Origin of the sequence: Streptomyces sp. NPDC091287 (genome assembly GCF_044768525.1) — a bacterium.
In the GTDB taxonomy this organism is placed as follows: Bacteria; Actinomycetota; Actinomycetes; order Streptomycetales; family Streptomycetaceae; genus Streptomyces.
Genome location: NZ_JBIVUV010000028.1, coordinates 1 through 90013, shown reverse-complemented (window position 1 = coordinate 90013; position 90013 = coordinate 1). Strand labels below are relative to the sequence as shown.

The following is a 90013-nucleotide window of genomic DNA, read 5'->3' as shown; positions in this document are numbered from 1 at the left end:
CCTCCACACCTACAACCACCACCGCTGCCACACCGCACTCGGAGGCCAGCCCCCGATCAACCGCGTCAACAACCCTGCGGGTCAATACACCTAGGCCGTGACCGGCCGGCGCCACCGGGGCGAGGGGCCGCTCGGGCGGCGCCGGGTGTCACCGCTCCGGCCGCCCCTCGCGTCACCGCTCCAGCGCCGCCCGCATCGTCTTCTGCGCGATCGGCGCGGCCAGCCCGTTGCCGCTGATCTCGGAGCGAGCCGCCCCCGAGTCCTCCACGATCACCGCGACGGCGACCTCCTTGCCGCTGTCACGGTCCTTCGCGTACGAGGTGAACCAGGCGTACGGGGTGCTGCTGTTCTCCACACCGTGCTGCGCGGTGCCCGTCTTGCCGCCCACCTCGGCCCCGGGAATCCGGGCGTTGGTGCCGGTGCCCTCCTCGACGACCGTCACCATCGCGCTCCGCAGCTGTTCGGCGGTCGACTCCTTCACCACCCGCTCGGTGTCGCCGTCGGCGGTCTCCTCCAGCACCGTGCCGTCCCCGTCGGTCACCTGGGAGACCATGTGCGGCGCTGCCAGCTCCCCGCCGTTGGCGAGGGCCGAGGTGACCATCGCCATCTGGAGCGGGGTCGCGGTGACCTCGAACTGGCCGATCCCCGTCAGCGCCGTCTGGGCCTTGTCCATACCGGTCGGGTAGACGCTCTTCGCCGCCCGCACGGGGACGTCCAGCTTCTCGGTGTCGAACCCGAACGCGTCCGCCATCTCCTTGACCCGGTCCTGGCCGAGGTCGACCGCGGCCTTCGCGAAGACGTTGTTGCAGGAGTACTGGAGAGCGGTGCGCAGGGTCGCGTTCTCGCAGGGAGCGGACGGGTTCTCGTTGGGGAGCACGGTGCTGGTGCCGGGCAGGGTGTACGGGGCGGGGCTGTCGGTGCGCTCGTCGACCGAGCCGTACAGCCCGTTCTCCAGCGCGGCCGCCGCGACCACCAGCTTGAACGTGGAGCCCGGCGGCAGCGGCTGCCGCATCGCCCGGTTGACCAGCGGCTTGTCCGGATCGTCCAGCAGGGCCTGCCAGGCGTCCTGGTCCGTCGTCCCGCTGATCGTCGAGGGGTCGTAGGAGGGGGTGGAGACCATGCCGAGGATCCGGCCGGACTTCGGGTCGATGGCCACCGCCGCGCCCTTGGTGTCGCCGAGCGCCTCGTAGGCCGCCTTCTGGACGTCCGGGTCGATCGTCGTCAGCACGTTGCCCGGGGTGGCCTGCCCGCCGGTGAGCAGGTCCTTCGGGTTCTTCAGCCGGTCGTCCGTGCCGTCCAGGACGTCGCTGTAGATGCCTTCGAGCTGGTTCGCCCCGTACGCCTGCGAGCTGTAGCCGGTGACCGGCGCGTACAGCTCGCCCTGGGTGTACGTGCGCTTGTACCGGAGGTCGCCACCACTGGTCCCCTTCGATCCGGTGACCGGCGAACCGGCCACGATGATGTCCCCGAGCGGCTGCGCGTACTGCGCGATGGTGTTCCGCCGGTTGTGCTCGTCGTCTGCGAGCGCCTTGGCCTGGTAGCCCTGCACCCATGTCGCCCGCACCAGCAGGGCGAGCACCATGAGCAGACAGAAGACCGAAGCGCGCCTGATTGTCTTGTTCATCCCGCTGGAGGGACGAGCGGGCGCGCTCCGGTCGTTCCCGATCGTGCCGCTTCTCACCGATTTCTCACCCGGCGCGCAGAGCCGCGCGGCTCAGCCCGGGGTGATGAAACCGGACTCGTACGCCGCGATGACCGCCTGGGTGCGGTCCCGGGCGCCGGTCTTCGCGAGTACCGCCGCCACATGCGTCTTCGCCGTCGCCGGGCCCACCGAGAGCTGCCCCGCGATCTCCGCGTTGGTCAGCCCCGCCGCCATCAGCCGCAGCACGTCCGCCTCCCGGCCGGTCAGCCTCGCCACCCACGCCGGAGCCCCGGCCGCCCGCCGCCCGGCGTGCTCGGTGGCCAGCGTGCGCACCGCCGCCGGATAGAGGAGCGAGTCCCCGCACGCCACCAGACGCACCGCCTGCACCAGCTCCTCGGCGGCCGACCGCTTCAGCAGGAACCCGGCCGCCCCGGCGTGCAGGGCCTCGTACACGTAGGCGTCGTTCTCGAAAGTCGTCACGACGACGATCCTCGGCGGGTCCTCCAGCGTGGCGAGGATCTGCTCCGTGGCCCGGATGCCGTCGATCTCCGGCATCCGCACGTCCATCAGCACCACGTCGGGCCGCAGCGCCCGCACCACGGAGACGGCCTCCGCACCGGTGGCGGCCTCCCCGACGACCTCGATGCCCTCCTCGGCGTCCAGGATCACGCGCAGCGCCGTACGCACCATCCGCTCGTCGTCCGCCAGCACCACCCGCACCGGAGCCCCGCTCATCGCCGACCCCTCTTCCGCCCGGCCCTGCCCGGCGCCGTCAGCGGCAGCAGGGCGGTCAGCCGCCAGACGCCGTCGTCCGCCCCCGCCTCGGTCCGGCCGCCCAGCAGGACGGCCCGCTCCGCGATGCCGCGCAGTCCGCGACCGCCCCCGGGACGCAGCCCGGCGGGCCGCTCGCCCAGTGGATTCTCCATCACGATCTCCAACTCCCTCTCCCGTACCTCGATCAGCAGCCGTACCGGGGACGCGCCCCCGCCGTGCCGCGACGCGTTGCTCAGCCCCTCCTGGACGATCCGGTACGCCTCCCGCGAGAGCACCGGGTCCAGACTGTCCGGATCGCCCTGCCGCTCGTACGTCACCCGCACCCCGCAGTGCGCCAGCAGCCCGTCGAGCGCGTCGAGCCCCGGCCCGTACACCGTGTCCTCGTCGTCCGGCTCCCCGTCCTGCCGCAGCAGCCCCAGCACCGAGTCCAGCTCCCCGACCGTCCGCCGCGTCGTCTCCTCGATGGCGGTCAGCGCCTCGCGGACGAACTCCGGATCGCGGTCCAGGACCCGGCGCGCCGCCCCGGCCTGAAGGGTCACCGCACTCAACGCGTGCCCCACCGAGTCGTGCAGCTCCCGGGCGAGCCGGTTGCGCACCGCCAGATCCGCCGCCCGGCGTTCGGCGGTGGCCAGCCGGTCCTCGGGCGTCGGTCCCAGCAGTACCGGGGCCCGCCGGGCCAGCAACTCCCCGGCCGCGGCCGCGACCAGCGCCAGCGCCACCAGCATCGCGAGCCCGGCGAGCGGGGCGAAAGCCAGGGCCCACGGCTCCCGAAGCTCCCGGGGGCCGTCGAGCAGCCAGGTGGAGCGCAGCCCGGCGGAGAACGGCAGCGCGGCGACCGCCACCGCGAACGGCGGCAGTGCCAGGGTGGCCCCGCTGACGATCCCGCCGAGCGCCAGATGCAGGGTGTACCAGCCGGCGGTACGCACCCGGGCCTGCCGGGTCCGGGCGGGGCCGTCGGCCAACAGGGCGGGCGGCACCCCGCACAGGGCGCGGACGGCGGCCACGGACAGTGGCCGGACGAGCGGAAAGAAGCCGGTGGCCGCCGCGATCGGCAGGGCGATGGCGAACGCGGCGAACTGGGCGGGCGCGGACGAGAGGAGAGCCTCCCCGCCACCCGCCATGCCGGCCAGGACCGTGCCGACGAGGAAGTACGGCATCAGCAGCGCGCCGCCGATGATCAGATGCAGCCAGCGCAGCCGCGTCCGTCGTCCGAACAACACGGCGAGCGGCTTCATGACACCCGGTCGGCGGCGGCCGGGGTAGGGGCGGCGGGGGTGGGGGCGCCGGTGGTCGCGGGCAGCGCGGAAGCCGCCGCGCGCTCCGCGAAGAAGAAGGCGCCCAGCGTCACGACGAGCGCCCCTGCCAGCATCTGGACAGCGTAGGTCAACACCGTCGCCGTCGTGGGCCGGTCCGCCGCTTCGCCCGCGCCGATCAGCCCCGCGAGGCTCAACCAGCCGCCCCAGCAGGCCATCTCCGCCGAACCGGCCCAGGCCAGGACGAGCGGCAGACGCAGGGAGAGACGGCCGGTGCGGCGGAAGGCGAGCAGGAGCACCCCGACGACGGTGACCACCACGAAGAGCAGGTTGACGGCTTCCAGGACGTAGAAGTCGCTGGTGCGGTCCGCCGCCCGGCCGGCGTGGAGCCCGGCGGTCGAACCGCTGACCCACAGCAGGTGCGTGACGCCGGGAAAGAGAGCCGCCGAAGCGGCGGCGACGGCGGTCGCCCGCAGGGCGGGCGTGGTCGGGCCCGCCGGCAGGTCCCGCAGCCGCCCCTGCCACAGCCGGCCCCAGCGCTCCCTGGCGTACAGCGCGAAGAGGGCGCCGAGGGCGATGCCCTGGACGATGAAGCCGCCGTAGACGACGCCGAAGACCCAGGGGTCGAGAAACGGTTCGGAGTTCCCCTCGCCGACCGGCCGGCCGCCGCCACCGCCGAGGAGCCGGACGGCCAGCTGGACCGGGAAGGCCGTCATGATCGGCAGCAGCAGGCCGCTCGCCACCCACATCGGCAGCACCAGCAGCCAGGCGGGCACCCGCCGGCCCCAGGGCCGGGTGAGCAGCAGGGCGAGGACGATGACGGCGCCGTCCATCAGCACCGTGGCCCCGTTGGCGACGCGCAGCAGGGTGCCGCCGTCCAGCAGCGCGCTGCCCTCCGGGATGCCGAGGCGACTGCCCGCCATCCAGGCCACCTTGAGCCCGATGTAGGGCAGACAGGCCACCATGGCGACCACCCGGAGCACGGACCGCGCCCGGCCGACGCGGTACGAGGGCGCCTCGGCGCGGTACGAGGCCGCCTCGGCGCGCTGGCCGGGCGTCTCATGGTGCCCGGGCGTCCCGGAACGGTGCGGCGGGGCGGGCGCGGGTGCCTCGGGGGGCCGGCTCACTGTCATGGCACCCAGCCTTCCGCGCCGGCCGGCCCCGCACGTCCTGCCCGGCGATGATCCGTCTCCGCCACGCGGGGGAGGGGGTCCGTCTCAGCCGTGCAGCTGACCAGGACCTCGTCGATCTCCTCGCCCCGGGCCCGGGGCGAGGAGATCGCCCCGGGCCCGGGGCGAACGCCCGGTCCCCCCGCAGGGCGGCCGTCGCCAGTCCTCAGAGCCTCCGGGTCGCGAGGGTGAGCCGGTCCCGGGCATCGAACAGGGCGTCCTTCACCAGCTGTTCGTGACCGGGGGTGAGCCGGGCGACCGGCACCGAGCAGCTGATCGCGTCGCGCGCGGGCGTCCGGTAGGGGATCGCCACGCCGAAGCAGCGCAGGCCGATGGTGTTCTCCTCGCGGTCCACCGCGTAGCCCTGCTCGCGGACCAGCCGCAGCTCCTCGATGAGCTTCTCGCGGTCCGTGATGGTGTGCTCGGTCAGCGCGGGCAGCGACTCGGGCAGCATCTTGCGGACCTGCTCGTCGCTGTGGGTCGCCAGCAGCGCCTTGCCGAGCGAGGTGGAGTGCGCGGGCAGCCGGCGGCCGACCCGGGTGAAGGGGCGCAGGTAGTGCTGGGACTGCCGGGTGGCGAGGTAGACCACGTTCGTCCCGTCGAGGCGGGCCAGGTGGATGGTCTCCGTGGTGTCGTCGGACAGCCTGTCCAGGGTGGGCCTGGCGGCGGCCACGACCTCGTCGCCGTCGATGTACGACGTGCCGACCAGCAGGGCGCGGACGCCGATCCCGTACCGGGTGCCCGTCGCGTCCGTCTCCACCCAGCCCAGCTCCACCAGGGTGCGCAGCAGCATGTAGAGGCTCGACTTGGGATAGCCGACGGCCTCCTGGACGGCGGCCAGCGAGTGCATGCCGGGCCGCCCCGCGAAGTATTCGAGGAGCTCCACGGTCCGTACCGCGGACTTGACCTGTGCCCCACCGGACTCGGCGACCGACATCGCCCACGCCCCCTTCTCCAGCTCATCGACTTCTCGTCCGCGTCGGCGTCCGAAAAGCCGCCACACGATTGCCAACACGGAACGCCCCGAAATAGAGTCCCAGGGCATTCACGTTCAGGAACTCCGTTCAGAATACCGAACACTTGCCGATGTGCGGCCGAAGCCGGCCGGAAGTCGGCCGGAGGACGGTCGCACCACGGGAGGTAATCACGGTGAGCGCAGCACCAGTCTGGAGTGTCGACCCCCGAACCGGGAACCCGCGCGAGCAGGTCGCGGTGGAGGCCACCGCCGAGGAGGTCGACCGGGCGGTCCGGGCGGCCCACGCCGTCCGCGACGCCCTCGCCGCCCGGGCGGCGCGCGCCGCGTTCCTGCGGGCGGCGGCGGAACTGCTGGAGGAGTCCGGCGAGCACATCGTCGAGGCGGCCGACGCGGAGACCGCCCTCGGCCCGGCCCGGCTCACCGGTGAACTGGCCCGAACCGCAGCACAGTTGAGGGCGTTCGCGGAGGTCGTGGACGAAGGCGCCTACCTCGACGTCCACATCGACCACCAGGACGGCTCCCGGACCCCGCCCTGGCCCGACCTGCGCCGCTACAAGATCCCGCTCGGGGTCGTCGCCGTCTACGCGGCCAGCAACTTCCCGCTCGCCTTCTCCGTCCCCGGTGGCGACACGGCCAGCGCGCTCGCCGCCGGCTGCCCGGTCGTGGTCAAGGCGCACCCCGACCACCCGGCCACCTCCGAACTCTGCGCCTCGGTCCTCCGCCGCGCCGCCGCCCGCACCGGACTGCCCGAGGACGTCGTGACCCTGGTGCACGGCTTCGACGCGGGCGTCGAGCTGATCCGCCACCCGCTGGTGAGCGCGGCCGGCTTCACCGGCTCGGTACGCGGCGGACGCGCCCTGTTCGACGCGGCGGCCGCCCGCCCCGCCCCCATCCCCTTCCACGGCGAACTCGGCTCCCTCAACCCGGTCGTCGTCACCGGGGCGGCGGCCGCCGAGCGCGCCGGGGAGATCGGCGCCGGGCTCGGCGGCTCGATGACCCTGGGCGCGGGCCAGTTCTGCACCAAGCCCGGCTTCGTCCTGGTCCCCGAGGGCGCGACCGGCGACCAGCTCCTCAAGACGCTCACCGAGACGGTCAGCTCCACCGGCTCCGGCGTCCTGCTGGACCACCGCATGCGGGACGCCTTCGTCGCCGGCGTACGGGAGCGGGCCGCCCTGCCGGACGTCGGGGCGCCCGTCACCCCCGGCGCGGGCGGCGAGCACACCGTCTCCGCCGGATTCCTCACCGTCCCGGCCGCCCGGCTGACCGCCGAGGGCCCGCACGACGCGCTGCTGGAGGAGTGCTTCGGGCCGGTCACCGTGATCGCCCGGTACGCCTCCGTCGACGAGATCGCCGCCGTCCTCGCCCGGCTGCCCGGGAACCTCACCGCCACCCTCCAGACCGCCACCGAGGACGACGACCCCGACGCGGCGCGCCTGCTGGCCGCGCTCACCCCGCTCGCCGGGCGCATCCTCGTCAACGGCTGGCCGACCGGCGTCGCCGTCGCCCCCGCCCAGCACCACGGCGGCCCCTACCCGGCCACCACCTCCACCTCCACCTCCGTCGGCGCGACGGCGATCGAACGCTGGCTGCGCCCCGTCACGTACCAGTCCACCCCCGAGGCGCTCCTCCCGCCGGAGCTGCGCGAGGACAACCCGCTGGGCCTGCCCCGCCGGGTGGACGGACGCCGCGCATGAGCCCGCACCTGGACGCCCTTCCCTTCGCCCTGGAGGCGGAGGGCCCCGACGGACGCTGGGCCCACGCCGACGGCGTGCTGACGGGCCGGGCCGGACCCGGCCAGGACCTGTTCGTCCCCCCCGTCCGGCGACTCCCTGGACCCGGGCTCCGACACCCCACGGCTGCTCGGACCGGTGGGGGAGGGTGACTTCCGGCTGGTGGCCCGGGTGCGCCCGGGGCTGCTGTCGGCCGGTGACGCGGGTGCGCTGTACCTCCACGTCGGGGACCGCGAGTGGGCCAAGCTCTGCCTGGAGCACTCCGCGGACCTCCCGACCGTCTGCACCGTCGTCACCCGGGGCCACTCCGACGACGCCAACGCCTTCGTCGTGGATGAGGGCGTCTGCTGGCTCCGCCTCAGCCGCACCGGCAGCGCCTACGCCTTCCACGCCTCCGCCGACGGTGAGAGGTGGACCTTCGTCCGTGTCTTCACCCTGGGTACCGAGAAGGAACGGGCGGCCGCCCGCGCCGGCTTCCTGGTGCAGTCGCCCACCGGTGAGGGCTGTGGCGCGGTCTTCGACCGGATCGCGTTCCTGGCCGGGGGAGTGGAGGACCTGCGCGACGGGCGGTGACGGAGGAGGCGTGGGTGGGAGGGCTCACGGTCCCGGGGCCGTGAGCCCGATGACCAGAAGGACATGGGCGAGAACATCGATGTTCCGCAGTTTCTGGAACGGCTGCGGGCCGGGCTGCCGGTGCTGCGCCCCGGGGCGGGCGATGCGGTCGCCAGGGCGTAGGGGTGCCGTACGATCTGCCTCGGAGACGTGCGGGGTGAGGGAATCACCTGGTCGGATCCGGTGTTCGCATCGGTGACCTCATCCGCGGAGGAATCCTCCGCACCCCCCGCGACCCCTGGAGAGTAGAAGAGTCATGCGCGTCGAGATCTGGAGCGACATCGCTTGCCCGTGGTGCTACATCGGCAAGGCCCGCTTCGAGAAGGGCCTCGCGGAGTTCGCCCACCGGGACGAGGTCGAGGTGGTGCACCGCTCCTTCGAGCTCGACCCCTCGCGGGCCAAGGGCGACACCGCGCTCGTGATCGACATGCTGGCCGAGAAGTACGGCCGCAGCCGCGAGGAAGCGGCCTCGATGGAGGCCAACGTCGCGGCCAACGCGCAGGCCGAGGGGCTCGGCTACCGCACCGAGGGCCGTGACCACGGCTCCACCTTCGACCTCCACCGGCTGCTGCACCTGGCCAAGGCCCGCGGCCGCCAGGACGAGCTGCTGACCCTCGCCTACCGGGCGAACTTCGCCGAGGAGCGGTCCGTCTTCGACGACGAGGTGCTGCTGGCTCTCGCCGTGGAGGCCGGACTCGACGCCGACGAGGCCCGCGCGGTGCTCGCCGACCCGGAGGCGTACGCGGACGACGTCCGTACCGACGAGCGCGAGGCGGCCGAACTGGGCGCCAACGCCGTGCCGTTCTTCGTCCTCGACCGTCGGTACGGGATCTCCGGCGGCCAGCCCTCGGAGGTCTTCGTCCAGGCGCTGGAGCAGGCTTGGAAGGACCGCCCCGTCACCGCTCTCACCGCCGTCGGCGGGGAGGCGGCGGCCTGTGACACGGACGGGGCCTGCGAGGTTCCGCGCGGCTGAGCCACCCGGAAGCCGTCCATAAGTATTCCTTTGGTGCCTCCTTGGATCTGCGTGATTGACTTTGGTTCAGGGGGGCTTCAGGGTGGACGCATGACGATCCTCGCGCCCATCCAAGCGGCAGCCGTCGAATTCGCACCCGAGGTCACCTACCTCAACACCTCCAGCTGGGGCCTGCTGCCCCGCCGGACGATCGCCGCCGTCAAGGCCCTGGCCGACGAGAACGCCGCGGGGCGCCGGGTGGGGGCGGGCAGCTTCGACGCGGTGGAGGCCGCCCGGGCCGGCTTCGCCCGGCTCGCCGGGGTCCATCCGGACCGGGTCGCCACCGGGAGTTCCGTCACCGTCCACGTCGGCCTGATCGCCGCTTCCCTGCCGCGGGGCGCCGAAGTCCTCTGCCCCGAGGGTGAGTTCTCCTCGGTGGTCAGCCCGTTCGCGCTCCGCGGCGATCTGCGCATGCGGTACGCGCCGCTCGACGGGCTCGCCGGGGCCGTGCGCCCCTCGACCGCCCTCGTCGCCTTCTCCGCCGTGCAGTCGGCCGACGGCCGGGTGGCCGATCTCGCCGCCGTCCGCGCGGCCGCCGCGGCGCACGGCGCCCGGACCCTGCTGGACGGAACCCAGGCGGCGGGCTGGTTCCCGCTGGAGGCGGGGGCGTACGACTACACCGTGACCGGCGGCTTCAAGTTCCTGCTCTGTCCGCGCGGTACGTCGTTCCTGACCGTCACCGAGGAGGCGCAGGACACCCTGCCGCCCCTCTTCGCCGGCTGGGTCTCCGCCGGCGCTCCCTGGGCGAGCAACTACGGCCCGCTGGAGCGCCTCGCCCCCACCGCCCGCGGCTTCGACGAGCCGCCCGCCTTCCTCTCGTACCACGGTGCGGAGCACTCCCTGGAGCTGCTCGGTGAAGTAGGGGCCGACGCCCTGTACGCGCACGCCACCGGGCTCGCGGCCCGGCTGCGGGCGGGGCTGGCGAAGCTCGGGCACGAGACCGTTCCCGGGGAGTCGGCGATCGTCTCCGTGCCGGGTCTTGAGAGCCGTCAGCCCGACCTGGTGGAGGCGGGTGTCGCCGTCTCCGCCCCGGCCGGGAATCTGCGGATCTCCTGCCACCTCTACAACACCGAGGCCGACGTGGACCGGGTGCTGGAGGTCCTGGCCTGATCCGCAGGGGTGCGGCTCGGCAGGCTCAGCACCGGTCCGGGCAGTCCGCGGTCTCCCGGCAGAGGTTCTCCTCGACCTTCGCCAGCAGCCGGATCAGCTCCGTGCGCTCGGCCGGTTCGAGGCCCGCGAGTGTCTGCTCCTCCAGGCTGCCCCAGGCGTCCCGGACCGCCGTGTGCAGCGCGCAGCTCTCGTCCGTCGCCTCGACCAGCACGGCCCGCCGGTCGGCCGGGTCGGGACGGCGGCGCACATGCCCGGTCTGCTCCAGCCGCTGGAGCATCTTCGTGACCGTGGACGGGTCCAGGTCCAGGGTTCTGATCAGCTCCGTCTGGCGGACCGCGCCCCGGTCCCACAGGTGCATCATCAGCAACTCCTGCCCCGGGTAGAGGTCCACCCCCTTGAGCGCCTTGCCCGCGGCGGTCCGGTGCAGCCGGGCCACCCGGGAGACGGCGTGGCTGACGGGCCCGCTGAGCGCCGCCATGGGCGGCGCGTTCGTACAGGCGTCTTCCGCGGGGGTGGCGCGACCGGTGGTCATGGCGGGCTCCTGGGGGTCCTCGGGTTCGCGGGCGGCGGCTCTCGATGATGCCCGACGGTTTCCCGCAACTTTACCTTGGTCGACCAATCAATGGGTTACAGTTGCCGCTGTCGCCGATGCTTGGCCGACCACATACTTTCTTGGGAGCCCTCATGACCACCGCTTTCGACCCGATCGACCTGTCCGGCACCCAGCTGGCCAACCGCATCGCACTGGCCCCGATGACCCGCAGCCGGGCCGGTGAGGGCGGCACCGCCACCGAGCTCACCGCCACGTACTACGCCCAGCGGGCCTCGGCCGGCCTCGTGATCACCGAGGGCATCCAGCCGTCCGTCGTGGGCCAGGGCTACCCCACCACGCCCGGTCTGCACAGCGCCGAACAGGTCGCCTCCTGGCGCAAGGTCACCGACGCCGTGCACGCCGAGGGCGGCCGGATCTTCGCCCAGATCATGCACGCGGGCCGCATCGGCCACCCGGTCCTGCTGCCGGACGGCCTCGTCCCCGTCAGCGCCTCCCCGGTCAGGGCCGAGGGCCAGGTCTACACCCACGTCGGCCCGAAGGACTTCGTCGAGCCGCGCGAGCTGACGGACGCCGAGATCCACGCGACCGTCGCCGACTTCGTTACCGCCTCCCGCAACGCCGTGGACGCCGGCTTCGACGGGGTCGAGCTGCACGGTGCCAACGGCTATCTCATCCACCAGTTCCTGGCCCCGAACACCAACCGGCGCACCGACGCCTGGGGCGGCTCCGACGAGGCCCGCGTCCGCTTCGCCGCCGAGGTCGTCAAGGCCGTCGCCGCCGAGATCGGCCCGGAGCGCACCGCACTGCGCATCTCGCCCGGCAACCCGTACAACGACATCGACGAGCCCGCCCCGGAAGCCGTCTACACCGCGCTGGTCCAGGAGATCGAGCCGCTGGGCCTCGCCTACCTGCACATCCTGGAGGCCGCCCCGATCCGGGAGCTGACCCTCACCCTGCGCAAGGCCTTCTCCGGGACCGTCGTCATCAACGTGCACTCCGAGGGCGCCACCGGGCCCGACGACCACACGGTGATCGACGACGGCATCGCCGACCTGATCTCCTACGGGTCGCTCTTCCTCGCCAACCCGGACCTGCCCGCCCGGCTCAAGGCGGGCGGCCCGTTCAACACCCCCGACCCGTCGACCTTCTTCGGCGGCGACGCCAAGGGCTACACCGACTACCCGGCGCTCGACGCGGTCTGACCGTCCTCGCGCGGCCGCCCGTCCCACCGCCACGAGGTACGGCGCGGGTGGCCCGGCAGCTCGGCGCGACCGGTGGCCCACAGCAGTACGGCCCACCGGTCGCCGCCCGCCGGAGCGTCCGGGAAGAGCCGGGCCAGCACCCGGTCGCAGAGCGCCGGGGACGGCGACCAGTCCAGCCCCAGGCCCTCGGCGAGATCATGCGTGTGCACCAGGGTCTCCACCACGCCCATCGCGGCGAAGCCCTCCGGGTCGGAGATCCCGTACCCGTGGTACGAGCGCACCTCGGGCGGCGTCGTCCGCGCCATCGAGGCCAGCAGCGCCCCGCTCGCCTCCAGCGTGGCCAGCAGCCCGGCGGGACCGGCGTCACGGTCGGCGAAGACCGCGTTGTAGGGCCCGCCCTGCCGTTCGGGCGCCCACCGGTAGGGCACGTCGCGGTCCAGCGGAGGCGTACGGGGGCCCAACTGCACGGCGTACGCGAACAGATCGTCGCTCAGGTGCTCCACCGTCTCCCAGCAGGTCCAGTCAAGGCTTCCCGCGGGCGCCTCCCAGCGGTCCGCCGGGGCTCCTGCGAGCACGTCCACCGCGAGCCGCACCGCCGAGGTCACGTCGTCGGCGGTCACCGGCAGCCGGGTCCCGGACAACGCCGCCCGCTCGGCGGCGGAGCACTCCACACAGAACTCGTTGCCCTCGGGATCGGCGAGCGTGGCCCAGCCACGCCCGTTCGGCCTGCGATGGTCCCCCACCAGGGTCGCGCCGAGCGCGAGCAGCCGCTCCACCTCCTCGTCCCGGGAGCGGTCCTGCGGCTGGATGTCCAGATGGACACGGTTCTTGGTCTGCTTCTTCTCGTCCACCTGGACGAAGAGGATCGCCGCGCCGGGGGCCTCGACCAGCGCCTCCGGGTCGCCGGGGACGTCCTCGTCGGAGAGCGGCGAGCCGAGCACCTGGGCCCAGAAACCGCCGAGCGCGTAGGCGTCGGCGCAGTCGATCGTGATGTGGCGTACATGGGAGGTCATGGCGCACACCCTCGCCGCTGACCCGGCCCCGGTCCACCGAGTTACCCGGAGAGGGCCGGGACGGCGTACCCGTCCCGGCCCCATCTCGCCCGTGCGGCCCGTTACTTCACCGGGGTGAAGTCCCGCGCCCCGATGAACTCGGGGCGGCGGATCGGAGCCGCGAAGGGCTCCTGCGCCGCGTTCTCCACGCTGTTGAAGACGATGAAGACGTTGCTGCGCGCGTACGGGGTGATGTTGTCGCCCGAGCCGTGCATGGCGTTGCAGTCGAACCAGGTCGCCGAACCGGCCTTGCCCGTGAAGAGCCTGATGCCGTGGCGGTCGGCCATCTTCGTCAGCGCCTCGTCGGACGGGGTGCCCGCGTCCTGCATCTGGAGGGACTTCTTGTAGTTGTCCTTCGGCGTCTCGCCCGCACAGCCGAGGAACGTCTTGTGCGAACCGGGCATGATCATCAGCCCGCCGTTGGTGTCGAAGTTCTCGGTCAGCGCGATCGACACGGACACCGTCCGCATGTTCGGCAGACCGTCCTCCGCGTGCCAGGTCTCGAAGTCCGAGTGCCAGTAGAAGCCCGTGGCCCCGAAGCCCGGCTTCACGTTGATCCGGGACTGGTGGACGTACACGTCCGAGCCGAGGATCTGGCGGGCCCGGCCCACCACCCGCTCGTCGCGGACCAGACCGGCGAAGACCTCGCTGATCCGGTGGACCTCGAAGACGGACCGTACGTTCTGCGACTGCTTCTCGACGATCGAGCGCTCGTCGGCGCGGACCGCCGGATCGGAGATCAGCCGGTTCAGCTCCGCCTGGTAGACGGCGACCTCGTCCGGGGTGATGAGCTGGTCGACGGTGAGGAAGCCGTCGTGCTCGTATCCCTGGAGGTCCTTGGCGGCGACCGGACCCGGTGCGCCCGGCGCGGACCAGATGACCGGGTCCTGGCGGGGAGTGGTCATCTCGGCGGCGCCGCGCGAGGGGTACAGATCGGCGCGTACTTCGGTGGTCATGGTGGTTCAGGCCTCCTCGGTCAGCAGTGGGTAGACACCGTTCTCGTCATGGTCCTCCCGTCCGGTGACGGGGGGATTGAAGACACACACGCAGCGGAAGTCGGTCTTGGGCCGCATGGTGTGCCGCTCGTGCCCGTCCAGCAGATACATGGTGCCGGGCGTGATCCAGTGCGTCTCGCCGGTCTCGTCGTTGGTGAGCTCGGCCTCGCCCTCGGTGCACAGCACCGCCTCGATGTGGTTCGCGTACCACATCGAGGTCTCCGTGCCCGCGTACAGCACGGTCTCGTGGAGCGAGAAGCCCACCTTCTCCTTGGCGAGCACGATGCGCTTGCTCTCCCAGGTGCCGGACGCGGACTTCACATGCCGGTCGGTGTTCTCGATATCACTGAACGATCGGACGATCACGGTGAACGGTTGCCTTTCTCTCTGTACAGCGTCCCGGGCCTCGCGGCCCGGGACCTCTCTTCTCCGCCTGCCCCGGCAGCGCCGGGTCAGGCCGTTTCGCGGACGCAGCGGGCCAGCGTGCGCAGGCCCTCGTCCAGTTCTTCGGGGGTGATGGTCAGCGGCGGCAGCAGCTTGACGACCTCGCTCTGCGGGCCCGAGGTCTCCAGCAGGAGCCCCAGCTGGAAGGCGCGGGCGCAGACCGCGGAGGCGCGCGCCGGGTCCTCGAACTCCATGCCCCACACCAGGCCCCGGCCGCGGAACTGCGCGGTCGGCTCCTCGGCGCAGATGGCCAGCAGCGTCTGCTCGACCTGCTCGCCGCGGGCCAGGGTCTGCTTCTCCATCTGGCCGTCCGCCCAGTAGGCGTCCAGCGCGGCGGCGGCCGTGACGAAGGCCGGGTTGTTGCCGCGGAAGGTGCCGTTGTGCTCGCCCGGCTCCCAGATGTCCAGCTCGGGCTTGAACAGGCAGAGGGACATCGGCATGCCGTAGCCGCTGATGGACTTCGACAGCGTGACGATGTCCGGGACGATGCCGGCCTCCTCGAAGGAGAAGAAGCCGCCGGTACGGCCGCAGCCCATCTGGATGTCGTCGACGATCAGCAGCATGTCCTGGCGGTGGCACAGCTCCTGCAGCGCACGCAGCCACTCGGCGCGGGCGACGTTGATGCCGCCCTCGCCCTGGACCGTCTCCACGATCACGGCGGCGGGCTTGTTGAGCCCGGAGCCCTGGTCCTCCAGCAGCCGCTCGAACCAGAGGAAGTCGGGGACCGTGCCGTCGAAGTAGTTGTCGAACGGCATCGGGGTGCCGTGCACCAGCGGGATGCCGGCCCCGGCCCGCTTGAACGCGTTGCCGGTCACGGCGAGCGAACCCAGCGACATTCCGTGGAAGGCGTTGGTGAACGAGACGACGGACTCGCGGCCCTTGACCTTACGGGCCAGCTTCAGCGCCGCCTCGACGGCGTTGGTGCCGGTCGGGCCGGGGAACATCACCTTGTACGGCAGGTCGCGCGGGCGCAGGATCACGTTCTGGAACGTCTCCAGAAACGCCCGCTTGGCGGTGGTCGCCATGTCCAGGCCGTGGGTGATGCCGTCGCGCTCGATGTAGTCGATCAGCGCTCGTTTCAGCACCGGGTTGTTGTGGCCGTAGTTGAGCGAGCCGGCCCCGGCGAAGAAGTCCAGGTAGGAGTGGCCGTCCTCGTCGGTCAGCCGGGCGCCCTGCGCGCGGTCGAACACGGCGGGCCAGCCGCGGCAGTAGCTCCGGACCTCGGACTCCAGGGTCTCGAAGACGCTCAGTGCGGGCGGGGTGATGGTCACAGCGGATCTCCTGCGTGAGGGGGTGTGACGGGCAGTGGTCGAGTGCTCCCCGCCGCACGGAGGCGGCCGGGACCGCGCCGAGTGGTCGGACGGCGCGGAAAGTCGGTGGGTCCGGGCGTACTGGTCGGGTACGCCGGGGTGCGGTGGCCGGGGCGGCTCAGGTGGCGAACGGGCCTATCCGGTAGAGCACCTCGGGCAGGTGCGTCTCCTCGGGGAACAGCGCGCCGTCGAAGAGCACTTCCTTCTCCAGCGCGACGTCGTGGCGCTGGGCGTAGGACGTGAACAGCCGGTCGGAGGCGGTGTTGTCCGGCGTGATCGTCGTCTCCACGGACGCCAGGCCCTGGCCGGCGGCGACCCGGGTGGTCAGCGCGTCCAGCAGAGTAGCGGCCAGCCCCTTGCCGCGGTGGGCCTGGTCGACGGCCACCTGCCAGACGACGAGGGTCTGGGGGCGGTCGGGCCTGATGTAGCCCGTCACGAAGGCGATGGGCTCGCCGTTCTCGCCACGGGCGACGGCGGAGGTCGCGGCGAAGTCACGGCACCACAGCAGGTAGCTGTACGAGGAGTTCAGGTCCAGGACCTTGGAGTCGCGGGCTATGCGCCAGATCGCGGCTCCGTCCTCCACTCGTGGCGCATCGATACTGAGGAATTCGCTTCGGGCACGGGCAAAATCTGCTGGTGCGGCGGTCATGCGAATTGAATTTACCCAGCAAATTTCGAAATTGCATCGACGTAGAGGGTTGGGTGAAGGGCCCTCATGTGCTATCAGGCGTGCGCGAGGTTCCCTGCGATTCGGGTACAACTTCCTGCACTTTGTCCCGAATTAATCGGGCATAACGCCGCTCTTGTGGAGTCGGTCACAGGGTTGTAACTCTCGCGAGATGTGTCCGAATTATGAAGTTCGAGGCCGGAAAAAACTGGCCCGTTTAGGTGACGGGAAAGCGGGCAGAAGAATGTGGGAAGCTGCTTTTAATAAAGCAGCTTCCCACATTATGAATATCAGAGGCTCGGCCAGGTTTCCGAAACAGCCCGCCGGGCACCCTCGATATCGACCGGCAGGCCCGCGTCGGCCAGCACCGCCCCCAGAGCCGCGAGCGAGGACAGCACCGCGCCCCGCGTCGCATCCGCCCCGTAATGGTTGACCCGGATCATCTCCTTGGACAGCGCCCCGCCACCCGCGACGAGCGGCAGCGCGGGGTCCGCCGCCAGCGCCCCCGCGACCAGCGCGGCCGCGTCCGTCCCCGCCGGGGCGCGCAGCGTCGTCGCCACCGGGGCCGCGTCCCGCGCCTCGTGGACGTACGGCTCCAGCCCGCCGCCCAGCGCCACCGCACCGGCCCGGGCCGCCGCGGCGGCCGAGGCGTGCCGGGCCATCACCGTGTCCAGGCCCTCGTCCTCGATCCGCGCCACACAGGCCTCCAGGCCCAGCATCTCCAGCTGCGCCGGGGCGTGCGGCAGCGCCGTTCGGCCGCCGTCGATCCAGCGCTCCTTCCAGTCCAGGAGGGAGAGGTAGGAGCGGCGCGGGGCGGCCGGGTTGGCGGCGATCCGCTCCCAGGCCCGCTCACTCACCGACACCGCCGACACCCCGGCGGGACCGCCCATGGCCTTCTGCGCGCCGATCACGCACAGGTCGACGCCCCAGGCGTCCGGCAGCAGCGGCTCGGCGCCCACCGAGGCGACCGCGTCCAGCATGAACAGCGCGCCGTGCGCCCGGACCACCTCGCCGATCTCCGCGACCGGGTTGGTGTTGCCGGTCGCCGCCTCCGCGTGCACCAGCGAGACGAAGTCGATCCCCGGGTGCTCGGCGAGCGCCTCGGCGACCTGGCCGGCGGTGACCGCGGCGTGGAAGGGCACCGTGAGGTCGACGACCTCCGCACCGCAGTCCCGCAGCCAGTTGCCGAAGGTCTGCCCGTACGGTCCGGTGACCACGTTCAGCGCGGTCGAGCCGGGCCGCGCGCCGCTGCGGATACAGCCCTCCAGCGGCAGCAGCGCCTCGCCCTGGGTGATGACGACGTCCTGCTCCGTGGCGAGGAGCCGGGCCACGCGCCGCTCGATCGACGCGAAACGGTCGGCGGTGAGCGGGGGAAGGTCGAGGAAGGGGTGCGTCACGGTGGGGCTCTCTTCGGGATCGTTCGACGGTCGGAATCGCACGGGCAGCCTACCGACGGCCTCGTACAGTGCCGCGTATGAGTGATCAGGAGGAGCAGCGGGTGCTGCGGGTGAAGGGCCGGGTGCTCGTCGGCCCGGACGAGGCGCGGGACGAACTGTGGGCCGTGGGCGGGCGGATCACCTATGAGCGGCCGCCCGGTGCCGACGGTGCGGTGACGGTCAGGGGATGGGCGCTGCCCGGACTGGTCGACGCGCACTGCCATGTGGGCCTGGACCGGCACGGCCCGGTCGACGCGGCGACCGCCGAGAAGCAGGCGCTCACCGACCGGGAGGCCGGAACCCTGCTGATCCGGGACGCGGGATCGCCCTCCGACACCCGGTGGATCGACGACCGCGAGGACCTGCCGAAGATCATCAGGGCCGGCCGTCACATCGCCAGGACCCGCCGCTACATCCGCGACTACGCCCATGAGATCGAGCCCGGCGACCTCGTCGCGTACGTGGCCCGGGAGGCCCGGCGCGGGGACGGCTGGGTCAAGCTGGTGGGGGACTGGATCGACCGCGACGCCGGCGATCTGACCGCCTGCTGGCCGCGCGGCGAGGTCGAGGCGGCCATCGCCGAGGCGCACCGGCTGGGCGCCCGTGTCACCGCGCACTGCTTCGCCGAGGAGTCGCTCACCGACCTGGTGGAGGCGGGCATCGACTGCGTCGAGCACGCCACCGGCCTCACCGAGGACACCATCCCGCTCTTCGCCGAGCGGGGGGTCGCGATCGTCCCGACGCTGGTCAACATCGCCACCTTTCCCGACCTCGCGGCCGGAGGCGAGGCCAAATTCCCCCGCTGGTCGGCCCATCTGCGGCAGCTGTACGACCGCCGCTACGACACCGTGCGCGCCGCGTACGACGCGGGGATCCCCGTCTACGTCGGCACCGACGCGGGCGGGTCCCTGGCGCACGGCCTGGTCGCGGGCGAGGTCGCCGAGCTGGTCAAGGCGGGCATCCCGCCCCTGGAGGCCCTCTCCGCCACCACGTGGGGGGCCAGACGCTGGCTGGGCCGCCCCGTGCTGGAGGAGGGCGCGCCGGCGGACCTAGTCGTGTACGACGAGGACCCGCGCGCGGACGTCCGGGTGCTGGCGGCCCCCCGGCACATCGTGCTGAACGGGCGGGTGATCGGATGAGCCGTCGCTGTGTTGACGAGCAGTGACGGATGCTGCCCCCGGATCGTTGAAGCACCTCTGCGCACGCTCCGGCGCGAGCGCACTCCGTAGGGCTCGTGCCGGGTAAAACGAGTGACGCCGCCGAACGCACGTGCCGTAAGATTCGAATATGCGCGCGGAAACCCCCTTTGGGGTGAACTCACGCCAGGTGCCCGTCAGTTCACCCTCAGTGCGTAAAGATTCACGGAGTCGAGGCCACCGGCGCAGGCGATGTCCCCCATTGGACTGTGCCGGTGGCTCCATGTCTCTTGTGGGGGTTCCACCATCTTGAACAGCAACACCTTCCGTCTCGCCGCCCTGGCCGTCGCCGCCGGCCCCGTCGCGCTGCTTGCCGCCGTCCCCGCGCACGCAGCCCCGGCGACGCCCACCACCGGCGGCGAGGGCAGGGCGAGCGCGGTCGTGCTCCGTACCGGGCTCGACGTCTCGCTCCTCAACAAGTCCGTCCAGGTGCCCCTCAAGGTCACGCTCAACGAGGTGACGGCCCCGGCCAGCGCCGAGAAGACCGCGCTCAGCGTGAACGTGGACGGAGTGGAGGGCGGAGCCCCGGTCAGCGTCCTGCGCGCCGACGTGGCCACCGCGAACGCCACCGTCGACGAGCACGGGGCCGAGGGCTACACCAACCTGGCGAAGGCCAGGATCCATGTCCCCGGACTGCCGGTGCTCTCGCTCATCGAGGTCGAGAAGGTCACCTCCAAGGCGGTCTGCGAGACCGGCAAGAAGCCCGTCGCCGAGTCGAACGTGCTCGGCCATGTCGCGGTGCTCGGCAAGAAGGTGACGCTCAGCGCGGGCGGACCGACCCGGGTGGCGGTGCCGGGCGTCGGCGAGGTCTCCCTCGACCTCTCCAAGACGGTCACCACCGAGCGCACGGCGGCCGCGACGGCGCTCCAGCTCAAGGTCTCGGTCAACCCGCTGAATCTCAACGTCGCCGAGGTGGAGGGCGAGGTCACCCTCGCCGAGGCGACCTGCGAGACCCCGAAGGCGCCGAAGACCCCCGAGGAGCCGAAGACCCCCGAGGAGCCGGGCTCCACGGACGGCGGTTCCACGGGCGGCGACGGTGGCACGAGCGGCGGCGACGTGAAGACGCAGACCGGCTCCGACACCGCCCCCACCGAGGCCAACCTCGCCGAGACCGGCGGCAGCTCCACCACCCCGTACATCGCGGGCGGAGCGGCCCTGCTGCTGGCGGTCGGCGCGGGCGCGACGGTGCTGGCCCGCAGGCGTGGCAGCAGCCAGAGCTGATACGCGTGAGGGGGCGGCGTTCGCACCACGAACGCCGCCCCCGCCCCTGCCGGGCCCCTCAGCGCCCCGATCTCGCGGGCAGCGCCTGCACGGCCTGGTCCAGGGCCTGGAGGAAACGATTGGTCGTGGCCCGGTCGCGGACCGCGAGCCGCAGCCACTGCGGCCCCAGCCCCGGGAACGTGTCCCCGCGCCGGGCCGCGAAGCCCAACAGCCGCAACCGCTCCCGAACCTCCGCCGCCCGCTCAAGACGCACCAGGACGAACGGCCCCCGCGCCGCGTCCACCACCTCCACCTCGCTGAACTCGGCCAGCCCGGCGAGCAGATGGGCCCGGTCCACCGTGATCCGGTCCGCCGCCTCGGCCGCCTCCACCAGCGCCCTGGGCTCCATGCACGCCTCCGCCGCCGCCAGCGCCGGCGACGACACCGGCCACAGCGGCTGCGCCTCGGACAGCAGCGCCACGGTCTCCGGAGCCGCCAGGACATAACCGATCCGCAGCCCGGCGAGCCCCCACGTCTTGGTGAGGCTGCGCAGCACCACGAGCCCCGGGACGTCCGTCCGGTCGCACAGCGCCTCGCGCTCACCCGGCACGACGTCCATGAACGCCTCGTCGACCACCAACGTCCGCCCCGGCCGCGCCAACCGCTCCAGCAGCGCCGCCGGGTGCAGCACGGACGTCGGGTTCGTCGGGTTGCCGATCACCACGAGGTCCGCCTCCTCGGGCACCGCCTCCGGATCGAGCCGGAAGCCGTCCTCGGCGCGCAGCAGCACCCGGCCCACCCCGTGCCCGGCCGCCCGCAGAGCCGCCTCCGGCTCCGTGAACTGAGGATGCACCACGACCGGACAACGGGCCGGAAGGGCACGGGCGATCAGGACGAACGCCTCGGCCGCGCCCGCCGTCAGCAACACCCGCTCCACCGGCAGCCCGTGCCGGCCGGCGACCGCGGCACGGGCGGAGGACCCGTCCGGGTAGGAGGCCAGCGAGGTGAGCGACGCGGCTATCCGCTCGCGCAGCCACTCCGGGGGAGTGTGGGTACGGACGTTCACGGCGAGATCGGTCAGATTCTCGCCGCGCACCTCCGCGTCGCCGTGGTGGCGCAGGTCGGGCCCTGCGCTCTCGATGTTCCGCGTGGGGGGATTCATGGCAGCCATGGTGAACGGGTGGGAGCCCGACGTCACCGGTGAGGTGGAAGTTTTCCTCCCGGAAACCTCGAAAGTCCCGGCGACCGCCGGAAACCGGCGGGCCACCGCGCAGGTCGCCATCCCCCTGCCGGTGGCCTTCCCGCCCGGGGCGCGGGTCTTCGGCACCACCAGTTCGTCCGCCTCGATCAGCGCCGCAGCCTCCGCGACCGACGGGGTCCCCACCGCGGCGCCCACCGCGCCCGAGGGGTGCGGCACGCGGACCGCGGCCAGCGCCCCGGCCGGATGGGTCCGCAGCGGCACCCCGAGCCGGGCCGCCGCCCCCACGATCCCCGGCTCCTCCGCCCTGGCGTCGACCGTCGCCACCTCCAGCACGTCCGCCGCGTCCAGCCCCGCCCCGCTCAACACCGCCTCGATCAGGGCGAACACCACATCACCGGGGGCGCCCCGGCGTGCGCCGACCCCCACCACCAGACTGCGAGCCCCGGACTCCGGTCCGGTGCCGACGGATGCTCCGGTCATCGGCGGAGTCCTGCCTTTCAGGTCATACGTCCCGGTGGTGCGGGGGAGGAGGCGGCGGGGCCGTTCCGTATACGGAAACGGGCGGGGGGAGAGGTACGGCGGACGCCGCCGGTAAGGACACCCTGAGATGCGGAGAGAGGCCCCGATCGGCTAGCAAGGCCCCATGGCGGTGTTCGTCGCGCTCGGCGCGTTCCTGATGACTCTGGCCGGCGGCTGGGTCGCACAACGCGTCACCGACCGCCGTCACCTGGTGCTCGGCCTCGCGGGCGGGCTGATGCTCGGCGTGGTCGGACTCGACCTCCTGCCCGAGGCGATCGAGGCGGCGGGCACCCCGGTGTTCGGGGTGCCCGCCGCCCTGCTGCTGTTCGTCGGCGGCTTCCTGGCGGCCCATCTGGTCGAGCGGCTGCTCGCCGGACGCCAGGTGGCACACGGGGCGAGCGGCCACCACGGCGACCGCGTCCCGCAGGTGGGGCTGACGGCGGCCGCAGCGATGGTCGTCCACAGTCTGATGGACGGCATCGCGCTGGGCGCCGCCTTCCAGGTCAGCGGCTCCATGGGCGTGGCCGTCGCGCTGGCGGTGATCAGTCATGACTTCGCCGACGGATTCAACACGTACACCCTCACCAGTCTTTACGGGAACGCCCGACGCAAGGCGCTCCTGATGCTGTTCGCGGCTGCCGCGGCACCGGTCGTGGGCGCCGCGACGACGCTGCTGTTCACCCTTCCGGAGGAACTGCTCGGCGGCTATCTCGGCTTCTTCGGCGGAGCGCTGCTCTACCTGGCCGCTGCGGAGATCCTTCCCGAGGCGCACCACACCCATCCCGCCCGCTCCACCCTTCTCTGCACCATCGGGGGCGTGGGCTTCATCTGGCTGGTCGTCGGCATCGCGGAGTGAGCCACGCGTACGCCCGAGCGCCCCGTCGCGACGGACGCGCCCCCTAGGCAGTGGCCCACCGGGCCCGGACAGTGGCCCACCGGGCCCGGGCGGTGGGTTCACCGCGCCCGGCAGTGCTCGACGAACCGCCGGGCCACCCCGGGCGACGCGGCCCAGTGGGTGTGCAGATAGCTCGCGTGAACGCCCCGCTGGACGTACCCCTCGACCCGCCGCTCCGGCTGGTGCATGCCCCAGGCGGGCGTGGTCCCCGCCCCCGGCTCCAGCACCGTGCGGTGGAACTCGTGACCGCGCATCCGGGTCCCCGCCACCGCCAGCGCACTGTCCGACACCGCCACCGCCTGGCGGTACCCGAGCGTGAGCCGCTCGGACATCCGGGCCTCGGCGTCCAGCACCCCGCACATGGGCTTCCCGTCCAGCTCCCGCGCCAGATACAACAGCCCCGCGCACTCGGCCGCCACCGGGGCGCCGCTCAGGGCCAGTTCCGTCACCGCCCGCCGCAACGGCTCGTTGGCCGACAGCTCGGGGGCGTACATCTCCGGGAACCCGCCGCCGATGACGAGCCCCGCCGTGCCCACCGGCAGCTTCTCGTCCCGCAGCGGGTCGAAGATCACGACCTCCGCACCGGCCGCCGTCAGCAGCTCGGCGTGCTCCGCGTACGCGAAGGTGAACGCCGCCCCGCCGGCCACGGCCACGACGGGCCGCGCCGAACCGGTGACCGCGGCGGGCGTCGGCTTCCACGCGGCGTCCGGCAGGGCCGGCGCGGTCCGGGCCAGCGCCATCAGCGCGTCCAGGTCGCACCCGGCGCGCACCCGATCGCCCATCGCCGCCACGGCGTCCACCGCTTCGGAGCCCCGCTCGGCCACCGGGACCAGCCCCAGATGGCGCGAGGGCGTCGCCACCTGCGTGGCCCGCCGCAGCACGCCCAGGACCGGCAGCCCCGACTCGTCCAACGCGTCCCGCAGCAGCGCCTCGTGCCGGTCGGAGGCCACCTTGTTCAGGATCACCCCGCCGATCCGGACCTCGGGGTCCCAGGAGGCGAACCCGTGCACCAGGGCCGCCACCGAACGGGACTGCGAGGAAGCGTCCACCACCAGCACCACGGGGGCGCGCAGCAGCTTCGCCACCTGCGCGGTGGACGCCAGCTCCCCCTGGCCCGAGGCACCGTCGTACAGCCCCATCACACCCTCGACCACGGCGAGGTCGCACCCCGCCGACCCGTGCGCGAACAGCGGGGCGATCAGGTCCGTCCCGCACATGTACGCGTCGAGATTGCGGCCGGGGCGTCCCGTCGCCAGCGAGTGATAGCCCGGATCGATGTAGTCCGGCCCCACCTTGTGCGGGGAGACGGCGAGCCCGCGCGCGGCGAAGGCGGCCATCAGCCCGGTGGCGACGGTGGTCTTGCCGCTGCCCGAGGCCGGAGCGGCGATGACCAGACGGGGGACCGTCACCACTCGATGCCCCTCTGGCCCTTCTGCCCCGCGTCCATCGGGTGCTTGACCTTCGACATGTCGGTCACCAGGTCGGCGGCCTCGATCAGCTTGTCCGGCGCGTTGCGGCCGGTGATCACCACATGCTGGGTGCCGGGCCGGTTCCGCATCACCTCGACGACCTCGTCGGTGTCGATCCAGCCCCAGTGCATCGGGTACGCGAACTCGTCGAGCACGTACAGCTTGTACGTCTCGGCCGCCAGGTCGCGCTTGACCTGCTCCCAGCCCTCGCGGGCCTTCTCCTCGTTGTCCAGCTGACCGTCGCGCTGGACCCAGGACCAGCCCTCGCCCATCTTGTGCCAGTCGACGGTGCCGCCCTCACCGCTCGCTCCGAGGACCTTCAGCGCGTTCTCCTCGCCGACCTTCCACTTCGCGGACTTCACGAACTGGAACACCCCGATCGGCCAGCCCTGGTTCCAGGCCCGCAACGCGAGCCCGAAGGCGGCCGTCGACTTGCCCTTGCCGATGCCCGTGTGGACGAACAGGAGCGGGCGGTTGCGCCGCTGACGGGTGGTGAGCCCGTCGTCCGGCACCGATGTCGGCTGTCCCTGCGGCATTAAGCGGCCCTCCCGGCTGCGGTGACGTCCTTGACGAGCCCGGCGATCGAGTCGGCCCGCAGCTCGCCGAGCGTGACGGCGGTGCCTCCCAGTTCCCGGGCCAACTCCCCGGCGAGACCGAGGCGTACGTACCCCGACTCGCAGTCCACGACGACGGATGCCGTCCCCTCCGTGCGGTGCAGCCGCCCGGCCCGCCCCGCGAGCGCCACCGGCTCCGGCCCGCCGGTAGCCCGGCCGTCCGTGACCACGACGAGCAGCGGCCGCCGCGACGGATCGCGCAGCCGCTCCACCCGCAGTACGTCATGGGCCTTGAGCAGCCCGGCGGCCAGCGGGGTGCGGCCCCCGGTCGGCAGCGACTCCAGACGGGAGGCGGCCGCGTCCACGGACGAGGTCGGCGGCAGCGCCACCTCCGCCTCCTTGCCCCGGAAGGTGACCAGGCCGACCTTGTCCCGCCGCTGGTAGGCGTCCAGCAGCAGCGACAGCACGGCCCCCTTGACCGCGCTCATCCGCTGCCGGGCCGCCATCGAGCCCGACGCGTCCACGACGAACAGCACGAGGTTGCCCTCACGCCCCTCCCGGGTCGCCTGCCGCAGATCGTCCCGGCGCACCACGAGCCCTCGCCCGGAACGCCCGCGCGCCCGCTGGTGCGGGGCGGCGGCCTGGACGGTCGCGGCCAGGTGCAGCTTGGTCAAAGCCCCCTGCGGGCGGCGCGCGCCGGTCGTACGCCCGTGCTCGGTACGGGCCCGGGAGCGCCGCCCCGCAGCGCCCTCGCCGAGCCCCGGCACGCTGAGCATCTTCGTCCGGAACGGCTCGGCTGACGCCACGGGCCGTTGCTCGGCCCCGGTGGACCGGCCGGGCGCGTCGGGGCTGCCCTCGGGGGCCCCGGACGGCGTGTCGCTGTCGCTGCCGCCCTCACCCTGCGGCGGCGTACGGTCTCCGTCGGCCTGCGGCGGCACACCGCCACCACCGCCACCACCGCCACCACCTCCGTCATCATTCCCGCCGCCGTCGGGATCGGGATCGGGCTGGTCACCGCCGTCGTCGCTCTCCTGCGGACCGGCCTCGTCCAGGGTCCGGTCGAGCGTGTCCTCGTCCAGGCCGGGCGCGTCGAACGGGTTGCGGCGACGCCGGTGGGGGAGCGCGAGGAGAGCGGCCCGCCGCACATCGTCGGCGGTGACCTCCTCACGGCCGGCCCAGGAGGCCAGCGCGGTCGCGGTACGGGCCATCACGATGTCGGCCCGCATCCCGTCGACCTCGAACGCGGCGCAGGTCGCGGCGATCTGCCGCAACACGCCGTCACCGAGCACGACGCGGGGCAGCAGGGCGCGCGCGGCGGCGATGCGCTCCCGCAGGGCGCCCTCCTCCCCGGCCCAGCGCGCGGCGAACCCCTCGGGGTCGTCGTCGTACGCGAGCCTGCGCCGCACGACCTCGACCCGCTCGTCGGTGTCCCGCGAGGCGGCCACCTCGACGGTCAGCCCGAACCGGTCCAGCAACTGCGGCCGCAGCTCGCCCTCTTCCGGGTTCATCGTCCCGACCAGCAGGAACCGTGCCGCATGCCGTACGGAGACGCCCTCGCGCTCGACGTACGAGGCGCCCATGGCCGCCGCGTCCAGCAGCAGGTCCACCAGGTGGTCGTGGAGGAGGTTGACCTCGTCGACGTACAGGATCCCGCGGTGCGCGTCGGCCAGCAGCCCCGGCTCGAACGCCTTCACCCCCTCCGACAGCGCCCGCTCGATGTCCAGCGCCCCCACGAGCCGGTCCTCGGACGCGCCGACGGGCAGCTCCACGGTCCGCGCGGCCCGCGACACACCGGCGGCCTCCGCGTGCGGCCCGTCGGGACACGCCGGATCGGGGGAGACGGGATCACAGGAGAACCGGCACCCCGGCACGACGGAGACCTCCGGCATGAGGGCGGCGAGCGCGCGCACGGCGGTGGACTTGGCGGTCCCCTTCTCGCCCCGCACGAGCACCCCGCCGACAGCCGGACTGACCGCGTTCAGCAACAGCCCGAGCCGCAGGTCGTCCTGCCCGACGATCGCGGTGAAGGGATACGGCGTACTCACTTGGCCTCCTGGTCGACGTCAACAAGATCAAGCTCCGGGGGCGCTGCCTCAGCGGACCCGGCAACATCAAGCCCCTGGGGCTTCCGGGCTTCTTCCAGCGCCTCCGGGCGAGCCATTCCAAGCCCCTGGGGCCTTGCGTCAGCGGACCCGGCGAAATCAAGCCCCTCCGGCGATTGAGGAGCGGGGTCCGGGGCAGCGCCCCGGCTCTCCGGAGCACCCGTGCTCAACGGCGGTGCCCCCGGCGGCACGAACGGCAACCCCGCAGGCGCACCCCCCTCGATCAACCGCCACAACGCGTCCGTGTCCGCGTGCTCCTCCACCAGATCCCCGAGCCGATCCAGCTGCTCCTCCCGCAACACCCCGAAACTCGTGTCCGGCGCCGGCACGAACCGCCGCCCGGCGGCCCGGGCCACCTCCACCAGGAACCGCCGCCGGAACGCGTCGCTCTCCAGCGACCCGTGCCAGTGCGTCCCCCACACCGCCCCCACCCGGCACCCGTCGAGGAACGGCTCCCCGCCCCGCACATCGGCCACCCCGTGGTGGATCTCGTACCCCTCCACCGGCTCGCCCAGCGCCGAACCGACCGGCCGCGCCAGCGTCTTGTCCCGGTCGAAGCGGATGCGCACCGGCAGCAGCCCGAGCCCGTCCACGACACCGGCCCGCGACTCCACCTCGTCCTCGATCCGCTCGCCGAGCACCTGGAACCCGCCGCAGATCCCCAGCACCGGCCGGCCCTCCGCAGCCCTCCGCACCAGAGCGTCCGCGAGACCCCGCTCGCGCAGCCAGGCCAGCGCCTTCACCGTGCCGCGCGTCCCGGGCACGATCACCAGGTCCGCGTCGGCCAGCTCCTCCGCCCGGTCCACGAACCGCACGACGACGCCCGGTTCGGCGGCCAGCGCGTCCACGTCCGTGAAGTTCGACATCAGCGGCACGGCGCAGACCGCCACCCGCAGCACGTCCTCGCCGTGCGGGGGAGCCACGACCGACTCCCGCACCGCACCCCGCAGGGACACCCGCAGGCCGTCCTCCTCGTCGATACCGAGCCCGTGGGCGTAGGGCAGTACCCCGTACGTCCGCCGCCCGGTCAGCCCGTACAGCATGTCCAGGCCCGGCTCCAGCAGTGAGACATCGCCCCGGAACTTGTTCACCAGATACCCCGCGACCAGCGCCTGGTCCTCGGGGCCCAGCAGCGCCGTCGTCCCGAAGAACGACGCGAAGACGCCGCCCCGGTCGATGTCCCCCACCACCAGGACGGGGAACTTCGCGGCCCGCGCGATCCCCATGTTCACGATGTCCGTGCGCCGCAGATTGATCTCGGCCGGGGACCCGGCGCCTTCACAGATCACGGCGTCATAGGTCGACCTCAGCTCCTCCAGACAGTCCGTCACCGTCCCGAGCAACGCCTCCTGCCGCCCCCCGTGGTACCCCCGGGCGCTCATCTCGCCGACCGGCTTGCCCATCAGCACGACCTGGCTGGACCGGTCGCCGCCGGGCTTCAGCAGCACCGGGTTCATCAGGGCCGTCGGCTCCACCCGGGCGGCCTGCGCCTGCATCGCCTGGGCCCGGCCGATCTCCGCGCCCTGTCGGGTCACGAAGGAGTTCAGGGACATGTTCTGGGCCTTGAAGGGCGCGACCTTCACGCCCCGGCGCACCAGCCACCGGCAGATGCCCGCCGTGACGACGCTCTTGCCCGCGTCCGATGTGGTCCCCGCGACCAGCAGCCCGCCGCTCATGCCCGCTCCCGTTCCCGTACCGCGTTCCGTGCCGGACCGTTCATGACCGCCCCCGCCTCCGTCCTGTCGACGACCGTCCCGCGACCACGCGGCCCGCGACCATCCGCCCCGCCACGCACACGCCGAGGGCCAGCGTGCTCACCCGGCGCGACAGCCGTACCGCGCGTTCGATGTCCGTGCCCCGCACATCCCGCCCGGACTCCCCGTTCAGCACCGGCCGGTGCTCGACGCGCCCCGCGTACGCCAGGGTCCCGCCCAGCCGTACGCCGAGCGCCCCCGCGAACGCGGCCTCCACCGGCCCCGCGTTCGGGCTCGGGTGACGCCCCGCGTCCGCCCTCCAGGCACGTACGGCCTCCCGGGGCCGCCCGCCGCCCGCCACGGCCAGCGCGGCCGTCAGCCGGGCACCGGGCCACCCCGCGAGGTCGTCCAGACGGGCCGAGGCCCAGCCGTAACGGCGGTAGCGGGGCGACTTGTGGCCGACCATCGCGTCGAGCGTGTTCACGGCCCGGAAGCCGACGAGCCCCGGCACCCCGCCGATCGCCCCCCACACCAGCGCGCCGACGACGGCGTCCGAGGTGTTCTCGGCGACCGACTCGACGACCGCGCGGGCGATGCCCGGACCGTCCAGGGAGTGCGGATCGCGCCCGCACAGGTGCGGCAGCCGCTCCCGCGCCACCTCCAGATCCCCGGCGGCCAGGGCGCCGCCGATGGCGCGGGCCTCCTGCCCCAGCGACGTACCGCCCATGACGGACCAGGCGGTGGCGGCGGTCAGCGCGACGGCGAGCGCGGGGCGTCCCCGGACGGCGCGCGCGGTCAGCGCGGCCGCCCCCACGGCGCCTCCGGCGCAGACGAGGGTGTGCAGCGCGCCCCGGCCCCGGTCGTCGCGCCACAGCAGGGACTCCACCCGCGCGGCGGCGCGGCCGAATCCGGCGACGGGGTGGCCCCGACGGGGGTCGCCGAGCAGGGCGTCGGCGATCAGCCCGGCCGTGGCGCCGTACGCGAAAACGCGGTCGGCACGCACGGCTCAGCCGGTCGCGGGGAGAGAGGTTCCGGCGAGAGGGCCTGTCGTGGGGGGCACAGGAAGCGGCGCACGGCGGCCGGGCATGGCGTATGTCCTCACTCAGGGTCCGCGCCCTGGTTCGACGTGACCGGCGACGAGAGTCTCCTGGCTTCCGGATCCGCAGTTCCCCCGGCCTTCCAGCCCGCGTGGAGCGGGCCGTGACGTCCGGTGTGGGGGAGTGCTCCCCGGTGACAGTGGCGGGACCGCGCCGGATTCGCACCGGCTTCCTCTGCTGTCGCCGTAAATGGCTCCGGCAGTCCACCACGCCCCGCGAACAGCCGTCAACTCGCTGTTGACCTGCGAGGCTCCACTGTGCGCAGACGCACATCGGGCCGGACACACGAGGGTGTGTCCGGCCCGAAGGAGTGCGGGGTACGGGGTCAGGCGACGATCAGGTAGATCCCGTACGAGACCGCCGCGACGCACAGCGCGAAGCAGGCGTACGCGCCGGTGCGCGCCAGCGCCACCGACCCGCCGGAAGCGCGGCCTCCGGCCGTGGCGGACTGCTTGGAGAGGGCGACGATGCCCAGGGTGAAGAGGCCGACCAGCGCGACGGTGACCACCAGGCTGACACCGAAGACGGAGGCGAGAGCTGCCCAGTCGATTTTCATGCGGATCTGTCCTTACACCTTGGCCGGCGGCCGGGCCGGGTCGTCGGGCGCCGAGGCCGGGGCCGGGATGGTGGTTGCGAGGTCGGCGGCCGGGCCGCCGACGGGCGGCGGCTGGACCGCCGCCATGGCGGCGGTGACGATGCCCTGCGGCTCGCCCTCCCCGTCCGTGTCGTTGACGTTGGTGTGGTCGACCGGCTGGCGGCGCGAGGCCAGCCAGATGGCGAAGGAACCGCCCACGAGCAGGACCGCGGTGACCGTGATGCCCCAGGGACCCTGCTTGGTCAGGAACTCGGCGCCCGCACCGATCAGACCGGCCGCCGGGAGCGTCAGCCCCCAGGCGACGAACATCCGGGTGGCGGTGGACCAGCGGACCACGCCCCCCTTGCGGCCGAGGCCCGCGCCCATGACGGCACCGGAGCAGGACTGGGTGGTGGAGAGCGAGAAGCCGAGGTGCGAGGAGGCCAGGATGACCGTCGCCGCGCTGGTCTGGGCGGCGAAGCCCTGCGGCGGCTGGAGGTCGGTCAGTCCCTTGCCCATCGTGCGGATGATGCGCCAGCCACCGAGGTAGGTGCCGAGCGCGATGGCCACACCGGCGGAGACGATGACCCACAGGGGCGGGTTGGAGCCGGGGGCGAGGACGCCGCCGGTGACCAGGGCCAGCGTGATGATGCCCATCGTCTTCTGGGCGTCGTTGGTGCCGTGGGCCAGCGAGACGAGACCGGCGGAGGCGATCTGTCCGGCCCGGTAGCCCTTGGCCGTCGACTTCAGCTGACCCTCGTCGGTGACGTTCCGGTTGATCCGGTACGTCAGCCGCGTGGCCAGCATCGCGGCGAGGCCGGCGACCAGCGGGGCGGCGATCGCCGGGAGCAGCACCTTCGTGACGACGGTGCCGCCGTTGATCGAGGACCAGCCGGCCGACATGACCGCGGCGCCGATCAGACCGCCGAACAGGGCGTGGGAGGAGCTGGAGGGCAGGCCGACCAGCCAGGTCAGGAGATTCCACAGGATGGCGCCGACGAGCGCCGCGAAGATGACCTCGGTTCTGAGGCCGTCCTCGTTGACAATCCCGCCGGAGATCGTCTTGGCGACCTCCACCGACAGGAACGCGCCGATCAGGTTGAGAACGGCGGACATCGCCACCGCTGTCTTGGGTTTCAGAGCGCCGGTCGAGATGGTCGTCGCCATCGCGTTGGCAGTGTCGTGGAAACCGTTCGTGAAATCGAACACGAGAGCTGTCACGACCACAATCGCAAGCAGCAGCGTGATGTGTTCCATTTACCCAGGCAATCGTTCGACGTCAGTGGCACGTGGACCGTAGGCAACCTGGATGAACGGAAGATGAACTGGGCAGGGCGTTGCGGTGACCCCAAACGGAGTGGGTCGCCTCCGCTTGTGCGCGGGAGGGGCTGCGCGGTGCCTGTGAGGCGGGGTGTGGTCTGCCCTTTGCCTCCGTTTGGCGAACATTTTGAACGGCTGTTCGGCACTCGGAAGAGACCTCCGTCACCTCCCATGTGACGTTCCGGTTGCGCCTCTTGACCCCTACGCTCGCCCCATGAGCGAGCAGTACCCGGAATCCATCGGCAGGACCTGGCTGGACGTCGTCGCGACCGCCCGTCGCAGCGCGGCGGACGGCCTGGTCGTCGGCACCTCGGGCAATGTGTCGGCACGCGTCGGCGACCTGGTCCTGGTCACGCCCAGCGGGGTGCCCTACGACCGGCTCGGCCCCCGGGACGCGGTCGGAGTCGATCTGGAAGGCCGCCAGGTCCTCGGGGACCTCGGGCCGACCAGCGAACTCCCCCTCCACCTGGCCGTCTACCGCTCCACCGACGCCGCCGCGGTGGTCCACACCCACGCCGTGCACGCCACGGCCGTCTCCACCCTCGTCACCGAGGTGCCGCTCGTCCACTACGCCGCCGCCATCCTCGGCGGCCCCGTCCGCACCGCCGCCTACGCCCGCTACGGCACCCCGGAACTGGCCGAGGCCATGCTCGGGGCCCTGGAGGACCGCACCGGCTGTCTGCTCGCCAACCACGGCACCGTCACCTACGGCGACACGCTCGACCAGGCCTACGAGCGCACCGCCCAACTGGAGTGGCTCTGCCGCCTCTGGCTCACCGCGAGCTCCGTGCCCGGCCGCACCCCGGCCCTGCTCGACGCGGCCCAGCTGGACGAGGTGACGGAAGCGCTCAAGGGATACGGCCAGCCCGGCTGACCCGAGCGCCGCGCCCGCCCCCGGCACCCTCGCGAACCACCGGAGCCCGGGCCACAGCTCCGGCCCGGTCCCGGACGGCCCCGGCCCGCGTCCGCCCCGGTCCGGCCCCGGCCCGCGTCCGCCCCGGACGGCCCCGCCCGCTGGCAGCCCGCCTCCCGCCCCACGACACTGGAGCGGTGCGCCCGGTAACCGCGACGGCAACGGCCGTCACCACGATCCTCGGCGTCGGTGCGACAGCGGTCGCCGCCGGCCGGTACGCCAGCGGCGTCGCCCTCAAAGCGGCGCCCGGACGTCCCCTCCCCGCCGACCGCAGACTCACCGTGCACGCCACGGCGGCCGGTCAGGTCACCCTGACCCGGTCCTTCTCGGCGCTCAGGCCCGGCACCTACGGCCTGTCCGGACCCGGCGTCCACGCGGTCGTCGGGCCCGTCGTCGAAGGTGCCTCCCAGGCCGCCGACACCGTCGTCCGCAGGCTGGAGAGCGTCGGCCGGGGGCTCCTCGAACCGGGTGCGAAAGTGCGGCTCACCCCCGCGCTGTACGACGGTGACCCGAGCGTCGACCTCGGCCTGGACCACCAGGAGGTCGAGATCCCCGGCGAGCTGGGAACCCTGCCCGCCTGGTACGTCCCCGGCGCCCGCGACACCTGGGTCATCACCGTCCACGGCCTCGGCACCACCCGGGCCCACCCCATGAACCTGATGGGCTTCCTGCACGAACAGAGCTTCCCCGTGCTCGACCTCGCCCACCGGGGCGACCCCGGAGCCCCCCGCCCCGCGGACGGCCTCGGCCACTTCGGCGCCTCCGAGTGGCGCGACCTCGACGCCGCCCTCCGCTGGGCCCTGCGCCACGGGGCCCGCAACGTGATCGTCCACGGCTGGTCCACCGGCGCCACCATGGCCCTGTACGCCGCGGTCGAGTCCCCGCTCCGCGACCGGATCAGCGGCCTCGTCCTCGACTCCCCGGTGCTGGACTGGGCGGTCACCCTGCGCGCCCTGGCCGCGGCCCGCGGCGTCCCGGCCGCCCTGCTGCCGCTCGCCGTCCGCGCCGCCCAGGGCAGGACCGGGATGAACGCCGCCCCGCTGCTGGAGACCTCGGCGCCCGCCTCCCTGCGCACCCCGACCCTGATCCTGCACGGCCCGGACGACACCATCGCCCCCTGGGGCGCCTCCCGCGAGCTCGCCGCCCGCCGCCCGGACGTGGTCAGCCTCCACGCCGTACCGCAGGCTCCGCATGCGTCGATGTGGAACGCCGGCCCGGCCCGCTACGAAGAGACCCTGCGACGCTTCCTCACGCCCCTGATGTGAGCCGATGGGGTGAACTCTCCCGCTTGCCGCCGCACCGGGGGAACCTTTCCCGTACCGGTGAAACGCCTTCCGTTTGGGCTTTCGGGCCGTCAGGGGCAAGACTGCTCCCGTGACGTCCCGTACTCCGCGCGACTCCAGGCTGCGACTTGTCCGCCCGCGACCCCTCGCCACCGCCCGCAAGGCCGTGACGACCCGGCGTACCAGGCCGGCTCCCCGGCCCCCCGAGGGCACCCCGCCCCGGACGGAACTGGCACGCCAGGCCAGGGCGGTACTCGCCGACGCCGTACGCATCGCCCACTGGGCGGCGGGCACGCCGGGGCCGGGCACCGCCGCCCCGCTCGCGGCCCACGCCCTCGAACGGGCGGCCACCGCCCTGGAGCTCTCCCCGGCGCAGGTCCGCGCCGGCTGGGACCGGGCCCGGCTGGCCGGACTGATCGAGCTGCACGGCGACACCGCCCGCCCCGGCTGGCGGCTGCGCGCCTGGGACCGGGACGACTCCGCCGTCCTGCGCGGCTGGGTGGCGCTCTTCGACGCCTGGTCGCTCGTCCACGCCGCACCCGCGGACATCGAGGCGGGGGCGGTCGCCGAAGCCGTCGAGGCCGTGCCCCAGGTGCTCTCCCTCCTCCAGCTCTCCGCGGGTCCCGTCACCGTCCCCGCCCTGCTGGACCTCCTCGGCCAGCGCGTCGCCGAACTCCAGGAGGAGCGCTGCGAAGTGCCCCTGGGACCCGGCAGAACCGCGCCCGCCGCCCCGGCGGAGACCCCCGCCCGGGCAGCGGCGGCCGAGAACGGCGCCGGACCCGCCCGGAGCGCCGACCTCAACGCCCTGCTGCTCGACTGGGCCCTGGAGGGCCTCGCCGCCGTCGGGGCGCTGACGCTCGGCAAAGGGCACGCCACCCTCACCCCGCTCGGCAACTGGGCGGTCTGGGTCAAGCTGGAACAGATCTGCGTCGCCGCCCAGAGCCCGGCCGGGAACATCGAGCAGTCCGCCGCCGACATGCTCCTCGGCTGCGCCCGGCTCACCCCGGGCCCGGCCCGCGCCGAATACCGCGCCTGGCTCGCCGCCCGCACCGTCGGCAGCGCCGTCGCCGAACTGCTGGCCGTCGCCCGGGGCGAGGACGCGCTGCTGCGCGGACTGGCCTTCGAGGCGCTGAGAGTCGTCGGCGCCCCCGCCGAACCCGAGGTCCGCGCCGTGCTCGCCGAACCGTCGCTGCGGCCCTACGCGCTGCTCTGGCTCGCCGAGTACGAGGGCAACGACCCGGACGACGCCCAGGACGTCCTCAGCCGCGAGGAGGCCACCTGGCTCTGGGTCGACACCGCGGCAGCCGTCGCCGACCACGGCGAGACCGGGCTGCTGGTGCGCCACCTCGACTCCGCCGTCCAGGGCACCGTCCCGGCCCTGCTCGACGAGGTCAGGGCCGTCGGCCATCCGCGCACCGTCCAGGTCCTGGTCGCCCTGGCCGCGGCCCACCCGGACCCGGCCCTGGCCAAGGCGGTCCGCCGGGCCGCCTTCCAGGTGCACACCGGAGGAGCCTGACCCGGGGCCCCGGGCGACCCCGGGGCGCCGCGCGCAAGCCCGACCGCCGCCGCCGGGGTCCGCTCAGCCCGCTCAGCCGGACCCCGGGGCGTACGTCCCGAAGCTCCACACGTTGCCCTCGGCGTCCCGCGCCATGTAGTCCCGGGAGCCGTAGTCCTGGTCGGTCGGCTCCATGAGGATCTCCACGCCGAACTCCTTGGCGCGGGCGTAGTGCTCGTCCACCTCGTCCACCACCACGTACACCCCCGCCGGGCCCGCACCCGTCATCGCCTGCGCGAACAGTCCCTCGCGCCCCTTGGAGCCGAGCATCACCCTGCCGTTGCCGCAGGACAGCTCGGCGTGCAGCACACTGCCGTTCTCCCCTTCGTAGACCGCCTCCTCGGTGAAGCCGAGGCCCTGCGTCAGCGTCCTGATCGCGGCCTTCGCGTCGTCGTACAGGATCGTCGGGTAGATCGTGGGAACGCCGCTCGCCCCGCCTGTCATCGCACTCACCTCTCCCGGTGTCGCGTCTGCCGTCCGGACCACCCTGATGTGATCTGTGTCTCAGTCTTCCACCGGGCACTGACAATGCCCTCCCGGGAAGCGTTCCCGCAGCTCGGGCGGGTCCGGCTCAGGAGAAGGTGTCGCACCGCGCCATGTCGCCCGTGCGGAACCCGGTGGAGAACCACTGCTGCCGCTGCGCGGCCGAACCGTGCGTCCACGACTCCGGGGTGACCCGGCCCTGGTACCTCTCCTGGATCCGGTCGTCGCCGACCGCCGCCGCCGCGTCCAGCCCGTCCCGGACGTCCGCCCGGGTCAGCTCCGTGATCAGCGGCCGGCCCGTCGACTCGTCCGGCGTCGTCGTGGCGTGGTGCGCCCAGACCCCGGCGTAGCAGTCGGCCTGCAACTCCACCTTCACCGCGTTGCTGTTCTCGCCCTGCCGCCCGTCCTGCGACCGGGCCAGCGTGCCCAGCTGGTTCTGCACGTGGTGGCCGTACTCGTGCGCCACGACGTACGCCTGGGCGAACGGCCCGCCGCTGGAGCCGAACTTCGTCCGCAGGTCGTCGAAGAACCCCAGGTCCAGATAGACCTTCCGGTCGCCGGGGCAGTAGAACGGCCCGACCGCCGAGGTGGCGACCCCGCACGCGGTGCCGACCCGCTGGCTGAACAGGACCGTCGGGGCGGCCGAGTAGTCCGCGTCGCGCCGTTCGAACTCCTGACGCCAGAAGTCCTGCACGCTGTTGACCACCGCCACCGTCCGGCAGTCCTCCCGGCTGTTCGCGTCCTGCCCCTTCAGGCAGCTCTCCTGCACCTGCCCGGCCGACGACGAGGTCGCCGCGGGGTCCGCACCGTCCGAGGTGAGCCCGAGCTGATCGGGCCCGACGCCGAAGAGCAGGCCCAGGATCAGGGCGATCACCCCGGCGATGCCGCCGCCCACGGTGGCCTTCCCGCCCGGGACCCGGCTGCCGCGGACATCCTGGACCTCGGAGGTGTCCAGATCGGCGTCGTCGTCGAACTGCACGGTCGCACCACCCTCGGGCTCGGGTGGGCGACGAGGTGCCGCCCTGCGCCGAGTATCGGCCGGTTCGTCCCGACGGGCACGCGGAAAAGAAGTTGCGTACCGCCAGTAGAATGGGCCGTATGGCCTTCCTCCTTGTGCATTAGCGGCGTCGAGAGACCTCCGCCCTCGTCCCTCCGCCGTCCATACTGCCCTGGAGTTTTTCCGTGATCACCGCTTCCGGCATCGAGCTGCGCGCCGGCGCCCGCATCCTCATCGAATCCGCTTCCTTCCGTATCGCCAAGGGCGACCGCATCGGCCTCGTCGGCCGCAACGGAGCGGGCAAGACCACCCTCACCAAGTGCCTCGCGGGCGAGGGCACCCCCGCCGGGGGCACCATCACCAAGTCCGGCGAGGTGGGCTACCTCCCGCAGGACCCGCGCACCGGCGACCTCGACATCCTCGCCCGGGACCGCATCCTCTCCGCCCGCGGTCTCGACACGATCCTGCGCAAGATGCGCGAGAACGAGGACCGGATGGCAAACGGGCAGGGCGCCACCCGCGAGAAGGCGATGAAGAAGTACGAGCGTCTGGAGACGGAGTTCCTCACCAAGGGCGGGTACGCCGCCGAGGCCGAGGCCGCCACCATCGCCGCCGCGCTCAGCCTGCCCGACCGGGTCCTCGGCCAGCCGCTGCACACGCTCTCCGGTGGTCAGCGCCGCCGCGTCGAGCTGGCCCGGATCCTCTTCTCGGACGCCGACACCCTGCTCCTGGACGAGCCGACCAACCACCTCGACGCCGACTCCATCGTCTGGCTGCGTGACTACCTCAAGTCCTACCGCGGCGGCTTCATCGTGATCTCCCACGATGTCGACCTGGTCGAGACGGTCGTCAACAAGGTGTTCTACCTCGACGCCAACCGCGCCCAGATCGACGTCTACAACATGGGCTGGAAGCTCTACCAGCAGCAGCGCGAGGCCGACGAGAAGCGCCGCAAGCGCGAGCGCCAGAACGCCGAGAAGAAGGCCGCGACCCTCAACGCGCAGGCCGACAAGATGCGCGCCAAGGCCACCAAGACGGTCGCCGCCCAGAACATGGCCAAGCGCGCCGACCGGCTGCTATCGGGCCTGGAGGCCGTCCGAGTCTCGGACAAGGTCGCCAAGCTGCGCTTCCCCGACCCCTCGCCCTGCGGCAAGACCCCGCTGATGGCGGAGGGCCTCTCCAAGTCGTACGGCTCGCTGGAGATCTTCACCGACGTCGACCTCGCCATCGACAAGGGCTCCCGCGTCGTCATCCTCGGCCTCAACGGCGCCGGCAAGACCACGCTGCTCCGCCTGCTCGGCGGTGCCGAGAAGCCCGACACCGGCGAGATCATCGAGGGACACGGACTCAAGCTCGGGTACTACGCCCAGGAGCACGAGACCCTCGACCCGGAGCGCACGGTCCTGGAGAACATGCGCTCCGCCGCACCCGACCTCGACCTCGTGGCCGTCCGCAAGACGCTCGGCTCCTTCCTCTTCTCCGGCGACGACGTCGACAAGCCCGCGGGCGTGCTCTCCGGTGGCGAGAAGACCCGGCTCGCCCTCGCGACCCTGGTCGTCTCCTCCGCCAATGTGCTCCTGCTCGACGAGCCGACGAACAACCTCGACCCCGCCAGCCGCGAGGAGATCCTCGGCGCGCTGCGCACCTACAAGGGCGCGGTCGTCCTCGTCACCCACGACGAGGGCGCCGTCGAGGCGCTCCAGCCGGAGCGGATCATCCTGCTCCCGGACGGCGTCGAGGACCTCTGGGGAGCGGACTACCGCGACCTCGTCGCCCTCGCCTGATCCACCGGGGATAGATCATTCGGCCTACGCGTGATCCATCATCTGCGTGAGGACGTCTCGTACTCCGGTGGTGCGCCCGGCGCTCACCCGTCGCGCGCCCCATTTCCGGCCACTCTTCCCCGTACGGCCCTGACCTGGCTGTTCTCTTGCCGGTCCGGGCCGTACGCCCTCGCGCGCCTTGGGGAATCGGGGATTCCGCTCGTGCCGATGCGCTTCGCGCCCGGGAAACCGCTCGCACCGACCTTGCCGAATGGGTGGCCAGGAGGCGCGGGAGGGGTGATCATGAGAGTCCAGAGCGCACTTCCCATGAGGAGGCACGGGTGGCCGAGACTCTGAAGAAGGGCAGCCGGGTAACCGGCGCCGCGCGTGACAAGCTCGCGGCAGACCTGAAGAAGAAGTACGACTCCGGTGCGAGCATCCGGGCGCTGGCCGAGGAAACCGGCCGCTCCTACGGGTTCGTCCACCGGATGCTCAGTGAATCCGGAGTGACGCTGCGAGGACGCGGCGGCGCGACACGGGGCAAGAAGGCCGCTTCGGCCTGAGGCCTCTGCGTTTTCGGTGTCTTCGGCGTCCTTCGGTCCCAACGGAATTCGGGGTGACCACCCGGCTGACCGCAAGGTCGTCCGGGTGGTTACTGTTCAGTCACTTCATACCGAGTGCTGACTGCACCCCATCCGGAGGCGCCCCATGACCTCGCTCGACACTGTGCTCGACAAGGACGGCGTACGGCTCACCGTCGACGACGCCGTTGCCACGGTGACGCTCACCAACCCGGCCAAGCGCAACGCTCAGTCTCCCGCTCTGTGGCGGGCGTTGACCGAGGCCGGAAGGGCGCTGCCCGGCACGGTGCGGGTCGTGGTGCTCCGCGGCGAGGGCATGTCCTTCTCCGCGGGCCTCGACCGGCAGGCCTTCACTCCCGAGGGCTTCGACGGCGAGCCGTCGTTCCTCGACATGGCGCGCGGCCCGGAGGCCGAGCTCGACGCGATCATCGCCGAGTACCAGGAGGCGTTCACCTGGTGGCGCCGCAACGACCTGGTGTCGATCGCGGCGGTCCAGGGCCACGCCATCGGCGCCGGCTTCCAGCTCGCCCTCGCGTGCGATCTGCGGATCGTCGCCGAGGACGTGCAGTTCGCCATGCGCGAGACCAGCCTCGGCCTCGTTCCCGACCTCACGGGCACCCACCCCCTGGTGCACCTCGTGGGGTATGCCCGCGCGCTCGAAATCTGCGCCACCGGCCGCTTCGTGCACGCCGAGGAGGCCGAGCGCACCGGCCTCGCCAACCTCGTGGTCCCCGCCGACCAGCTCGACGCGGCCGCCCGCGACCTGGCCGGGGCCCTGGTCGCGGCGCCGCGTGACGCCGTCGTCGAGACCAAGGCCCTCCTCGTCGGCGCGCTCTCGCGCGACTACCAGGAGCAGCGCGTCGCCGAGCGGGCCGCCCAGGGCCGCCGGCTCCGCGACCTGGCGGGCATCACCGACTGACCACGTCCGTGACCAGCACCGACACCGGCAGCCGCTCCTCTGCGGCCGCCGCCACCGCCGTGCGCACGGACCGGGCGACATCCAGCGCCCGGTGGTCCCCGGCCGTCGCCACCTCGACCCGCACATGGTCGTGGGCGGTGTGCACCGGCCCGCCCAGGACCCGGGTCAGCGACACGACCCCCGGCACCCCGGCGGCAGCCGTCGCCACCGGTCCCTCGGGCTTCGCGCCCGGGGCCGGCGGCACCGTCTGCGCGGCCGTCACCTGATCGGTCGCACCGCCCTCCAGCAATGCCGTGACCGTCAGGTCCACCTCGGCGATCTCCAGACCCAGCCGGGCGGCGGCGGCCGTGAGCAGCGCCGCGCGCAGGGCCGCCGCGGTGTCGGGCAGCGGCCGGTCGGGGGTGGTGGAGAACTCCGCCTCCATCCGCAGCGGTCCCGGCGGCAATGCGCTCGGCGGAGCCGGGGGCGGTGCCGGGTCCGCCGGGTCCCGTGACGCGTCGGGGCCGCCCCCGGCCACAGCCGCCTCCAGGGCCTCCTCCGTCGGACCGATCCGCAACTTTCCCACCACCGTCCCGGGGAGGGCGGCCGCCTCGCGCAGCACCGACGCGGCGGCCGTCTCCGCGATCCACGCGCCGTCCGCGGGACCGCCCAGCGGCAGCAGCCTGCCCAGCCCCAGCCGTTGCCGTACCGAAGCGGTCCATCCGTCGACCCTCTGCGGGCCCCGTGCCGTCGTCATCACCCCAGACTGCCGTATCCACGACGCGGGATGGGGAAAGCGCACTTAACGTGGGCAAGGAAGTCCAAACCAGTCCCGAAGGGAAGACCGGCGATGACTGAGAGCTCCCAGCGCAACAACCCCGACAGCGGCTCGGGCGGCAAGAACCTCGGCAGGCGCGGCGGCGGCGACCCGGGCACCCGGGGCCGTACCACCATCGCCGACGGCGTCGTCGAGAAGATCGCCGGGATGGCGGCACGCGACGTGGCCGGCGTCCACGCGATGGGCAGCGGCCTGTCGAGGACGTTCGGCGCTGTCCGCGACCGGGTCCCCGGCGGCGGCAAGTCCGTCACCCGCGGTGTGAAGGCGGAGGTCGGCGAGTCCCAGGCGGCCCTCGACCTGGAGATCGTCGTCGAATACGGCGTGTCCATCTCCGACGTGGCCCGCGACGTGCGTGAGAACGTCGTCGCCGCCGTGGAGCGCATGACCGGACTCGAAGTCGTCGAGGTCAACATCGCGGTCAGCGACGTCAAGCTGCCCGACGAGGAGGACGACGAGGACGAGTCCGAACAGCGGGTCCAGTAGCCCTTCCGCATCTCCGTCGCACGCCAGTTGAGGAGAGAAACACGATGAGCATGGCTGTCGCCGGTCTGTTGGCCGGCATGGCGCTCGGGTTCGCCGGGTATTTCGGCGGGTTCGGAGCCTTCGTACTGGTGGCCGCGCTGGGCGCGGTCGGCTTCATCGCCGGCCGCTTCCTGGACGGCGACCTGGAACCCGGCGACTTCTTCCGGAGTCGCGAGCGCGGCGACCGGCGACGGTGACGGCGGTGACCGGCCGGGTCGCCGCCGCCGAACGGGGCGAGACCCGGATCGCCGACCGCGTCGTCGCCAAGATCGCCGCCCAGGCGGCGAAGGAGGCGATCGGCGAACCGCCCGCTGACGGGGCGTCGCCGCGTGCCACGGTCACCGTGCACCGCGACGCCGCCCGGGTCCGCGTCAGCCTGGAGCTCGGCTACCCCAGCGACATCGGCCGCCAGTGCGGCGCCGTACGCCGCCGGGTCGCCCAGCGGGTCAAGGCACTGGCAGGCATGGAGGTGCCCGAGGTGGCCGTGCAGGTCGAACGGCTGCACCCCGCCGGAGCGAGCGCCGCCGCACAGGGGAGGATCCGATGACCGAACCCGGTGAACCGACCGGCTCCACCCGGCGGATGCCCACCGTGGGACAGGGCGACGGCGACACGATCCGGCAGGCCCCGGACACGACGGCCGACGCCCGCGAACCGGTCCCCACCCTGGAACAGGGCGACGGCACCGCCGGCCGCTTCTGGTCCGCCCGCCGTGTCCCGGCCGCCCTGCTGGCCCTCGTACTCCTGGGCGGGGCCGGGCTGCTGCTCTACGACATCGCCGCCGTACGGGCCGACCACCCGGCCATGCGGTGGCGTCGCTCCCTCGCCGACGGACTGGCCGAACAGCGGCTGGACGACGTCGCGGTGCTCATCGGCGCCGGGGTGGCGGCGTTGATCGGCCTCTGGCTGATCCTCCTCGCCCTCACCCCCGGACTGCGCGACCTGCTGCCGATGCGTCGCGACCGCGCCGACGTCCGGGCCGGACTCGACCGCACCGCTGCCGCACTGGTCCTGCGGGACCGGTCCGTGGAGGTGTCCGGCGTGCAGTCCGTGCGGGTCAGGATGGGACGGCGGAAGGCGAAGGTGCGCGCGCTCTCCCACTTCCGGGACCTCGACGACGTGCGGACCGACCTGGACGCCGTGCTGGAGAAGGCCGTCCGGGAACTGGGCCTGGCACGTCCGCCGGCCCTCTCCGTCCAGGTGCACCGACCGGCGAAGAAAGGATGAGCCGCATGCGCTCCACCGTGAACCGGGTCCTGCTGGCCCTGGCCGGGCTGGTGCTGGTCGTCGTCGGCGGAGCGGTGCTCGCCGCCGGCCTCGGCGCCTCCGTGCCGTCCTGGTGGCCCTGGGACGGCAAGACCGACGTGCTGCTGAGCACGGCCGACCGGCAGCGCTGGCGCGACGACGGCTGGTGGTGGCCGACGGTGATCGCCGTCCTCGCCGTCCTCGTGATCCTCGCCCTGTGGTGGTTCCTCGCCCAGCTCCGCCGCGGCCGGCTCGCCGACGTACTGGTGGACAGTGGCGACGGCGAAGGGGCACAGCTGCGGGGCCGCGCCTTGGAGGGCGTCCTCGCCGGGGAGGCGGAAGCACTGGACGGAGTGGCCCGCGCCCAGGCGATGCTGACCGGCCGCCGCACCGCGCCCCGGGCCCGGGTCCGCCTGCTGATGGAACCGCACGCCGCGCCCCTGGGGACGCTGAACGCGGTCGCCGACGGGGCGCTGACGCACGCACGCGACTCGGCCGGTCTGGACGGACTTCCCGCCGAGGTGCGCCTCAGGGCCGTCAAGCACCGCGCGGAGCGGGTGTCCTGACGGCCCTGAGGGCACCTGGGGAGCGGTGGGGCGGGTCAGAAGCCGTGCCGTGCTCCGCCGTCGACCGGGACCATGATTCCCGTCAGGTACGAGGCGGCGGGGGAGAGCAGGAAGGCCGCGGTCTTCCCGAACTCCTCGGGCGTCCCGTAGCGCCGCAGCGGAATCCGCGCCTCGTTCGCGGTGCGGGCGGCCTCCGCGTCGCCGGACAGGGCGTCCAGTTCGCGGACCCGGTCGGTGTCGATCCGGGACGGCAGCACGCCCACCACCCGGACGCCGCGCGGGCCCAGCTCGTCGGCAAGCGACTTGGCGAAACCGGCGAGACCGGGGCGCAGCCCGTTGGAGATGGTCAGCCCGGCGATCGGCTCATGGACCGATCCGGAGAGCACGAAGCCGATCACGCCGCCCTCGCCGAGCGCGGCCGCGGCCGTCCGGGCGAGACGTACCGCTCCCAGGAACACCGTCTCGAACGCCGTCTGCCACTGGTCGTCCGTGTTGTCCGCGAGGAAGCCGGGGGCGGGTCCGCCGACGCTGATGAGGATGCCGTCGAGCCGTCCGAAGCGTTCCCGCGCCGTGTCCACCAGGCGCTGAGCGGCGCTCGGGTCGGCGTTGTCGGCGGCGAGCCCGACCGCGTCCGGGCCCAGCTCGGCGGCGGCCTCCGCGACGGACTTCTCGTCCCGGCCGGTGATGATCAGTTTCGCGCCGTCGGCGGCCAAGGAGCGGGCCGTGGCGTTGCCGAGGCCCCGGGTCGCTCCGGTGACGATGTAGACGCGGTCCTTCAGTCCAAGATCCATGGCCCTATCCTGCCGGGTCCTCCCCGGCCAGGTCGACAGCGGAGTTCACCAGTCCGATATGGCTGAAGGCCTGCGGGAAGTTGCCCAGCTGCCGCCCCGCCGCCACGCCGTACTCCTCGGCCAGCAGGCCCACGTCGTTGCGCAGCTCCAGCAGATGCTCGAACAGCTCCCGCGCCTCGTCCGGCCTGCCGATCCGCTGCAACGCGTCCACCAGCCAGAACGAGCAGGCGAGGAAGGCTCCCTCGTCGCCCGGCAGTCCGTCCACGGAGGCGCCCTGGGTGCTGTAGCGACGGACCAGCCCGTCGCTGCCCAGCTCGGCGCGGACCGCGTCCACCGTGCCGATCACCCGCGGGTCGTCCGGCGGCAGGAACCCGGTCCGCACGATGAGCAGCGTCGAGGCGTCCAGCTCCCGTGACCCGTAGGACTGGGTGAAGGTGTTCCGCTCGGGGTCGTACCCCTTCTCGCAGACCTCGGCGTGCACGGCGTCCCGCATCGCCCGCCAGCGGTCGGCGTCGCCGGGCAGTTCGGGATTCTCCTCCAGCGAGCGCACCGCCCGGTCGGCGGCGACCCAGGCCATCACCTTGGAGTGCACGAAGTGCCGCCGGGGGCCGCGGATCTCCCACAGCCCCTCGTCCGGCTCGCGCCAGGTCGACTCCAGGAAGCCGAGCAGGCTGAGCTGGAGGTTCCAGGCGTGCGGCTTGTCGCCGAGACCGGCGACGCGGGCGAGCCGGAGCGCGTCGATGACCTCGCCGTACACATCGAGCTGACGCTGACGGACCGCCGCGTTGCCGGTGCGCACCGGCCGGGAGTGCTCGTACCCGGCGAGCCAGGGCAGCTCCGTCTCGGGCAGCCGCCGCTCGCCCGCCAGCCCGTACATGATCTGGAGGTCGGCCGGGTCCCCGGCGACGGCCCGCAGCAGCCAGTCGCGCCATGCCTCCGCCTCCTCCAGATAACCGGCCGAGACCATCGCCCCGAGCGTCAGCGTGGCGTCCCGCAGCCAGCAGTAGCGGTAGTCCCAGTTCCGTACGCCGCCGATCTCCTCCGGCAGGGAGGTGGTCGGGGCCGCCACGATGCCGCCCGTCGGGCCGTACGTCAGCGCCTTCAGGGTGATCAGGGAGCGCAGCACGGCATCGCGGTAGGGGCCTTCGTAGGTGCAGCGGTCGGTCCACTTCGCCCAGTCGTGGAGGGCGTGCTTCAGCGCCTTGCGCGGGTCGATCAGCTTCGGTCGCGGCGAGTGCGAGGGGTGCCAGGTCAGCACGAACGCCACGCTCTCGCCCTCGGCGACGGTGAACGAGGAGCAGGTGCTGAACTGCTGGCCCCACGTCTTGACCGGCGGTTCGCTGCGCAGCCATACGGAGTCGGGGCCGGCGACCGCCACCCGGTGGCCGTGCGAACGCCGCACCCAGGGCACCACCGAACCGAAGTCGAAGCGCAGCCGCAGCACCGAACTCATGTCGACGGTGCCGCTGACGCCCTCGACGATCCGCATCAGGTCCGGCGACTTGTCGCGCTGCGGCATGAAGTCGATGACCTTCACCGTGCCGCTCCGCGTCTCCCAGTACGTCTCCAGGACCAGGGAGTCACCCGCGTACCCGCGCCGGGTGCAGGTGTCCGAGGTGTTGGCCCCCTTGGGCGCGATGCGCCAGTGGCCGTTCTCCTCGGTGCCGAGCAGGGCGGCGAAGCAGGCGCCGGAGTCGAAGCGGGGCAGGCAGAGCCAGTCGACGGAACCGTTCCTGCCGACGAGTGCGGCGGTCTGGAGATCGCCGATCAGGGCGTAGTCCTCGATGCGTGGGGTCACGCCAGGCGTTTTCCCGAACCGGGCCCTTGTCAACCAGCCATCAGGCCCGAGGGTTTGCCGGAGGCCTCAGGCGCTCGCCGGTTCGGGCTGTTCGGGGGCGTCGGCCGTCGCGTTCTCGGCCGCGGCCTGCTCGCGGTCGCGCTTCTCACGGCGTACGAGAATGATCCAGCCGACCGGGACGGCGGCGACGAACAGCCACCACTGGACGGCGTAGGCCATGTGCGGGCCGATCGAGCTGTCGTCGGGCGAGGCGATCTGCTCGGGCAGATCACCCGTCGGCCGGGGGGCGGTCTGCTCGATGTATCCGCCGAGGACCGTCCGGGAGAGCAGCTGGGACTGCTGGTCGCTGTTGATCAGCATCACCTGCCGGTCCGGCAGTCCCGCCAGGTCCTTGATGCCGCTGCTGCCGGTCGTCTCGTCCGCCTTGAGGCGGCCGGCGACGGTCACTTCGCCCCGGGGCGCGGGCGGCACGTCGGGGAAGGAGGTCTGGTTCGGCGCGGCCGGGACCCAGCCGCGGTTGACCAGGACGGTGCCGCCGCCCTTGAGGTCCAGCGGGGTCAGGACATGGACGCCGATGCGGTCGTCGTCCGAGGTCCGGCGGCGGACGACCACCTCGTGCTCCGTGTCGAACGTCCCCGTCGCGGTGACCGCCCGCCAGTAGTCCGAGCGCGGGACGGTGTGCCCGGGAGAGGTGAGCTCGGAGACCGGGACCGGCCGCGCGTCGAGGTTCCGCGAGATCAGCCCGTTCTGCTCGACCCGGTGCTCGTGCCGGTGGAACTGCCAGAAACCCAGCTCGATCATCGTCGGGATCAGCACGAGGCCGAGCAGGGTGAGGATCACCCACTGCCGGGTCAACAGGAAGCGGTACACCCCATGACCGTACAACCGGGGTCATGGGGTGCGGCACTCAGGGGTGGTGCCGGAGCGGTCCGCCGGCGGGGTGTTCCGTCAGACTTTGTCCACGATGCCCGCCCTTCCTTCGGCGCGGGCGCAGTGGGCGCCGCAGTACCAGTGCCCGTCGGCCTCGACGCCCTGCCCGATCACCTGGACCCGGCAGTGCTCGCAGATCGGCGCCATGCGGTGGATGGCGCAGGAGAAGCAGTCGAAGACGTGCACCGCGCCCTGCGCGTGCACCTCGAAGGACATGCCGTAGTCGTTTCCGCAAACCTCACAACGTGCCATGCGCCACAGGGTGGGACGCCCGGCGGTCGCGGGGCGAGCGGCTGCCGGGCGAGTCGTGAGCGGTTCACTCCGATGACGGTGCGGGGGCCTGGTGCGGCAGGGTCGCCCCCGGAGGCGGTTCGGCGGGGGCCACGTCGCGCAGCAGATGGGTGAAGGCGCTCTCCTCCAGGATCGGCGTCCCGAAGGCCTTCGCCTTCTGCGTCTTGGACGTGGCGGCGTCGGGGTCGTTGGTCACCAGCAGACTGGTCAGCCGCGACACACTGGTCGCCACGTGCAGGCCGGCCTCCACCGCCCGGTCCTCCAGCAGCTCCCGGTCGATCGAGGTGTCCCCGGAGAAGGCCACCCGCATCCCCTGCTGGAGCGGCTTCTCCTTCTCGTACCGCCCCGGATTGGGATACGGGCAGGCCGGCCGCTTGCGCGAGGGCCGCCAGCTGTTCTGCTGCCGGGAGGGCTGATAGCCGACGCGCGGGGTGACGGGGGAGTCGGACCACTCGGTCAGCGGACGGCACTCCAGCAACGGCAGCCGCACCCCGCCCCGGGCCGCGGCGTGCAGGCTCGGCCGGAACGCCTCGGCCAGCACCCGGGCGTCGTCCAGGGCGTGGTGGGCCTGCTGCTGTACGACGCCGAAGTGCGCGGCGAGGGACGCCAGCTTGTGGTTGGGCAGCGGCAGCCGCAACTCCTTGGCCAGCGCGATCGTGCACAGCCGGTGCTCGACCGGGGCGATCACCGACGCTCGCGCGTACTCCCGGGCGATCATCGACCAGTCGAACGCCGCGTTGTGCGCGACGAGCACCCGGTCCGCGAGCCGCTCCGACAGCTCGGCGGCCACGTCGGGGAAGAGCGGCGCGCCTTCGAGCACGTCGCTCGTCAGCCCGTGGATCCAGACGGGCCCGGGGTCCCGCTCCGGGTTGACCAGCGTGTACCAGTGGTCCTCGACATTGCCCAGGGCGTCCAGCCGGTAGACGGCGGCGGAGATTATCCGGTCGTCGCGGGCGAGTCCGGTGGTCTCCACGTCGACGACCGCGTACCCCTGGGGGTAGGCGGTCGGCCATGGTGCGGCTGTCTGGCGGTCGTCGAGCATGGTCACAGAGAATACGGGCCATGACTGACAGTCCCCTATTCGGTCGCCTCGGCCGGGGGATCACACGGTCAGGGGAGGCGGACGATCCGTTCGGGCGGGAAGAGTTCGGCGCCGGTGGCGTGGGTGTCGTGAGCCAGGTGGATCGTCAGGTTCTCGGAGGCGGCGAGGGGGCTGAGGTCGTGGCACCCGTTCCCCCCGGACAGGCTCAAGGCCGTCAGAGAAGGCAGTTCCGCGAGAGGGGCGAGCCCGGAGACAGGGACGCAATCGGCCAGCGTCAGCACGCGCAGCCCGGTCAGAGCCGCCGTCAGACTCAGGTCCAGGGCCGGTATCCGGATGAGCCCCAGGTCCCGCAGGCCGTGCAATGCCAGCGTCCGGGCGACCTGCCGGAACTGGGTTCCGCTGTACAGGGTCAGATCCCGCAGGCTTTTCCAGCTCTCCAGGCCCTCCAGGTCCAGATACCGGGTCTCGGTCAGCAGGTCGAGCCGGGTCACCTGCTCACACACCGGCAGTTCGCCGATGCTCTCCATGAGGAAGGGGTGGCCCAGAGCCAGATACCGGAGGTCGGGCATGGCGGCGAGCGGCGCGGGATCGAGCGCCGGATGGAGCTGGATGAGGGAAAGCCATTCCAGTCCGGAGGGGGCGAGCGGCTCGATGTTCCGGATCTGCGGGCAGGTGCTCAGCCCGAGCCCGCGCAGTCCCGGCATGGCGGCGAACTGTCGCACATCGGCCAGCCGTGTGTTGTGCCAGACGAACACCCGTCGCACATCGGCCCGGGACGTCACCGGCGACAGGTCGTCGCGGTCACCCGCCACGTTCAGGTTGTGCAGCTGCGGAATGCGGTGCAGGGCGGACAGCTGACCGTCGGACTTCACATAGGCGTGGGTGGTCCCCCAGGTGCGGACCGCCATCATCTCGCGCGCGTAGAGGTCCGGGTCGAACCGCTCCCAGGCCATGGAGACCTCGTACGTGACCAGGTTCCGCTCGTCGTCGCGGAACTGCTTCACCAGCTCGTACGCCGCTTCGCTGCCCACCGCCGCGGCTGTCCGCACGACCGCCGCAGCCTCGCGCTCGGTGAGCTCGTCCAGCATCGACGACAGCAGCTCCAGCGCGAGCTCGCCCACGGTGACCAGCTCGTTGATGCTCTCCTGGCTGTCCGGTGGCAGAAGTCCTTCGGTGCGTGCCTCCACCCGCTGCCGCACCCCTGGGTCCAGCTCCGGCGCATGGGCCAGGCTTGCCGCCGCCAGCAGGATCAGCCGGTGCTCGTGGACGGGCTCCGCCTCCGCCCGCTCCAGCAGGGCCGTGAGGAGCGACGCCCGCTCGTCCGGCCGAGCGTGCCCCACCGCCATCTGCACCACGTCGTCCCACTGGTCCGCGTGGGCGTGGCGGACCAGGACGCCGAAGTCGCGGTCCTCCACCGCCGCCTTCGCTCCCAGATAGTCCTGGAACGTCCGGTGGACGAAGTCCACCGCGCCGAGCGCCGGTTCGCGCAGGAGGCCGCTGCGGTTGAGCAGGTGCGTGAAGACTTGCTCCGGGGCGCCCCGGACCTGGGACATCGGCCGCAGCCAGTCGGCGATCAGGGACACCGCCTCGTCCTGCCCGGCCTGCACGAGGTCGTTGCGGATCAGCCAGTACGCGAGACGTTGCAGCAGGACCGTCTGCTCCTCACGGGTCAGGTCGACGCCCTCCACGCCGACGATCTCTCGCTCCGTGTCGCGCCGCACCAGCAGCATGTCCAGCGCCGCGTCGTACAGCTCCTTGCGCGCCCGGGGCAACTGCATCCTCCGGTCCCGGTTCAGGGCGCAGAGCAGGGCGCACATCAGCGGGTTCGTCGCGAGCCGCGCCAGATCCCGGCGGGTGCCGACCGCCCGGCGGAGCGCGTTCTCGTACGTGGCCAGCTCGGCGTGTTCCTCGTCGGACCGGCACTCCGAGCGGGCCGCCCGATGCCAGTGCCCGATGAAGGCGTGGATGTCATCGCGGCCCATGGCAAGCAGGGTGTGTGGCTCGAAGCCGGAGCCGGACAGCCAGTTCTCCGGGACCGCGGAGGGGCGGGTCGTGACTACGTACCTGGCCCGGGGGTAGGCAGAGATCAGGTCCTTCAGCCAGCGTTCCGTGCGTTTACGCAGCCGCTCCGGGACCTCATCGACCCCGTCCAGCAGGACCAGGGCCCGGCCCTGCTGCATCAGTCGATCCGCCCAGCCCGCCGGGGCCGACCCGTGCAGCGGGACGCCCGCCGCACGCAGGAAGTCCGCGGGGGCGGGCAGCGCGTCGAGGGCCGTGAAGGCGCGTAGGCGCAGGACGAAGGGGATGCACCGGTTCCAGTCCGCCAGCTCGTCGCCGAACGTCTGCCGCGCGGCGTTCAGCGCCAGCCACTGCACCAGCGTGCTCTTGCCGGAACCGGCCGGACCGCGCAGCAGTAGTCGGCCCCCCTCACCGAGGGCCTGTTCGACCCTGACCGCGGTCCGGGCCGGGTGATCCAGACCGTGCGGGCCGGCGACCTCGTAACCGCTGACCGAGAGACTGATGTAGGCCGTCTCCAGCGGCCACCCGCCCGACGACCGCCCCAGCGTCAGCCCGAACAGCTCCACCCGGCTGTTGGCCGTCGCAATGAACTCCGCGTACCGCCGCTCGAACTCCAGGTCCGCCGCGTCCGGGCGCGGCCCGACCCGGTCCCGTACCTCCTCCACCAGCTCCCGCGTCAGGCCCGCCGCGCGGACCTGCTCCACCGCCGCCCGCGCCGCGAACGACGGGTGGGCCGTCAGCTGCTCCACCAGGTGCGCGCAACAGCGGCCGAGCAGGTCCTCGTACAGGTCGAGGGCCCGCTCCGAGAGCCCGGCGGCGGGAGCCCACAGCTCGGCGCGCAGCCGCTCGGGGTCCAGCTCCAGCGCGAACAGCAGCCCGGCGTCCGGCTCGTCCGCCGCGAACGTGTCCTGTACGGAGGTGAGCGCGGCCAGCCGCTCGTGTTCGGGGAGGTCGGCGAAGGCGTCGGCCATGCGGCCCGCGAGCACCTTGGCCAGCCGGTCCGGCTTCGCGGGGCGGGGGAGCGGACGCACCGGGTCCGGGACCAGGCCCGCGCCCGGCCTGGGCGTCAGCAGCGCCTTCGCGGCCGCGCCGCCCACCGTCGTGGCCAGCCGTAACAGGGCAACTTCCGTACCGGACACGTGCGTTCCTCTCCCCAGGACTGTCTTCGGCGGCGCGCGTTCCGCAGATCCTACGGCGCGGCCGATTGGCAGAAGGTGCCAAAGACTGCTGACGCCAGGTCTCGCATACTTGTGGGTAACAACGTCTAGCCCTCGCCGACCCGCGGCCCTACCGTGCTCGCATGGAGCCGAACCTGCCCGATGTCGTGCTGTGGTCAATACCGGCCTTCGTGCTGCTCACCGTGATCGAGATGGTCAGCTACCGCCTCCATCCGGACGAGGACGCCGCCGGGTACGAGACCAGGGACGCCGCCACCAGCCTCACCATGGGCCTCGGCAGCCTGGGCTTCGACCTGCTGTGGAAGATCCCCATCCTGGCGATCTACATGGGTGTCTACGAGCTGACGCCGCTCCGGGTGCCCGTGCTGTGGTGGACCGTCCTGCTGATGCTCCTCGCCCAGGACTTCTTCTACTACTGGTCCCACCGCGGCCACCACGTGATCCGGATCCTGTGGGCCTGCCACGTGGTCCACCACTCCAGCGAGAAGTTCAACCTCACCACCGCGCTGCGCCAGCCCTGGACCTCCGCGACGGTCTGGCCGTTCTATCTGCCGCTGATCGCCTGCGGGGTGCACCCGGCGGCGCTCGCGTTCTGCCAGTCGGCCAACCTCGTCTACCAGTTCTGGGTGCACACCGAGCGCGTCGGCAAGCTCCCGCGCCCCTTCGAGTACGTCCTCAACACGCCCTCCCACCACCGCGTCCACCACGCCTCCCAAGGCGGCTATCTGGACCGCAACTACGGTGGGATCCTGATCATCTGGGACCGGATGTTCGGATCCTTCGCGGCCGAGACCGAGCGGCCCGTCTACGGGCTCACCAAGAACATCTCCACCCACAACCCGCTGCGCGTCGCGACCCATGAGTACGTCGCCATCGCCCGGGACGTCCGGGCCGCCGACACCTGGAGCGAGCGGGCCGGACGGGTCTTCCGCGGGCCCGGCTGGCAGCCGGCGCCGAAGGCGGGGGCCGGGGCCGGGCACGCGGCAGGAGGACCCGCGCACGTGTCCGTGGAGACCTCCGCCCCGGAACGCGCCCTGTGAGCGCCACCGACTCCCGCCCCGCGAGCACCCACGGAGCCGACCGCTTCGCCCGCCCCGTGCTCCTCGCCTTCCTCCTCGCCGCCGCGGTCGACCTGGCCGGGCTGATCGCCGGGGCCGACACCGTCCACCTGGTCGCCAAGCCGCTGCTGATGCCGCTGCTCGCCGGGTACGCGGCGCTCCGCGGCGGACCCCGGCTCCTCGTCGCGGCCCTGCTGTTCGGGTGGGGCGGCGACGTCTTCCTGCTCGCCGACAACGACCTTGCCTTCCTCCTCGGCATGGGCTTCTTCGCCGTCGGTCATGTCTGCTACCTGACGCTGTTCGGCCGCGACCGGGCCCGTGCGCCGCTGGCCACGGGAGCCGGATACGCCCTCGTCCTGGTCGTCTTCCTCGTGCTGATCTGGCCGGACCTCCCGGCGGACCTGCGTATCCCGCTGACCGGCTACAGCCTGCTGCTCACGGCCGTGGCCTGGCGGGCCGGCGCGCTCGGCCCGTACGCGGCGGCCGGCGGGGCGCTCTTCCTGATCTCCGACGCCCTCATCGCCACCGGCATCGCGGAATGGCCGCAGGCGCCCGCCCCCGACTTCTGGGTCATGCTCACCTACATCGCCGCCCAGGCCCTGCTGACCCTCGGAGTGCTCACGGCGCCCCCGGGCCGGGGAACCGGGCGAACCGGGGCGTACCGTGAACGGGGTACCAGCGTCTGAGACCGGCAAGGACCCCGAACGTATGCGCGCCACCGTCATCCACGCCCCCCACGACATCCGGGTGCGGGAGGTGCCGGACCCGGGGATCCAGCAGCCCACCGACGTGGTGCTCAGGGTCCTGCGGGCCTGCATCTGCGGCAGCGACCTGTGGGCCTACCGGGGCGAGTCCGCCCGGCGGCCAGGTCAGCGCATCGGCCACGAGTTCCTCGGCGTCGTCGAGGAGGCGGGATCCGGCGTCAACGGCTTCGCCGTCGGCGATCTGGCCGTCGCCCCGTTCGTCTGGTCCGACGGCACCTGCACCTACTGTGCCGAGGGCCTCACCACCTCCTGCCCCGAGGGCGGCTTCTGGGGCTCGGTCGGCTCGGACGGCGCGCAGTCGGACGGCGGCCAAGGCGAGGCCGTCCGCGTCCCCCACGCCGACGGCACCCTGGTCAAGCTCCCGGCCGCCGCCGCTTCCGACGACCGCCTGCTCACCGCCCTGCTGGCGCTCTCCGACGTCCTGGGCACCGGCCACCACGCCGCCGTCGGCGCGGGCGTCGGGCCGGGCAGCACCGTCGCGGTCGTCGGGGACGGCGCGGTCGGCCTGTGCGGGGTGCTCGCCGCCAAGCGGCTCGGCGCGGAGCGCGTCATCGCGCTCGGCCGCCACACCGCGCGCACCGACATCGCCCGTCGCTTCGGCGCGACCGACGTGGTCGCCGAACGCGGCGAGGCCGCCCTCGCCGCCGTCCGCGAACTGACCCGGGGCGAGGGCGCGCACAGCGTCGTCGAGGCAGTCGGCACCGAGCAGTCGATGCGCACCGCCCTCGGCATCGTCCGCGACGGCGGCTCCATCGGCTACGTGGGCGTTCCGCACGGCAGCGCCACCGGCGTGGACCTCGGCGTGATGTTCGGCCGGAACATCGCCCTGCGCGGCGGCGTCGCCCCCGTACGCCGGTACATACCGGAACTGCTCCCCGACGTGCTGGACGGCACGATCGACCCGTCGCCCGTCTTCGACCGGTCCATCGGCCTGGACGAAGTACCCCTCGGCTACAAGGAGATGGACGAGCGGATCGCGCTGAAGGTGCTCATCACGCCGTAGCGCCCCGACCCGGAGCGAGGGCCCGGGGAGAACGTCCTCCCCGGGCCCTCGCCCCTTGCTCGGTCACGTGCCTACCAGCGCACCGCGTCCAGCGCGTCGACCACTCCGGCCCCGTAGAAGCCGTTGTAGTTCTTGCCGCCCTCGCACACCGCGTCGATGACACCGTCACCGTTGATGTCGTACGGCTCACCGCACGCCTTCGCGTCCGCCTGGAGCGTCAGCAGCGCCTTCACCGCGGCCGGCGAGGCGTAGGGGTGCTGGGACTTGATCAGCGCCACGACGCCCGCGACGTGCGGGGACGCCATCGACGTACCGGCCTTGTAGCCGAACTTGCCGCCCGGCAGCGTCGACAGGATCAGCCCGTTGACGGCCGGCGGCTCGGGGGTCTGGTAGACCGTCGAGTCACCGCCCGGGGCCGCCACGTCGATGATGCCCTTGCCGTAGTTCGAGTACGAGGACTTCAGACCCTTCGCACCCGTCGCGGAGACCGTCACGACACCCGGGAGCATGGTCGGGATGTCCGGGCAGGCGCTCGGGTCGATGGTCCGCGTCACCGGCTCGGTGTCGTTCGGGCTGGTCTTGTCCTCGATCGCGTCGAGCGCCAGGTCGTGGCGGGAGTTCCCCGCCGCCGCGACGTTGACCGTGCCCTTGCGCTCCGCGTACTTCACGGCGCGGGTGAGGGCGTCGACCAGGGCGCCCTGGTCCGGGTCGTTCTTGCAGTTGAACAGCCACGGGTCGGTGTAGTAGCTGTTGTTGGTCACCTCGACACCGTGCTCGGCGGCCCAGAGGAACCCGCAGACGACGGCCTCGGTGTAGAAGAACCCGTCCGGGTTCGACACCTTGATGCCCGACACCTTCACGCCCGGGGCGACGCCGGTGACACCGGCGCCGTTTTTCGCGGCGGCGATGGTGCCCGCCACATGCGTGCCGTGGTCGCTCTCGCCCGCCGCCGGACGCCAGGAGCCGGCGGTGGTGTCCGGAGCGCCGGAGACGCAGTTGGCCGAGGCGCGGCTGTCGAAGTTCGGGGCCAGGTCCGGGTGGGTGTCGTCGACGCCCGTGTCGATGACGGCGACGGTCACCCGCTTCGAGCCCAGCGACTTCTCGTGTGCCTGGTCCGCCTTGATCGCGGGCAGCGACCACTGGAGGGGCTCCAGCGGGTCCTCGCCGGCCTTCGCGTCCGCGGCGGCGGCCGCCGCCTGCTCGGCGGTGAGCGGCTGCGCTATCGCACCGACGTCCTTGGTGGCCTGCGGCACGATCGGGTTCGTGCGGGTGGCGCCCGCGGACTCCACGCCGCGTACCCGGCGCATCGTTTCGCCGAAGGCGGGGTTCTGCGAGTGGACGACGATGACGCCGATCTGCTCATAGGCGATGACGACGGTGCCGCCGGCCTTGGCGATCGCTTTCTTGACGTTCTTGACGGTGCCGTGTCCGCCGCGGGTGTTGACCACGTAGGACAGCTTCGGCCCGTCGGTCCGGACGCTCGCGGCGGCCTGCTCGCCGGTGGGCGCCGCCGTGGCCGTCGCCGTCGGCAGGAAGCCGAGCGAGGCGGTCAGCGCGAGTCCGACGGGCACCGCGAGTGCGCGGGTCCGTCTCGATGACAGATGAGCCATGGGTTCTCCACATCATCCGTGCCGAACGACCGGACACCTGGCGTGTTCGGTCGCGTACATGACGAGTGAAGCTATCGCTGATCATCCCGGCGCATCAACGCTTACGGGCAAGTGAGTTCGAAGAGTGACCTGTGCGGCTGAATGCGAACGGGTGACTTCCGGGCAACCGGGCGCACCGCGGCACCTCCGGAAGGCGAAAGACACGGTGAACCGCTTCGTCGCGCCCTCCGTGCCGTTGTCCAGGAGGCACATCACCGTCCCCGTCGGTAACGAGGCTTCCCTTGACACCCACCGTCCCCCAGATCACCGCACCCGCGTCGCGAGGAGATTCCGTGGCTACCGATGCACCGCCGCCCGAAGGCGGTTCGCCCACCGGCCCCGTCCAGCCCACCACCGAGGCGTTCGTCGCGATGCAGGCGAGCCCGGACTTCGCCGACCTGCGCCGCTCCCACCGCTCCTTCGCCTTCCCCCTGACCATCGCCTTCGTGACCTGGTACCTGCTCTACGTCCTGCTCTGCAACTACGCGGGCGGCTTCATGGGCACCGAGGTCGTCGGCAACATCAACATGGCGCTCGTCCTCGGACTCGCCCAGTTCGCCACCACCTTCCTCATCGCCTGGCTCTACTCCCGGCACGCCGCCACCAAGCTCGACCCCAAGGCCGACGCGATCAAGTCCCGTATGGAGGCCGACCTGTGAGCGCCGCCCACGCCCTCTATCCCACCGTCCAGCTCGCCGCCACCGAGGGGGCGAGCGAGCACCGGCCGCTGATCATCACGCTGTTCGCCGCCTTCGTCGTGGCGACCCTCTTCATCACCGTGTGGGCCGGCCGCCAGACCAAGAGCGCCTCCGACTTCTACGCGGGCGGCCGCCAGTTCACCGGATTCCAGAACGGACTCGCGGTCTCCGGCGACTACATGTCCGCCGCGTCCTTCCTCGGCATCGCCGGAGCCATCGCCCTCTTCGGGTACGACGGCTTCCTCTACTCCATCGGCTTCCTCGTCGCCTGGCTCGTCGCCCTGCTCCTGGTCGCCGAACCGCTGCGCAACTCGGGCCGCTACACCATGGGCGACGTCCTCGCCTACCGGATGCGCCAGCGCCCCGTCCGTACCGCCGCCGGCACGTCCACGATCGTCGTCTCGATCTTCTACCTGCTGGCGCAGATGGCCGGCGCGGGCGTCCTCGTCTCGCTGCTGCTCGGCATCACCAGCGACGCCGGGAAGGTCCTCATCGTCGCCCTGGTCGGCGTGCTCATGATCCTCTACGTCACCATCGGCGGCATGAAGGGCACCACCTGGGTGCAGATGGTCAAGGCCGTCCTGCTCATCGCGGGCACCCTGCTCATCACCTTCCTGATCCTGCTGAAGTTCAACTTCAACATCTCCGACCTGCTCGGCACCGCCGCCAGCAACAGCGGCAAGGGCGCGGCCTTCCTGGAGCCCGGCCTGAAGTACGGCGTCGACAACATCTCGAAGCTGGACTTCATCTCGCTCGGCATCGCCCTGGTCCTCGGCACCGCGGGGCTGCCGCACATCCTGATCCGCTTCTACACCGTGCCCACCGCCAAGGCCGCCCGTAAGTCCGTGAACTGGGCGATCGGCATCATCGGCGCCTTCTACCTGATGACGATCGTGCTCGGCTTCGGCGCGGCGGCGATCCTCAAGCCAGGCGACATCATCGCCTCCAACAAGGCGGGCAACACCGCGGCGCCGCTCGCCGCACTGGAGATCGGCGGCGGCTCCGGATCCACCGGCGGCGCCATCCTCCTCGCGGTGATCTCCGCCGTCGCCTTCGCCACCATCCTCGCCGTCGTCGCCGGACTCACCCTCGCCTCCTCCTCGTCCTTCGCGCACGACATCTACGCCAACGTCATCCGCAGGGGGAAGGCCACCGAGAAGGAAGAGGTCCGCGCCGCGCGCTGGGCCACCGTCGCGATCGGCATCGTCTCCATCGGCCTCGGCGCGCTCGCCCGCGACCTGAACGTCGCCGGGCTCGTCGCCCTGGCCTTCGCGGTCGCCGCCTCCGCCAACCTGCCGACGATCCTCTACAGCCTTTTCTGGAAGCGCTTCACCACGCAGGGGGCCCTCTGGTCCATCTACGGAGGCCTCGCCTCCTCCGTCCTGCTGGTGCTGTTCTCGCCGGTCGTCTCCTCCAAGCCGAGCTCGATGTTCCCGGACGTCGACTTCGCCTGGTTCCCGCTGGAGAACCCCGGCCTGATCTCGATCCCGCTCGGCTTCCTGCTCGGCTGGGTCGGCTCGCTGCTCTCCAAGGAGAAGCCCGACACGGACAAGTACGCCGAACTGGAGGTCAAGTCCCTCACCGGCGTCGGAGCCCACTGAGCACACCGGAAGGACCCTCCCTCGGCCCATCGCCGACGGGCCCTTCGGCTCATCGCCCACCACCCGCGGCCGGGGGGGGGGGGGGGGGGGGGCGACCCCCCCCCCCCCCCCCCCCCCCCGCCCGCCCCCCCCCCCCCCCCACACCCCCCCCCCCCCCCCCGGGGCGGGGGGGGGCCCACCCCCCCCCCCCCCCCCCCCGGCCGCACCTCGTGGCAAACGAGCCACCCCGATGTCACACGTCTCACGTAGGCTCGGGGGTACAAGAGGCCACCAGAGCGACCGCACCACCGCGGACACCCCGGGGGAGGGACCCACCGTGCTCATCGACACCTACGACCGGGTCGCCACCGACCTGCGCGTGTCACTCACCGACAAGTGCAACCTGCGCTGCACCTACTGCATGCCCGAAGAGGGCCTTCAGTGGCTCGGCAAGAGCGAGCTGCTCTCCGACGACGAGATCGTGCGCCTGATCCGTATCGCCGTCACCTCGCTCGGCATCACCGAGGTCCGTTTCACCGGCGGCGAGCCCCTGCTGCGTCCCGGCCTCGTCTCCATCGTCGAGCAGTGCGCCGCGCTCACCCCGCGCCCCCGCATGTCGCTCACGACCAACGGCATCGGACTCAAGCGGACCGCCACCGCCCTCAAGGCCGCGGGACTCGACCGGGTCAACGTCTCGCTGGACACCCTGCGCCCCGACGTCTTCAAGACCCTCACCCGCCGCGACCGCCACAGGGACGTGCTGGACGGCCTGGAGGCCGCCCGCGAGGCCGGACTCACCCCGGTGAAGGTCAACTCCGTCCTGATGCCGGGACTCAACGACGACGAGGCCCCCGAACTGCTCGCCTGGGCCGTCGCCCACGATTACGAGCTCCGCTTCATCGAGCAGATGCCGCTCGACGCCCAGCACGGCTGGAAGCGCGACGGCATGATCACCGCCGGGGACATCCTCGCCTCGCTGCGGACCCGCTTCACCCTCACCGCGGAGAGCGACGAGTCCCGCGGCTCCGCCCCCGCCGAGCGCTGGACCGTAGACGGCGGGCCGCACCGCGTCGGCGTGATCGCCTCCGTCACCCGCCCGTTCTGCCGCGCCTGCGACCGCACCCGGCTGACCGCCGACGGCCAGGTCCGCACCTGCCTCTTCGCCCGTGAGGAGACGGACCTGCGTGGGGCACTGCGCGGGGACGCACCGGACGAGGAGATCGCCCAGCTCTGGAAGACGGCCATGTGGGGCAAGAAGGCGGGCTCCGGACTGGACGACCCGTCCTTCCTGCAGCCCGACCGCCCGATGTCGGCGATCGGCGGCTGAGGCCGGGGTGCCCGAGCCGCGAGGGGGCGAGGGGCCGAGGAGCAGGAACCTCAGGCCCGAGGGCCCGAGGATCAAGACCTCAGGCCTGGGGGACCGAGGATCAGGACCTCTGAGGACCCATGAAGGCCCCCGAGGATTCCCGAGATCAGGCCTCGGTCTCCTTCCCGTCCCCGGCTTCCCAGTCCTTCAGCGCCACGACGTCCTTGAGGAAACCCCGTACACCGAGGAACGAGGACAGGTGCTCCCGGTGCTCGACGCAGGCCAGCCAGGTCTTGCGCCGCTCGGGCGTGTGCAGTTTGGGGTTGTTCCAGGCGAGCACCCACACGGCGGCGGCCCGGCAGCCCTTGGCGGAACAGAGCGGGGCACCGGTGGGACTCTCGGCGGACGTCTCGGGAAAAATCACGTGGCCCAGCCTAAGTCAGGTGCCACGAGCCAAGTCAGGTGCTCCACGAGCTTTCTGACGCATCCCCGGCCGGAGAAAGGGCGACGCCGAGCAGCCACGGGGGGAGCTGCCCGGCGTCGGTCCGTCGCTCCGACGGGGGATGCGGAGCGCTTTCGAAGTATGTCACGGGGACCGGGGTGCGGTGCACCGGAACGTCATGATTGATCTGAGCTTTTATTGAGCTTTGAGGGACGTGCGGGCTCAGGTGTGCTCATGCGGTGGCCGGGGCCCGCCGGACGCCTCCTCGGCGTTCCCGGACTCCGCCGGACCGGGCGCCGGGGCGGCCTCCACAGCAGGCCGCAGCGGCATCTGCACGAACGTCGTCGGCAGCGAAGTCACGTTCTCCCGGCCCGCGTTGGCGATGACCACCGCAACGTACGGCAGCAGCACCCCCAGCACGAGCGCCACGATCGCCACATGCCGCTCCACGTTCCACAGCACCGCGGCCAGTACCACCGACACCGTGCGCACCGACATCGAGATCACATAGCGTCGCTGGCGGCCGCGGACGTCGTCCGTCAGCCCCTGACGGGCGCCCGTGATCCGGATGACCTCCGTACCCGCGCTCTTCCGCAGCATGCTCCACCACCAGATCTCGTTGCCGGACGCTCCCGGACCGGGCCGCATCCACGGTACGCCCGGCACCGGCCGGGCAGGCGGCCGGGGCACGCTGTACGAGGGGATGGGGGCGGAACGGGGGACGGGCCGGGGTCCCCCGGACGGCCCAACCGGGCATGCGCCGCCCGGACGGCGGGCCGAGACTGGGCGGACGCGCACTCCGCGCCGTACGAGGAGGCGAAATGAGCTGGTTGTGGGCAATCATCGTGGGACTGGTGCTGGGTGTCATCGCCAGAGCGATCCTGCCGGGCAAGCAGGACATCCCGCTCTGGCTGACGGCCGTGTTCGGCATCCTCGGCAGCATCCTCGGCAACGCCGTGGCCGGCTGGATCGGTGTAGAGGACACCAAGGGCATCGACTGGATCCGTCACCTGCTGCAACTGGCGGGCGCCGTGGCGGTCGTCGCCCTCGGCGACATGGTCTGGCAGTCCTTCCGCGGCAGCCGTAAACAGCGAACCTGACCCGGCGGGACCACACAGCGCCGCGGCCGGACACGCTTTCCTCGCGTGTCCGGCCGCGGCCCTGTGCTGCGGCCGGCCGGTGAGGCGGGTGGACCGGGGCTCGCGGTGTGCGGTTCCCGGGATCAGACTGAAGGAGAGGAAGTTCCTGCCATGTCTCTCGTCAGGTGAGCAAGGAGGAATCATGACAGCGACGACGCGGAAGGACACTCCTGTCGTCATCGAAGGCGACGGAGTGGAACTGCGGGTTCAGGATTTCGGCGGAGACATGTCCGTCGCCTTCGTGAAGTTTCCCGAGGGCACCGACATGGGTCCGGCTCTCAAGGGCCTGGCCGAAGACCTCTGCCCCTGCCCGCACTGGGGCTATCTCTTCAAGGGCCGGCTGAAGATGCGGACGCCCCGTGGCGACGAGGTCTACGAAGCGGGTGAGGCGTTCTACTGGCCGCCCGGACACGCCCCGGTGGCGCTCGAGGACTGCGAGTACATCGACTTCTCGCCGGCCAAGGACTTCAACGAGGTCCTCGATCACATCAAGGCGCAGGCAGGTTGACGGACGTCACGTGAGAAGCGGTCGGCGCCCGACGTGCCGGACACCGACCCGCACGACGGCCGGACCGGGCCTGCCGCGACCGGGCACACGAGGACATGTGTCCGGCCGCGGCACTGTGACGCGGGGGAGGGTCAGCCGACCGGGCCGACCTCCACGGCCGCCAGGTTCTTCTTGCCCCGGCGCAGCACCAGCCAGCGCCCGTGCAGCAGTTCCCCGGCGTCCGGCGCGACTTCGCCGTCGACGACCTTCACGTTGTTCACGTACGCGCCGCCCTCCTTGACCGTGCGGCGCGCCCCCGACTTGCTGGGTGCCAGACCGACCTCCACCAGCAGGTCCACCAGCGGACCCAGCTCGGCGACGCTGGCGCCCGGCACCTCGGACAGGGCCGCGCTCAGCGTCGCCTCGTCCAGCTCGGCCAGGTCGCCCTGACCGAACAGCGCCTTCGACGCCGCGATGACCGCGGCGCACTGCGCACCGCCGTGCACCAGTGTGGTCAGCTCCTCGGCCAGCGCGCGCTGCGCGGAGCGGGCCTGCGGCCGCTCCGCGGTCAGCTTCTCCAGCTCCTCCAGCTCTTCACGGCTCTTGAAGCTGAGGATGCGCAGGTAGCGCGAGACGTCCCGGTCGTCCACGTTCAGCCAGAACTGGTAGAACGCGTACGGCGTCGTCATCTCCGGGTCGAGCCAGACGGCGCCGCTCTCGGACTTGCCGAACTTCGTCCCGTCCGCCTTCGTCATCAGCGGCGTCGCCAGCGCGTGCACGGTGGCGCCCGGCTCCAGCCGGTGGATCAGGTCGATGCCCGCGGTGAGGTTGCCCCACTGGTCGCTGCCGCCCTGCTGAAGGGTGCAGCCGTGCCGGCGGTACAGCTCCAGGAAGTCCATGCCCTGGAGCAGCTGGTAGCTGAACTCCGTGTAGCTGATGCCCTCCTGCGACTCCAGCCGCCGGGCGACCGAGTCCTTGGTGAGCATCTTGTTGACCCGGAAGTGCTTGCCGATGTCCCGCAGGAACTCGATCGCGGACATGCCCGCGGTCCAGTCCAGGTTGTTGACCATCGTCGCCGCGTTCTCGCCCTCGAAGGACAGGAACGGCTCGATCTGCGAGCGCAGCCGGGCCACCCAGGCGGCGATCGTCTCCGGGTCGTTCAGCGTGCGCTCGGCGGTGGGCCGCGGGTCACCGATCTGGCCGGTCGCGCCCCCCACCAGGGCGAGCGGTTTCAGCCCGGCCTGCTGGAGCCGTCGCATGGTGAGCACCTGCACCAGGTGCCCCACATGCAGACTGGCCGCGGTCGGGTCGAAGCCGCAATAGAAGGTGACGGGACCGTCCGCGAGAGCCTTGCGCAGTGCGTCCTCGTCAGTGGACTGGGCGAACAGCCCGCGCCACTTCAGCTCGTCGACGATGTCCGTCACGGTTCCGGTGCTCCTTATGACTGGCAGAGATGCTGGTAGATGTACGGGTCAGTCTAGGCGGGTCACACCCCCGGGCTGACCGAGCTCATGTTGAAGTCCGGGATGCGCAGCGCGGGCATCGCGGCCCGGGTGAACCAGTCGCCCCACTCGCGCGGCAGCGTCTTCTCCGTACGCCCCGCCTCCGAGGCCCGCGACAGCAGGTCCACCGGCGACTCGTTGAACCGGAAGTTGTTCACCCCGCCGACCACCTCGCCGTCCTCGACCAGATAGACGCCGTCCCGGGTCAGCCCCGTCAGCAGCAGCGTCGACGGATCCACCTCGCGGATGTACCAGAGGCAGGTCAGCAGCAGCGCCCGCCCTGACGTCGCGGCGGCCATCTCCTCCAGCGACCGCTCGCCGCCGCCCTCCAGCAGCAGGTTGTCGATGGCCGGGGCGACCGGCAGCCCGGTCAGGCCCGCCGTGTGCCGGGTCGTCGTCAGCCGCTCCAGCCTCCCCTCCCGGACCCAGTCCGTCGGGGCCAGCGGCAGTCCGTTGTCGAAGACGGAACCGCTGTCGCCGGAGGAGTGGGCGATCACGAACGGCGCCGACTCCAGACCCGGCGCGTGCGGGTCGCTGCGCAGCGTGAGCGGAAGCGGGGCGAGCGTCTCGCCCAGCCGCGTACCGCCGCCCGGCGTGGAGAACACCGTCCGGCCCTCCACGGCATCCCGCGCGGTCGAGGACCAGAGCTGGTAGATCAGCAGGTCCGCGACCGCGGCCGGCGGCAGCAGCGTCTCGTACCGGCCGGCGGGCAGCTCGACGCGCCGCTCCGCCCAGCGCAGCCGCTGCGCCAGCTCCGCGTCCATCGCCGCCGGGTCGACGTCCTTGAAGTCCCGGGTCGCCCGGCCCGCCCACGCGGAGCGCGTACGGTCCGGCGACTTCGCGTTCAGCTCCAGCGTCCCGTTCGGCTGGTCGTGGCGCAGCCGCAGCCCCGTCGACGTCCCCAGGTAGGTGGAGGTCAGCTCGTGGTTCGCGAACCCGTACAGCTCGCGGCCCCCGGCCCGGGCGCGCGCGAAGGCGTCGCCGAGCGCCGGGGCGAAGTCGGCGAAGACCTCCGAGCCGGTCTCGGCGGGCGCGTCCGTGAAGTCGGGGGAGGAGGGCGCCCCGCTCACCAGCGGCTGCGCGTCCTCCGCCGGATCCGCGCCCCGCGCGGCGGCCTCGGCGGCCCGCACCAGCGGCTCCAGGTCGTCCGTGGTCACCGCGGACCGGGAGACGACGCCGGACGCCGTCCCCTTCGCCCCGTCCACGGTCGCGATGACGGTCAGGGTCCGCCCCCGGGTCACCCCGTTCGTGGTGAGCGCGTTGCCCGCCCAGCGGAGATTGGCGGAGGACTGCTCGTCGGCGATGACCACCAGGCCGTCCGTGGTGGACAGCTCCAGAGCCCGCTCGACGATCTCGTACGGCTTGCTGACGCGGCTCATCGTCCGGCCTCCTGCGTCGTGTTGAGACTGTGCCTGCCCGGGGGGCGACCCCCGGACCCCCAGCCGGTTCCGTGGTCGCCGCTCATCGTCCCGCCTCCTGCGTCGTGTTGAGGATGTTGACGCCCCGGAAGAGGGCGGAGGGGCAGCCGTGCGAGACGGCCGCGACCTGGCCCGGCTGGGCCTTGCCGCAGTTGAACGCACCGCCGAGAACGTACGTCTGGGGGCCGCCGACCTTCTCCATCGAGCCCCAGAAGTCCGTGGTCGTCGCCTGGTACGCCACATCGCGCAGCTGCCCGGCCAGTCGGCCGTTCTCGATGCGGAAGAACCGCTGCCCGGTGAACTGGAAGTTGTAGCGCTGCATGTCGATCGACCAGGACCGGTCGCCGACCACATAGATCCCGCGCTCCACCCCGCCGATCAGGTCTTCCGTCGACAACCCGCCCGGATCCGGCTTCAGGGACACGTTCGCCATGCGCTGTACGGGGACGTGGCCCGGCGAATCCGCGTACGCGCAGCCGTTGGAGCGGCCGAGGCCCGTCAGCTTCGCGATGCGGCGGTCCAGCTGGTAGCCGACCAGCGTGCCGTCCTTCACCAGGTCCCACGACTGCGCCTCGACGCCCTCGTCGTCGTACCCGATCGTCGCGAGCCCGTGCTCGGCCGTGCGGTCACCGGTCACGTTCATCACGGGGGAGCCGTACGCCAGCTTGCCCAGCTGGTCGAAGGTGGCGAACGAGGTCCCGGCGTACGCCGCCTCGTACCCCAGCGCCCGGTCCAGCTCGGTGGCGTGGCCGATCGACTCGTGGATCGTCAGCCACAGGTTCGACGGATCGACGACCAGGTCGTACGCCCCCGCCTCGACGCTCGGCGCGCGCATCTTCTCCGCGAGCAGTCCGGGGATCCGCTCCAGCTCGTCGTTCCAGTCCCAGCCGGTCCCGGTCAGGTACTCCCAGCCCCGGCCCGCCGGCGGCGCGATGGTCCGCATCGAGTCGAACTCACCGCTCGTGCCGTCCACCGCGACGGCGGTGAACTGCGGGTGGATCCGCACCCGTTGCTGCGTGGTGACGGTGCCCGCCGTGTCCGCGTAGAACTTGTTCTCGTGCACGGCCATCAGGGACGCGTCCACATGCGCGACGCCCTCCGCGCCCAGCAGCCGCCCGCTCCACTCGGCGAGCAGCGCCGCCTTCTCCTCGTCCGGTACGGAGAAGGGGTCGACGTCGTACGCCGAGACCCAGGTCCGCTCGCCGTGCACCGGCTCGTCCGCCAGCTCCACCCGCTCGTCGGAACCGGCGGCCGCGATCACCTTCGCCGACAGCTTCGCCATCGCGACGGCCTGCGAGGCCACCTTCGCGGCGGCGTCCATCGTCAGGTCGACGCCCGAGGCGAACCCCCACGCACCGCCGTGCACCACGCGCACCGCGTACCCGAGGTCCGTGCTGTCCGACGCACCGGCCGGCCGGGCGTCCCGCAGCCGCCAGGAGGCGCTGCGCACCCGCTCCAGCCGGAAGTCGGCGTGGGTCGCGCCCAGCGCCCGCGCTCTGGCGAGCGCCGCGTCGGCCAGCGCGCGCGACGGCAGGGCCAGGAATGACTGATCTACCTCGTGGGGCACAGGGAGTTCCCTTCTCGATACACCACGGCAGTGAACCATGCCGGAGGGTGACCGCACCGGGGGATATCGGAGACGCGTGGGCCGACCACGTACCCGTGCGGACTGTAGGAACCCGACAGCACCCCGGACAAGCCACTGTCAGGGCCCGATTCCTCGATCGGCGCACGGTACCGATAGGTTTTCGACGTACCAGACCGCCAAGGAAAGGGTGATCCGTTGAGCCGCTCGGTTCTCGTCACCGGAGGAAACCGGGGCATCGGCCTCGCCATCGCCCGCGCCTTCGCCGACAACGGCGACCAGGTCGCGATCACCTACCGTTCCGGAGAGCCGCCCCAGGTGCTCACCGACGCCGGTGTCCTCGCGGTCCGCTGCGACATCACCGACGCCGAGCAGGTGGAGCAGGCCTACAAGGAGATCGAGGAGAAGCACGGTCCCGTGGAGGTGCTGGTCGCCAACGCGGGCATCACCAAGGACCAGTTGCTGATGCGGATGTCGGAGGAGGACTTCACCTCCGTCCTCGACACCAACCTCACGGGGACCTTCCGGGTCGTCAAGCGCGCCAATCGCGGCATGCTGCGCGCCAAGAAGGGCCGTGTCGTCCTGATCTCCTCCGTCGTCGGCCTCCTCGGCTCGGCCGGCCAGGCCAACTACGCCGCCTCCAAGGCCGGGCTCGTCGGCTTCGCCCGGTCGCTGGCCCGTGAACTCGGATCGCGGAACATCACCTTCAACGTCGTCGCCCCCGGTTTTGTCGACACCGACATGACCCAGGCGCTCACCGAGGAGCAGCGCAAGGGCATCGTGTCCCAGGTGCCGCTCGGCCGCTACGCGCGGCCCGAGGAGATCGCCGCCGCGGTGCGCTTCCTCGCCTCCGACGACGCGTCGTACATCACTGGAGCCGTCATTCCCGTTGACGGCGGATTGGGCATGGGTCACTGATCACCATGAGCGGAATTCTCGACGGCAAGCGCATCCTGATCACCGGGGTGCTGATGGAGTCGTCCATCGCGTTCCACGCCGCGAAGGTGGCCCAGGAGCAGGGGGCCGAGGTCATCCTGACGGCCTTCCCCCGCCCCACCCTGACCGAGCGCATCGCCAGGAAGCTGCCGAAGCCGGCCAAGGTCATCGAGCTGGACGTGACCAACCAGGAGCACCTGGACCGGCTGGCCGGCCTGGTGCGCGAGGAGCTCGGCTCCCTGGACGGCGTCGTCCACTCCATCGGCTTCGCGCCGCAGGACGCGCTCGGCGGCAACTTCCTCAACACGCCGTTCGAGTCCGTCGCCACCGCGATGCACGTCTCGGCGTTCTCCCTGAAGTCGCTGGCCATGGCCTGCAAGCCGCTGATGAGCGAGGGCGGCTCGATCGTCGGCCTCACCTTCGACGCCCAGTACGCCTGGCCGCAGTACGACTGGATGGGCCCGGCCAAGGCCGCCCTGGAGGCCACCTCCCGCTACCTCGCCCGTGACCTGGGCAAGGACGGGCTGCGCTGCAACCTGATCTCCGCCGGACCGCTCCGCTCCATGGCCGCCAAGTCCATCCCGGGCTTCGAGGAGCTGGCCGACGTCTGGAACACCCGCGCCCCGCTGGCCTGGGACATGAACGACCCGGAGCCGGCCGGCCGCGGCATCGTCGCCCTGCTCTCCGACTTCTTCCCGCGCACCACGGGCGAGATCATCCACGTCGACAGCGGCGTGCACATGATGGGCGCCTGACCGCGCGCCACCCCGCCCGACGGCCCCCGGCCGCGTACCCCCTCCCGGTTCTCCGGAGGCGGTACGCGGCCGGGGGCCGTTCACGGTCCCTGGCCTCCCGGGGCCCCTCCGGTCGAAAAGTCGGCCGATCCACCGCAGAATGAGGAGGAACCGGACTTCTTGTCAGGCTGCGGGAGGGAGATCGCCGTGCGTCCCACGCGCCGCCGAACCCGTCTCCTGCTGGCCGCCCCGGTGGCCGTCGCCGCACTCGCCGTACCCCTGGGAGTCCACGCCGCCAGAGGAGCCGACTCCGGTACGGAAGCGGAGCCCCCGAAGCCCGAACCGGCCGGCTCGGAGTGCCGTACCTCCGTCGAGGGCTCCCGGGTCGTCGCCTACTGCCACAACCCCTACCCCTCCACCGACCTGGTCCGGCTGCACACCGAATGCGACCGCTGGTGGGACGTCGACGCGGACGGCGCGGCGGTCGCGGTGGAGCCCGGCCGGACCGTACGTCTTGAGGACCGCTGCTGGAAAGAGATCGCCACGGCGTGGGTCAGCCACCGTCCCGCCCCCGTCTGATCCGAGCGGTGCCTTCAACCTTCGCCTTTGCCGTACGTGGCCCGGGGCGCCGCTACACCCGGTCCGTCAGGCAGGTCAGCGCGTGGCTCGCCGCCTCGGCCGCCGCCGTCTCCGCGTCCCCGGCCCGGATTGCCTCGACCAGCCGACCGTGGTCCATATGGTTCTCCGGTCGCAGCTCGGGGCCCACGTCGCCGCGCAGGTAGTCGCGCAGCAGATCCCCGAGGTCGGCGTAGAGCTCGGTCAGGACGTCGTTGTGCGAGGCGGCGACCACCGCCAGGTGCAGCGTCGCGTCCGCCGCCACGAACGCCTCCGCGTTCCCCGACGCCCAGGCCTCCTCGCGGCGCGCCATCAACGTGTCCAGCTGCCGCAGATCCCGCTCGGTGCGCCGGGCCGCCGCCAGCCGGGCCGCCGACGACTCCAGCGTCGAGCGCAGCTCCGCGATATGGCGCGGATCGGCGGCCGCGAACCTGCGGTGCATCACCCCGGCCAGCTCGCTCGTGGCGATCACATAGGTGCCGGAGCCCTGCCGGATGTCCAGCAGCCCGTTGTGCGCGAGGGCACGCACGGCCTCGCGGACGGTGTTACGGGCCACGCCCAGCTGCTCGACCAGCTCGGGCTCGGTCGGAATCCGTGAACCGACCGGCCACTCGCCCGAGGTGATCTGATTCCTCAGCTGGGCGATCACCTGGTCGGCGAGTGCCGAACGCCGTGGAGACGTCAGCGCCATGATGCTCCTTGCTCGTGGGCCGGCCCGAGGCGCCGGGCCGAAGAGGGTGTCGGGGGCGGATTCTCCCAGGAAACCCGGGGGATCAGGGGAGGGGACCGATTGGACAATCAATCATCCCATGATTCTATGATGGCCTCATGCCGGACGACGAGACGCAGACCCCGACCCTGAACCGCGGCCCCGCCGCGCGCACCTCCCACGAGCTCCGCGCCCAGCGGCTCCCCGGCGCGGGCGAGGCCCCCGCACCCTGGCTGCTGCGCCTCATCGCCGTGGGACTCGTCCTGGCCGCCCTGAACCTCCGCCCCGCCATCACCAGCCTCGGCGCCCTCCTCGAAGAGGTCCGCGAGGGGCTGCACATGAGCGGGAGCGTGGCCGGCGTCCTCACCTCCGTACCGCCGCTCTGCTTCGCGGTCTTCGGGATCATGGCGCCGCGCCTGGCCCGCCGCTTCGGCGCGGGCGCCGTGGTCTGCGCGGGCATGGTCGCCATCGCGGCTGGCCTGCTGATCCGCCCGTACATCGGCTCCACCGCCGGGTTCCTGGCCACCAGCGCCCTGGCCCTGATGGGCATCGCCGTCAGCAACATCCTGATGCCGGTGATCGTCAAGCGCTGGTTCCCCGACCGCGTCGGCACCATGACCGGCCTCTACTCCATGGCCCTGGCCCTCGGCACCGCCCTGGCCGCCGCCGTCACCGTCCCTGTCACCGGGGCGCTGGGCGGCGACTGGCGGACGGGACTCGTCGTCTGGGCCGTGCTCGCCGCCGTCGCGGTGCTGCCCTGGATCGTCCTCGTACGCGACCGGACCCCGGCCCCCGGGCAGCCGGCCCCCGCTCCGGGTCAGGCCGCCGCGCACACCGAGGCGCCGACCCTGCGGATCACCCGCAGCCGCACCGCGTGGGGCCTGGCCTGCTTCTTCGGGCTCCAGGCCACCGCCGCGTACATCACCATGGGCTGGATGCCGCAGATCTTCCGTGACGCCGGGGTCTCCGCCGGCACGGCCGGACTCCTGCTCGCGGTCACCATGGCCATGGGCGTCCCGCTCGCCTTCGTCATCCCCCGGGTCGCCTCCCGGCTCAAGCAGCAGGGCCCCATCGTCGTCGTCCTCGGCCTGTGCGGCCTGATCGGCTACGGCGGCCTCTACCTCGCCCCCGCCGCCGGCGCCTGGGCCTGGGCCGTGCTCCTCGGCGTGGCCAACTGCGCCTTCCCGCTCGCCCTCACCATGATCGGCATGCGGGCCCGGTCCGGCGCGGGCGTCGTCCGGCTCTCCGCCTTCGCCCAGTCCACCGGCTACCTGCTCTCGATTCCCGGTCCGCTGCTCGTCGGCGTGCTCTACCAGCACAGCGGCGGCTGGGGGCTGCCGATCGCGCTGATGGCGGGCCTCATGATTCCCCAGATGGTGGCCGGGATCCTCGCCGGCCGGGACCGGACGATCGAGGACGAATGCTGAGATGCGACACTGACCTCATGCCAGTGCTCGATCCGAATCCCCAGAACGGCCAGAAGAAGCTTCTCCTCGTGTTCGGGGCGATGCTCCTCATCACCGTCGTCATCGGTGTGATCGCCACGATCGCCTCGCCCTGACGCCCGAGGGCCTGACGCCCGAAGGCCTGACGCCCGAGGACGTGTCGCCCGAGAACCCTGAGACCCCGAGGGGTGGGGCTAGCACCACCTTCCCCTAGGGGGCCAGGGTCAGGGTGAAGTGGGTGGGTCACCGGATGGGGCCGGCCGCCTCCGGTCCGTAGGTTCTTCGGTGACGACCCGATGACTTGACGGAGGCGGACATGCCGACACCGACGCACACCAGGTCCCACCGACCGGCCGCGGACGGTGTCGAGATCCGGCTGCCCTGGTGGGCCGTCGCCCTGCCCGCCATCGCGTTCGCCGCTCTGCTGCTGATGATCCTCAGCCCCGGACAGGCCCAGGCCGCCACCACCGGCGATCCCGCGCTCGGACAGCTGATCGAGCGGACCCTCCAGCTGCTGTCCCGTTGAGGCGAATCAGCCCCGGACCAGCGCGGCAACTCCCCGGACGAGCACGTCAACACCCTGCGCCAGAGGCCGCGTTTCATGCGAAGCTGAGGTGTATGAGCGTCGAGACACCTCGCAGGATCGTCCTTCTCCGGCATGCCAAGGCGGAATGGTCACAGGCTTCCGATCATGAGCGTCCGCTGGCCGAGCGCGGCCGCAAGGACGCGCCCGTGGCCGGCCGCAGGCTCGCCGATTCCGGCATCGATTTCGATCTGGCCCTCTGCTCCAGTGCCGCCAGGACGCGGGAGACCTGGAAGCTGGCGGTCCATGAATTCTCCCGGCGACCCCGGACCGTCTACGAGGAGAGGCTGTACGAGGCCTCCCTCGGCGAACTGATCGCCCTGTTCAACGAGACCCCGGACGAGGTGCGCAACCTTTTGGTCATCGGCCACAACCCCGGGATGCACGGGGCCGCCGACGCCCTCTCGGGATCGGCCGAGGGCGACACCCTGGCCCGGATGACCCGGGACGGCTTCCCCACCGCCGCCTACGCCGTGGTCGAGTTCCCCGGCTCCTGGAAGAGCGTGGAGCACGGGGCCGGCAAGCTCACCGAGTACTGGACGCCGAACGACTGAGCGCCGTACCGGACGCCGGACGACCGGCCACCCGGTACCGCTCACCACAGGAACGCGCAGGGCCCCGGCACCTAGGCAACCGCCACCCGTTCCGGGGCCTTGCCGCGTACGACCGAGACGACCGCGTACGACCGCGTACGACCGCGTACGACCGAGGCGACCGCGTACGGCTCCGAAACCGGCGGCCGGGGCGGCCGGCCCGGGCCGTCAGTCGACGAGACCGTCCGCCGCCTCGACCTCTTCACGGGTGATACCGAGCAGATAGAGCACGGTGTCCAGGAACGGCACGTTCACCGCGGTGTGCGCCGCCTTGCGGACCATCGGCTTCGCGTTGAACGCGACGCCGAGCCCGGCGGTGTTCAGCATGTCGAGATCGTTCGCCCCGTCCCCGATCGCCACCGTCTGGGCCAGCGGCACCCCCGCCTGCTCGGCGAAGCTCCGCAGCAGCCGGGCCTTGCCCGCCCGGTCCACCACCTCGCCGACGACCCGGCCGGTGAACTTGCCGTCCACCACCTCCAGGGTGTTGGCGGAGGCGAAGTCGAGGCCGAGCCGTTCCTTCAGGTCGTCCGTGACCTGGGTGAAGCCACCGGAGACGACCCCGACCTGGTAGCCGAGCCGCTTGAGCGTACGGATCAGGGTGCGGGCGCCGGGGGTAAGCCGTACCTCGGTGCGTACCTTGTCCACCACCGAGGCGTCCAGACCGGCCAGCAGCGCGACCCGGGCGTGCAGCGACTGCTCGAAGTCCAGCTCGCCGCGCATCGCCTGCTCGGTCACCCGGGCGACCTGCTCCTCGCAGCCCGCGTGCGCCGCGAAGAGCTCGATCACCTCGTCCTGGATCAGCGTGGAGTCGACGTCCATGACCACCAGCCGCTGGGCCCGGCGGCTCAGCCCGGCCGAGACCACCGCGACGTCCACGCCGATCTCCGCGGCCTCGGTCGCCAGCGCGGTCCGCAGCTCCGCGGTCCCGGTCCCCGAGACCGCGAACTCGACGGCGGTGACCGGGTACTTCGCCAGCCGGAAGATACGGTCGATGTTCCCGCCGGTCGAGGTGATGGTGGCCGCTATGGCGGCGGTCGACTCCGCGGTCAGGGGGTGTCCCAGCACCGTCACATGGGAACGGCCGTCACCACGGGGGCGGTTGTCGCCGATGCCGGAGATGATCTCGGCCTGCAGCGTCAGGGAGTCGGCCCAGCTGTGCACGGTCGCCCGCAGATCGCCCTCGGTGGCCCCGCCCGCGGTGGGCGAGGTGACCAGAGCGCACAGCACGATGCGGCCCCGGGTGACGACCTGTTCGATGTCCACGACGTCGACCGCGTACGCGGCGAGGGTGTCGAAGAGCCCGGCGGTGATGCCGGGACGGTCCTTGCCGAAGATCTTGACGAGAAGCGTGGGTGCGTCGCCGCCCGGAGGGATCCCGCCGCCGGGGCCGTCGACCCGGCGGGGCTCAGGGGGCTCAGAGGACGAGAGGGGCTGAGGTGGCTGAGATGCGCTCATGGTGCTCCCACCGTATCGGTCCCACCGACTCGTCCGGCCGCCCGTCCCGAGTGCCGGACGGAATTCGCCCCGGCGCCGTCCGCTGCGCCGAGCGGCGGTCTCCGCGGCCTCGGCTCGGGGACGTGGGACGTCGTGAATCTGGCCGGTACGGGTCTTGCGCCAGGACACACCAGTCGTCTTGTATCCGCCGTTATACGGTCGATGAACCTTCTCTGGGCGGTAACCGGACCTTCATCCGCACTTCATCCGTTCCGTAGCTGTTTCGCTCCCCGGTATCGGGGCGTTCGCGCAGGTCTCCGCGCGCTCTTCACCCGCCCGACTTTCGGATAGGGGACTGGTCCTGGAATAGTTCCCCACGATGTTCAGCATCCCTAGACTCCCTGCGACGGGGGTAACACGGGGGACAACTAGTGGGGCGCGGAGTGCCGGAACTCGTACTGGAATTGAATGGCAACACCTGGACGCTCGATCCGTCCAGGGCGTACACCCTTGGCCGTGATCCTCAGGGCGACCTGGCGATCGACGATGCCAGGGTGTCGTGGCGGCATGCCACGATCAGCTGGAGCGGCCGTAGTTGGTTCATCGAGGACCACGGCAGCACCAACGGCACCTATGTGCAGGGTCAGCGGATCCAGCAGGTGGAAATCGGCCCCGGCTCGGTGCTGCATCTGGGCAACGCCACCGACGGGCCCCGGGTGAGTCTCAGCCCCGCCGCGGGCGCCGGTGTCGCCGGCGGACACGCGGCCGGTGCTCAGCAGGCGCCCGTGCAGCAGCCCCACCACCAGCCCCAGGGGGGCGGCGCGGGCTGGCACGGACAGCAGGCGCCCGCGCACCAGGCCCCTGCCCAGCACCAGGCCCCTGCCCCGCAGCAGGTTTGGCAGCAGCAGCCGCAGGCGCCGCAACAGGGCCCGCCGCAGCAGCCTTCCCACCAGAAGGTGCCGCACCAGCAGAGCCCCGGGCATCCGGCCGGACCGGGACAGGGCGGTGCCGCGGGGGCGCCGCCGGTCTACGGCGACCGCAGCCCGACCACGTTCCACCAGCTGGCTCTCGGCCGGGTCATGCGCATCGGTCGTGCGCTGGAGAACGAGCTGGTCGTCTCCGACCTCCAGGTCTCCCGCAACCACGCCGAGTTCCACGCGACGCCCGACGGCCGCTTCGAGATCCGCGACCTCGGTTCGCACAACGGCACGTACGTCAACGGTCTGCCGCTTCACAAGTCGGGCTCCGCGCTCATCGGCGCGAACGACATCGTCGGCGTCGGCCACTCGACGTTCCGGCTGGTCGGGGACCGGCTGGAAGAGTTCGTCGACACCGGTGAGGTCTCCTTCTCCGCCCGTCACCTCACGGTGACGGTCGACGGCGGGAAGCAGATCCTCAAGGACGTCTCCTTCGGCGTCCCCGAGAAGTCGCTGATCGCGGTCATCGGCCCGTCCGGTTCCGGAAAGTCCACCCTGCTCAAGGCGCTCACCGGCTACCGGCCCGCCAACCAGGGTGACGTCCTCTACGACAACCGAAACCTGTACAAGCAGTTCGCCGAGCTGCGCCAGCGCATCGGTCTGGTCCCGCAGGACGACATCCTGCACAAGGAACTGACCGTCACCAAGGCCCTCAAGTACGCGGCCAAGCTCCGCTTCCCCGCGGACACCACCGAGGCCGAGCGCCAGTCCCGGATCACCGAGGTCCTCGCCGAGCTCAAGCTCGACATCCACAAGGACAAGAAGATCACGTCGCTCTCCGGCGGCCAGCGCAAGCGCGTCTCGGTCGCCCTGGAGCTGCTCACCAAGCCCTCGCTGATCTTCCTGGACGAGCCGACCTCCGGCCTCGATCCGGGCATGGACCGCGATGTCATGCAGCTGCTGCGCGGCCTCGCCGACGACGGCCGCACGGTGCTCGTGGTCACGCACTCGGTCGCCGAGCTGGCGATCTGCGACAAGCTCCTCGTGATGGCCCCCGGCGGTTCCGTCGCCTACTTCGGTCCGCCGGAGGAAGCGCTGAACTTCTTCGGCTACACCAGCTGGGCCGACGTCTTCTCCGCCTTCGAGAACTACCGCGACTACGACTGGGCGGGCCGCTGGCGCGGTTCGCAGCACTACCAGATGTACGCCGCCGACATCGACGCGGTCGCGGCCCAGCCGGTCAACATGCCGCCCCCGCAGCAGATGCGCCCGCCGAAGCCGCAGGGCTGGATGGCGCAGCTGTGGACGCTGATCCGGAGATACTCCTCCGTCATCGCGTCCGACAAGGGCTTCATGGGCCTGATGCTGATCCTGCCCGCCGTGCTCGGCGTGGTCAGCGTGGTCATCCCGGCGGAGTTCGGTCTCGCCGAGCCCGACCCGCCGTCCCGGTTCAACGGCAAGGCCGGAACGATCATGCTGATCCTCGCGGTCGGTATGTGCTTCTCCGGCGCCGCCAACTCCGTACGAGAGCTGATCAAGGAACGGGTCATCTACGAACGGGAGCGGGCCACCGGCCTGTCCCGCTCCGCGTACCTGATGTCCAAGGTGATCGTCCTCGGCGTGATCACCGCCTTCCAGGGCGTGATCATCTGCGGCATCGGCTTCGCCACCCGCGATCTGCCCGCGGAGGGCCTGATCATGCCGCCGGCCGTCGAGATCTGCATCTCGATCATCGCGCTGGGCTTCACCTCGATGATGTTCGGCCTGGTCATCTCCTCGCTGGTGAAGACCGCCGAGAAGACCATGCCGCTGCTGGTCATGTTCGCGATCATCCAGGTCGTCTTCACCGGCGTGCTCTTCCAGGTGTACGGGTCGCCCGGCCTGGAGCAGTTCGCCTGGCTGATGCCGTCCCGCTGGGCGATGGCCGCGGCCGGCACCACGCTGGACCTGGCGCACCTGATGCCGCCGTGGGACCCGAAGAACCCCACCGACCTCGACCCGCTGTGGGAGCACACCGCGAGCCAGTGGGGCATCAACATCGCCGTGCTGCTCGCGCTCGGCGTGATCTGCGGCATCGCGGTCGCGCGCCTGCTGCGGCGCCACGAGCCCGAGGTCATGCGTAAGTAGAGTCCCGCCGGGACGGAACGACGCCGGAGGCCGGCACCCCTCGGGGTGCCGGCCTCCGGCGTGTGTACGGCTGGACCCAGTACGGCTGGACTCAGTACGCGCTGTCGACGTTGTCCATGGTGCCGTAGCGGTCGGCCGCGTAGTTGCAGGCGGCGACGATGTTGGCGACCGGGTCGTACAGGTCCTTCTTGGTGCCCGCCACGTGGTAGCGGTCGAAGGTCGGCTGGATCACCTGGAGCAGGCCCTTGGACGGGATGCCGTTCTGGGCGTTGATGTCCCAGTTGTTGATGGCCCAGCGGTTACCGCTGGACTCGCGGATGATGTTGCGGTGGATCCCCTCGTAGGAGCCGGGGATGCCTTCCTTCTTCATGATCGCCATGGCCTCGCGGATCCAGCCGTCCAGGTTGTTCGCGTAGACGGGCTTGCGCGGGGTGGAGCGGTTCGCGGCCTCGGTGCCGCGCTTCTTCGCGTCCGCCTTGGCCTTGGCGGCCTTGTCCTTCGCGTCGGCGGCGGCCTTGGCCTTCGCCTTGGCGTCCGCGGCGGCCTTGGCCTTCGCCTCGGACGCGGCCTTCGCCTTCGCGGCGGCGGCCTTGGTCTCGGCGGCGGCCTTCGCCTTGGCGGCGTCGGCGGCCTTCACCAGCTGCTCGGCGGTGGAGTGCTGCTCAAGCATGCTGTTCTGCACGGTCTTGGCCTGGGCGGAGCCTGCGGCGTTGGTGAAGGCCACGGGAGCGGCGGCAGCCGCTGCCTGCGGGGCGATCTCGGCCTCGGCGTTCGACGGGACGAGCGAGAAGGTCAGGGCGGCGACGCCAAGGGCCGACACACCGGCCACGGAGATCTTCTGGACCTTGTTCAGACGACGGACACGGCTGGGTATGCGAGTCGCAGACATGTAGGGCTACCTCTTCGAATGCTCAGGGTGTCCTCACGGAGGACGAGACCGGAGGCGGTGATGCGTACCTCCGTCGGGGACGAGAGCAATTCTTAGCGGCAGCAAAATCGTGAGGCAAAGGTGTGACGTACGAAGGTGGATAGTGGAACAGGGCCCTGTTCGTCCGAATTGACCCCCACGTACGCCTGCTCAAATCGCCCTTATGTGCCCACTAGGTACGTTCGTAAGTGACGTAGGCCCTATGCCTGGGCTCACATCGGCGACGTAACGGTCTCACCACTCGTTGCTGGAGCAATTCGGAGCGTTACGTTCCTCATCCGGCAGGATGAGGTGGACGTCCCCGAACTCGTGCCAGAGGTACCGCTCCCGCAGCGCCGCCTCGTACCCACGGCGCAGCGCCTCGCGTCCCGCCACCGCCTCCAGCATCAGCAGATGCGAGGCCTCCGGTTCGTGCAGCCCGGTCAGCAGCCCGTCCACCACCCGCACGCCCCGCCGCGGCGTCACCACCAGATCCGTCCACCCCCCGGCCGGCCGGACCACCCCGTCGTCCCCCGCCGCCGACTCCAGCGCCCGCACGGCCGTCGTCCCCACCGCGATCACCCGCCCGCCCGCAGCACGGTCCTCACCGCGCGCCGCCCGCACCGCGTTCACCAGCCACGCCGTCGCCGCCGGCACCGTGAACCGCTCCGGGTACGGCGGCTCGTGCGCCTCCGCCGAAGCCACCCCCGTATGCAGGGACAGCGGAGCGAACAGCACCCCCCGGCGCACCAGCCCCGCCACCAGCGCGGCCGTGAACGGGCGCGCGGCACTCGGCATCTCCGCCGAACCGCTCCCGTCCGGCGACGGCGTCGCGAACACCGTCCGATAAGCCGATAGCGGCTGATCCCGCTCCGTGTACCCGTACCGGATCGGCCGCCCGTACCGCCGCAACAGCTCCGGCACCGACTCCGGGGCTCGCGCCCACCACAGTCGGGCCCCCGCCGCGGGCCCCAGCGGCTCCTCCAGGACCAGCGCCCGTCCGCCCGGCAGCCGCACCACCGCCCCCGCGGGCCCGCCCGGGCGCGGCCCGGTGACCCCCGCCCCGCCGGGGGCCCGCAGCTCCACCGCCCACCGCCCGTCGGCACCCCGCGTCGAGAAGTGCACGACGACCCGCTCCCCGCCCACCCGCCCGTTCACGGCGGCGGGCAGCGTCATGGACGTGTTCACCACCAGCACGTCCCCGGCCCGCAACTGCCCGGGCAGCTCCCGGAACGCATGGTGCGACACCGCGCACCCACTTGACACGAGGAGCCGTACGTCGTCACGCCCCGAACCCCGCTGCTCGGCCGGCACCCGGGCCGACAGGGCGTCCGGCACCCGCCACGCCACCGGGCCCTCCGGCCCACCGCCCCCGGCCCACAGCGGCGCGGCCCCGTCGGCCGGGCCCACGTCCGCTCCCGCCGAGCCGGGGCCCGGCACGTCGGCCCGCGACCCATCCGTCGTCACCCCGCCCGGGCTGGGGGCGGCCGTCCCCAGCCGCCCCGGGCACCGCTCCCGCGCGCTCACCGCGGGCCCCCGCCCGGCCCCGCCGGCCCCGCCAGCAGGGCGGGTGCGGCGAACCGCCCGCTGGCCGGCCGCTCCCGCACCAGCCGCAGGAACGCGGGCGCCACGCTCTCCGGCGTCGGCCGCACCTCGTCCGCCTCCTCGGGGACCGCCGCGGCGTACAGGTCCGTCGCCATGTCACCCGGGTCGACCGCCCACACCCGCAGCGCCGGCTCCTCCTCACCCAGGACCGCCGCCAACTGGTCCAGCGCCGCCTTCGACGCCCCGTAACCGCCCCACGTCGGGTACGGCTCCGCCGCCGCGTCCGAGCTGATCACCACCACCGCCCCCGCCCCCGAGGCCCGCAGCGACGGCAACGCCTCCTGCACGAGACCGAGCGCCGCCACCACATTCGTCTCCAGCGCCCGCCGCAACCCCTCCAGCGGCAGCGCGTCCAGCCGGACCAACGGTTCCGCGCCCAGCACGCTCGCGTTGCTCACCAGCAGGTCGAGACCGCCCAGCGACCCGGCGGCCGCCACCAGATCCGCCCGGTGCGCCGCGTCCGTGACGTCCCCCGGCACCGCCACCACCCGCGTCCCGAACCGCCCGCGCAGCTCCCGCGCCGTGTCCTCCAGCACCCCGGTGGTCCGGGCGTCGAGCACCAGGTCCCACCCCTGCCCGGCCAGCGCCCCCGCCAGCGCGCGCCCCAGCCCCTTCGAACCACCCGTGATCATCGCGACCGGCATGGTGACCGTCCCCTCAGTGCCCTCGGCTACCGCCGGGAAGCCCCGGCGAATCCACCGTAGGAAGCCCCGGCCGCACCGCGCCTCGCCCGGGAGCCGCAGCCGCCCCCGGTACTTCGGCGTAGGTCCCGAGCCGTCCTACGACCTTCGGCGGAGGGCCCACCGCCCGGACCTAGGCCACTCGTACACCCACCACCGACCCCGGCCCGATACGACCGCGCGGCCCCCGCCGGTACGGTGATCCCATGAGTCATCGCCCACCGTCGGGCCTCGCCGCGGTGAGTGCCGCGCTCCTCGCCATGAGCCGGCACCTCGAAGTGGGCGACGTCCTCAAGACAATCGTCGCTTCCGCCCGTGAACTGCTCGACGCCCAGTACGCGGCCCTCGGCGTCCCGGACGACCACGGCGGCTTCGCCCAGTTCGTGGTCGACGGCGTCAGCGACGAACAGTGGAAGGCCATCGGCCCGCTGCCCCGCCAGCACGGCATCCTCGCCTCGATGCTCCACCAGGCGAAGCCCGAGCGCCTCGCCGACGTCCGCAAGGACCCCCGCTTCGAGGGCTGGCCCGACGCCCACCCCGACATGTCCGACTTCCTCGGCCTGCCCATCACGGACGGCGACGAGATCATCGGAGCGCTGTTCCTCGCCAACAAGCTGTGCCCCAAGCCCGAGGGCGGCTGCGGCTTCACCGCCGAGGACGAGGAACTGCTCCAGATGCTCGCCCAGCACGCCGCCATCGCGCTCACCAACGCCCGCCTCTACGAGCGCAGCCGTGAACTGACCATCGCCGAGGAACGCTCCCGGCTGGCCCACGAACTGCACGACGCGGTCAGCCAGAAGCTGTTCTCGCTCCGCCTCACCGCCCAGGCCGCCACCGCCCTCGTCGACCGCGACCCGGTCCGCGCCAAGGGCGAACTCCAGCAGGTCGCCGCCCTCGCCGCCGAGGCGGTCGACGAGCTGCGGGCCGCCGTCGTGGAACTGCGACCCGCCGCACTCGACGAGGACGGGCTCATCGCCACCCTCCGCACCCAGATCCAGGTCCTGGACCGGGCGCACGCCGCCGAGGTCGCCTTCGAGAGCCGCGGGGTGCGCGCGCTGCCCGCCACCCAGGAAGAAGCCCTGCTCCGGGTCGCGCAGGAGGCACTCCACAACGCCCTGCGCCACTCCGGTGCGGAGCGCGTGAGCGTCACCCTGGTCCGGCGCGGCACCGACACCGTCCTCCGCGTCACCGACGACGGGGCAGGCTTTGACCCCACCGCCGTGCGGCGGGCGGGCCGCCACCTCGGCCTCGTCTCCATGCGCCACCGGGCGAACAGCGTCGGCGGCCGACTCACCGTTGCCTCGGAGCCCGGCAAGGGCGCCACGATCGAGATGGAGGTCCCCGGTGGCTGACAAGATCATCAGGGTGCTGCTGGTCGACGACCATCAGGTGGTCCGCCGCGGACTGCGTACGTTCCTGGAGATCCAGGAGGACATAGAGGTCGTCGGCGAGGCGTCCGACGGCGCGGAGGGCGTGGCCCGGACCGAGGAGCTCCGCCCCGACGTCGTGCTGATGGACATCAAGATGCCCGGCACCGACGGCATCGAGGCCCTGCGCCGCCTCCGGGAGCTCGACAACCCCGCAAAGGTACTCATCGTCACCAGCTTCACCGAGCAGCGCACAGTGGTCCCCGCCCTGCGCGCCGGAGCCTCCGGTTACGTCTACAAGGACGTCGACCCGGACGCCCTGGCCGGGGCGATCCGCTCGGTCCAGGCCGGTCACGTCCTGCTCCAGCCGGAGGTGGCGGGAGCGCTGCTCGCCCAGGACGACGCGGGCACCGGCACGGGCCGGGGGAGCACGCTCACCGAGCGGGAACGCGAAGTGCTCGGCCTCATCGCGGACGGGCGTTCGAACCGCGAGATCGCCCGTGCGTTCGTCCTCTCGGAGAAGACGGTCAAGACGCATGTGTCGAACATCCTGATGAAGCTCGACGTGGCCGACCGGACCCAGGCGGCGCTGTGGGCGGTACGCAACGGGGCGGCGGGCTGACGTCTGCGCCGCCGGGTTCCCGTCCGGACTGAGATTCATACTGTCGGGTGTATGTCACCCGTACGGCGCATCCTTCCGGGCCGCACGGCGTTCTCCAGGGCGTGCTGCGACGGCTTGTCGCAGCCTTTCTAGGAGGATCCTGAAGTGAAGAACCTGAAGAAGGCCGCCGCCGTCACCATGATCGCGGGCGGGCTCATCGCCGCCGGCGCCGGAGCGGCCTCCGCCACCGGTCACAGCGGCGCCGACGCCCACGGCGTGGCCACCCACTCCCCGGGCGTCGCCAGCGGCAACCTCGCGCAGGTTCCCGTCGCCGTCCCGGTGAACGTGGTCGGCAACACGGTCAACGTGGTGGGCCTGCTCAACCCGGCCTTCGGCAACCTCGGCCTCAACCACTGACCCACCCCCCCAAAGCCCCTCCCGAAAGCCGGACGCCCCTAAATCCCCAAGGGCCCGTCCGGCTTTCGCGCCCACCCATCCCGTCCGGCTTTCGCCGCCCCGCACCCCACCCCACCCGGTCCCCCTCCAGCCCGGCGCCTCTCCCGCCCGTGGCAGCCAGCACCCAGCCCCCTCCAGCCCGGCACCCCTCCCGCCCGTGGCAGCCAGCACCCAGCGCCCTCCAGCCCGGCGCGCCTCCCGGCCGCGGCAGCCAGCACCCAGCCCCCTCCAGCCCGTCCGGCGTTTGAGGACGGAACCCTCGCCAAGGGGGCCCGAGTCATACGCCCCCCCCCAGGGAGGTGGGCCCTCCGCACCCCGCCGGGCCGGCCGCCCCCACCCAGCCGACCGGGCGCACCACCCCAGCCCGTCCGGCGCTTGAGGACGGACCCCCGAGCCGGGGCCCCCGAGGCCAGGGCGCCCCGCGCAGGGGACACCCCAGCCCGTCCGGCGCTTGAGGACAGAAGGCCCGCGGGCCTACCGCCGAACCTCCCCGCCCTCCACATACGCGTTGTACGCCGCCACCTGAGCCCGCCGAGCCACCCGCTCCACCGGCCGCAACGCCTCCCCCCGCGCCGCGATCTCCGACGCGCTCACCGCACCGCCGTGCCCGTTCTCGTACGCCACCGAGACCAGCAACCCCACCCGCTGCGCCATCTCCAGCACCCGCACCGCCCGCGGCGGATACCCGGGCGCCAGCACATCGCGCCCCCGCTCCGCCCGCGCCCGGTACGCGTCCACCGCGGCCTCCGCCACCGGCCCCGAACCGGCCACGTCCAGCCGCGACAGCACCGCCGTCGCATCCCGCAACGCCTCCGCCAGCTCCCGCTCCGCCTCGCCCAGCGACGGCACGTCCGCGGGAGGCGCCTCCCGTACCGGCAGCACCCGCCACACCACCTCGACGTGCAGATCCCCGGCCGGTCCCGCCTCGGTGACCTCCGGCACCAGCCCGTACGGCACCCCGTACGCGACCACCGCCTCCTCCGCCTCCAGCGCCCGCGCGTTGAAATCGGGCGGACCGCTCAACCCCAGCGGATGCCCCGGCACCGGCAGCGCGACCCGGAACCCGGTCGCCCCCAACCCCCTCAGCCGGCCGAGCGCCAACGTGAGCCCGACCGGCCCCGTCTCACCCGGCAGTCCATCGACGCGGTGCACCGCGTCGACCCCGACAATCGCGAGGGCCGCCTCGTCCGGCGAGACGAGTCCCGCCAGAAGCGCGTTTCCCCAAGCGGCCAACAACCCTGAACGTGGTTCGACAAGCATGCCGACAGCCTAGGCAACGCCTGGGAACGGCCCTCACGCCTGAAGCACTCGCGCGGTGGCGTAGGTTTTCCCTGGGAGCCGTGCCCACCGGCACGCGACGATCGACGAGACTGCTTGGGGAGACAACGCGCCATGAGCGATGTACTGGAGCTGGTGGACGTATCCGTGGTCCGCGACGGACGCGCTCTGGTGGACGATGTCTCCTGGTCGGTCAAGGAGGGGGAGCGCTGGGTCATCCTGGGCCCCAACGGCGCCGGCAAGACGACCCTCCTCAACCTCGCCTCCAGCTACCTCTTCCCGAGCACGGGAACGGCCACGATCCTCGGCGAACAGCTCGGCGGCGTCGGCACCGACGTCTTCGAGCTCCGCCCACGGATCGGCATGGCGGGCGTGGCGATGGCCGACAAGCTGCCCAAGCGCCAGACGGTGCTGCAGACGGTCCTCACCGCCGCGTACGGCATGACCGCCACCTGGCACGAGAACTACGAAGCCGTCGACGAGGAGCGCGCCCGCGCCTTCCTCGACCGCCTTGGCATGTCCGAGTACCTGGACCGCAGGTTCGGCACGCTCTCCGAAGGAGAGCGCAAGCGCACCCTGATCGCCCGCGCCATGATGACCGACCCCGAGCTGCTGCTCCTGGACGAGCCCGCCGCCGGGCTCGACCTCGGCGGGCGCGAGGACCTCGTACGCCGCCTCGGCCGCCTCGCCCGCGACCCGTTCGCCCCCTCCATGATCATGGTCACCCACCATGTCGAGGAGATCGCGCCCGGGTTCACCCACGTCCTGATGATCCGCCAGGGCAAGATCCTCGCGGCCGGCCCCATGGAGACGGAGCTCAGCTCCCGCAACCTCTCCCTCTGCTTCGGCCTGCCGCTCATCGTCGAGCACACAGGCGACCGCTACACCGCCCACGGCCTCCCGCTCTCCTGACCCCGACTCCGCCGCGTACGGCCCTCCCCGCCGGGCGCCAACAGGCCCTCGCGCCACGATCGGCAGGCCGTGCACCGCAGTTGGCCACCCGTGCGCCCTGTCGGTGACGCACCGACAGTCCTACGATGACCATGTGGACATCGACGCATGGGTGTGGTGGCTGATCGGCGCGGTGGGGCTGGGCATCCCCCTCGTCCTGACCGCGATGCCCGAATTCGGGATGTTCGCCGTCGGGGCGGTGGCCGCATCGGCCGTCGCCGCCCTCGGCGGCGGGATCGTCGCCCAGGTTCTGGTTTTCGTCCTGGTCTCGGTCGCGCTGATCGCCGTCGTGCGCCCGATCGCCGCCAGACACCGGGCCGGCCAGGCCGGGCACGCCAGTGGCATCGACGCCCTGAAGGGGCGTCAGGCGGTCGTGCTGGAACGGGTATCGGCCTCCGGGGGACGCATCAAGCTCGCCGGTGAGGTCTGGTCGGCCCGCACGCTCGATGCCGACCAGGTCTTCGACCCCGGCAGCCAGGTCGATGTCGTGGACATCGACGGAGCGACGGCCGTCGTCATGTGACCGAAGCGTGCACGTGGCGGGCCCAGGTCTGCCAGACTCGAAGTCGATCATGTCGATCATCATGCGAACCCGGACCGGCCCGCAACGCACGGACCACCGGCCTCACATGAGCACCGTCCCCGATCACCGCGATCCACCGGCCAACCGAAGGGCACGAGAGACACCATGAACTCGATCGTCATCGTTCTGATCATTCTGGTGGTGCTCGTCTTCATCGCCCTGATCAAGACGATTCAGGTCATCCCACAGGCCAGCGCCGCCATCGTGGAGCGGTTCGGCCGCTACACCCGCACCCTGAACGCCGGCCTGAACATCGTCGTCCCGTTCATCGACTCGATCCGCAACCGGATCGACCTCCGTGAACAGGTGGTGCCCTTCCCGCCGCAGCCGGTGATCACCCAGGACAACCTGGTCGTCAACATCGACACCGTCATCTACTACCAGGTCACCGACGCCCGCGCCGCGACCTACGAAGTCGCCAGTTACATCCAGGCGATCGAGCAGCTCACCGTCACCACCCTTCGCAACATCATCGGCGGCATGGACCTGGAGCGGACCCTCACCTCCCGTGAGGAGATCAACGCGGCCCTGCGCGGAGTCCTCGACGAAGCGACCGGCAAGTGGGGCATCCGCGTCAACCGCGTGGAGCTCAAGGCCATCGAGCCGCCGACCTCCATCCAGGACTCGATGGAGAAGCAGATGCGCGCCGACCGCGACAAGCGCGCCGCGATCCTCACCGCCGAGGGCATCAGGCAGTCCCAGATCCTCACCGCCGAGGGCGAGAAGCAGTCCGCGATCCTGCGCGCCGAGGGCGAGTCCAAGGCCGCAGCCCTGCGCGCGGAAGGCGAAGCCCAGGCCGTCCGCACGGTGTTCGAGGCCATCCACGCCGGAGACCCGGACCAGAAGCTCCTCTCGTACCAGTACCTCCAGATGCTCCCGAAGATCGCCGAGGGCGACGCCAACAAGCTCTGGATCGTGCCCAGCGAGATCGGCGACGCCCTCAAGGGCCTCAGCGGAGCCTTCGGGAACCTCGGCGGCGGCATGCCCGGCTTCAACAACAGCGGCAACGGCGGCAACGGCGGCGACGGGAACGGCGGAAACGGCCACGGTGGAAACGGCCACGGCTCCATCCCCGCCCCGGCGGTGGAACGACGCGAGGAACCCCCGGTCTCCTGACCCGAAAGCCCTTTCGTGCATGATCAGTGAGGCCCCTCGACCTTCATGGCGGGGAGGCGTCACTGACCACCGAAGGAGATGGCCTTGCCCATCTGGGAAATTCTCGCCGTCTTCGCGGCCGGCGTCGGAGCGGGCACGATCAACACGATCGTCGGCTCGGGCACGCTGATCACCTTCCCCGTCCTGCTTGCCACCGGCCTCCCGCCGGTCACCGCGACCGTGTCCAACGCGCTGGGTCTCATCCCCGGCTCCATCAGCGGGGCCATCGGCTACCGCAAAGAACTCGCCGGACAGCGCCGACGCATCCTCAAGCTGAGCGTCGGCGCGGCGATCGGCGGCCTCTGCGGGGCGACCCTGCTCCTCGCCCTGCCCTCCACCGCCTTCGAGACGATCGTCCCGGTCCTGGTCGCCCTGGCCCTCGTCCTGGTGATCCTGCAACCTCGCATCAGCAAAGCCGTCCAGCGCCGCCGCGAACACACCGGCGCCAAGCCCCGCACCGACGGCGGCCCGCTCCTGTTCACCGGCCTGATGCTCGCAAGCGTCTACGGCGGCTATTTCACCGCCGCCCAGGGGATCATCTACCTGTCGTTGATGGGCATGCTGCTCGACGACACCATGCAGCGCCTCAACGCCGTCAAGAACGTCCTGGCGGCCGTGGTCAACACCATCGCCGCGCTGTTCTTCCTCTTTGTGGCCCACTTCGACTGGACGGCCGTCGTCCTCATCGCGGTCGGCTCGGCCATCGGCGGCCAGATAGGCGCCAAGGTCGGCCGCCGTCTGAGCCCCACCGTCCTGCGCGCCCTCATCGTGGCCGTCGGCACGATGGCCATCGTCCAACTGCTGCTCCGCTGACGTACGTGGGCCCGCCCCTGAGAGGGACGGGCCCACGGATACACCACCCGACGTACGCCGACTACGTCACGGCTCCCCGCAGCCGCGTCGGACGATCACTCCGGCGCCCTACGCCGCCGCTGCCCGGTCCAGCCACTCCGGCAGCGCCGAACGGTCGCCGGCCCCCATCGCCAGCAGCATCGCCTCGGCGGGGGAGGGGACGAACGGCTGCTTCAGCAGTGGCATCCCCGCCTGGTCCGGCGTCCGGGCGGCCTTGCGGTGGTTGTCCTCGGCACAGGAGGCCACCGTGTTCAGCCAGGTGTCCTGCCCGCCCTGGGCACGCGGCACCACATGGTCGACGGTGGACGCCCGCCGCCCGCAGTACGCGCAGCGGTGCTGGTCCCGTATCAGCACACCCCTTCTGGACCACGGCGCCTGTCTTCGGAACGGCACCCGTACGTACCGGCAGAGCCGGATCACCCGGGGCACCGGAATGTCCACGGCGGCACCACGCATACGGAGCTCGGGATGCGACTGCTCGACGACGGCCTTGTCCGTCAGGATCAGGACCACCGCACGGTTGAGCGTCACTGTCGACAGCGGCTCGAAGCTCGCGTTGAGAACCAGCGTGTCACGCATCCTGCCCACCTCCCGTGTGCCGCCCGCCCCCTGGCAGGCCCGGATCAACTCTGGCTGGGCAGGCCGCGATGGACAACGCAATAAAAAATGCCCTGCTCTGATCTCTCCAAGACCAGAGCAGGGCAAACAGCAGACGAACTAATCGCCGGAGGGAGCCTCGTACTCACCGATCAGCTGAGCACGCCCCAGTGTGTGGAACCGAAGATTGAATCCGGCCACCGCGGGAGACGCGTCGCTGTCGATCCCGAGCTTCTCGGTGTCGACCGCGTACACGGTGAACACATAGCGGTGGTTCTCCCCGGGCGGCGGCGCGGCGCCCCCGAAGTCCTTGGAGCCGTAGTCGTTACGGGCCTGGACGGCCCCTTCGGGCAGCCCCTCGAACTTTCCGCTGCCCGCACCGGCCGGAAGCTCCGTCACCGAGGCCGGGACATCGAAGAGCACCCAGTGCCAGAACCCGCTGCCCGTCGGGGCATCCGGGTCGAAGCACGTCACGGCGAAACTCTTGGTCTCCTCGGGGAAGCCCTCCCACCGCAGCTGCGGCGAAGTGTTCCCACCCGCAAGCACCTGGGCATCGCCCAGCACGGCCCCCGGCGCCAGATCGTCGCTCACCACGGTGAACGCCACAACCTCCGGATGGAAGTCGTGCGGCAGCGGGGCCCTCTTCGGCTCGGTCACGTCTCGCACCTCTCCTGATCGGTTCGTCTGCCTTCCCACCCGACCTTAGGGGGCGGTGCCGCGCTCTAGAGCCAGTTGCGCTGTCCGCCGACCTGGGCGAGCCACTGGTTGAGGTACGCGGCCCAGTCGGTCTGCTGGTAGTCGTGCAGCCCCACCTTGAACGCGCGGTAGGAGTCGCTGCCCTCGCTGAACAGCCCCGGCTTCTTGTCCATCTCCAGAATGACGTCCATCTCGCGGTCGTCGGCGACGAACGTCAGCTCCACCTGGTTCAGACCGCGGTACTGCGTCGGCGGGACGAACTCGATCTCCTGGTAGAACGGCAGCCGCTGACGCGTACCGCGGATGTGACCGCGCTCCATGTCCGCGCTGCGGAACCCGAAGCCCAGCTGCCGGAAGGCGTCCAGGATCGCCTCCTGCGCCGGCAGCGGGTGAACGTTGATCGGGTCCAGGTCACCGGAGTCCAGCGCGCGGGCGATCTCCAGCTCGGTGGTCACCCCGATGTTCATCCCGCGCAGCTGCTGGCCGCCGAACATGGTGATCGGCGTCTCCCACGGGATCTCCAGGCCGAACGGCACCACGTGCACCGCGCCCGCCTGCACCTCGAAGGCGCCCCCGAGGCTCTGCTTGGTGAACTCGATGTCCTGCTTGGTCTCCTGGTCCCCGCCCTCGACCTCGACCCGCGCCTGGAGGCCGACGGAGAGCCCCTCGATCTGCTGGGCGACCGAACCGCCCTGGATGCGCACCTCGCCCTGGACGACCCCACCGGGGACGACGTTCACCTCGGTGAGCTCGGTCTCCACCGAGGCACCGCCGGCACCCATGCTCGCGAGCAGCCGCTTGAAGCCCATAGTCACTCCTTCTAGGTTCTGACCCCTACATACGCGCCACGACGGTAGCCGGTTCCCTTCCGCGCGATCCCAGTACCCTCGGTCGCCATGACCAAGACCCCGGACCGCGCCCCACTGACGCGAAAGTTCTTCGACCGCTCCGTACTGGAAGTGGCCCCCGACCTCCTGGGCCGTACGCTCGTCCGCCGCAGCGCGGCGGGCACGATCGAGCTGCGCCTGACCGAGGTGGAGGCGTACGCGGGCGAGGTCGACCCCGGATCGCACGCCTTCCGAGGCCACACCGCGCGCAACAGCGTGATGTTCGGTCCGCCCGGTCACGCGTACGTCTACTTCACGTACGGGATGTGGCACTGCCTCAACCTGGTCTGCGGCCCGGAAGGCCGTGCGAGCGGGGTTCTGCTCCGGGCGGGCGAGATCAACGTCGGCGCCGCTCTGGCCCGCGACCGACGCGCCTCGGCCCGTAATGACAAGGAACTGGCCAAAGGCCCGGCCCGGCTCGCCACCGCCCTCGATGTCGACCGCGACCTGGACGGCAGCGATCTCTTCGGCGGCCCCGCCCCGGCCCTGTCCGTACTGCACGGCACCCCGCCGCCGCGCGCCCTCGTACGCAGCGGCCCCCGCACAGGGGTGGGCGGCGACGGCGCCCACCAGCCGTGGCGCTTCTGGATCGAGGGAGACCCCACGGTGAGCCCGTACCGCGCCCACGCACCGCGCCGCCGACCGAGCAGCAAGGCGACTTGACGCAGCCTCGGCAGACGCCTAATGTAGTCCGAGCCGCTTGACACGGGTACAGCTCTTGGCACAGTCCATCGGACCGGACCGAGCCACTCGAAGCGGCCAAACCACTACCTACGAATCACCCTGGCGGGTGCGAATTCGGCATGCCCGTATTCGCCCTATCGACTCGATTATGAGTTGCCAAGAGAATCGGCTAACGTAGTGAACACGCCGAAAGGCAAGGCCCCCCGCAGGCCATCAGAAATCGAATTCGGACCGGAAACGGAACGAAAAAGAGTCTGGTAAAGTCGGACTCGCCGGAAAGGGAAAACGCGAAAGCGAAGGACCTGGAAAGCGAGACGCGAGACCCGCTTCGACCGGGAATCGGACACGAAAGAGTCTGATAGAGTCGGAAACGCGAGACAGCAAGACAAAGCAGTAACGAAGGGAAGCGCCCGGAGGGCCCCGGTGAAACGGGACCGAAGGAATCGTCCGTTCCTTGAGAACTCAACAGCGTGCCAAAAGTCAACGCCAGATATGTTGATACCCCGGCCTGCTTCGGCAGGTTGGTGGTTCCTTTGAAA

86 protein-coding genes, 1 pseudogene and 1 riboswitch are annotated in these 90013 nt (G+C 71.9%); of the genes and pseudogenes, 43 read left to right on the top strand and 44 right to left on the bottom strand.

Annotated elements, in window-relative coordinates; all coding sequences use genetic code 11:
• Positions 1-172: 172 nt before the first annotated feature.
• From ACIQRW_RS35525 to ACIQRW_RS35505, 5 genes are all read right to left on the bottom strand, one after another.
• The gene (locus ACIQRW_RS35525; RefSeq protein ID WP_403768716.1) at positions 173-1624 is read right to left on the bottom strand and encodes a peptidoglycan D,D-transpeptidase FtsI family protein; all 1452 of its coding nucleotides are present in this window, start codon (positions 1622-1624) and stop codon (positions 173-175) included.
• Between the two features lie 90 nt (positions 1625-1714).
• Positions 1715-2377: a response regulator gene (locus ACIQRW_RS35520; protein WP_403768713.1), complete on the bottom strand. Its 663-nt coding sequence runs from the start codon at positions 2375-2377 to the stop codon at positions 1715-1717.
• Positions 2374-3651: a sensor histidine kinase gene (locus ACIQRW_RS35515; protein WP_403768711.1), complete on the bottom strand. Its 1278-nt coding sequence runs from the start codon at positions 3649-3651 to the stop codon at positions 2374-2376. Before ACIQRW_RS35515 ends, ACIQRW_RS35520 begins: the two co-directional genes overlap by 4 nt.
• Positions 3648-4634: a hypothetical protein gene (locus ACIQRW_RS35510; protein WP_403768724.1), complete on the bottom strand. Its 987-nt coding sequence runs from the start codon at positions 4632-4634 to the stop codon at positions 3648-3650. Before ACIQRW_RS35510 ends, ACIQRW_RS35515 begins: the two co-directional genes overlap by 4 nt.
• Before the next feature lie 370 nt (positions 4635-5004).
• Positions 5005-5775, bottom strand: a complete 771-nt coding sequence (locus ACIQRW_RS35505) for an IclR family transcriptional regulator (protein WP_329153988.1) — start codon at positions 5773-5775, stop codon at positions 5005-5007.
• Positions 5776-5987: 212 nt separating this feature from the next.
• Between ACIQRW_RS35505 and ACIQRW_RS35500 the strand changes: the two genes are divergently transcribed.
• From ACIQRW_RS35500 to ACIQRW_RS35485, 4 genes and pseudogenes are all read left to right on the top strand, one after another.
• A complete protein-coding gene (locus ACIQRW_RS35500; RefSeq protein ID WP_403768708.1) occupies positions 5988-7508 on the top strand; it encodes an aldehyde dehydrogenase (NADP(+)) in 1521 nt (506 codons plus the stop codon).
• Positions 7505-8117, top strand: a pseudogene (locus ACIQRW_RS35495) (DUF1349 domain-containing protein). The gene ACIQRW_RS35500 and the pseudogene ACIQRW_RS35495 overlap by 4 nt, the downstream one beginning before the upstream one ends.
• 295 nt (positions 8118-8412) lie before the next feature.
• The gene (locus ACIQRW_RS35490; RefSeq protein ID WP_403768705.1) at positions 8413-9129 is read left to right on the top strand and encodes a DsbA family oxidoreductase; all 717 of its coding nucleotides are present in this window, start codon (positions 8413-8415) and stop codon (positions 9127-9129) included.
• Positions 9130-9219: 90 nt separating this feature from the next.
• Complete coding sequence (locus tag ACIQRW_RS35485) at positions 9220-10278, top strand: aminotransferase class V-fold PLP-dependent enzyme (RefSeq protein WP_403768702.1); 1059 nt, start codon at positions 9220-9222, stop codon at positions 10276-10278.
• Between the two features lie 25 nt (positions 10279-10303).
• Here ACIQRW_RS35485 and ACIQRW_RS35480 read toward each other — a convergent pair whose 3' ends face one another.
• Positions 10304-10810, bottom strand: coding sequence for a MarR family winged helix-turn-helix transcriptional regulator (locus ACIQRW_RS35480; protein ID WP_403768699.1), 507 nt, complete (start codon positions 10808-10810; stop codon positions 10304-10306).
• A gap of 152 nt (positions 10811-10962) precedes the next feature.
• Between ACIQRW_RS35480 and ACIQRW_RS35475 the strand changes: the two genes are divergently transcribed.
• Positions 10963-12033, top strand: a complete 1071-nt coding sequence (locus tag ACIQRW_RS35475; protein WP_403768696.1) for an alkene reductase — start codon at positions 10963-10965, stop codon at positions 12031-12033.
• Here the strand turns inward: ACIQRW_RS35475 and ACIQRW_RS35470 are convergent.
• From ACIQRW_RS35470 to ACIQRW_RS35445, 6 genes are all read right to left on the bottom strand, one after another.
• Positions 12009-13046, bottom strand: a complete 1038-nt coding sequence (locus ACIQRW_RS35470) for a VOC family protein (RefSeq protein ID WP_403768693.1) — start codon at positions 13044-13046, stop codon at positions 12009-12011. The two genes, ACIQRW_RS35475 and ACIQRW_RS35470, sit on opposite strands and share 25 nt — an antisense overlap.
• Before the next feature lie 101 nt (positions 13047-13147).
• A complete protein-coding gene (gene thpD / locus ACIQRW_RS35465; protein WP_329153981.1) occupies positions 13148-14041 on the bottom strand; it encodes an ectoine hydroxylase in 894 nt (297 codons plus the stop codon).
• Between the two features lie 6 nt (positions 14042-14047).
• Entirely contained in the window at positions 14048-14446 is a 399-nt protein-coding gene (locus ACIQRW_RS35460; protein WP_003969937.1) for an ectoine synthase, read from the bottom strand.
• 86 nt (positions 14447-14532) lie between these two features.
• The gene (gene ectB, locus ACIQRW_RS35455) at positions 14533-15795 is read right to left on the bottom strand and encodes a diaminobutyrate--2-oxoglutarate transaminase (RefSeq protein WP_403768690.1); all 1263 of its coding nucleotides are present in this window, start codon (positions 15793-15795) and stop codon (positions 14533-14535) included.
• A 157-nt stretch (positions 15796-15952) separates the two neighbouring features.
• Positions 15953-16483: a diaminobutyrate acetyltransferase gene (gene ectA, locus ACIQRW_RS35450; protein WP_403768688.1), complete on the bottom strand. Its 531-nt coding sequence runs from the start codon at positions 16481-16483 to the stop codon at positions 15953-15955.
• A gap of 308 nt (positions 16484-16791) precedes the next feature.
• Complete coding sequence (locus ACIQRW_RS35445; protein ID WP_403768685.1) at positions 16792-17898, bottom strand: pyridoxal-phosphate-dependent aminotransferase family protein; 1107 nt, start codon at positions 17896-17898, stop codon at positions 16792-16794.
• 77 nt (positions 17899-17975) lie between these two features.
• Here ACIQRW_RS35445 and ACIQRW_RS35440 point away from each other — a divergent pair, with 77 nt between their 5' ends.
• Both ACIQRW_RS35440 and ACIQRW_RS35435 read left to right on the top strand, forming a co-directional pair.
• Positions 17976-19076 (top strand): amidohydrolase family protein, encoded by a 1101-nt coding sequence (locus ACIQRW_RS35440; protein WP_403768683.1) that lies wholly within the window; start codon positions 17976-17978, stop codon positions 19074-19076.
• Between the two features lie 306 nt (positions 19077-19382).
• Positions 19383-20354: an SCO1860 family LAETG-anchored protein gene (locus tag ACIQRW_RS35435; RefSeq protein ID WP_403768681.1), complete on the top strand. Its 972-nt coding sequence runs from the start codon at positions 19383-19385 to the stop codon at positions 20352-20354.
• 58 nt (positions 20355-20412) lie between these two features.
• Here ACIQRW_RS35435 and cobC read toward each other — a convergent pair whose 3' ends face one another.
• On the bottom strand, positions 20413-22014 hold the full coding sequence (gene cobC, locus ACIQRW_RS35430) for an Rv2231c family pyridoxal phosphate-dependent protein CobC (RefSeq protein ID WP_403768678.1): 1602 nt from the start codon (positions 22012-22014) through the stop codon (positions 20413-20415).
• Positions 22015-22177: 163 nt separating this feature from the next.
• Between cobC and ACIQRW_RS35425 the strand changes: the two genes are divergently transcribed.
• Positions 22178-22909, top strand: coding sequence for a ZIP family metal transporter (locus ACIQRW_RS35425; RefSeq protein WP_018957698.1), 732 nt, complete (start codon positions 22178-22180; stop codon positions 22907-22909).
• Between the two features lie 98 nt (positions 22910-23007).
• Here the strand turns inward: ACIQRW_RS35425 and ACIQRW_RS35420 are convergent, their stop codons facing one another.
• From ACIQRW_RS35420 to ACIQRW_RS35390, 7 genes are all read right to left on the bottom strand, one after another.
• A complete protein-coding gene (locus tag ACIQRW_RS35420) occupies positions 23008-24360 on the bottom strand; it encodes a cobyrinate a,c-diamide synthase (protein ID WP_403768675.1) in 1353 nt (450 codons plus the stop codon).
• Complete coding sequence (gene cobO / locus ACIQRW_RS35415; RefSeq protein ID WP_015607771.1) at positions 24354-24953, bottom strand: cob(I)yrinic acid a,c-diamide adenosyltransferase; 600 nt, start codon at positions 24951-24953, stop codon at positions 24354-24356. Before cobO ends, ACIQRW_RS35420 begins: the two co-directional genes overlap by 7 nt.
• Complete coding sequence (locus ACIQRW_RS35410) at positions 24953-27016, bottom strand: putative cobaltochelatase (protein ID WP_403768672.1); 2064 nt, start codon at positions 27014-27016, stop codon at positions 24953-24955. Before ACIQRW_RS35410 ends, cobO begins: the two co-directional genes overlap by 1 nt.
• Positions 27013-28749, bottom strand: a complete 1737-nt coding sequence (locus ACIQRW_RS35405) for a cobyric acid synthase (protein ID WP_403768669.1) — start codon at positions 28747-28749, stop codon at positions 27013-27015. The genes ACIQRW_RS35410 and ACIQRW_RS35405 overlap by 4 nt, the downstream gene beginning before the upstream one ends.
• A 40-nt stretch (positions 28750-28789) precedes the next feature.
• A complete protein-coding gene (locus ACIQRW_RS35400; protein WP_403768666.1) occupies positions 28790-29770 on the bottom strand; it encodes a cobalamin biosynthesis protein in 981 nt (326 codons plus the stop codon).
• 137 nt (positions 29771-29907) lie between these two features.
• Positions 29908-30040, bottom strand: a riboswitch (cobalamin riboswitch).
• A 149-nt stretch (positions 30041-30189) separates the two neighbouring features.
• Entirely contained in the window at positions 30190-30420 is a 231-nt protein-coding gene (locus ACIQRW_RS35395) for a hypothetical protein (protein ID WP_403768663.1), read from the bottom strand.
• A 12-nt stretch (positions 30421-30432) separates the two neighbouring features.
• Positions 30433-31695 (bottom strand): anion permease, encoded by a 1263-nt coding sequence (locus ACIQRW_RS35390; protein ID WP_403768660.1) that lies wholly within the window; start codon positions 31693-31695, stop codon positions 30433-30435.
• Between the two features lie 277 nt (positions 31696-31972).
• Here ACIQRW_RS35390 and ACIQRW_RS35385 point away from each other — a divergent pair, with 277 nt between their 5' ends.
• From ACIQRW_RS35385 to ACIQRW_RS35375, 3 genes are all read left to right on the top strand, one after another.
• Positions 31973-32632 (top strand): class II aldolase/adducin family protein, encoded by a 660-nt coding sequence (locus ACIQRW_RS35385; protein ID WP_403768657.1) that lies wholly within the window; start codon positions 31973-31975, stop codon positions 32630-32632.
• A 176-nt stretch (positions 32633-32808) separates the two neighbouring features.
• Positions 32809-33936, top strand: a complete 1128-nt coding sequence (locus ACIQRW_RS35380) for an alpha/beta hydrolase (RefSeq protein WP_403768654.1) — start codon at positions 32809-32811, stop codon at positions 33934-33936.
• Between the two features lie 184 nt (positions 33937-34120).
• Positions 34121-35470 (top strand): hypothetical protein, encoded by a 1350-nt coding sequence (locus tag ACIQRW_RS35375; protein ID WP_403768721.1) that lies wholly within the window; start codon positions 34121-34123, stop codon positions 35468-35470.
• A gap of 72 nt (positions 35471-35542) precedes the next feature.
• Here ACIQRW_RS35375 and ACIQRW_RS35370 read toward each other — a convergent pair whose 3' ends face one another.
• Complete coding sequence (locus ACIQRW_RS35370; protein ID WP_403768651.1) at positions 35543-35953, bottom strand: VOC family protein; 411 nt, start codon at positions 35951-35953, stop codon at positions 35543-35545.
• Between the two features lie 127 nt (positions 35954-36080).
• Positions 36081-36971, bottom strand: coding sequence for a neutral zinc metallopeptidase (locus tag ACIQRW_RS35365; RefSeq protein ID WP_403768648.1), 891 nt, complete (start codon positions 36969-36971; stop codon positions 36081-36083).
• Between the two features lie 203 nt (positions 36972-37174).
• On the opposite strand from ACIQRW_RS35365, the gene ACIQRW_RS35360 reads away from it, so the two are divergent.
• The 3 genes from ACIQRW_RS35360 to ACIQRW_RS35350 all read left to right on the top strand — a co-directional run bounded on the left by ACIQRW_RS35360 (position 37175) and on the right by ACIQRW_RS35350 (position 40252).
• Positions 37175-38773, top strand: a complete 1599-nt coding sequence (locus ACIQRW_RS35360) for an ABC-F family ATP-binding cassette domain-containing protein (protein ID WP_228926714.1) — start codon at positions 37175-37177, stop codon at positions 38771-38773.
• A gap of 320 nt (positions 38774-39093) precedes the next feature.
• Complete coding sequence (locus ACIQRW_RS35355) at positions 39094-39315, top strand: helix-turn-helix domain-containing protein (protein ID WP_006123601.1); 222 nt, start codon at positions 39094-39096, stop codon at positions 39313-39315.
• Positions 39316-39460: 145 nt separating this feature from the next.
• Positions 39461-40252 carry an enoyl-CoA hydratase/isomerase family protein gene (locus ACIQRW_RS35350; RefSeq protein WP_403768645.1) on the top strand — a complete coding sequence of 264 codons (792 nt, stop codon included), beginning with the start codon at positions 39461-39463 and terminating at the stop codon, positions 40250-40252.
• Here the strand turns inward: ACIQRW_RS35350 and ACIQRW_RS35345 are convergent.
• On the bottom strand, positions 40242-40988 hold the full coding sequence (locus ACIQRW_RS35345; protein ID WP_403768642.1) for a hypothetical protein: 747 nt from the start codon (positions 40986-40988) through the stop codon (positions 40242-40244). The genes ACIQRW_RS35350 and ACIQRW_RS35345 overlap by 11 nt on opposite strands.
• Positions 40989-41081: 93 nt before the next feature.
• On the opposite strand from ACIQRW_RS35345, the gene ACIQRW_RS35340 reads away from it, so the two are divergent.
• The 5 genes from ACIQRW_RS35340 to amaP are packed head-to-tail and all read left to right on the top strand — an operon-like array spanning position 41082 to position 43402.
• Positions 41082-41552 carry an Asp23/Gls24 family envelope stress response protein gene (locus ACIQRW_RS35340; RefSeq protein ID WP_403768639.1) on the top strand — a complete coding sequence of 157 codons (471 nt, stop codon included), beginning with the start codon at positions 41082-41084 and terminating at the stop codon, positions 41550-41552.
• A 44-nt stretch (positions 41553-41596) separates the two neighbouring features.
• The gene (locus ACIQRW_RS35335) at positions 41597-41788 is read left to right on the top strand and encodes a hypothetical protein (RefSeq protein ID WP_012381448.1); all 192 of its coding nucleotides are present in this window, start codon (positions 41597-41599) and stop codon (positions 41786-41788) included.
• On the top strand, positions 41785-42138 hold the full coding sequence (locus tag ACIQRW_RS35330) for an Asp23/Gls24 family envelope stress response protein (protein WP_403768636.1): 354 nt from the start codon (positions 41785-41787) through the stop codon (positions 42136-42138). Before ACIQRW_RS35335 ends, ACIQRW_RS35330 begins: the two co-directional genes overlap by 4 nt.
• Positions 42135-42818, top strand: a complete 684-nt coding sequence (locus tag ACIQRW_RS35325) for a DUF6286 domain-containing protein (protein ID WP_403768633.1) — start codon at positions 42135-42137, stop codon at positions 42816-42818. Before ACIQRW_RS35330 ends, ACIQRW_RS35325 begins: the two co-directional genes overlap by 4 nt.
• Positions 42819-42823: 5 nt before the next feature.
• Positions 42824-43402 carry an alkaline shock response membrane anchor protein AmaP gene (amaP, locus tag ACIQRW_RS35320; protein ID WP_403768631.1) on the top strand — a complete coding sequence of 193 codons (579 nt, stop codon included), beginning with the start codon at positions 42824-42826 and terminating at the stop codon, positions 43400-43402.
• A gap of 35 nt (positions 43403-43437) precedes the next feature.
• On the opposite strand, the gene ACIQRW_RS35315 is transcribed toward amaP, so the two are convergent.
• The 6 genes from ACIQRW_RS35315 to ACIQRW_RS35290 all read right to left on the bottom strand — a co-directional run bounded on the left by ACIQRW_RS35315 (position 43438) and on the right by ACIQRW_RS35290 (position 51412).
• Positions 43438-44193, bottom strand: a complete 756-nt coding sequence (locus ACIQRW_RS35315; protein WP_403768628.1) for an SDR family oxidoreductase — start codon at positions 44191-44193, stop codon at positions 43438-43440.
• A 4-nt stretch (positions 44194-44197) separates the two neighbouring features.
• The gene (locus ACIQRW_RS35310) at positions 44198-45991 is read right to left on the bottom strand and encodes a glycoside hydrolase family 15 protein (protein ID WP_403768625.1); all 1794 of its coding nucleotides are present in this window, start codon (positions 45989-45991) and stop codon (positions 44198-44200) included.
• A gap of 66 nt (positions 45992-46057) precedes the next feature.
• A complete protein-coding gene (locus ACIQRW_RS35305; RefSeq protein WP_403768622.1) occupies positions 46058-46861 on the bottom strand; it encodes an SURF1 family protein in 804 nt (267 codons plus the stop codon).
• A 78-nt stretch (positions 46862-46939) separates the two neighbouring features.
• Positions 46940-47173: a hypothetical protein gene (locus ACIQRW_RS35300; protein ID WP_012381452.1), complete on the bottom strand. Its 234-nt coding sequence runs from the start codon at positions 47171-47173 to the stop codon at positions 46940-46942.
• Positions 47174-47237: 64 nt separating this feature from the next.
• Positions 47238-48260, bottom strand: a complete 1023-nt coding sequence (locus ACIQRW_RS35295; protein ID WP_403768619.1) for a DEDDh family exonuclease — start codon at positions 48258-48260, stop codon at positions 47238-47240.
• Between the two features lie 62 nt (positions 48261-48322).
• Positions 48323-51412, bottom strand: a complete 3090-nt coding sequence (locus ACIQRW_RS35290; protein WP_403768616.1) for an NACHT domain-containing protein — start codon at positions 51410-51412, stop codon at positions 48323-48325.
• Positions 51413-51573: 161 nt separating this feature from the next.
• Between ACIQRW_RS35290 and ACIQRW_RS35285 the strand changes: the two genes are divergently transcribed.
• From ACIQRW_RS35285 to ACIQRW_RS35275, 3 genes are read left to right on the top strand one after another with little or no spacing between them, the layout of a single operon-like run.
• Positions 51574-52491: a sterol desaturase family protein gene (locus ACIQRW_RS35285; RefSeq protein ID WP_403768614.1), complete on the top strand. Its 918-nt coding sequence runs from the start codon at positions 51574-51576 to the stop codon at positions 52489-52491.
• Positions 52488-53195 carry a lysoplasmalogenase gene (locus ACIQRW_RS35280; RefSeq protein ID WP_403768611.1) on the top strand — a complete coding sequence of 236 codons (708 nt, stop codon included), beginning with the start codon at positions 52488-52490 and terminating at the stop codon, positions 53193-53195. Before ACIQRW_RS35285 ends, ACIQRW_RS35280 begins: the two co-directional genes overlap by 4 nt.
• A gap of 22 nt (positions 53196-53217) precedes the next feature.
• Entirely contained in the window at positions 53218-54276 is a 1059-nt protein-coding gene (locus tag ACIQRW_RS35275; protein ID WP_403768608.1) for a zinc-dependent alcohol dehydrogenase family protein, read from the top strand.
• 71 nt (positions 54277-54347) lie between these two features.
• On the opposite strand, the gene ACIQRW_RS35270 is transcribed toward ACIQRW_RS35275, so the two are convergent.
• The gene (locus tag ACIQRW_RS35270; RefSeq protein WP_403768605.1) at positions 54348-55886 is read right to left on the bottom strand and encodes a S8 family peptidase; all 1539 of its coding nucleotides are present in this window, start codon (positions 55884-55886) and stop codon (positions 54348-54350) included.
• A gap of 332 nt (positions 55887-56218) precedes the next feature.
• Between ACIQRW_RS35270 and ACIQRW_RS35265 the strand changes: the two genes are divergently transcribed.
• The 3 genes from ACIQRW_RS35265 to moaA all read left to right on the top strand — a co-directional run bounded on the left by ACIQRW_RS35265 (position 56219) and on the right by moaA (position 59530).
• A complete protein-coding gene (locus ACIQRW_RS35265) occupies positions 56219-56584 on the top strand; it encodes a DUF485 domain-containing protein (protein WP_403768603.1) in 366 nt (121 codons plus the stop codon).
• Positions 56581-58224 (top strand): cation acetate symporter, encoded by a 1644-nt coding sequence (locus ACIQRW_RS35260; protein WP_403768600.1) that lies wholly within the window; start codon positions 56581-56583, stop codon positions 58222-58224. The genes ACIQRW_RS35265 and ACIQRW_RS35260 overlap by 4 nt, the downstream gene beginning before the upstream one ends.
• Positions 58225-58540: 316 nt before the next feature.
• Entirely contained in the window at positions 58541-59530 is a 990-nt protein-coding gene (gene moaA, locus ACIQRW_RS35255; protein ID WP_050358245.1) for a GTP 3',8-cyclase MoaA, read from the top strand.
• Between the two features lie 145 nt (positions 59531-59675).
• Here moaA and ACIQRW_RS35250 read toward each other — a convergent pair whose 3' ends face one another.
• The gene (locus tag ACIQRW_RS35250; RefSeq protein WP_403768597.1) at positions 59676-59933 is read right to left on the bottom strand and encodes a hypothetical protein; all 258 of its coding nucleotides are present in this window, start codon (positions 59931-59933) and stop codon (positions 59676-59678) included.
• 240 nt (positions 59934-60173) lie between these two features.
• A complete protein-coding gene (locus ACIQRW_RS35245) occupies positions 60174-60551 on the bottom strand; it encodes a DUF3099 domain-containing protein (protein WP_403768718.1) in 378 nt (125 codons plus the stop codon).
• 221 nt (positions 60552-60772) lie between these two features.
• Here ACIQRW_RS35245 and ACIQRW_RS35240 point away from each other — a divergent pair, with 221 nt between their 5' ends.
• Together ACIQRW_RS35240 and ACIQRW_RS35235 are read left to right on the top strand one after the other, a co-directional pair.
• Positions 60773-61051: a GlsB/YeaQ/YmgE family stress response membrane protein gene (locus tag ACIQRW_RS35240; RefSeq protein WP_047175980.1), complete on the top strand. Its 279-nt coding sequence runs from the start codon at positions 60773-60775 to the stop codon at positions 61049-61051.
• A gap of 181 nt (positions 61052-61232) precedes the next feature.
• Entirely contained in the window at positions 61233-61598 is a 366-nt protein-coding gene (locus ACIQRW_RS35235; RefSeq protein WP_403768594.1) for a hypothetical protein, read from the top strand.
• Positions 61599-61729: 131 nt separating this feature from the next.
• Here the strand turns inward: ACIQRW_RS35235 and tyrS are convergent, their stop codons facing one another.
• The 3 genes from tyrS to ACIQRW_RS35220 all read right to left on the bottom strand — a co-directional run bounded on the left by tyrS (position 61730) and on the right by ACIQRW_RS35220 (position 66064).
• Entirely contained in the window at positions 61730-63001 is a 1272-nt protein-coding gene (gene tyrS / locus ACIQRW_RS35230) for a tyrosine--tRNA ligase (RefSeq protein ID WP_403768591.1), read from the bottom strand.
• A 62-nt stretch (positions 63002-63063) separates the two neighbouring features.
• Complete coding sequence (locus tag ACIQRW_RS35225) at positions 63064-64458, bottom strand: metallopeptidase TldD-related protein (RefSeq protein ID WP_403768588.1); 1395 nt, start codon at positions 64456-64458, stop codon at positions 63064-63066.
• An 82-nt stretch (positions 64459-64540) separates the two neighbouring features.
• On the bottom strand, positions 64541-66064 hold the full coding sequence (locus ACIQRW_RS35220) for a TldD/PmbA family protein (protein ID WP_403768585.1): 1524 nt from the start codon (positions 66062-66064) through the stop codon (positions 64541-64543).
• A gap of 216 nt (positions 66065-66280) precedes the next feature.
• Here ACIQRW_RS35220 and fabG point away from each other — a divergent pair, with 216 nt between their 5' ends.
• From fabG to ACIQRW_RS35205, 3 genes are all read left to right on the top strand, one after another.
• Positions 66281-67000, top strand: a complete 720-nt coding sequence (gene fabG / locus ACIQRW_RS35215) for a 3-oxoacyl-[acyl-carrier-protein] reductase (RefSeq protein WP_403768582.1) — start codon at positions 66281-66283, stop codon at positions 66998-67000.
• A 5-nt stretch (positions 67001-67005) separates the two neighbouring features.
• Positions 67006-67773 carry an enoyl-ACP reductase FabI gene (fabI, locus tag ACIQRW_RS35210; RefSeq protein WP_398063399.1) on the top strand — a complete coding sequence of 256 codons (768 nt, stop codon included), beginning with the start codon at positions 67006-67008 and terminating at the stop codon, positions 67771-67773.
• A gap of 186 nt (positions 67774-67959) precedes the next feature.
• Entirely contained in the window at positions 67960-68331 is a 372-nt protein-coding gene (locus ACIQRW_RS35205) for a hypothetical protein (protein ID WP_403768579.1), read from the top strand.
• A gap of 52 nt (positions 68332-68383) precedes the next feature.
• Here the strand turns inward: ACIQRW_RS35205 and ACIQRW_RS35200 are convergent, their stop codons facing one another.
• Positions 68384-69058 carry a FadR/GntR family transcriptional regulator gene (locus tag ACIQRW_RS35200; protein ID WP_265602377.1) on the bottom strand — a complete coding sequence of 225 codons (675 nt, stop codon included), beginning with the start codon at positions 69056-69058 and terminating at the stop codon, positions 68384-68386.
• Positions 69059-69195: 137 nt separating this feature from the next.
• On the opposite strand from ACIQRW_RS35200, the gene ACIQRW_RS35195 reads away from it, so the two are divergent.
• From ACIQRW_RS35195 to ACIQRW_RS35180, 4 genes are all read left to right on the top strand, one after another.
• Positions 69196-70503, top strand: coding sequence for a CynX/NimT family MFS transporter (locus tag ACIQRW_RS35195; protein WP_403768576.1), 1308 nt, complete (start codon positions 69196-69198; stop codon positions 70501-70503).
• Between the two features lie 17 nt (positions 70504-70520).
• Positions 70521-70637: an SGM_5486 family transporter-associated protein gene (locus ACIQRW_RS35190; RefSeq protein WP_007446146.1), complete on the top strand. Its 117-nt coding sequence runs from the start codon at positions 70521-70523 to the stop codon at positions 70635-70637.
• Between the two features lie 200 nt (positions 70638-70837).
• Complete coding sequence (locus ACIQRW_RS35185) at positions 70838-71047, top strand: hypothetical protein (RefSeq protein WP_018957741.1); 210 nt, start codon at positions 70838-70840, stop codon at positions 71045-71047.
• A 92-nt stretch (positions 71048-71139) separates the two neighbouring features.
• Positions 71140-71658, top strand: coding sequence for a SixA phosphatase family protein (locus tag ACIQRW_RS35180; RefSeq protein WP_403768573.1), 519 nt, complete (start codon positions 71140-71142; stop codon positions 71656-71658).
• 207 nt (positions 71659-71865) lie between these two features.
• Here ACIQRW_RS35180 and serB read toward each other — a convergent pair whose 3' ends face one another.
• On the bottom strand, positions 71866-73152 hold the full coding sequence (gene serB / locus ACIQRW_RS35175) for a phosphoserine phosphatase SerB (protein WP_403768571.1): 1287 nt from the start codon (positions 73150-73152) through the stop codon (positions 71866-71868).
• A gap of 410 nt (positions 73153-73562) precedes the next feature.
• Between serB and ACIQRW_RS35170 the strand changes: the two genes are divergently transcribed.
• Complete coding sequence (locus ACIQRW_RS35170) at positions 73563-76175, top strand: FHA domain-containing protein (protein ID WP_403768568.1); 2613 nt, start codon at positions 73563-73565, stop codon at positions 76173-76175.
• Between the two features lie 91 nt (positions 76176-76266).
• Here ACIQRW_RS35170 and ACIQRW_RS35165 read toward each other — a convergent pair whose 3' ends face one another.
• From ACIQRW_RS35165 to ACIQRW_RS35155, 3 genes are all read right to left on the bottom strand, one after another.
• Positions 76267-77064 carry a transglycosylase SLT domain-containing protein gene (locus ACIQRW_RS35165; RefSeq protein ID WP_403768565.1) on the bottom strand — a complete coding sequence of 266 codons (798 nt, stop codon included), beginning with the start codon at positions 77062-77064 and terminating at the stop codon, positions 76267-76269.
• Between the two features lie 273 nt (positions 77065-77337).
• Positions 77338-78549, bottom strand: a complete 1212-nt coding sequence (locus ACIQRW_RS35160) for an S-adenosylmethionine:tRNA ribosyltransferase-isomerase (RefSeq protein WP_403768562.1) — start codon at positions 78547-78549, stop codon at positions 77338-77340.
• Positions 78550-78605: 56 nt separating this feature from the next.
• A complete protein-coding gene (locus ACIQRW_RS35155) occupies positions 78606-79331 on the bottom strand; it encodes an SDR family NAD(P)-dependent oxidoreductase (RefSeq protein ID WP_403768559.1) in 726 nt (241 codons plus the stop codon).
• Positions 79332-79573: 242 nt separating this feature from the next.
• Between ACIQRW_RS35155 and ACIQRW_RS35150 the strand changes: the two genes are divergently transcribed.
• The 3 genes from ACIQRW_RS35150 to ACIQRW_RS35140 all read left to right on the top strand — a co-directional run bounded on the left by ACIQRW_RS35150 (position 79574) and on the right by ACIQRW_RS35140 (position 81752).
• Positions 79574-80719: a GAF domain-containing sensor histidine kinase gene (locus tag ACIQRW_RS35150; RefSeq protein WP_403768556.1), complete on the top strand. Its 1146-nt coding sequence runs from the start codon at positions 79574-79576 to the stop codon at positions 80717-80719.
• Positions 80712-81356 carry a response regulator gene (locus ACIQRW_RS35145; RefSeq protein WP_403768553.1) on the top strand — a complete coding sequence of 215 codons (645 nt, stop codon included), beginning with the start codon at positions 80712-80714 and terminating at the stop codon, positions 81354-81356. Before ACIQRW_RS35150 ends, ACIQRW_RS35145 begins: the two co-directional genes overlap by 8 nt.
• Positions 81357-81500: 144 nt before the next feature.
• The gene (locus tag ACIQRW_RS35140; protein ID WP_012381470.1) at positions 81501-81752 is read left to right on the top strand and encodes a chaplin; all 252 of its coding nucleotides are present in this window, start codon (positions 81501-81503) and stop codon (positions 81750-81752) included.
• Positions 81753-82265: 513 nt separating this feature from the next.
• Here the strand turns inward: ACIQRW_RS35140 and ACIQRW_RS35135 are convergent.
• Positions 82266-83051, bottom strand: coding sequence for a hypothetical protein (locus ACIQRW_RS35135; RefSeq protein ID WP_403768549.1), 786 nt, complete (start codon positions 83049-83051; stop codon positions 82266-82268).
• Between the two features lie 132 nt (positions 83052-83183).
• Here ACIQRW_RS35135 and ACIQRW_RS35130 point away from each other — a divergent pair, with 132 nt between their 5' ends.
• The 4 genes from ACIQRW_RS35130 (at position 83184) to ACIQRW_RS35115 (ending at position 86571) form a co-directional block, all read left to right on the top strand.
• Entirely contained in the window at positions 83184-83981 is a 798-nt protein-coding gene (locus ACIQRW_RS35130) for an ABC transporter ATP-binding protein (RefSeq protein WP_403768546.1), read from the top strand.
• Between the two features lie 133 nt (positions 83982-84114).
• The gene (locus tag ACIQRW_RS35125) at positions 84115-84543 is read left to right on the top strand and encodes an NfeD family protein (protein ID WP_361867739.1); all 429 of its coding nucleotides are present in this window, start codon (positions 84115-84117) and stop codon (positions 84541-84543) included.
• A gap of 165 nt (positions 84544-84708) precedes the next feature.
• Entirely contained in the window at positions 84709-85719 is a 1011-nt protein-coding gene (locus ACIQRW_RS35120) for an SPFH domain-containing protein (RefSeq protein WP_403768543.1), read from the top strand.
• A 78-nt stretch (positions 85720-85797) separates the two neighbouring features.
• Positions 85798-86571, top strand: a complete 774-nt coding sequence (locus ACIQRW_RS35115; protein ID WP_403768540.1) for a sulfite exporter TauE/SafE family protein — start codon at positions 85798-85800, stop codon at positions 86569-86571.
• A gap of 108 nt (positions 86572-86679) precedes the next feature.
• Here the strand turns inward: ACIQRW_RS35115 and ACIQRW_RS35110 are convergent, their stop codons facing one another.
• The 3 genes from ACIQRW_RS35110 to ACIQRW_RS35100 all read right to left on the bottom strand — a co-directional run bounded on the left by ACIQRW_RS35110 (position 86680) and on the right by ACIQRW_RS35100 (position 88712).
• Positions 86680-87189, bottom strand: a complete 510-nt coding sequence (locus tag ACIQRW_RS35110) for an HNH endonuclease (RefSeq protein ID WP_265602391.1) — start codon at positions 87187-87189, stop codon at positions 86680-86682.
• A gap of 138 nt (positions 87190-87327) precedes the next feature.
• On the bottom strand, positions 87328-87864 hold the full coding sequence (locus ACIQRW_RS35105; protein WP_403768537.1) for a YbhB/YbcL family Raf kinase inhibitor-like protein: 537 nt from the start codon (positions 87862-87864) through the stop codon (positions 87328-87330).
• A 65-nt stretch (positions 87865-87929) separates the two neighbouring features.
• Positions 87930-88712 (bottom strand): sporulation protein, encoded by a 783-nt coding sequence (locus tag ACIQRW_RS35100; protein WP_403768535.1) that lies wholly within the window; start codon positions 88710-88712, stop codon positions 87930-87932.
• Between the two features lie 87 nt (positions 88713-88799).
• Here ACIQRW_RS35100 and ACIQRW_RS35095 point away from each other — a divergent pair, with 87 nt between their 5' ends.
• Positions 88800-89453, top strand: coding sequence for a DNA-3-methyladenine glycosylase (locus tag ACIQRW_RS35095; RefSeq protein WP_403768532.1), 654 nt, complete (start codon positions 88800-88802; stop codon positions 89451-89453).
• Positions 89454-90013 lie beyond the last annotated feature (560 nt).

What these genes read in the sequence shown, in the direction of transcription:
- ACIQRW_RS35525 (WP_403768716.1), bottom strand. Translation starts at nt 1,624, where the DNA reads ATGAACAAGACAATCAGGCGCGCTTCGGTCTTCTGTCTGCTCATGGTG.
- ACIQRW_RS35520 (WP_403768713.1), bottom strand. Translation starts at nt 2,377, where the DNA reads ATGAGCGGGGCTCCGGTGCGGGTGGTGCTGGCGGACGACGAGCGGATG.
- ACIQRW_RS35515 (WP_403768711.1), bottom strand. Translation starts at nt 3,651, where the DNA reads ATGAAGCCGCTCGCCGTGTTGTTCGGACGACGGACGCGGCTGCGCTGG.
- ACIQRW_RS35510 (WP_403768724.1), bottom strand. Translation starts at nt 4,634, where the DNA reads ATGGTGGCCTGTCTGCCCTACATCGGGCTCAAGGTGGCCTGGATGGCG.
- ACIQRW_RS35505 (WP_329153988.1), bottom strand. Translation starts at nt 5,775, where the DNA reads ATGTCGGTCGCCGAGTCCGGTGGGGCACAGGTCAAGTCCGCGGTACGG.
- ACIQRW_RS35490 (WP_403768705.1), top strand. Translation starts at nt 8,413, where the DNA reads ATGCGCGTCGAGATCTGGAGCGACATCGCTTGCCCGTGGTGCTACATC.
- ACIQRW_RS35485 (WP_403768702.1), top strand. Translation starts at nt 9,220, where the DNA reads ATGACGATCCTCGCGCCCATCCAAGCGGCAGCCGTCGAATTCGCACCC.
- ACIQRW_RS35480 (WP_403768699.1), bottom strand. Translation starts at nt 10,810, where the DNA reads ATGACCACCGGTCGCGCCACCCCCGCGGAAGACGCCTGTACGAACGCG.
- ACIQRW_RS35475 (WP_403768696.1), top strand. Translation starts at nt 10,963, where the DNA reads ATGACCACCGCTTTCGACCCGATCGACCTGTCCGGCACCCAGCTGGCC.
- ACIQRW_RS35470 (WP_403768693.1), bottom strand. Translation starts at nt 13,046, where the DNA reads ATGACCTCCCATGTACGCCACATCACGATCGACTGCGCCGACGCCTAC.
- thpD (WP_329153981.1), bottom strand. Translation starts at nt 14,041, where the DNA reads ATGACCACCGAAGTACGCGCCGATCTGTACCCCTCGCGCGGCGCCGCC.
- ectA (WP_403768688.1), bottom strand. Translation starts at nt 16,483, where the DNA reads ATGACCGCCGCACCAGCAGATTTTGCCCGTGCCCGAAGCGAATTCCTC.
- ACIQRW_RS35440 (WP_403768683.1), top strand. Translation starts at nt 17,976, where the DNA reads ATGAGTGATCAGGAGGAGCAGCGGGTGCTGCGGGTGAAGGGCCGGGTG.
- cobC (WP_403768678.1), bottom strand. Translation starts at nt 22,014, where the DNA reads ATGACCGGAGCATCCGTCGGCACCGGACCGGAGTCCGGGGCTCGCAGT.
- ACIQRW_RS35425 (WP_018957698.1), top strand. Translation starts at nt 22,178, where the DNA reads ATGGCGGTGTTCGTCGCGCTCGGCGCGTTCCTGATGACTCTGGCCGGC.
- cobO (WP_015607771.1), bottom strand. Translation starts at nt 24,953, where the DNA reads ATGCCGCAGGGACAGCCGACATCGGTGCCGGACGACGGGCTCACCACC.
- ACIQRW_RS35405 (WP_403768669.1), bottom strand. Translation starts at nt 28,749, where the DNA reads ATGAGCGGCGGGCTGCTGGTCGCGGGGACCACATCGGACGCGGGCAAG.
- ACIQRW_RS35395 (WP_403768663.1), bottom strand. Translation starts at nt 30,420, where the DNA reads ATGAAAATCGACTGGGCAGCTCTCGCCTCCGTCTTCGGTGTCAGCCTG.
- ACIQRW_RS35390 (WP_403768660.1), bottom strand. Translation starts at nt 31,695, where the DNA reads ATGGAACACATCACGCTGCTGCTTGCGATTGTGGTCGTGACAGCTCTC.
- ACIQRW_RS35385 (WP_403768657.1), top strand. Translation starts at nt 31,973, where the DNA reads ATGAGCGAGCAGTACCCGGAATCCATCGGCAGGACCTGGCTGGACGTC.
- ACIQRW_RS35370 (WP_403768651.1), bottom strand. Translation starts at nt 35,953, where the DNA reads ATGACAGGCGGGGCGAGCGGCGTTCCCACGATCTACCCGACGATCCTG.
- ACIQRW_RS35350 (WP_403768645.1), top strand. Translation starts at nt 39,461, where the DNA reads ATGACCTCGCTCGACACTGTGCTCGACAAGGACGGCGTACGGCTCACC.
- ACIQRW_RS35345 (WP_403768642.1), bottom strand. Translation starts at nt 40,988, where the DNA reads ATGACGACGGCACGGGGCCCGCAGAGGGTCGACGGATGGACCGCTTCG.
- ACIQRW_RS35340 (WP_403768639.1), top strand. Translation starts at nt 41,082, where the DNA reads ATGACTGAGAGCTCCCAGCGCAACAACCCCGACAGCGGCTCGGGCGGC.
- ACIQRW_RS35335 (WP_012381448.1), top strand. Translation starts at nt 41,597, where the DNA reads ATGAGCATGGCTGTCGCCGGTCTGTTGGCCGGCATGGCGCTCGGGTTC.
- ACIQRW_RS35325 (WP_403768633.1), top strand. Translation starts at nt 42,135, where the DNA reads ATGACCGAACCCGGTGAACCGACCGGCTCCACCCGGCGGATGCCCACC.
- amaP (WP_403768631.1), top strand. Translation starts at nt 42,824, where the DNA reads ATGCGCTCCACCGTGAACCGGGTCCTGCTGGCCCTGGCCGGGCTGGTG.
- ACIQRW_RS35315 (WP_403768628.1), bottom strand. Translation starts at nt 44,193, where the DNA reads ATGGATCTTGGACTGAAGGACCGCGTCTACATCGTCACCGGAGCGACC.
- ACIQRW_RS35300 (WP_012381452.1), bottom strand. Translation starts at nt 47,173, where the DNA reads ATGGCACGTTGTGAGGTTTGCGGAAACGACTACGGCATGTCCTTCGAG.
- ACIQRW_RS35285 (WP_403768614.1), top strand. Translation starts at nt 51,574, where the DNA reads ATGGAGCCGAACCTGCCCGATGTCGTGCTGTGGTCAATACCGGCCTTC.
- ACIQRW_RS35275 (WP_403768608.1), top strand. Translation starts at nt 53,218, where the DNA reads ATGCGCGCCACCGTCATCCACGCCCCCCACGACATCCGGGTGCGGGAG.
- ACIQRW_RS35270 (WP_403768605.1), bottom strand. Translation starts at nt 55,886, where the DNA reads ATGGCTCATCTGTCATCGAGACGGACCCGCGCACTCGCGGTGCCCGTC.
- ACIQRW_RS35245 (WP_403768718.1), bottom strand. Translation starts at nt 60,551, where the DNA reads ATGCTGCGGAAGAGCGCGGGTACGGAGGTCATCCGGATCACGGGCGCC.
- ACIQRW_RS35240 (WP_047175980.1), top strand. Translation starts at nt 60,773, where the DNA reads ATGAGCTGGTTGTGGGCAATCATCGTGGGACTGGTGCTGGGTGTCATC.
- ACIQRW_RS35235 (WP_403768594.1), top strand. Translation starts at nt 61,233, where the DNA reads ATGACAGCGACGACGCGGAAGGACACTCCTGTCGTCATCGAAGGCGAC.
- ACIQRW_RS35225 (WP_403768588.1), bottom strand. Translation starts at nt 64,458, where the DNA reads ATGAGCCGCGTCAGCAAGCCGTACGAGATCGTCGAGCGGGCTCTGGAG.
- fabI (WP_398063399.1), top strand. Translation starts at nt 67,006, where the DNA reads ATGAGCGGAATTCTCGACGGCAAGCGCATCCTGATCACCGGGGTGCTG.
- ACIQRW_RS35200 (WP_265602377.1), bottom strand. Translation starts at nt 69,058, where the DNA reads ATGGCGCTGACGTCTCCACGGCGTTCGGCACTCGCCGACCAGGTGATC.
- ACIQRW_RS35195 (WP_403768576.1), top strand. Translation starts at nt 69,196, where the DNA reads ATGCCGGACGACGAGACGCAGACCCCGACCCTGAACCGCGGCCCCGCC.
- ACIQRW_RS35190 (WP_007446146.1), top strand. Translation starts at nt 70,521, where the DNA reads ATGCCAGTGCTCGATCCGAATCCCCAGAACGGCCAGAAGAAGCTTCTC.
- ACIQRW_RS35185 (WP_018957741.1), top strand. Translation starts at nt 70,838, where the DNA reads ATGCCGACACCGACGCACACCAGGTCCCACCGACCGGCCGCGGACGGT.
- ACIQRW_RS35180 (WP_403768573.1), top strand. Translation starts at nt 71,140, where the DNA reads ATGAGCGTCGAGACACCTCGCAGGATCGTCCTTCTCCGGCATGCCAAG.
- serB (WP_403768571.1), bottom strand. Translation starts at nt 73,152, where the DNA reads ATGAGCGCATCTCAGCCACCTCAGCCCCTCTCGTCCTCTGAGCCCCCT.
- ACIQRW_RS35165 (WP_403768565.1), bottom strand. Translation starts at nt 77,064, where the DNA reads ATGTCTGCGACTCGCATACCCAGCCGTGTCCGTCGTCTGAACAAGGTC.
- ACIQRW_RS35155 (WP_403768559.1), bottom strand. Translation starts at nt 79,331, where the DNA reads ATGCCGGTCGCGATGATCACGGGTGGTTCGAAGGGGCTGGGGCGCGCG.
- ACIQRW_RS35150 (WP_403768556.1), top strand. Translation starts at nt 79,574, where the DNA reads ATGAGTCATCGCCCACCGTCGGGCCTCGCCGCGGTGAGTGCCGCGCTC.
- ACIQRW_RS35135 (WP_403768549.1), bottom strand. Translation starts at nt 83,051, where the DNA reads ATGCTTGTCGAACCACGTTCAGGGTTGTTGGCCGCTTGGGGAAACGCG.
- ACIQRW_RS35130 (WP_403768546.1), top strand. Translation starts at nt 83,184, where the DNA reads ATGAGCGATGTACTGGAGCTGGTGGACGTATCCGTGGTCCGCGACGGA.
- ACIQRW_RS35120 (WP_403768543.1), top strand. Translation starts at nt 84,709, where the DNA reads ATGAACTCGATCGTCATCGTTCTGATCATTCTGGTGGTGCTCGTCTTC.
- ACIQRW_RS35115 (WP_403768540.1), top strand. Translation starts at nt 85,798, where the DNA reads ATGGCCTTGCCCATCTGGGAAATTCTCGCCGTCTTCGCGGCCGGCGTC.
- ACIQRW_RS35110 (WP_265602391.1), bottom strand. Translation starts at nt 87,189, where the DNA reads ATGCGTGACACGCTGGTTCTCAACGCGAGCTTCGAGCCGCTGTCGACA.
- ACIQRW_RS35100 (WP_403768535.1), bottom strand. Translation starts at nt 88,712, where the DNA reads ATGGGCTTCAAGCGGCTGCTCGCGAGCATGGGTGCCGGCGGTGCCTCG.
- ACIQRW_RS35095 (WP_403768532.1), top strand. Translation starts at nt 88,800, where the DNA reads ATGACCAAGACCCCGGACCGCGCCCCACTGACGCGAAAGTTCTTCGAC.